The 115,343-nt window shown below is 37.5% G+C and carries 90 protein-coding genes, 2 tRNA genes and 1 riboswitch (2 of these 93 cut by a window edge); of the genes, 41 read left to right on the top strand and 51 right to left on the bottom strand.

The window, feature by feature from the left end; genetic code table 11:
- Nucleotides 1-204, bottom strand: partial view of a hypothetical protein gene (locus H4J57_RS04310; protein ID WP_182242074.1) — the 5' end (the start) only. Its footprint begins 882 nt before the window's first position; the window shows 204 of its 1,086 coding nt (coding positions 1-204); the start codon lies at nt 202-204; its stop codon lies off the left edge, out of view.
- A gap of 173 nt (nt 205-377) precedes the next feature.
- Here H4J57_RS04310 and H4J57_RS04305 point away from each other — a divergent pair, with 173 nt between their 5' ends.
- On the top strand, nt 378-1,814 hold the full coding sequence (locus H4J57_RS04305; RefSeq protein ID WP_182242073.1) for an oligosaccharide flippase family protein: 1,437 nt from the start codon (nt 378-380) through the stop codon (nt 1,812-1,814).
- A 25-nt stretch (nt 1,815-1,839) separates the two neighbouring features.
- Here the strand turns inward: H4J57_RS04305 and H4J57_RS04300 are convergent, their stop codons facing one another.
- From H4J57_RS04300 to H4J57_RS04270, 7 genes are read right to left on the bottom strand one after another with little or no spacing between them, the layout of a single operon-like run.
- Nucleotides 1,840-2,970 (bottom strand): glycosyltransferase, encoded by a 1,131-nt coding sequence (locus H4J57_RS04300; protein WP_182242072.1) that lies wholly within the window; start codon nt 2,968-2,970, stop codon nt 1,840-1,842.
- Nucleotides 2,960-4,018, bottom strand: coding sequence for a glycosyltransferase (locus H4J57_RS04295; protein WP_182242071.1), 1,059 nt, complete (start codon nt 4,016-4,018; stop codon nt 2,960-2,962). Before H4J57_RS04295 ends, H4J57_RS04300 begins: the two co-directional genes overlap by 11 nt.
- A gap of 30 nt (nt 4,019-4,048) precedes the next feature.
- Nucleotides 4,049-5,032 carry a polysaccharide deacetylase family protein gene (locus H4J57_RS04290; RefSeq protein ID WP_182242070.1) on the bottom strand — a complete coding sequence of 328 codons (984 nt, stop codon included), beginning with the start codon at nt 5,030-5,032 and terminating at the stop codon, nt 4,049-4,051.
- Nucleotides 5,032-6,195 carry a hypothetical protein gene (locus H4J57_RS04285; RefSeq protein WP_182242069.1) on the bottom strand — a complete coding sequence of 388 codons (1,164 nt, stop codon included), beginning with the start codon at nt 6,193-6,195 and terminating at the stop codon, nt 5,032-5,034. The genes H4J57_RS04290 and H4J57_RS04285 overlap by 1 nt, the downstream gene beginning before the upstream one ends.
- The gene (locus H4J57_RS04280; protein ID WP_182242068.1) at nt 6,192-7,373 is read right to left on the bottom strand and encodes a glycosyltransferase family 2 protein; all 1,182 of its coding nucleotides are present in this window, start codon (nt 7,371-7,373) and stop codon (nt 6,192-6,194) included. The genes H4J57_RS04285 and H4J57_RS04280 overlap by 4 nt, the downstream gene beginning before the upstream one ends.
- The gene (locus H4J57_RS04275; protein ID WP_310733700.1) at nt 7,370-7,894 is read right to left on the bottom strand and encodes a serine acetyltransferase; all 525 of its coding nucleotides are present in this window, start codon (nt 7,892-7,894) and stop codon (nt 7,370-7,372) included. The genes H4J57_RS04280 and H4J57_RS04275 overlap by 4 nt, the downstream gene beginning before the upstream one ends.
- Nucleotides 7,895-7,936: 42 nt before the next feature.
- Entirely contained in the window at nt 7,937-9,340 is a 1,404-nt protein-coding gene (locus tag H4J57_RS04270) for a TIGR03013 family XrtA/PEP-CTERM system glycosyltransferase (RefSeq protein WP_182174157.1), read from the bottom strand.
- 213 nt (nt 9,341-9,553) lie between these two features.
- Here H4J57_RS04270 and H4J57_RS04265 point away from each other — a divergent pair, with 213 nt between their 5' ends.
- The 5 genes from H4J57_RS04265 to H4J57_RS04245 all read left to right on the top strand — a co-directional run bounded on the left by H4J57_RS04265 (nt 9,554) and on the right by H4J57_RS04245 (nt 15,405).
- Complete coding sequence (locus H4J57_RS04265) at nt 9,554-10,189, top strand: XrtA/PEP-CTERM system exopolysaccharide export protein (protein ID WP_182174160.1); 636 nt, start codon at nt 9,554-9,556, stop codon at nt 10,187-10,189.
- A gap of 61 nt (nt 10,190-10,250) precedes the next feature.
- Entirely contained in the window at nt 10,251-11,849 is a 1,599-nt protein-coding gene (locus H4J57_RS04260; RefSeq protein WP_182242067.1) for an XrtA system polysaccharide chain length determinant, read from the top strand.
- The gene (locus tag H4J57_RS04255) at nt 11,846-12,718 is read left to right on the top strand and encodes an XrtA-associated tyrosine autokinase (RefSeq protein ID WP_182242066.1); all 873 of its coding nucleotides are present in this window, start codon (nt 11,846-11,848) and stop codon (nt 12,716-12,718) included. Before H4J57_RS04260 ends, H4J57_RS04255 begins: the two co-directional genes overlap by 4 nt.
- Complete coding sequence (locus H4J57_RS04250) at nt 12,684-14,282, top strand: TIGR03016 family PEP-CTERM system-associated outer membrane protein (protein ID WP_182242065.1); 1,599 nt, start codon at nt 12,684-12,686, stop codon at nt 14,280-14,282. The genes H4J57_RS04255 and H4J57_RS04250 overlap by 35 nt, the downstream gene beginning before the upstream one ends.
- A gap of 4 nt (nt 14,283-14,286) precedes the next feature.
- Nucleotides 14,287-15,405 (top strand): XrtA/PEP-CTERM system-associated ATPase, encoded by a 1,119-nt coding sequence (locus tag H4J57_RS04245; RefSeq protein ID WP_182242064.1) that lies wholly within the window; start codon nt 14,287-14,289, stop codon nt 15,403-15,405.
- A 58-nt stretch (nt 15,406-15,463) separates the two neighbouring features.
- On the opposite strand, the gene prsR is transcribed toward H4J57_RS04245, so the two are convergent.
- The 4 genes from prsR to H4J57_RS04225 form a co-directional block, all read right to left on the bottom strand.
- A complete protein-coding gene (gene prsR, locus H4J57_RS04240) occupies nt 15,464-16,816 on the bottom strand; it encodes a PEP-CTERM-box response regulator transcription factor (RefSeq protein ID WP_182230741.1) in 1,353 nt (450 codons plus the stop codon).
- Nucleotides 16,817-17,824: 1,008 nt separating this feature from the next.
- Nucleotides 17,825-19,858, bottom strand: coding sequence for an XrtA/PEP-CTERM system histidine kinase PrsK (gene prsK, locus H4J57_RS04235; protein WP_182242063.1), 2,034 nt, complete (start codon nt 19,856-19,858; stop codon nt 17,825-17,827).
- 27 nt (nt 19,859-19,885) lie between these two features.
- Complete coding sequence (locus H4J57_RS04230) at nt 19,886-22,936, bottom strand: efflux RND transporter permease subunit (RefSeq protein ID WP_182242062.1); 3,051 nt, start codon at nt 22,934-22,936, stop codon at nt 19,886-19,888.
- A 5-nt stretch (nt 22,937-22,941) separates the two neighbouring features.
- Nucleotides 22,942-23,901, bottom strand: a complete 960-nt coding sequence (locus tag H4J57_RS04225) for an efflux RND transporter periplasmic adaptor subunit (RefSeq protein WP_182242061.1) — start codon at nt 23,899-23,901, stop codon at nt 22,942-22,944.
- A 247-nt stretch (nt 23,902-24,148) separates the two neighbouring features.
- Between H4J57_RS04225 and H4J57_RS04220 the strand changes: the two genes are divergently transcribed.
- A tRNA-Arg gene (locus H4J57_RS04220) sits at nt 24,149-24,225 on the top strand.
- 83 nt (nt 24,226-24,308) lie between these two features.
- Here H4J57_RS04220 and H4J57_RS04215 read toward each other — a convergent pair.
- From H4J57_RS04215 to H4J57_RS04165, 12 genes are all read right to left on the bottom strand, one after another.
- Entirely contained in the window at nt 24,309-25,289 is a 981-nt protein-coding gene (locus H4J57_RS04215; protein ID WP_182242060.1) for a DHHA1 domain-containing protein, read from the bottom strand.
- A gap of 63 nt (nt 25,290-25,352) precedes the next feature.
- Complete coding sequence (gene cysC / locus H4J57_RS04210; protein ID WP_182242059.1) at nt 25,353-26,003, bottom strand: adenylyl-sulfate kinase; 651 nt, start codon at nt 26,001-26,003, stop codon at nt 25,353-25,355.
- 32 nt (nt 26,004-26,035) lie between these two features.
- On the bottom strand, nt 26,036-27,760 hold the full coding sequence (locus tag H4J57_RS04205; protein ID WP_182242058.1) for an SLC13 family permease: 1,725 nt from the start codon (nt 27,758-27,760) through the stop codon (nt 26,036-26,038).
- A 153-nt stretch (nt 27,761-27,913) separates the two neighbouring features.
- On the bottom strand, nt 27,914-29,326 hold the full coding sequence (cysN, locus tag H4J57_RS04200) for a sulfate adenylyltransferase subunit CysN (protein WP_182242057.1): 1,413 nt from the start codon (nt 29,324-29,326) through the stop codon (nt 27,914-27,916).
- Nucleotides 29,326-30,234 carry a sulfate adenylyltransferase subunit CysD gene (cysD, locus tag H4J57_RS04195; protein ID WP_070375155.1) on the bottom strand — a complete coding sequence of 303 codons (909 nt, stop codon included), beginning with the start codon at nt 30,232-30,234 and terminating at the stop codon, nt 29,326-29,328. The genes cysN and cysD overlap by 1 nt, the downstream gene beginning before the upstream one ends.
- Before the next feature lie 382 nt (nt 30,235-30,616).
- The gene (locus tag H4J57_RS04190) at nt 30,617-31,669 is read right to left on the bottom strand and encodes a hypothetical protein (protein ID WP_182217923.1); all 1,053 of its coding nucleotides are present in this window, start codon (nt 31,667-31,669) and stop codon (nt 30,617-30,619) included.
- A 355-nt stretch (nt 31,670-32,024) separates the two neighbouring features.
- Nucleotides 32,025-32,963, bottom strand: coding sequence for a phosphotransferase (locus H4J57_RS04185; RefSeq protein ID WP_182242056.1), 939 nt, complete (start codon nt 32,961-32,963; stop codon nt 32,025-32,027).
- A gap of 4 nt (nt 32,964-32,967) precedes the next feature.
- Nucleotides 32,968-33,639: a nicotinamide riboside transporter PnuC gene (gene pnuC, locus H4J57_RS04180; RefSeq protein WP_182242055.1), complete on the bottom strand. Its 672-nt coding sequence runs from the start codon at nt 33,637-33,639 to the stop codon at nt 32,968-32,970.
- Nucleotides 33,639-33,905, bottom strand: a complete 267-nt coding sequence (locus tag H4J57_RS04175) for a hypothetical protein (RefSeq protein ID WP_182174212.1) — start codon at nt 33,903-33,905, stop codon at nt 33,639-33,641. The genes pnuC and H4J57_RS04175 overlap by 1 nt, the downstream gene beginning before the upstream one ends.
- A gap of 438 nt (nt 33,906-34,343) precedes the next feature.
- Complete coding sequence (locus H4J57_RS04170) at nt 34,344-34,535, bottom strand: hypothetical protein (protein WP_182242054.1); 192 nt, start codon at nt 34,533-34,535, stop codon at nt 34,344-34,346.
- Nucleotides 34,536-34,563: 28 nt separating this feature from the next.
- Nucleotides 34,564-34,698: a hypothetical protein gene (locus H4J57_RS19930; protein ID WP_259366791.1), complete on the bottom strand. Its 135-nt coding sequence runs from the start codon at nt 34,696-34,698 to the stop codon at nt 34,564-34,566.
- A gap of 59 nt (nt 34,699-34,757) precedes the next feature.
- The gene (locus H4J57_RS04165) at nt 34,758-36,881 is read right to left on the bottom strand and encodes a TonB-dependent receptor (protein WP_182242053.1); all 2,124 of its coding nucleotides are present in this window, start codon (nt 36,879-36,881) and stop codon (nt 34,758-34,760) included.
- 90 nt (nt 36,882-36,971) lie between these two features.
- A riboswitch (TPP riboswitch) is annotated at nt 36,972-37,090 on the bottom strand.
- Between the two features lie 119 nt (nt 37,091-37,209).
- Here H4J57_RS04165 and H4J57_RS04160 point away from each other — a divergent pair.
- The 3 genes from H4J57_RS04160 to H4J57_RS04150 are packed head-to-tail and all read left to right on the top strand — an operon-like array spanning nt 37,210 to nt 40,691.
- Entirely contained in the window at nt 37,210-37,860 is a 651-nt protein-coding gene (locus tag H4J57_RS04160; protein ID WP_182242052.1) for a single-stranded DNA-binding protein, read from the top strand.
- A 45-nt stretch (nt 37,861-37,905) separates the two neighbouring features.
- Nucleotides 37,906-40,011 carry an SHOCT domain-containing protein gene (locus H4J57_RS04155; protein WP_182242051.1) on the top strand — a complete coding sequence of 702 codons (2,106 nt, stop codon included), beginning with the start codon at nt 37,906-37,908 and terminating at the stop codon, nt 40,009-40,011.
- Between the two features lie 11 nt (nt 40,012-40,022).
- The gene (locus H4J57_RS04150) at nt 40,023-40,691 is read left to right on the top strand and encodes a TVP38/TMEM64 family protein (RefSeq protein ID WP_182242050.1); all 669 of its coding nucleotides are present in this window, start codon (nt 40,023-40,025) and stop codon (nt 40,689-40,691) included.
- A gap of 30 nt (nt 40,692-40,721) precedes the next feature.
- Here the strand turns inward: H4J57_RS04150 and H4J57_RS04145 are convergent, their stop codons facing one another.
- The 3 genes from H4J57_RS04145 to ccoG are packed head-to-tail and all read right to left on the bottom strand — an operon-like array spanning nt 40,722 to nt 43,806.
- Nucleotides 40,722-41,354 (bottom strand): thiol:disulfide interchange protein DsbA/DsbL, encoded by a 633-nt coding sequence (locus tag H4J57_RS04145; protein WP_182242049.1) that lies wholly within the window; start codon nt 41,352-41,354, stop codon nt 40,722-40,724.
- A 41-nt stretch (nt 41,355-41,395) separates the two neighbouring features.
- The gene (locus H4J57_RS04140; RefSeq protein ID WP_182242048.1) at nt 41,396-42,373 is read right to left on the bottom strand and encodes a serine/threonine protein kinase; all 978 of its coding nucleotides are present in this window, start codon (nt 42,371-42,373) and stop codon (nt 41,396-41,398) included.
- The gene (ccoG, locus tag H4J57_RS04135) at nt 42,373-43,806 is read right to left on the bottom strand and encodes a cytochrome c oxidase accessory protein CcoG (RefSeq protein ID WP_182242047.1); all 1,434 of its coding nucleotides are present in this window, start codon (nt 43,804-43,806) and stop codon (nt 42,373-42,375) included. Before ccoG ends, H4J57_RS04140 begins: the two co-directional genes overlap by 1 nt.
- 134 nt (nt 43,807-43,940) lie before the next feature.
- On the opposite strand from ccoG, the gene H4J57_RS04130 reads away from it, so the two are divergent.
- Nucleotides 43,941-44,297: a hypothetical protein gene (locus H4J57_RS04130; RefSeq protein ID WP_182218171.1), complete on the top strand. Its 357-nt coding sequence runs from the start codon at nt 43,941-43,943 to the stop codon at nt 44,295-44,297.
- Nucleotides 44,298-44,383: 86 nt separating this feature from the next.
- Here H4J57_RS04130 and H4J57_RS04125 read toward each other — a convergent pair whose 3' ends face one another.
- Both H4J57_RS04125 and hutG read right to left on the bottom strand, forming a co-directional pair.
- On the bottom strand, nt 44,384-45,745 hold the full coding sequence (locus H4J57_RS04125) for a formimidoylglutamate deiminase (RefSeq protein ID WP_182242046.1): 1,362 nt from the start codon (nt 45,743-45,745) through the stop codon (nt 44,384-44,386).
- A gap of 130 nt (nt 45,746-45,875) precedes the next feature.
- Nucleotides 45,876-46,667 (bottom strand): N-formylglutamate deformylase, encoded by a 792-nt coding sequence (gene hutG, locus H4J57_RS04120; protein WP_182242045.1) that lies wholly within the window; start codon nt 46,665-46,667, stop codon nt 45,876-45,878.
- A 309-nt stretch (nt 46,668-46,976) separates the two neighbouring features.
- Between hutG and H4J57_RS04115 the strand changes: the two genes are divergently transcribed.
- Together H4J57_RS04115 and H4J57_RS04110 are read left to right on the top strand one after the other, a co-directional pair.
- Nucleotides 46,977-50,231, top strand: a complete 3,255-nt coding sequence (locus H4J57_RS04115; protein ID WP_182242044.1) for an ATP-binding protein — start codon at nt 46,977-46,979, stop codon at nt 50,229-50,231.
- A 155-nt stretch (nt 50,232-50,386) separates the two neighbouring features.
- The gene (locus H4J57_RS04110) at nt 50,387-51,115 is read left to right on the top strand and encodes a glutathione peroxidase (RefSeq protein ID WP_182221456.1); all 729 of its coding nucleotides are present in this window, start codon (nt 50,387-50,389) and stop codon (nt 51,113-51,115) included.
- A 96-nt stretch (nt 51,116-51,211) separates the two neighbouring features.
- On the opposite strand, the gene H4J57_RS04105 is transcribed toward H4J57_RS04110, so the two are convergent.
- The gene (locus H4J57_RS04105; protein WP_182221455.1) at nt 51,212-53,092 is read right to left on the bottom strand and encodes a methyl-accepting chemotaxis protein; all 1,881 of its coding nucleotides are present in this window, start codon (nt 53,090-53,092) and stop codon (nt 51,212-51,214) included.
- 162 nt (nt 53,093-53,254) lie between these two features.
- Between H4J57_RS04105 and H4J57_RS04100 the strand changes: the two genes are divergently transcribed.
- The 7 genes from H4J57_RS04100 (at nt 53,255) to hemN (ending at nt 60,460) form a co-directional block, all read left to right on the top strand.
- A complete protein-coding gene (locus tag H4J57_RS04100; RefSeq protein WP_182242043.1) occupies nt 53,255-53,509 on the top strand; it encodes a VF530 family DNA-binding protein in 255 nt (84 codons plus the stop codon).
- Nucleotides 53,510-53,621: 112 nt separating this feature from the next.
- Nucleotides 53,622-54,482 (top strand): formyltetrahydrofolate deformylase, encoded by an 861-nt coding sequence (gene purU / locus H4J57_RS04095; protein WP_182242042.1) that lies wholly within the window; start codon nt 53,622-53,624, stop codon nt 54,480-54,482.
- Nucleotides 54,483-54,606: 124 nt separating this feature from the next.
- A complete protein-coding gene (locus H4J57_RS04090) occupies nt 54,607-56,424 on the top strand; it encodes a M61 family metallopeptidase (protein ID WP_182242041.1) in 1,818 nt (605 codons plus the stop codon).
- A gap of 126 nt (nt 56,425-56,550) precedes the next feature.
- Nucleotides 56,551-57,075, top strand: coding sequence for a VOC family protein (locus tag H4J57_RS04085; RefSeq protein ID WP_070375174.1), 525 nt, complete (start codon nt 56,551-56,553; stop codon nt 57,073-57,075).
- A gap of 773 nt (nt 57,076-57,848) precedes the next feature.
- Complete coding sequence (yihI, locus tag H4J57_RS04080; RefSeq protein ID WP_182242040.1) at nt 57,849-58,436, top strand: Der GTPase-activating protein YihI; 588 nt, start codon at nt 57,849-57,851, stop codon at nt 58,434-58,436.
- A 9-nt stretch (nt 58,437-58,445) separates the two neighbouring features.
- Complete coding sequence (locus H4J57_RS04075) at nt 58,446-58,937, top strand: DUF2489 domain-containing protein (RefSeq protein WP_182242039.1); 492 nt, start codon at nt 58,446-58,448, stop codon at nt 58,935-58,937.
- A 152-nt stretch (nt 58,938-59,089) separates the two neighbouring features.
- The gene (gene hemN / locus H4J57_RS04070) at nt 59,090-60,460 is read left to right on the top strand and encodes an oxygen-independent coproporphyrinogen III oxidase (RefSeq protein WP_182242038.1); all 1,371 of its coding nucleotides are present in this window, start codon (nt 59,090-59,092) and stop codon (nt 60,458-60,460) included.
- A gap of 49 nt (nt 60,461-60,509) precedes the next feature.
- Here the strand turns inward: hemN and H4J57_RS04065 are convergent, their stop codons facing one another.
- Nucleotides 60,510-61,067, bottom strand: coding sequence for a DUF1285 domain-containing protein (locus H4J57_RS04065; RefSeq protein WP_182180442.1), 558 nt, complete (start codon nt 61,065-61,067; stop codon nt 60,510-60,512).
- A gap of 234 nt (nt 61,068-61,301) precedes the next feature.
- Between H4J57_RS04065 and H4J57_RS04060 the strand changes: the two genes are divergently transcribed.
- Nucleotides 61,302-61,377, top strand: a tRNA-His gene (locus tag H4J57_RS04060).
- A 654-nt stretch (nt 61,378-62,031) separates the two neighbouring features.
- Nucleotides 62,032-62,535: a MarR family winged helix-turn-helix transcriptional regulator gene (locus H4J57_RS04055; protein WP_070375187.1), complete on the top strand. Its 504-nt coding sequence runs from the start codon at nt 62,032-62,034 to the stop codon at nt 62,533-62,535.
- A gap of 32 nt (nt 62,536-62,567) precedes the next feature.
- Here the strand turns inward: H4J57_RS04055 and H4J57_RS04050 are convergent, their stop codons facing one another.
- Nucleotides 62,568-64,523: a choline BCCT transporter BetT gene (locus tag H4J57_RS04050; protein WP_182242037.1), complete on the bottom strand. Its 1,956-nt coding sequence runs from the start codon at nt 64,521-64,523 to the stop codon at nt 62,568-62,570.
- A gap of 255 nt (nt 64,524-64,778) precedes the next feature.
- On the opposite strand from H4J57_RS04050, the gene H4J57_RS04045 reads away from it, so the two are divergent.
- The 3 genes from H4J57_RS04045 (at nt 64,779) to H4J57_RS04035 (ending at nt 70,728) form a co-directional block, all read left to right on the top strand.
- Nucleotides 64,779-67,433 (top strand): TonB-dependent receptor, encoded by a 2,655-nt coding sequence (locus tag H4J57_RS04045; protein WP_182215382.1) that lies wholly within the window; start codon nt 64,779-64,781, stop codon nt 67,431-67,433.
- Between the two features lie 130 nt (nt 67,434-67,563).
- The gene (locus H4J57_RS04040; protein WP_182242036.1) at nt 67,564-69,573 is read left to right on the top strand and encodes a tetratricopeptide repeat-containing sulfotransferase family protein; all 2,010 of its coding nucleotides are present in this window, start codon (nt 67,564-67,566) and stop codon (nt 69,571-69,573) included.
- A 117-nt stretch (nt 69,574-69,690) separates the two neighbouring features.
- Nucleotides 69,691-70,728: a GGDEF domain-containing protein gene (locus tag H4J57_RS04035; RefSeq protein WP_259366790.1), complete on the top strand. Its 1,038-nt coding sequence runs from the start codon at nt 69,691-69,693 to the stop codon at nt 70,726-70,728.
- A 75-nt stretch (nt 70,729-70,803) separates the two neighbouring features.
- On the opposite strand, the gene H4J57_RS04030 is transcribed toward H4J57_RS04035, so the two are convergent.
- Both H4J57_RS04030 and H4J57_RS04025 read right to left on the bottom strand, forming a co-directional pair.
- On the bottom strand, nt 70,804-73,209 hold the full coding sequence (locus tag H4J57_RS04030; protein ID WP_182242035.1) for an ATP-binding protein: 2,406 nt from the start codon (nt 73,207-73,209) through the stop codon (nt 70,804-70,806).
- 5 nt (nt 73,210-73,214) lie between these two features.
- Nucleotides 73,215-74,171, bottom strand: a complete 957-nt coding sequence (locus H4J57_RS04025; RefSeq protein WP_259366789.1) for an ABC transporter substrate-binding protein — start codon at nt 74,169-74,171, stop codon at nt 73,215-73,217.
- A 238-nt stretch (nt 74,172-74,409) separates the two neighbouring features.
- Between H4J57_RS04025 and H4J57_RS04020 the strand changes: the two genes are divergently transcribed.
- From H4J57_RS04020 to H4J57_RS03995, 6 genes are all read left to right on the top strand, one after another.
- Complete coding sequence (locus H4J57_RS04020) at nt 74,410-74,877, top strand: (2Fe-2S)-binding protein (protein ID WP_259364808.1); 468 nt, start codon at nt 74,410-74,412, stop codon at nt 74,875-74,877.
- Between the two features lies 1 nt (nt 74,878).
- On the top strand, nt 74,879-77,056 hold the full coding sequence (locus H4J57_RS04015; protein WP_182242033.1) for a xanthine dehydrogenase family protein molybdopterin-binding subunit: 2,178 nt from the start codon (nt 74,879-74,881) through the stop codon (nt 77,054-77,056).
- Between the two features lie 90 nt (nt 77,057-77,146).
- A complete protein-coding gene (locus tag H4J57_RS04010) occupies nt 77,147-78,169 on the top strand; it encodes an XdhC family protein (RefSeq protein ID WP_182242032.1) in 1,023 nt (340 codons plus the stop codon).
- Nucleotides 78,170-78,193: 24 nt separating this feature from the next.
- The gene (locus tag H4J57_RS04005; RefSeq protein ID WP_182242031.1) at nt 78,194-78,838 is read left to right on the top strand and encodes an NTP transferase domain-containing protein; all 645 of its coding nucleotides are present in this window, start codon (nt 78,194-78,196) and stop codon (nt 78,836-78,838) included.
- 149 nt (nt 78,839-78,987) lie between these two features.
- On the top strand, nt 78,988-79,731 hold the full coding sequence (locus H4J57_RS04000) for a dienelactone hydrolase family protein (protein ID WP_182230592.1): 744 nt from the start codon (nt 78,988-78,990) through the stop codon (nt 79,729-79,731).
- Between the two features lie 13 nt (nt 79,732-79,744).
- Nucleotides 79,745-80,797, top strand: a complete 1,053-nt coding sequence (locus H4J57_RS03995; RefSeq protein ID WP_182242030.1) for a WD40 repeat domain-containing protein — start codon at nt 79,745-79,747, stop codon at nt 80,795-80,797.
- Between the two features lie 96 nt (nt 80,798-80,893).
- Here the strand turns inward: H4J57_RS03995 and H4J57_RS03990 are convergent, their stop codons facing one another.
- Nucleotides 80,894-81,301: a GFA family protein gene (locus tag H4J57_RS03990; RefSeq protein WP_182242029.1), complete on the bottom strand. Its 408-nt coding sequence runs from the start codon at nt 81,299-81,301 to the stop codon at nt 80,894-80,896.
- Nucleotides 81,302-81,655: 354 nt separating this feature from the next.
- Between H4J57_RS03990 and H4J57_RS03985 the strand changes: the two genes are divergently transcribed.
- Nucleotides 81,656-83,989, top strand: a complete 2,334-nt coding sequence (locus H4J57_RS03985) for a fatty acid cis/trans isomerase (protein ID WP_182242028.1) — start codon at nt 81,656-81,658, stop codon at nt 83,987-83,989.
- A gap of 146 nt (nt 83,990-84,135) precedes the next feature.
- Here H4J57_RS03985 and H4J57_RS03980 read toward each other — a convergent pair whose 3' ends face one another.
- From H4J57_RS03980 to H4J57_RS03970, 3 genes are read right to left on the bottom strand one after another with little or no spacing between them, the layout of a single operon-like run.
- A complete protein-coding gene (locus tag H4J57_RS03980; protein ID WP_182242027.1) occupies nt 84,136-84,843 on the bottom strand; it encodes an energy transducer TonB in 708 nt (235 codons plus the stop codon).
- Entirely contained in the window at nt 84,840-85,436 is a 597-nt protein-coding gene (locus H4J57_RS03975) for a sigma-70 family RNA polymerase sigma factor (protein ID WP_182242026.1), read from the bottom strand. Before H4J57_RS03975 ends, H4J57_RS03980 begins: the two co-directional genes overlap by 4 nt.
- Nucleotides 85,437-85,445: 9 nt before the next feature.
- Nucleotides 85,446-86,054, bottom strand: coding sequence for an energy transducer TonB (locus H4J57_RS03970; RefSeq protein WP_182242025.1), 609 nt, complete (start codon nt 86,052-86,054; stop codon nt 85,446-85,448).
- 286 nt (nt 86,055-86,340) lie between these two features.
- On the opposite strand from H4J57_RS03970, the gene H4J57_RS03965 reads away from it, so the two are divergent.
- Nucleotides 86,341-87,783: a response regulator gene (locus H4J57_RS03965; RefSeq protein WP_182242024.1), complete on the top strand. Its 1,443-nt coding sequence runs from the start codon at nt 86,341-86,343 to the stop codon at nt 87,781-87,783.
- Nucleotides 87,784-87,818: 35 nt separating this feature from the next.
- Here the strand turns inward: H4J57_RS03965 and H4J57_RS03960 are convergent, their stop codons facing one another.
- The 3 genes from H4J57_RS03960 to H4J57_RS03950 all read right to left on the bottom strand — a co-directional run bounded on the left by H4J57_RS03960 (nt 87,819) and on the right by H4J57_RS03950 (nt 89,889).
- Nucleotides 87,819-88,202, bottom strand: a complete 384-nt coding sequence (locus H4J57_RS03960; protein ID WP_182242023.1) for a hypothetical protein — start codon at nt 88,200-88,202, stop codon at nt 87,819-87,821.
- Nucleotides 88,203-88,233: 31 nt separating this feature from the next.
- The gene (locus H4J57_RS03955; protein ID WP_182242022.1) at nt 88,234-89,241 is read right to left on the bottom strand and encodes a WD40 repeat domain-containing protein; all 1,008 of its coding nucleotides are present in this window, start codon (nt 89,239-89,241) and stop codon (nt 88,234-88,236) included.
- Between the two features lie 174 nt (nt 89,242-89,415).
- On the bottom strand, nt 89,416-89,889 hold the full coding sequence (locus H4J57_RS03950; RefSeq protein ID WP_182242116.1) for an NYN domain-containing protein: 474 nt from the start codon (nt 89,887-89,889) through the stop codon (nt 89,416-89,418).
- 138 nt (nt 89,890-90,027) lie between these two features.
- Here H4J57_RS03950 and plsB point away from each other — a divergent pair, with 138 nt between their 5' ends.
- Complete coding sequence (gene plsB / locus H4J57_RS03945) at nt 90,028-92,469, top strand: glycerol-3-phosphate 1-O-acyltransferase PlsB (RefSeq protein WP_182242021.1); 2,442 nt, start codon at nt 90,028-90,030, stop codon at nt 92,467-92,469.
- 104 nt (nt 92,470-92,573) lie between these two features.
- Here plsB and ubiA read toward each other — a convergent pair whose 3' ends face one another.
- Both ubiA and H4J57_RS03935 read right to left on the bottom strand, forming a co-directional pair.
- Entirely contained in the window at nt 92,574-93,437 is an 864-nt protein-coding gene (gene ubiA, locus H4J57_RS03940; RefSeq protein WP_182242020.1) for a 4-hydroxybenzoate octaprenyltransferase, read from the bottom strand.
- A gap of 37 nt (nt 93,438-93,474) precedes the next feature.
- Nucleotides 93,475-94,047, bottom strand: coding sequence for a chorismate lyase (locus H4J57_RS03935; RefSeq protein WP_182242019.1), 573 nt, complete (start codon nt 94,045-94,047; stop codon nt 93,475-93,477).
- 308 nt (nt 94,048-94,355) lie between these two features.
- On the opposite strand from H4J57_RS03935, the gene H4J57_RS03930 reads away from it, so the two are divergent.
- Nucleotides 94,356-94,748 (top strand): flagellar basal body-associated protein FliL, encoded by a 393-nt coding sequence (locus H4J57_RS03930; protein ID WP_182215347.1) that lies wholly within the window; start codon nt 94,356-94,358, stop codon nt 94,746-94,748.
- Nucleotides 94,749-95,077: 329 nt separating this feature from the next.
- Here the strand turns inward: H4J57_RS03930 and glpG are convergent, their stop codons facing one another.
- Both glpG and glpE read right to left on the bottom strand, forming a co-directional pair.
- Nucleotides 95,078-95,950: a rhomboid family intramembrane serine protease GlpG gene (gene glpG / locus H4J57_RS03925; RefSeq protein WP_182215345.1), complete on the bottom strand. Its 873-nt coding sequence runs from the start codon at nt 95,948-95,950 to the stop codon at nt 95,078-95,080.
- A 13-nt stretch (nt 95,951-95,963) separates the two neighbouring features.
- Nucleotides 95,964-96,293 (bottom strand): thiosulfate sulfurtransferase GlpE, encoded by a 330-nt coding sequence (gene glpE / locus H4J57_RS03920; RefSeq protein WP_083277969.1) that lies wholly within the window; start codon nt 96,291-96,293, stop codon nt 95,964-95,966.
- Nucleotides 96,294-96,506: 213 nt separating this feature from the next.
- On the opposite strand from glpE, the gene H4J57_RS03915 reads away from it, so the two are divergent.
- Entirely contained in the window at nt 96,507-97,118 is a 612-nt protein-coding gene (locus tag H4J57_RS03915) for a DUF952 domain-containing protein (protein ID WP_182215344.1), read from the top strand.
- Between the two features lie 121 nt (nt 97,119-97,239).
- On the opposite strand, the gene H4J57_RS03910 is transcribed toward H4J57_RS03915, so the two are convergent.
- A complete protein-coding gene (locus H4J57_RS03910) occupies nt 97,240-98,427 on the bottom strand; it encodes an amino acid aminotransferase (RefSeq protein WP_182172491.1) in 1,188 nt (395 codons plus the stop codon).
- Nucleotides 98,428-98,683: 256 nt separating this feature from the next.
- Nucleotides 98,684-99,394 carry a DUF445 family protein gene (locus tag H4J57_RS03905; RefSeq protein WP_182215342.1) on the bottom strand — a complete coding sequence of 237 codons (711 nt, stop codon included), beginning with the start codon at nt 99,392-99,394 and terminating at the stop codon, nt 98,684-98,686.
- Between the two features lie 115 nt (nt 99,395-99,509).
- Here H4J57_RS03905 and H4J57_RS03900 point away from each other — a divergent pair, with 115 nt between their 5' ends.
- Nucleotides 99,510-100,367, top strand: a complete 858-nt coding sequence (locus H4J57_RS03900) for a peptidylprolyl isomerase (protein WP_182215340.1) — start codon at nt 99,510-99,512, stop codon at nt 100,365-100,367.
- Nucleotides 100,368-100,455: 88 nt separating this feature from the next.
- Nucleotides 100,456-102,732 (top strand): EAL domain-containing protein, encoded by a 2,277-nt coding sequence (locus H4J57_RS03895; protein ID WP_182242018.1) that lies wholly within the window; start codon nt 100,456-100,458, stop codon nt 102,730-102,732.
- 221 nt (nt 102,733-102,953) lie between these two features.
- Here H4J57_RS03895 and H4J57_RS03890 read toward each other — a convergent pair whose 3' ends face one another.
- The 3 genes from H4J57_RS03890 to H4J57_RS03880 all read right to left on the bottom strand — a co-directional run bounded on the left by H4J57_RS03890 (nt 102,954) and on the right by H4J57_RS03880 (nt 108,323).
- A complete protein-coding gene (locus H4J57_RS03890) occupies nt 102,954-104,489 on the bottom strand; it encodes a PAS domain-containing methyl-accepting chemotaxis protein (protein ID WP_182215337.1) in 1,536 nt (511 codons plus the stop codon).
- Nucleotides 104,490-104,691: 202 nt separating this feature from the next.
- Complete coding sequence (gene greB / locus H4J57_RS03885; protein WP_182242017.1) at nt 104,692-105,165, bottom strand: transcription elongation factor GreB; 474 nt, start codon at nt 105,163-105,165, stop codon at nt 104,692-104,694.
- 308 nt (nt 105,166-105,473) lie between these two features.
- Nucleotides 105,474-108,323 carry a pitrilysin family protein gene (locus tag H4J57_RS03880; protein ID WP_259366788.1) on the bottom strand — a complete coding sequence of 950 codons (2,850 nt, stop codon included), beginning with the start codon at nt 108,321-108,323 and terminating at the stop codon, nt 105,474-105,476.
- Nucleotides 108,324-108,862: 539 nt separating this feature from the next.
- Here H4J57_RS03880 and H4J57_RS03875 point away from each other — a divergent pair.
- Both H4J57_RS03875 and H4J57_RS03870 read left to right on the top strand, forming a co-directional pair.
- A complete protein-coding gene (locus H4J57_RS03875) occupies nt 108,863-109,729 on the top strand; it encodes an SPFH domain-containing protein (protein WP_182242016.1) in 867 nt (288 codons plus the stop codon).
- Nucleotides 109,730-109,752: 23 nt separating this feature from the next.
- A complete protein-coding gene (locus H4J57_RS03870) occupies nt 109,753-109,935 on the top strand; it encodes a hypothetical protein (RefSeq protein ID WP_220465239.1) in 183 nt (60 codons plus the stop codon).
- A gap of 302 nt (nt 109,936-110,237) precedes the next feature.
- On the opposite strand, the gene polA is transcribed toward H4J57_RS03870, so the two are convergent.
- On the bottom strand, nt 110,238-112,997 hold the full coding sequence (gene polA, locus H4J57_RS03865) for a DNA polymerase I (RefSeq protein ID WP_182242015.1): 2,760 nt from the start codon (nt 112,995-112,997) through the stop codon (nt 110,238-110,240).
- 817 nt (nt 112,998-113,814) lie between these two features.
- On the opposite strand from polA, the gene H4J57_RS03860 reads away from it, so the two are divergent.
- Nucleotides 113,815-115,343: the 5' portion of a methyl-accepting chemotaxis protein gene (locus H4J57_RS03860; RefSeq protein WP_182242014.1), read on the top strand. Its footprint extends 499 nt past the window's final position; the window shows 1,529 of its 2,028 coding nt (coding positions 1-1,529); its start codon is at nt 113,815-113,817; its stop codon lies beyond the right edge, outside the window.

Genomic DNA, 115,343 nt, shown 5'->3' with positions numbered 1-115,343 from the left:
TAAATATGCTTTGTTATCTGGCTTCCAGACTTTACCAATTATTTTTTTAAATCGAGAAGGGGCAGAATCGATGTTATAAAAGCTGTGTGAGTCAGGTAAAGTAATTACCGATCCAACCCCATTAGACAGCATAGCAAGAAGACTTTTTTGATGATCTATTGAAGGGCCAAGTGTTGCGACAGATATACTTTTAATATCTTTCATAAAATTTGTTATATAAATAAATAGATTAAGTAGATTAATAAGATAGAATAGCAAAGTCAACTTGATTCACTTAGTTATATCAGCTTTTAGACTAAGCGTTAAATGTTCTATTTTTTAGCTTCAGAGCCTATTCCCCCTTTAAATATTATAAAATAAATATAAAGATACTTACAATGAGCCTCAAACGAAACTTTACCTTCACTTTTATTGACAACTTTGTGTCATTTTTAGTTTTTTTAGTATCTTCTATGGTGATAAGTCGCTTATTAACCCCTGATGAGTTAGGGATACTCGCTGTAGCAGTTTCATCAATTGTGTTAATCACCATGTTTAAAAACTTTGGCTATACCACCTACCTTATTAGAGAACCTCTCCTCGACGATACAAAGAAATCAGCTGTTTTTACTTTATCTATAATTACGTCTACCGCTTTATTCTTGATCCTTTTTGCATTAGCGGAATTTATTGGTAGTGCCTACGGAAATCAAAAAATCACGGATATTGTTTATATAATAAGCATATCAATAATCACTAGCCCATTCCATATTGTAGCGACAGGGCTAATAGAACGAAAAGAAAAGTTCAAGAATTTAGCCATTATAAATATAGCGTCTGAAACGCTATTCTTTATTAGCGTAATGCTCCTTATTTATTTAGATTTTGGAATATTTGCAATTGCTATATCGAATGTTCTAAAATCTTTTATGCAGATAATTCTAATGATGTGGACTATTTGGGATGACTTTGTTTTTAAAATAAGTTTAAAAAAATATAAACCTATTTTAAGTTTTGGAATGAAAATGTCTTTTATGAGTTCTTTGTCACGAATTCAAGAACTTCTCATTCCCTTAATAATTGGTAAATATTTTGGTTTAAATTTTGCCGCATTTTATGACAAAGGAAAGAGCTTACCAAAGATTATTTTACACGTTTTATTACCAGCTCTAGGGACTGCTGCATTTCCTCATTATACGAAAAAGGTAAGAAATAATGAGCCTTTAAATGATACGATATTAAGTCATATGCAACAGGGGCTTCTGGTTTTTTGGCCGTCACTGTTAGCTATATGCCTTATTTCACCTAATTTAATTTATTATATGTTTGGTGTGCAGTGGGGGCATTCAGTACCTGTAGCTTCCTTATTAGCGCTTGCGAGTATGTTTACAATTCCCGTTATTTTTATACGAATGGGTTTAGTTGCTTCAGGACATGAAAACCTTGCTTTGAAATTTATTGTTGCTAATAAAATCACCTTAGTCCTTGGGGTAACATTAGCTTTTGATTATGGAATAAATGGGGTGGCTTTTGCTATCTTACTGGCGGAGGTTATTACTTTAATACTATCGTTTGCCATAATTAAAAAATTAGATATTACAGCATACAATTATGTTAGTTATTTATCTAAACCATTTATCATTGCTATTTTAAGTAATATCCCATTCTTTATTTTATCGATTTTTTGGCAACATGAAATAGTAGAGGATATTTATGTCGTATTTATAGCTGTCGTCTCTTTCATACTTATATGGACACTTTTGTTATTCTACTTATCTCCAACATATAAATCCATATTGTTAAACTTACACGCCGCAGTGAAAAAAGTATTCTAAAGAATATTAGAGCGGTACGAGGGATTCAGGAAAATGTTTGCAAAAATTGTTTACTCGTATTTTCCCATGTGTAATTTTCTACAGATTTAAGGATACTTTCACTAACCCAAATTTCAGCCATTACCTGCTTTATTCCTTTATAAATAGAGTCTGACTGATAGTCATTCAGTAATATACCATTGACTTTATGAGTAATAACTTCAGGTATTCCGCCCACTTTAGTCGCCACAACTGCAGTGCCTGTAGCAAGTGCTTCCATAATAACATTGGGTACCCCTTCTCTATAACTCGGTAATATGAGTGCGTGAGACCTTGCAAACCATTGGTCAAGTTGTTCATGTGGAACACCGCCAATTAACTTTACCGAGGCACTTAAATCATTTTCTACAATATATGATGCTAAATGACTTTCTTCAGGCCCACTGCCTATAATCGACAATTCAAAGTCGACCTTTTCATTCGCTAATTTTTTAGCTGCTATTAATAATTCGAATACGCCTTTGGTTTTGATCAAATTACCAATAAAGAGCAGATTGTATTTATTAGTATCTGGCTTTTTAGCAATATTGAACTTTTCAAAGTTTACGCCATTATAAATCGTTTGCACATTTGCTTGGGGGGATATTTCAAGCACTTTTATCGCTAAGGCTTTGCTTTTGGTCGCAACGGTTGTTGCTCGATTAAAAGCGAACGACAATTGCTTTTTTCTTTTCGGACACAAACTATGTACGTTAACATCACTACCTAAACAATCAATAGTCAGTTGAAAGCTAAAAATTTGTTTTAACATTGCAGCGGTTACACCTTCTGGGTATGCCCAACTCGCTAAAACGTATTTGTGCTTGGCAAACCAAAATAGGGGCTTAACACTAACGATTATAGACAACAACATAAACAAAGGATGAAGTGAACGAGCCACTCCCGGAATATAAAAGAAAGGGAACAGGCAATAGTTTTTCTTGTCGTAATATTTACGCCCAAGCACGACTTGTTTCAACCACGTGAAAATAGGTACGGGAATTAAATATGATATATCTGCATTTTCTTCCATGTGGGCTGTTTGCTGAAGATTAAATTGTCCTCTGGTAGGCTCCCAAGGCAATGGAAACAAATTAGAGAAAAATAAGATTCTTTTATTCTGTTGCTTATTTGGCATTGAGGTTTCCATAATATTCTTGATAAGCATTTGCGATATTTTCAATAGCAAAGTACTTTGTTATATATTCTTTACCGTTCAAGCCCTTTGCTTCAAGTACGCTTTTGTTTTGAGACACCACTTTAATATGTCCAGCTAATTGCGCTAAATTGCTGGTGTCAAATAAAAAGCCACAATCACTTGCTTCTATTATATCTGGAATAGCCCCAACGCGCGTACTAATACAGGGAATACCATAAGCCATACCTTCAAGTAAAACCATAGGTAAACCCTCGGTTTCAGAGCATATAATTAAGCAGTCAATTAGTGGGTAAATTTGGGCTTCATCAATAACATTATTCATAAACTGAATGCTGTTATTTAAATTGAGGTGATTAACCAAGGTTTCTAGTTTTTCTCTTTCTGGACCGTCGCCAAATATTTTCAGGTCTACTTGATCATACAGGTTGAACTCCCCGATACATTTAACGAGGTCTTCTATCTTTTTTAACGGAATTAATCTAGAAACTGTACCTAAAGTTAATTTGAGCTTGTCCGTTTTATCTATGCTTTTTAGCGGTAGTGATACACCATTCTTAATCACTTTAATGTTATCTTTAGGCCAGGAAAAAAGTTCACCGGCTTTCAACCTGGTTTTGTCAGAAACAGCAAAGGTATGATTAACATAGCAACGGGCTACGCGATGGGATACTTTAATGCCTTGGAGATTTGGTGATACTTCACCGTGTATGGTGTAAATAACTTTCTTTAGCAAAAGAAAAGGGAAAACCAATAAGAATGCTCGAATAACAGCGGGAGAATGTATATGAATAACATCAAAGTGATTGATGAGTTTTATAATCTGTATTTGTCGTTTAAGTAAGTTCCCGGCAATGTTGTGTACTTTTACTTTTGATTGACTTAATACTTTCTGAAATTCATCTGTTGTTTTACCAAATGATAATATAGCAACGTTTTGACCCGACTCTTGTTGAGCCACTGACAAGTTTTTAACGAGTTTCTCTGCTCCTCCCACTTGTAAGCTGCTGATACAATGAAGTATTTTCATTTTATTAATATAGTCACTTATCATTAAAGCTTAATACGTTTTAGCGTAACTTAGCATATTTTTAAGGGAATGAATGGTCGTAGAGGGCTCAATAGAAAATCGTCTTAAGTCATATCGGTTCTCATCAATATTTACGTTGATTCCCGGTTGAAAATTAAACGCTATGTCATAGCCACAATCAAAAAGTGCTTTAGTAACACTTTGATTATAAGTGCCTTGACTCCCTACAGGGTATGAAAAAGAATTGACTTTATAGGGTAGGTTTTGCTCTATTAACATTTTAGAATGTGTTAATTCATAAATGATTTCGTCTTGAGAAAGATTAGCAAGTATTTCGTGATTATGTGAATGTGCGCCTACATCCATATTATGTAAAATCATTTCGGCAAGATTTTCCCATGATAAAAATTCTTGGGTAGGAAGCTCTCCTTCTAGAGGAAATAATTTTTCTATTTCTTTTAATTGCACTTCAATAGGATCTAAGCTGATTTTAGTAGCGGCTAGAATATCTCTTACGAATTCCTTATCGTCACCCTTATATTTTACGGTTGTCGCCCAACTGGAAAGCTTAATTGATTTGAATTTATTTGTCTTATAGTTATAAGCAATTCTGTCCCACCAAGGTAATTTATTATTACCAATTAAACTAGTCGCAATAAAAAAGCAGGCGGGCACATTATGACGTTTCAAAATAGGAAATGCTTTAGTGTAGTTATCTTTATAGCCGTCATCAAAAGTAATAACTAAATATTTACCATGAATTTTTTGAGAGCTTTTTTTCGCTAATTCAACTGCTTCGGCAATAGAAATGATGTCAAATTCTTTCTTAAAAAAAACAATTAAGTCATCCAACTTATCACTATCACAGGAAAAAACACACGGATCAAAACGTGTTTTCTTCCAATTACCAATTCGATGAAAATTAAAACTATATATTCCGTCAGGGATGTTAGACCATCGAATGCTATCGGCTCCTAGAAAGCTCTCCAGCTTCCTTAATATCCGAGCCAGCATTAATGCAGACTCTTTTTAAAGGATGGCTTAGCCAGAACAAAGTCACGATATTCGTTCGGGTCACCCTTTTTACAAGCTTCTGCTGCCTTTATAATATTGTACATTTCGCGTGAACTTACATAATGAAGAAAGTAGTTTTCTCCATCATTGTACTTTTCATTCAAATGTTGATGCATTTCTCTGATCGGTTCGCCTAAAAGTGTTTCCATAGAGGCTTCTTGAGTGCCATGTGTATGCACTTTTATAAAAATCCAATCAGGCCTATTTTTAATGTGAATGCTTTGCTTAACCCACATGTCTACTCGCTCCTTTGTAGGTGGCAGTGTATTTCTAACATCTGATTGTTCAATTTTAGGGATCAAGCCAAATTTTCTATTTTTCCAGTTCAATTGAAGTACACCTTGAATGATCATTAGATCACCCCAGAAAGTTCCTCCTTTTATTACTGGTCTACCTTTGTTATAGGATTTAGGTTTTTCAGCATCATCTTTTGCATAATAGATACAATTAACCATTGCTGGTTGTGTAGTATCTGGTGATGGAAAAGTATAATCAGCATAACAGCCAGTTTCTTTAAGTATGATAAGTTCGTCGTTTACACCACACCAATGGCCGTGAGCGTGAGAGTTATCAAGCGCCCAATTACCATGAATGAAAGCATAAGAGGGCTTACCCGTTTCAGGGTCGATACTCAAGGCTCCGTGCTCTTTATGCAGTAAGTCAGCGAAATTTGTGAGTGTGCTTCTCAGATTTTCACTCGTATCGTTTTCATGATGTAAATGAATTTCTATTTCGCCATATCCTTGAGCGCATAAGTCAGACAATTTATCTAAATGTTCTTTTCTATATTCTTCTTCAGGGTAGAAGAATGAATGTTGCGGATGCACACCATCTGCATCTGTAAATTGCCCAGCCATTTTGGGATAGTCAACCATCCAGCGGTCTACTCTTTCTCGTTCAATATCGATATTGTCTCTGTTTTTCCATTGCGGTTCATAGTGGTCAACAAAACAAAACATAACGTGCTTTGGGCCATCATATTTATTTGAAGAAAACAGTTGTTGTTTGATATAGGTAGGAAGCCAAGTCTGCATTTCCTTTTTTCTAACAACGATAATAAATAAAAATATAATAAATAATAAAAAAAGTAACGATATAATCATCTGGATGTGCTCTCCCAAGTAGCAGATAGATTTTTATTTAAAAATTTAATGAATCCCCTTAAAAGAGAGAAGTTCATTGATACAAAAAACGCTAAAAGCTGAAGAACTTTGAATATCAAGCCACTGCCTGATTTCATTTTCATCCCAACGATAGCTGCACTATAAAAGATAACCTGTAGTAATAATAAATATCTATAAAATTCTTCATTAGTCGCCAGTATGGCATTTAACGTTAAAATTATTACCATTAAATGGGGTACAAACCAACGTAAAACTTTATGACTTACGTAGGAAAAAAATCTATATCCTTCCATAGGATTGAGCAGCCAGCCTAGTCGCATCATTGCTTGATAATTTCCTGCACCAATCCTAATTCGTCGAGAAGACTCTTCGGCTAAATCTGGTGCAATTTCTTCTATCGCTTTAGCTTCAGGAGCATAAATAACTGAATAACCTTTCTGTGCAATATTCATTACGATACAAAAATCATCAATAATAGTATCTGTTGGTAAGGGAATATACATATCCGTTCTAATGGCATAAATAGCTCCATTAGCGCCTAACAAAGCATTTAACCTTGATTCATGGAATTTCAAAGCCTGCTCATATTTCCAATAAAGATTATCTTTGTTATCACCAGAAAATGGATCAATCAAATGTAATTCACCACATACGGCACCAATTTTCTGACTTTCAAAATGAGTAACTAAATGTTCTAGGGCATCTTTATCAAACATGGTGTTGGCATCAGAAAAAACACATATCGGCGAGCTAACATTTGTCATTAATTCATTAAGAACATTAATTTTCCCTCGATTTTTATCAAAACAAAATATATCCAAATTTGGCTCATCAAACTTACTCAAGATACTATTTGTATTGTCTGTACTACCATCGGAGCCAATAATGAACCTTAACTTATCTTTTGGATAGTTAAGGTTTAGCAGGTTTATGATGCGGTCTTCTATGCATTTTTCTTCGTTATAGGCCGCAATTATTACCGTTACCTCAGGGAGTTCAACGGATCTTGTCCTACGTTCTTCTTTAGATAATACAAAAGAGGTATCCTTTACTATTTGGCGAGCACCACTCAATATCATCAAAATTATTGGATAAAATAAATAAGTATAAAAAACTAAAAAGATTGAAAGCAATAGCAACGATTCAAGAAAGATCATCTTTCATTTAACCTCGCTATAGCAGGAATACCAAGAGCGGTACAATTATCAGGAATGTCTTTAACAACAACAGCATTAGCACCAATTTTTACGTTATTGCCAACGGTAACATTTCCGATTATTTTTGCACCCGCCCCAATAAATACATTATCGCCAAGTGAGGGGGATAAACCTTTTTCATCGCCAATAACAACACCACTTTCTATGGTGATATTCTTTCCTGCAACTACTTTTGAATTAATCACGACACCAATGGGATGCATTAAAGCAAGTCCATCGGCAAAATTAGCTTTGGTACCTATACTGCAACCGTTATAAATACGATTGATGTGCTGAAATAGCAATGCAAATGGCGATAATACTTTTGTCCTTGCGCATGCAAAAGCTAACCTATGGATCACGTTCGCACTACTGCCATCAGTTAGCATGACTCTTATTAACGATATTTGAGCGCCATCTTCGATATAGATAGCGCGTTTACGAATGAAATCGCTTTTAATTAAAGAGAAAAGTGTATTCACTGATCGTATCCAATGTAAGTTTGGTCATAGCCCGTCATAACGTTATCTTCCTTTACCAAACAAAACAATTTCAACGGTTCTAATTAAAATTAATAAGTCCAACATAAAGCTACGGTGCTTAATATAATACAAGTCATATTTAAGCTTCTCTAATGAATCTTCTTCTGTTGAACCGTATGGGTATTTCAATTGAGCCCAGCCTGTTAAGCCTGGCTTAACATTATGACGTTCGTTGTAGTAAGGTAAGTTTTTAATAAGCTGCTGAACAAATTCAGGACGTTCAGGACGAGGGCCAACAAAACCCATATCGCCACGTATTACATTTAAAATTTGTGGCAATTCGTCGACACGATATTTACGAATAAATTTACCAATACTCGTGGTGCGATCATCATTTTCAGAGGCCATTTGAGCACCATTTTTTTCGGCGTCAATACGCATACTTCTAAATTTATAAATATTAAAAGCTTGTCCATCTAAGCCAACGCGCTCTTGCAGATAAAAAATAGGGGCTTTCATGCCTTCGTCTAATTTAATAAGAATGGCTGTTATTAGCATAACTGGCCAAGTAACTAAGGTTAAAGCAATAGCAATAGCCGCGTTAAAAACCCAATCTAAGGTATTGCGTAAATGGTTGCCTGAAGCAAAACCATTTGAATAGATCACCCAACTTGGATAAATAAGGTTTACGGCAATTTGGCCTGTTTCACGTTCGATAAAATCGAGAATTTCGGTAATTTCTACGCCACGTATTTTACAGGCAAAAAGTTCATCAACTGGCAAATTATCACGACGTTCATCACTAGCAACAACAATTTCGTCGATACCATGCTCTAGCGCATAATTAACCAGAGAACCTTCTAATGCAATACGGTTTTCGTTGACTATGCCTGTTTCGGTGTCACCTGGCATAATAACAAAGCCGTGCATGTAAAACCCTTGCCTATCGACATCTCGACGCATACGTTTTTCGATAATAGAGGCTCGATCACCGGCGCCAAGCACTAATACGACTCTTTTACTAAAACCAAAAAAGTCGACTTGCAGGGTAAAATAACGAAAAGCACTATCAATAATAAGACTAAATAATGCCGCCAGTGCAAGTAATTCAATTTTTAAAGCGTGTTGACCATATAAGGGATTAATTAAGGTGACAATAAAGAAGCCAATCGCTACTGAAACAAGCAAACGCCTGACAATACCACGATAATTTTCACGCAGCTTTGAGTTATATAAGCCTAGTGCTAATAACGATAGTTGTACCATTAGAGCGAAAACAATCGCGCAAATAGCCAATAAATTAGTAGGTATGTTTTGATGCTCAACAAATAAAAACAAGCTATTTAAATAGACGGTCAATAATAACGAACCAGCGAAAAAAATCAGTTCAATAATAACTAAAGATTTACTACCCGAAGATAGATCTCGAAACTTTGGGCTAGACATATGAATTAATTATTCCCTTTATTATTAATAGATTCAACTTGCTCATTTATTATTTTTAGTAAAAAACACCCAAAACATAAGCGTGTAAGATAATAGCAATAATCATAAGTTTTTTACACCTATTAAATGTTGTGCAACCTTTGTAAAAATCACATACAATCAGATAGCTTAGTATCAATTTAATAAATTCGATGTATAAAGAAGGTTATAACCATGGAAAAGAATATGCTCGGTCAACTAAAAACGGCAATACTACTAACTATAGCTTATGTTATTTCAGGTTGTAGTACATTAACCTTACCACCCGCAACCATACACCAATCGAATACGGTTGATGTTAGCTCTTATAAATATTTAATTGGTGCCGGTGATGTTGTTAATATATTCGTATGGCGTAACCCTGAAGTTTCAGGCACATTTGTTGTGCGTCCCGACGGAATGATAACAACCTCTTTAGTTGAAGATATACCTGTATCAGGCAAAACACCTACCGAACTCGCTCGAACTATTGAAGAAATTCTAGCAACTTACCTGAGAGAACCCGTAGTTACCGTAACCGTAAATAATTTTGTTGGCCCATTTAGTGAGCAAATACGTGTTATTGGTGAAGCTGCAGAACCTAAGTCAATCAATTATATTCAGCAAATGACGTTACTCGACGTAATGATTCAGGTCGGTGGCTTAACTGAATTTGCTGATGGTAATGATGCTGTTTTAGTCAGAGTGGAAAATGGTGAACAAAAACAATATGAAATTTATATTGAAGACTTAATTAAGAATGGCGAGATAGCGGCTAACGTTGACGTTTTGCCAGGTGATATAATTGTTATCCCTGAAACTTGGTTTTAGTTTTAGTTAAATAAGAAAACAATCACCTATTTTATTAATCGCCTGTATTTAGAGGTCAGGAATGCAAGAAATACTTGAACAAATTTTAGATTATTTAAAAGGTATGTGGATAAAACGCCGCTACCTTATGATTGCTACTTGGCTTATTTGCCCTTTAGGTTGGTTTGCCGTTTCACAGCTACAAGATAGTTATGAATCAGAAGCGCGGGTATTTGCTGATACTCAATCTATTTTAGGCCCTTTATTAAAAGGAATGACGGTTGAGTCGAATCCTGATGAACAAATCGGTTTAATGGTAAAAACATTGCTCAATCGCCCAAATTTAGAGCGTATTGCTCGGATGACCGATCTAGATGTTCAAGCTAATACTCCGCAAGAATTTAATAACTTAATTGAACGATTAACGAAGGGTATTTCAATTAAAAAGACTGGTGGCAGAAGACAAAACATTTTCAATATCACGTTTTCTGATAAAGACCCAGTAATGGCACGTGATGTTGTGCAAGCGGTTATTACTGTGTTTATTGAAACGACTCGAGGTGAAAATCGTCGGGATTCTGATTCTGCACAAAAATTTCTTGATAGCCAAATCAATGAATACGAAAATCGCTTATTAAAAGACGAAGCAAGGTTAACTAATTTTAAACAGAAATACAGTGAAGTGCTGCCTAACCAGTACGGTGGTTATTACCAAAAGCTTAATAACTCAAAAGAACAATTAAAAACTATTGAACTGATTTTGCTAGAAACAAAAACACAATTAGCTGGTTCAAAAGCTAAATTGACGCAATCTTCAACGTCAGACTCTAATCAGCAAAATAATATTGTTGACTCGAATAGCATAAAAACGACTTTTGATGACCGTATTGCTGAGTTAGAAGGACAATTAGATTCACTACAGCTTAGATATACCGAGCAACATCCTGATGTGAAAGAAGTTCAACGTCGCCTTGAGCATTTATCAAAGCAAAGAGATGATGAAATTGAACAGTATCTAACGAGCAGTAATGAAGCAGGTAATGACTACACTCCAGTGAGTCAGAACCCGGTAATTCAAGATATTCAAATTCAAGTGAATCAACTTGAAGGACAAGTTGCTTCAATGGAAGTAAGAGCTAATAATTACAGAAATACTGTCAGGGATCTTGAAAACAAAATTCATACATTACCTGAAATCGAAGCAGAATTAGTGGCGCTTAATCGTGGCTACGATATTACTAAAAAGCAATATGAAGATTTGCTTGAACGTAAAGAGAAAGCACAAATAGGTCAGTCTGCTAACGAAACAACCAGTAAAATAAATTTCAAAGTGATTGATCCTCCTCGTGCACCTTTACAACCTGCTGGTCCTAAAAGGTACCTGTTTTATGTAGTGGTTACCTTTTTAGGGGTAGGTGTTGGATTGGGACTTTCCTTTTTATTCAGTCAAATTAACCCTGTTGTAACTTCGAGCAGCCAAGTAGCTCGGACAACGGGTATTCCTATTTTTGGTATTGTTTCGGCTACTGAAAATATAGGTTTACAACGTAAAGATAAACGTAAAACAATACTGTTTTTTGTCTCTAACAGCTTATTAATTTTAATATTATGCTTTTTTATCGCTTATTCGTTATTTCCGGATGCAATACAAGCGCCAATACATAGGATTTTTAATTTATGAGTACCATAGAAAAAGCACTCGCTAAACAAAAGATGGCTCAACAAGACAAAACACCGGTTGTTACTGAAAGTGTAACGATTGATAAACCAACTAAAGCCGTTGAAAGCTCGACAGTTTCAGTAGATTATGAAAATAATGATGTTTTAGTGCTTAATAAAAATGATCTTGAAAGTCGTGGTTTCTTAATCGATAACGGTACCAGAAAAAGTATTAAAGATGAGTTTCGTCAAATTAAACGTAAGCTCTTAAACAATGCCTTTGGCTCAGGCTCTAAAACGCTTAAAAACAGTAATTTGGTTATGATAAGTAGCTCTAAACCAAATGAAGGTAAAACTTTTATTTCAATTAACTTAGCGCTCAGTATTGCTTTAGAACAAGATAAAACAGTGTTATTAATTGACGCCGATGTTTTGCGCCCAAGCATAAATCGAGAATTAGGCTTTAAGCAAGTCCCTGGCTTGATTGAATACTTGCTGGGTGAGAAGCAGGATATCTCTGAAATAATTTACAGTACCAATATTGATAAGCTTAAAATAATACCTGCAGGTGAACCTCATCATCTTTCTAATGAATTGCTCGCCAGTGACCGTATGGAGTCTTTAGCTAAAGAACTCGCAGAGCGCTACCCTGACCGTATTGTAATATTTGACTGCCCACCGTTAATTGGCGTTACAGAAACGATGGTCTTAGCCAACTTAATGGGCCAAGCGCTGGTCGTAGTTGAAGAATCAAAAACGCTCTTAGCAGATATTGAAAAAGCGACAGAAAACCTCAACGAAGATTTAGCGCTGGGTTTAGTGCTAAACAAAGCAATCAGATCTCACAAGGATATGTATGGCTATTATGGTTATGGATACGGCACTAAATAAGACAGTATTAGCTGCAGCAATCTTTGCCATTTTATCTGCAAATACTTTCGCAGGGGAATGGCAGTTTACACCACAGTTAATTATTGATGAAACCTATACTGATAATGTTAATTTATCTGTTAACGACACAACAGCAAGTTTAGTTAGTCAAACAGGTGTTGAATTAAGTACGCTGTTTTCATCAAACAAATTAGATTTTACCTTTGATGCAAAAAGTCTTTATGCAATGTACAGCCATGACCATGATACCGATGATGACTATCATACATTGAACAGTTCTTTTCGCTTAAAGTTAGGTCCTAAAGGACTTACTTTAATCGGTAGTGCTGCAATATCAAACCAAGCACGTAATAATTCCAGTAATGCGCTTGCCGATATTGTTTCTGGTGACACCATTAGAGTTGAAAATTATTCGGGTGGTTTTCAGTACACGATTAATAATAGTGATTTTATTGTTGGTTCGGGTATTCAATACCAAACGACTAAATCACAAGACGGTATAGGTGAACGAGAAGGCTATGCGGTAAAGTTTTTGAGCGAAAATGGCTCTGCTGCTCGAAATGTATATTGGGATGCGTCATCTGAATATTCTGATGCGACTAATCAAGGCCGAGACGGACAGTTATTTAAAGGCGAAGTTAAAATCGGTTTGATTACGGGTTATAAGATAACCCCGTTTATACGATATTATGATGAAACTAATGAAGGTGATCTTGTTAATAATAGTTCATCACTTGAGTCAGACTCTTATGGTGGCGGCTTACGCTGGTTAATAAGCCCTAGGCTCCTATTAGACCTATCTTATAACACACCTACTGGTACTCAGCTAGACCTCGATGGCAATGAACAACAAGACTATGCTGCGGCCACAATTCGCTGGGAGCCTAGTCAAAGAACGACCTTAACAATTGATTACGGCCAACGATTTTATGGTGAAAGTTATGGATTTGATTTTGAACATAAAAACAAGCGCTTAACCAATACCATTACTTATGTCGAAGAGGTTAAAGCATTCACCCGTAATAATTATGAAAGTGTCGCCTTAGGTAGCTTTTGGTGTCCACAAGGCGACATAGCTGACTCTTCAAGTTGTTTTGTCAATAATAATGATAATATCGATTTTGATAATTATCAGCTAGTCAACTTAAATGATTTTGTTTTAGTGGAAGATTTTGGTCTTTCATTAAACAAAGAGTTACTGTGGTCTTCAGAATTAGCACTACCGCGAACCACTTTCAGCGTAGCGCTATCAAAACTGACCCGTGAAAATTTAAATACCCGTACCCAAGATGAAAATAAAAAGGCATCGTTTGCGATTAAACGCAAAGTGAGTGGTAAATCAAATATAAATTTTATCCTTGAATATACTGACACCCACTTTTTACTTGGGCAAGAAAATGGCCGTCAAGACCGCTACCGACGTTATAGTCTTGAATATGACAAATCCTTAAATAGTAAACTAACTGTTAAATTAGGTGTAAGCCATCTTAACCGCAGTTCTACGACGCAATCATTCAATTATGAGGAAGACAGAATCACCCTCAAATTCAGTAAAGGTTTTTAGCAGTATGTACGAAAATTATTATGGTTTTAAAGAGCGTCCTTTTCAGTTAAGTCCCGATCCACGTTTCTTTTTCGCGTCAAGCAACCACCAAAGAGCAATGTCTTATTTACAATATGGTTTAGATCAAGGCGAAGGCTTTATCGTAGTTACTGGGCCTATAGGCACGGGTAAAACAACAATAGCGCGTAACCTTTTAAACAATATTGCTGACGATTCAATTGTTGCTGCTCAACTTGTCACGACTAAGCTCGACCCGCAGGAATTACTTGAACTTGTTGCTTTTGAATTTAAGATTTCGGTTAAAGGTAAAAGCAAAGCAGAGTTACTACAGTCCATTGAACAGTTTCTTATTGATTTAAATCGCCAAGGTAAGCGCGCTTTGTTGATTGTTGATGAAGCACAAAATTTACCGATAGAAACCGTTGAAGAACTGCGCATGTTATCTAATTTTCAGCTGGATAATAAGCCATTAATACAAAGTTTTCTTCTCGGACAAGAAGAGCTTAAAGATATTATTCAAGCGCCTAATATGGAGCAATTTCGTCAACGTATCATTGCATCTGCGCATTTAAAGCCACTGACGAGTGACGAAGTTAAAGAATACATTAATCATAGATTGCAGCAAGCAGGTTGTATTAAAGAGGCACTCTTCTCAGATGAAGGCTTTAATGTTATTCATGAAAAAACATTAGGCGTTCCAAGAAAAATCAATATTTTTGTTGACCGTTTATTATTGTTTGGATTTTTAGAAGAGCTAGCTTGTATTGATGTTGACGCAATTAACGAAGTCGCGTTAGAGATGCAAGTAGAGTTAACCGGTTCGCTGCATAAAGTACAATTAACCAGTAATGAACCTAGCCAGGCAAGCGCACAGCTCATTGTGAATTCAACTGAGAATGTTGAAAACATGAAAGAAATATTAAGAGAAGTAGAAGAGATATTAGAGTCGTCGATTAAGCAGAAAATTAAAATGGCGCGTTATGTTGATAAACTCCTTAAGCAGAAGAGTCGTTTATATGCTGAAAGTAATATCGATGAAAGTATTGAAGCTAACTCAGAGCTAGCAGCTGATACAATTGCCGATACTAATTCTGAACGAAGTAGTGAAAACGATAAGAGTTAACATCATTAATTAGTAGAGAAGATTTTATAACAAAACCTTCTCCCTATCTTCACATCATCTAGGTTTCGTTAATTGTTAGTCCATACTTTTCAATTAATGAATACAATGTTGGTCTAGTAACACCTAGTAATTCTGCAGCTTTTGACATATTGCCTTCGGCTAATGCATAAGCTTTTTGAATAGCCAGTGACTCTGCTTTTTCTCGCACCGAACGCAAATTCAAAGACAGCCCAAGTTCAGTACTCGTATGATCAAAAAAGCCTAAGTCAAAGGCCGTCACTTGTGTGCCAGTCGTCATAATTACCGAACTTTTTACTTTATTTTGTAACTCACGAATATTACCCGGCCATTTATGAGCCTTAATAGCACTTAAACCGTCTTCTGAAAAACTTTTTACATTACGTTTATATTCAAGTGCGTACATCTGTAAAAAATATTGAGCCAGAATTAATACGTCTTCATCTCGGTCACGTAGCGGGGGTATATTTAAGGTTATTTCACTGACGCGGTAAAATAAGTCTTCACGGAAAGTTTTATCTTTAACCATTTGTTCTAAGTTTTGATTGGTTGCACAAACGACTCGAACATCCACATTAATTTCTTGTCGACCACCAAGGCGTTCAATCGTTTTTTCTTGTAAGAAGCGTAATAGTTTTGCTTGCAAGCTAAAGGGCATATCACCAATTTCATCAAGAAATAAAGTACCGCCTTCTGCACACTCTATTTTGCCTTTAGTCGCACGATGAGCCCCAGTAAAAGCTCCTTTTTCAAAACCAAATAATTCACTTTCTAATAAGTTTTCAGGGATAGAAGCACAGTTAATGGCAACAAAGGGCTTATTACTGCGCTCACTGGCAATATGCACGGCATTAGCGGTTACTTCTTTACCCGTGCCGCTTTCGCCCAGTAATAAGGCTGTAATTTGTGTTGGCGCAATGCGCTTTACCATCATGCGGAGACGGTCAATAGCTTCACTGTTACCAATAATGCCAATATCACTACCCGCAACTTGACGCATCTTACGGTTTTCTTCTTCAATTGCCGAAACACTAAACGCCCGAGCAATAATGACATTGATCACATCAGCATCTATTGGCTTTTGATAAAAGTCGTAGGCACCCGCAGAAATAGCTTTTAACGCATTAGTACGATCATCATTGCCGGTGATCACTATCACCTTAGTATGAGGCGCTATGGTCAAAATTTCCTGTAATGCCGCTAAACCTTCAGTAGCATTAGCTTCATCTGGCGGTAAACCTAAATCAAGCGTAACAACTTTGGGTTCAAAGCGACGTACTGCAGCAATAGCACTTTCACGATCACCTGCTAATACAGCCTCATAATCAGATAAGCTCCACTTAAGTTGCTTTTGTATTCCTTTATCATCATCAATGATCAGTAACTTTTCCATACGACTAAAACCCTTTTATTATGTATACGCTTTATTTGAGCGCGTGATCCTGAATTCATGTACGTCGTACTGAATCGAAGTACGTCATCCTGAATTTATTTCAGGATCTCAGCCCGGATACTGAAACGAGTTCAGCATGACGGGAAAGAACAACCTCATCTGTCGTCATTATAAATCAACAAATGTTATTCTGAATCCACGACCGTCATCCTGAATCCACGAACGTCATCCTGAATCCACGAACGTTATCATGAATTTATTTCAGGATCTTAACCCAGATACTGAAACGAGTTGAGCATGACGGGGAAAAACCTTACCTATCGTCGTCATGAAACCACAAACGTCAACCTGATTCCACGAACGTTAGCCTAATCCATGAGCGTCATCCTGAATCCATGAGCGTCATCCTGAATTTATTTCAGGATCTTAACCCGGATACTGAAACGAGTTCAGCATGACGGGGAAAAACAACCTTACCTATCGTCGTCCTGAAACCACACACGTTATACTGAATCCACAAACGTCATACTGAATCGACGTACGTTATCCCAAATCAGCGTACGTCATCCTGAAACCACTACGCCATCCTGAAACCACTACGCCATCCTGAATTTATTTCAGGATCTCATCCCAGATACTGAAACGAGTTCAGCATGACGGGGGAAAATAACCTTATCTGTCGTCGTCCTGATTCCACTACGTCATCTTGAATTTATTTCAGGATCTCAGCCCAGATACTGAAACGAGTTCAGCATGACGGAGGAAAAGCAACCTTATCTGTAGTCGTCCTGATTCCACTACGTCATCTTGAATTTATATCAGGATCTCAGCCCAGATACTGAAACGAGTTCAGCATGACGGGGAAAACAACTTTACCTGTCGTCGCCCTGAATCTAGGTACGTCGTCCTAAATCCACGTACGTCAGCCTGAATCCAAGTACGTCATCCTGAAACCACTACATCATCCTGAATTTATTTCAGGATCTGTATTCCACGGTAATATATCATTTATAAACTTGGGTTTATTGGTAAGTCTATTATAAAAACAGTGCCTTTATTTTCAATACTCTCGACTTTAATTATTCCGGCAATCCCTTCAACAAATTGCTTGGCTTCAAAGACACCAATGCCCATACCCGCATTACCTTTAGTGGTATCAAAAGGTTTGAATAGTCGATTATTAATAAAGTCTGCCGACATACCGCAGCCATTATCAGAAATTTTAATTCCTATATGGTTTTCTATCTGAGTAAGTTCTACTTTAACCCAGCCATCTTTGCTTGTCGCTTCCTGTGCATTCTGTATTAAGTGATTGAGCACTGAATGAAACGTTTCATTATCAATAGCCATTTCGCAATGGTTGATTTTATCAAAGGTCACCTTAGGCAACTCAATATTTCTCTGCTCTATTACGCTGTTAATGATTGCTGATATATCAACCAACTCACTTTTAGATTGAGCTGCTTGCTTATTACGTAATTGCGAAAGTACTTTAGATAAGCGTTCTGTCGCTGACTCTACCGTTTCAAAAACATCAGCAATAAACTCTGGGTTATCCCGGTGTTTTTCTGCATTAGAGGTAATAAGTGCTAACTGAGCTTGAACATTTTTCAAATCATGCACTAAAAAAGCGGACATTCGGTTAAAGGCATCAAACTGTTTTGATTCTGCTAATTTATCATTAGCTTCATGTAAAGAAACGAAATTTCCTAACTGTTTTGATATAGCGAAAAGTAAATCTCTGTCTTCCCAATTTAATTGCTTAACTTCATTTTTTCCCGCTAATATAAACATCCCATAGAATGCTTTACCAATAAAAATAGGGACTATAATTCTAATGCTCTTGGTATCGAATAACGATAAGTCTAGAGATAAGCCAGGATAAACAGTTGGCGTTTGGCGATATTCTTCAATATCAATGATCCAACCTTGGCGTTGACAAAAAAGACTGCACTCGACCAATTGCTGATTAAAGGTATCATCTAGAAGCAATTTTTCAGAATATTGAACACTGAAACGTTGACCTGTTACTTTTTTCAAAATAGCGCCAGCATAAGCATCTACTTTTGACATCATTATTTGAGTTGCCATTTGATAATAGCTTTCAGCATTGGTGGTTTCTATTTTTCCGATAAGGTTTAACCATTCATCTCGGTATTCGTATTTATTAGCAAAAAAGTTTTTTGCTATAAACACTTTTAATTTCCGGCGCAACGATTCGGTAATCAATAAAGCGACTAAGACCAAAGCACTTAACATTAGAAAGCCGATACTAACAACGCTGCCCCACTCTCCACCTATGTAGTTAATAACATAGCCAGCAAAGGCCATAACCAACAAATATATACCGGCAATCATCAACATTGAGCTATAAAAAACAACATGTCGAGAAACAAAAATCCTTACAGCGCCATTACGAATCCGTCGAGTACTGATCAGTAATAAAGGCACAACAATAAGAGAGATAAAGCCACGACTAAACCAAAAATCAAAATCAATACCGTCAACCATTGTGGCTTGTGCATATAAAACAAAGTCAAAAATTGCAACGCTGGCTAATGCAATAACCATCGGCCAAATAGCCCAGCGCACTTGTGAATCAGCACTTCGGTATAACTGTTCTAGTAGCACTAAACTCCATAAATTAAGCACAATAAAAAGTAGGAATAAGTATTCGTAAGAGTAATGAAGTAAGACACTCGCCAACCAGCAAGCAACCATGAGTATGGTCCAAACTTTGATATATTGACGAATATGGGAATTCGCAATTATCGCTCGAAAAGAACGTTGTTCGGTGTTACAAAGTAGAATTAACAATGACCAACAAGCTACTTTAATACCGTCAGCAAGCATTGCCCACTGCAAACTAAAGCCGATCTGTATTTGCAAGGCAGCAACCACATTAGCAATGACGGTTACTAATACTGAAACTAATACCCAGCGAGCTAGGCTTGTCTTATTTCGCGCAGCAAAAATGAGTAATGCAAAAACAAAGTATGCAGCACTCGCTAACGAATAACCAAAGAGCCCTAATGAATCCATAATATAAACTTCTTATTGAGTTTTTGTTTAATCGTTCTGCACTGCATTTTCTTTAGTAAATATTTCAGTTAATACCGGTACCAGTAGAAAACTAGCAATCGCCGAAACGCATAATCCTGAAATAATCACTGTACCTAATGGCTGCCATAAACCGCCGCCAAAAAGAGTGAGTGGTAATAAGCCGCCAATAGTCGTTAATGTTGTTAATAGTATTGGGGTAAAACGGGTGGCACTGGCATCGAGTATCGCTTGCTTTAAATTATTCGACTCAACAAAGTTACGGTTCGCCGTATCAATTAATATAATGGCGTTATTCACCACAATACCAAACAAACTAATTAAACCTATAAATGCCATCATCGAAAATGATTGACCCGTAATATATAACCCTATAACTGAACCAGCCATCGCAAATGGAATGGAAGTAAATATCACCAGCGGTTGTAAAAACGATTTAAACTGTAAGACCAACACCGCAAATATACCTATAGCAGTAACCAGCATTATTTGTGCTAAACCTGAAAAGTTTTCTTGACGAGATTCTTCTTCTCCGCCCAAGGTATAGCTAACTCCCTCAGGCATTTCATATTGCGCTAAGTAGTCGATAACTTTAGTGGTTAACTCACTTACGGTATGATTTTTATCAACATCTGCAGATACCTTCGCCATACGTAACTTTTGATAATGATAGAACTCAGTACGACCTTTTTGCAGCTTGGTAGTAATAACTTGATTAAGCGGAATAGCTTCACCTAAACGGTTAGTGACATTAATATCAGCTAAACCGTCAACATCAGGGTTTTTGCGGCGCACAACAATAGGATAGCTTTCACCATTATCATCATTAAATCGACCTACAGCCGTTCCAGAAAGTATTGTCTGTAAAGTAATATCAAGGGTATTAATATCAATGTTAGATAAGCCCGCTTTTTCATAATCAATATCAAGTAAGAGTTCGGTATTAGCAATGCCAATAGGATTATCAATGTTTATAATGCCTTTAGTGCTTGCCATCATATTTGAAAGGTCATTAGCGACTTGCTCTAAATCAGACAGTGATTCGCCCATAAGTCGAACACTTATTGGTAGATCGGTAACCGGTCCTTGGGTAAATTCACTGACCGTAATTTTGGCTTGTTGCCACTTGCCAAACTCTTCACGAAGTTGACTAACAAAATCAGATACTCTTTGTGCATCATATTCACTTAATACAACAATGACCTGACCATAAGTTGCCACACCACGTTTAGGAATTTGATTATAATAAATACGTGGGTTTGCATTGCCGACATTTAATGCAACTTTATCAACCAACTCATGCTTTTCAATAACCTCAGTCATTTTTTGCATGATGCTATCTGTATAGGCTAACGATGAGTTGGGCGGTGTTTCAACATCAAGCATAATCATTGGCTTTTCGGCTTTAGGGAAAAGACTGACTCCCACTTTACCAAATAATGACAACATACCCACCAAACAGACTACGGCAATAGCGATAACAATCCAGCGAACATTCATAAATCGTGACAGCCACTTCGCATAAACGTGCTCGGCAAATATATTAACGTAATGCTGAAGCGTTTTTATTTTAGTTTTATTTTCAGCTGTATTTTTTGCAAAAAAACGACTGGCTAATAGTGGTGTTAATGTCAGGGCGATTAATAAAGATGCTAGCAGTACTAAGACAACTGTTACCGGCATTGAACGAACAAAGTCGCCTGTGTTGCTGGCTAGCATTAACATAGGCAGAAACGCTAACATCGTGGTTACAGTACCGCTGGTTATTGCCCAACCTACTTTTGCTGTGCCCACTGCAGCAGCTTCAGCAAGATTTTTTGTTGTTTTCTTTTCTCTATGGATGCTTTCAGTAACCACTATCGCATTATCTACAAGTAAACCTAAAGCTATAATCAAACCCACAATAGACATTTGTTGTAAACCAAAGCCACTAAAGTCTAACCAACCTATTGCCACTAAAAAGGACAATGGAATAACGGCAATGACCACTAAAGATTCACGTAGTCCTAAAAATAACAATGACATAATGCCGACTAGCACTAGTCCTTGCCATAGGTTGTCAAAAAAACCATTCACTCTCATTTCAACACTGTCGGCTTGCTTAAACAAAACATCAACTTTCATATTATCGGGTAAGCTGTCAGTAAAGTTGGCGATTTCATTATCAATACTTTTAGTTAGGCCAAAAATATTTGTATTAGGTCGTTGTTCTATAGTGAGAAAAATAACTGGCTTATTATCATAATAAGCTAAATAGTTTGGTTCTAATCCTGAAAACTCCACTGTCGCTATGTCTTTTAAACGCAGTACAAAACTATCATCCGAGCGAATAACCGTTTCACCTAACTCAGCTAGTTGTCCAAAGTTACCACTAGCTTTTACATTAAAACGCCGTGAACTCGCGTCAACATAACCTGGTGTAATATTTACCGCACGTCCTTGTAAAATTGAGTTAATATCGGTAACAGATAAGCCGTAATGTTTTAGCTGTGCTAAATTAATGTCAATGGCGACAATTTGCTGAGGATAACCCCAAACATCAGCTTTTCGAACATCGTTAATCGCTTCTAAACGTTTTTCTAACTGTTTGGCATAAAACTCCATAACTTTATAATCTATTGGCTCACTCCATAGCGCCAATTGCATGATAGCAACACTTGTAGGCGTTGCTTTTAAAACGAGTAAATCATGAACACCTTCAGGTAGTGTTGGCTTTACTGTTGAAACCGCCTGCTTTACTTTGTTATAAGATGCCTCTGGATCTGTGCCGTACAGAAAAGTAATTTCAATACGTGCACCACCATTTTTAACTTGTGATTCTATTTTTTGAATATTTTCTATATCAGAAAATTCTTCTTCGAGCGGATTAACCACTAAAGTTTCAATATCTGTTGGTGATGCGCCAGGGTAGATCACTTCAATTAAGGTGATGGGCATATCAAACTGTGGATCCTCTGAACGTGGCATTTGAAAGTAGGAAACAATACCAACGAGTACTAATAGCACCACTATTGTTAGGGTAAATTGTGCGTTCTTTATAGCGAGTTTAGGTAACAGCATAGTAATTACTTACCTAATTTAATATGTTGCCAGCCACTACTGACTATTTGTATGGGTTGACCATCAACTGAAGCAAACAAATACACAAATTGGTTATCTAAACGGTAAATATCGTAATACTGATAAACTAGTTCTTGATTGTCTTTGACAATAACAACAGCTTGCCCTTTATCGTTAACAGAAATCAATGCTGATATCGGTAAGCGATAAACAAAGTTATCACTGGTGAAATCGATAATGATTTCGGCAATTTGCCCAGCAACAATCCCACTGTTCAGGTTAATATTTGGTAGCAACACTTCAATGATAAACATATTACCCTTGGTGTTTGAAATTGCGGGTATTTTACTTACTTCGCCAATAACACTTCCAAGTGCCTGTAAAGAAACATTCACTTTTTGACCTAAACGCACTTGGCTGACTTCGTTACCTGTTAAGGCAACTTTTACCACCCAATTTTGCTCTAAAGCGGCTATTTTTAGTACATTACTGCCTGGCGATTGTAGTTCACCTAGTTCAGTATAACGGTTTAATACCACGCCTGAAAATGGCGCAAAAATTTGTGATTTTTCAAAATGATAAAAGGCAACTTGATAGTTAGCTCTGCTTGTTTCAACACGAGTTAAGGCAAGATCAAGATCTTGTTCTGAACTTAATTTATTTTCGAGTAGTTTTTGTTGACGGTTAACTTCGCGCTTTGCTTGTAATAATTGCGCATAAGTAGCGTTTTTATTTTGCAGTAATTCTCGTGTGTCTAAAGATGCAATAAGCTGGTTTTTTTCAAAGTACTGACCTTCATCAAAGGCTAACTTAGCTAAATACCCACTACTTTTAAATGACAAATTTAACGTTCTTTTAAAATCAAGTTTCCCTGTCCGTTTTATGATATCGGCGTAGGGCTCAACAATGATCTGTTCAAAATCGTAACTCTGCGACAATGTCGATGATGATGCAAGAATTGTCATCCCTATCATCAAAAACCTAAAAAAACTATTCTGTGATTTCATATGCAATTCTATAACGCGTTAAATTAACTGATTTTATTATAGCCAATACTTTAGGGTTGTTGCTGAATAAAGTACATCTTTTTTCATTATTTTTGCTTAGCGCAATAAAGATGGATAGAATTCACCCCTGTACCTAAAATAAAGACGACAAAGCTAGACAATTTTCACGATTAATTATAGTATTTGCCGCGCTTAACACAGCAAACCACCCGTAGCTCAGCTGGATAGAGTTCACGCCTCCGAAGCGTGAGGTCACAGGTTCAAGTCCTGTCGGGTGGACCACTTTTTTCCTAAAAACAAAATCCACGTTAAATAAACAGTTTCATTTTTACAGTGACCGCTTATCTATTTTACCACGTCACTCATTAGCTATAGTAAGCTGCTACTGCGGCTAAAAACGCTTCAATTTTATCTTTAGGAAGCGCATTGATACCAGCGGCAGCGGCACGTCCTCCACCTGTAGTAAACTGACTACAAATATCACCAGCACCTTGTTTATTCGCTAATGGCGCCCTTAAAGAAACCGTATAGGTGTTATCTGTATTTATTGTAAAAATAGCGTGTGCTTTCTTGGGGTTTATATTGGCTAATTCATTACCAAAAACACCACTTATTCTTCTGGCCCATGTTTCATCCGGTAATTCAAATGCAGTTAATAACGCTGTGTCATAAAATGCTTTGGTGTTAACGGCTTTCAAATGGTCTTGGTTATATAGTTTTTGCAAAATATAATAAGGAGAGTCTGCATCTTTAATCGCATCAAAAGGGCTTGAGTAAGCTAACAGTAATTCATATAACCTTGCCGGATGAAAATGCAAGTCGTCAATATGTGAACCATAACCATTGTAGTTAATTAAAGTACCTAACGTTTCTAACTGCTCGCATTCGTTATCGTTTAAACCCGCTAACTTGGCTAACTTAGTCGCTTTAGCAATAAGATTGTCACCAAAAGCAGCACAAATAGCCCAATGATGAAACTTCCCAGCTAAAATCTTATCAACGATTAAAGCCGTACAAGTATTTGCATCTAAATCAATATGCGTTTGTAAATTTACATGTTCCGGAATGTCACCCGCACGATGATGATCGATATAAGTTACGTTGCCGCCTTCAGCTAATAAGGTATTCAATGCCTCTTTATTTTTTTCCATTGAAATGTCTAAAACACGAATAACACTCTCGTCTCTACTATTGCCTTGGGCATTTGTTATTTCAATTACCTGTTGCAGTAAAGCAATATCACGTTTAACGCCGGTAATTTTGACACTTACTGTCGGATTGGCTAATTGCAATTGCAGCAAGGCGATAATACCGTCGGCATCACCATTAAATACGTCATAATTCACAGATAAATCCTTTGTTTTTTAGTCTTTACAATTATTTCTTTTCGATAAAGCCATTAGTAAAAACTATGATTTTATAATTTGTTTTTTTATTAAAGCGTCTATCACTAAATCAGCACATTGCTCAATAGACAAATGCGCTGTTTCGATATGTATTTCAGCAGTTTCAGGGGCTTCATAAGCCGAACTTATACCAGTAAAATTAACGATTTCACCCGCTCTGGCTTTTTTATATAAACCTTTAGGATCACGGCTTTCACAAACATCTAAAGGCGTATCAATAAATACCTCTAAAAATAACGCGTCTTTAAGTAACGCTCTGGCTTGATCTCTGTCTTTTTGAAAAGGGGAAATAAAGGCTGTTGAAACAAGCAGACCTGCGTCTACAAATAACTTAGCCACTTCACCTATCCTACGTATATTTTCAATACGGTCTTCGTCAGTGAACCCTAAATCGTTATTTAAACCGTGGCGAACATTGTCACCATCAAGTAAATAACTGTGACAACCACGTTCCAGTAATTTTTGCTCAACTGCATTGGCAACGGTAGATTTACCCGAACCACTTAGGCCGGTATACCATAGCAATACCGCTTTATGTCCCTTTAACTGAGACTTTTGTTCAGCAGTGACACTCTGTTGATGCCAAATCACATCTGACGATTTTTCTGTGTTATTTTTTTCTATATAAGGACTTGCTGGGTTACTTTTTTTCATAATTCACATTTATCATTGGACGCTATTAATAGCTAAAAAGGGAAGAAATATAAAATACTACAAATCGCAGTAGTGCAATATATAACGCTAATTGGCACACCTATTTTTATAAAATCTATCAACTGGTATTGCCCGGCACTAAAGACCATTAAATTGGTTTGATACCCGTATGGGCTAATAAAACTAGCGCTGGCACCAAAGGCTACTGCCATAATAAAGGGAGTAATATTTACGCCATAGTTCAACGCTATACTATAAGCTATTGGGAATATTAGCGCGGCTGCGGCATTATTAGTGACCAATTCGGTTAATAATACCGTTAATAAAAATATAATAATCAAGGCGACGGTTGGCGTAATATTGCCCGACAAAGAAGTAATCGTTTCAAGAGACGTTAGTAATCCACTATTTATTAATGCACTGGCAAGCATCAGCGCCGTAGAAATAATCAGCCAAATTTGTATTGGAAAACGTCTAATCACTTCATCTTTAGACAAGCAATTCGATAATAAGAAAAAAGAAAATAGCACTAACATTCCTTTAAATAAAGAAATAATTCCTAGTGCACTTAATGCTACGGTTAAGAAAAAACTTATAATAACAAAAGGTTCTTTTTTACCGGTAAGTTTTGATTCTGGCTCAACGCCATTGACAACAATAAAGTTTTTATCAACATTATTTCTGGCTTTAAAATCTTGGCCCGTTGCTAACACTAAGTAATCACCCGGACGAATACTAACATCGCCAAGCTTACCTGTAATGGCTTGCCCGTCTCTTTTCATTGCTACCACAGCAGCGTCAAACTTAGCTCTAAAGCCAACGCCTTTTAATGTTTTATTAATGAGTACACTTTCAGAGCGAACAAAGACTTCCGTTAAGTTGTCATCAGACAAGCCTTGTTTGTGTGCAAAAACAGTTAAACCATCAAACTGCTTAAGTTGGTTTACTTTAGTAACGTCACCATTAAAAATAAGCTTATCGTTGGCACTAATAACTTGGTCGGGAGAAACAGGGGTAATCGTTTGCCCAGCGCGAATTATTTCAATTAAAAATAAAGAGTCTAAATGCCTTAAAGCGTTTTCTTCTACGGTTTTGCCAATCAATGCCGAGTTAAGTTCTACTTTAGCATCTAATAAATATGAACTTTCTAGCGTTGAATTAATATCTGTTTCGGGGAGATATTTAGATAAAAACCACAGCGCACAGCCACAAGTAATGACGATAAAAACACCTACCGGGAAAAAATCAAAAAATCCTAAGGCAGGTAGATCAGCATTTAAGACTAAACTGTTAACAATTAAGTTAGTAGACGTGCCAATTAAGGTTAGCGTACCGCCAAAAATAGCCGCATAAGACAAAGGTAATAATAATCGACTGGCAGAATGATAAGGGTTATTGCGAATCGGCGCCAGCATGGTAGAGACAACGGCGGTATTATTTAACAAGGCTGAAGAAACAACCGTTAAACTAAAAAGCCTGATCCAGGTTTTGCCATAACTTGAGAATAAAACTTTGCTGGCGAGTATACGCAGTAAGCGGGTTTTTTCTAACGCTAAAGAACACAGTATCAACAAAATAAGCGTTATTAAGCCTTTATTAGACATACTAGCTAACACAGCTTCATTTGAAACTTGTCCACTAATAATAAGTGCAATAAAAGTAAAGCCAAAGACCTTTCCAGGCTGCTTCTGAAACTTTAATAAACCTATAATTGTACTAATAAAGATTAATAGTACGAACGCTGCATCTATATTCAAATATATAAACCCTGTTAACTTTTAACAGCTAATCTTAAGAAAAAATTAGAGACAAATAATAACTAAGAGCAAAGCGGCTGAGTAAAAAACTGAGATATTGCTAGCTGTTTTTTACACGACCTCATTGCCCTTAGTTTACATCTTTTAGTCTCGTTACTTTTTAGCTAAGTTTTTAGCTCCCCAATGAGGAAAGTGCTTACAAACAAACGCATTAAGTTCAAGTTCGTAATCACTGTACTTTTTAGGCTGTCCTTTTTCCAATTGTGTCAGTTGTGAAGCTATCATGCCCGCGCCAACTGTTGCATTGGTCAAACGGTCAATAATAATAAAAGCACCTGTTTGACGGTTCTCTTGATAAGCATCAAACTGCACAGGTTCGTTTAACGTAAAGTTACAACGCCCTATTTCATTCAACGCTAAATGCTGTACGTCTTGCTTTTCCATGGTATTAACATTAACGCTATACTCTATTTTATCAACAGAGCCAAACGTAGCATGAGTGCCTACTTTAATAATGTATTCACGGTCTATTTGTAGTGCCGCTTCATCCATCCACACCACATCTGCACTAAACGTATTAGAAGAAGCGGGTTGCTCATGCGGTCGCACGATCATGTCACCACGACTAACATCTATCTCATCTTCAAGCGTCAGCGTTACAGCCATATCGGCATAAGCCGTTTCAAGTTCGCCGTCAAAAGTTACTATCGACTTAATTTTACTTTGCTTACCTGAAGGTAGCGCAACAATAGTATCACCAACACGAATTTCACCTGAAGCGATCGTACCGGCAAATCCTCTAAAGTCTAAATTAGGACGATTAACGTATTGAACAGGAAAACGAAAAGCACTATTTTTTTCACCGCTAATTTGCACGGTATTCAATAATTTAAGCAAAGGTGACCCTGGGTACCAAGGCATATGCTCACTTTCGTTGACTACGTTATCGCCGCGTAAAGCTGAAATAGGCACAAAACGAACATCTTCAATTTTTAATGATTTAGCAAATTCACGGTAATCACTTTTAATTTTTTGGTATGTCTTTTGGTCATAATCTACTGCATCCATTTTATTAATAGCAATAACCACATGCTTAATACCTAATAATGAACAGATATATGAATGACGTCGTGTTTGCACTTGCACGCCATGACGCGCATCAATTAATATAATGGCTAAGTCACATGTAGAAGCACCCGTTGCCATGTTACGTGTGTACTGCTCATGGCCTGGAGTATCGGCAATAATAAATTTACGTTGCTCGGTAGCAAAGTAACGATAAGCAACATCTATAGTAATACCCTGTTCGCGTTCAGACTGTAAACCGTCAACGAGTAACGCTAAATCAAAATCACCATCTGTGGTATTAAACTTTTTAGAATCTTTTTCAATAGCAGCCATCTGATCTTCAAAAATCATTTTGCTATCAAAAAGTAAGCGGCCTATTAATGTCGACTTACCGTCATCTACACTGCCACAGGTGATAAAACGCAGCATATCTTTGTTTTCATGCTGCTTTAAGTAGCCTTCAATATCTGTTGCCAATAATGTTTGTTCAGTGTTCATTAAAAGTACCCTTCCATTTTTTTCTTTTCCATTGAACCGGCTGAATCATTATCAATGACTCGACCTTGTCGCTCAGAAGTGGTTGTTAAAAGCATTTCTTGAATAATTTCAGGCAATGTTGTTGCAGTCGATTCAATAGCGCCGGTAAGTGGATAACAACCTAGCGTTCTAAAACGTACTGATTTCATTTCAGGCACTTCGCCCTCGTTTAATGGCATGCGTTCATCATCTACCATGATTAATGAGCCATCACGTTTAACGACAGGTCTTTTGGCTGCAAAATAAAGTGGAACCATTTCAATATCTTCTTGATAAATATACTGCCAAATATCAAGCTCGGTCCAATTAGACAATGGGAACACACGAATACTTTCACCTTGATCAACTTTAGAGTTATAGATATTCCAAAGCTCTGGACGTTGGTTTTTAGGATCCCAACGATGATTTTTATCACGAAATGAATAAACACGTTCTTTAGCACGAGACTTTTCTTCATCACGACGAGCACCACCAAAAGCGGCGTCAAAACCATGCATGTCTAATGCTTGCTTCAAACCTTGTGTTTTCATGATGTCGGTATGTTTTGCACTACCGTGAGTAAACGGACCTACACCCATAGCAAGCCCTTCTGGGTTTTTATGGACGATTAAATCGAAGTCATACTTTTCTGCTAGATTATTACGAAATTCAATCATTTCTTTGAATTTCCAATCCGTATCAACGTGCATTAATGGGAAGGGAATTTTACCCGGATAAAAAGCTTTACGCGCTAAATGCAAAAGAACAGAAGAATCTTTCCCTATTGAATACAACATAACAGGATTATCAAATTCAGCAGCAACTTCACGCATTATTTGAATTGATTCAGCTTCCAGTGCTTTTAAATGTGTTAATTTATTCTTATTCATATATGCCCTATTTTACATTTTTTATGTCAAAATCTTACAAAAAATTATATCAAACCAAAACGATATAGCGAAATAACTAAATAACTTAGGTTATAACTAGCTTGCAATAAACTAACTATAGATAAACTAAAGCTAACTTAGACAATTAAATTAAAACGACTAAACAAGAGTGAAAGCACGACTATTACAAACGCTATGCTAGTATTATTAAATATAGCTACCTTGCAATGATTATGGCGGTGGCGGAGTTATTCTGCAATTAAATATTTAGCTGATTATACTGATCTATTCTTCTATATTTAGCATTATTATTGAGCATTTCTGGCAAAAAAAAACCGATAGATAAATCTATCGGTTTTTATTCAGATAATAGTTACTGGGATTAGTTACCGCCAGTACCACCTGTACCGCCAGTACCACCTGTACCACCAGTAATGTCGTCATCTAAATCAACAGAAGCTGCGATATCATCAGGATTGATTACGTCAGGAATATTTACAATACCGACAGCATTACCTGTATCGCCAGCAATAACTGATGCTAAATCTTTAATTGCTTGCGAAACTTTAGCTTGAACAGCATTAATTCTTGCCATTGCCGCTACTGAGTCAGCATCTAATGCTGCACCAGGGTTATTAATAATCGCTTTAGTAACTAGTTTAACAGCAGCGATATAAGTTTTAATTGCATCAGCAAGAGTTTCATCAGTGCCTGGCTCTAAACCTGAAAGCGAACCGTTAATAAGCGTTAACGTTGCTGCTATCATATCGTCTGTTGATACATTTGCAGATACAGAAGCATCAACAATTACAACGTCAAAAATGTTAGTTTCAGATAAATCTAAACCTAAAGTAGCACCAATCACTCGAGAAGCATCTACTTGAAACGCTTCAAAAACTTCTGGGTCAGAAAGGTCGATATCTGCATCGTCTTCAATTACAGCTAAAATAGTTTCAGTTGCAAGTGTTGTTAATGCGTTAACTTCAGCAGAGATTGTACCGCTACCGTCAGAATTACTCATTGTTGAAAGTTCTAAGCCCACTAATTGTGATGCTGGAACAACGCCACCTCTAACTACGTCACCACAAGCTGGAGCATCACAAATCATTGTAGTATCTTCGTCAGCACTTACGCGTACGAAAAAAGTACCTGTGATTGCTTCACCAGAAGCATCAGTTAATGAAAGTGTGTAATCACCATTTTCATCTGTTTGAGTGTTAGCTAGAGCAGTTTCTACATCTGAGCTATCAAAAACTTCAACTAAAGCGTTAGCTAATACACCTTTGATACCAGAACCTGATACATCTAATGTAGAAGGCGTTGGTGGAACCGGTGGCGCTTGGTTTGGCGCAAGAACAGTACCATCATCTTGGTAACATGCCGATAAAGTCAAAGAAATTGCCGCAGCAACTGTTGTGAGCATAATTTTATTCATTGTTAATCCCTGATTTGAAAGTAAAAAACCTAACATTCCTTGTTATATAGATAAACAACAGAATGATCTTTGTAGTAAATATTAGCATCGACATCACGCCTGATCAACAAAAAGAATAACAATAAAATAAATATTTAACGGCTGATTTGCATTATTAAAATCTTAAGCCTTTATTGCATTTTTATTACGCTGCCAGATGTTCAATAACTTAAATAAATCACCGTGATACAAAAGTAACGTCGCGATATAAGTTGATATAAACTACTAAATAGCCAGTAACTAAATTCAATAGAGCTACTTTATAAATAGTAGCTATTACTGAGTAAATTACTGAGGATAATAAAGATAGTACAGATTAAAATAATAATGTTATTTTTTCTGTTAACAAGCCTAATTGATCAAAAAGTACAAACTGCTGGTGTGCCTTAGCCATTAATTTTTGCGCTTGCTTGTGTTGATAGCCGGCCTCGAAGTACCACAAGCCATTAATGAGATAACAACAAGCGAAATATGCACGCACTTTTTCTTTATCAATCGTGGCATTAGTAAATTGCTGATAGTCTTGTATTAGAGCATCTATATCGTTAACACTGAATTCGTTAATCGCAATAAACATGGCGAGATCATATTCGGCTTCAGCTAAACAGCTGCATTCGAAATCGACTAACCAAGTATGCTTTTGCGGATTTTCATTAGTAAACAAAGCGCTTACACGAATGTTTTCATAATTCACATCACCATGACAAAGTACTAAGTGATTATGCTTGGCTTGCGGAGGTGTTATTTCGCTGATTATTTTCTTTAGCGCGACATGCTGAGACTGCGAGAGTTTACTATTGGAAGCTTGGTGGTAAAGCAGTTCTTCAATAGCTAACACCGGATGATTTTCTGGCGGTGTTAACTGATGGGTTTTTACCATTAAGTACATCGCCACCGTAACTTTGCTATTAGCTACACTGACAGTTTGTTGCTTATAAAAATCGCTTAATGAATCACCGGTAATAAATTCGGTAACAAGCCATGATGCTGAATGATAAATTATAGCCGGTGCTACACCGATTTCTGCTACTAATAAGTGACTGGCAATCTCGGCTTTTGCTGTTTGTTGATGGCCCGCGAAAGACTTTACAAAAAAATTTTGCTTAGTAGTGTTTTTGTTAACCGTCACTTTAAAACATTGATGACTTTCACCCCCTGTTAATCGCTCAATTTTACAATCGCGATGAATAAAACAAGGTAAGGCTTTAATCTCTTCAGAACTGCTGTTACTTTTTTGATTGATTAAAGCCGCCACTCAACTACTCAGTCGCCGAGGCTATATTGCCTGCTGCTTGTTGATGACTCTTTTGATATTTACTATACCAAATTGCATAACCGACCATAGCCATTACTACATATAAGCCAAATAACACAGCGGTAGGTTGTAAGCCTTTTTCTAAATAGAGATAAATGGAAACAAAATCGATGACTATCCAGTACAACCAATTCTCTAAAACCTTTTTAGTGACTAAATAGGTCGCAAACACCGCAAATACCGTAGTTGCAGAATCTAAATAAGGGAAGTGTGTTGGCGTGTAATTGTCCATTAGCCAGCCAATAACCAAAGAGCAAGCAGTTAGTAAGACCACTACTTTGGTATGAAAGAGTAGCGACCAGCTTTGAATAGCCAATGCTGTGCCTGTATGACTATTATTGGTTGCGTTATTTTGCGACGAAGAAACATGACGCCAGCAATACCAGCCAAAGATGGCCATCGCTAAATAATAAACCTGCAATAAGGCGTCCATCCATAAATAAACATCATAAAAAATAACGCTATAAATAATGGTACTCACGAGCGCTGCTGGCCAACACCAAATATTTTCTTTTGCCGCTAACACCACATAAAATAATGCTGAAATTACCGCTAATAATTCCCAGAGAGGCAAATGCGTAAAATAATTGACTGTTGCTGATAAAGATTCAACCATTAGCTTTCAGCTTCGACTTCTGAGCGATCACCACCAATAAACTTACACACAAAAACAGCAGCATTTAAGGTTTGATGGACATGTTTTATTTCTGCCATGACATGACGGGTAGCTAAGTCGTAGTCTCCAAATACTTGTGTACTCATGCCATTAGTCACTACATTTAAGCCCACTACATTACGAAGGCGCTTGATGAACGCCCAAATTTCAGTTTTAAACTTTTCTTCCGCTAGGGGGTACAAACTAATTTCTATAGATATTTTCATATTATTTCCTAATGGTATGCCACTTTTTCCAGTGAACAAAAAAAACCGTAATCCTGAACACCCCCGGTCATCCTGAACTTGTTTCAGGATCTCATTACTTTAAGCCACAAATACAGATACTGAAATAAATTCAGCATGACGGCGTTTTACTTCAGTATTACGGCATGTTACTTCATCATGACGGCGTTTTACTTCAACATAACGGCATGACGGTTTTTAAGAACTGCTCTGCCAAGCTAAAAAACCCGTAATCCTGAACACCGCCCGTCATCCTGAACTTGTTTCAGGATCTCATTACTCTAAGCCACAAATACAGATACTGAAATAAATTCAGCATGACGACATGTTAGTACAACACAACGGCAAGGCGGTTTTTAACAACGGCTCTGCCAAGCTAAAAATCCCGTCATCCTGAACTTGTTTCAGGATCTCATTACTCTAAGCCACAAATACAGATACTGAAATAAATTCAGCATGACGACGTTTTATTTCAGTATTACGGCATGCTACTTCAACATGACGACGTGTTAGTTCATCATGACGACATGTTACTTCAACGTAACGCCAAGGCGCTTTTAATAACTGCTCTGCCAAGCTAAAAATCCCGTCATCCTGAACACCCTCCGTCATCCTGAACTTGTTTCAGGATCTCATTACTTTAAGCCACTAATACAGATACCGAAATAAATTCAGCATGACGACATGTTAGTCCAACATGACGGCGTGTTACTTCAGCATGACGACATGTTAGTTCAACATAACGGCGTGTTACTTCAGTATTACGGCATATCAATTCAGCATCGCGGCATATCAATTCAACATGACCGCGTGTTAGCTGAAGAGTGCTTAACCTTAGAAGTTATAATCAAACGTTACACCAATTTGTCTTGGTGCGCCAAAGCGTTGATATTTTTTAGCTACCCAATCTAAATCAGGTTCGTTGCCGAAGAAGAAGCCGCGTGTTGCGATTTTTTCATCGGTAATATTTCTAGCCCAAAGTGAAATAGACCAATCAGCGAGTTCATAAGCAACTTTCGCATTTAATAAGTTTGAACTTGACGCTTTTTCGTCATGGCTATCAGAGAAGAAAAATTCATCTTTTCCTGACCAGTTCACATTGAAGACAACGCCATTGTCGCTGCGATACGTAGAGCCAAGGCTAAAGGTATAGCTTGGTGCGTGTGCTAAATCGCGTCCTGAAATGTCAATGTTTGTACCGTACTTGTCAGAATAACCATAAACATCATATGTTGCGTTTAGGTAGCCCACTGTCGAGTCGATCGTTAAATTATTATTAACTTGATATGTTAACTCAAGTTCCAAACCGTAACTGCTTGAACTGGTGGCATTTGCCGTGTAAATGGTAAATTGCTGTGGCTTATCAGGGTTCTGTTGAGAAGCATTAACTTGTTGATCTTGTCTGTCCATATAGAATAAGGCTAGTCGACTGACTAAGGTATTATTTAGCATATTCGATTGCAGACCTAATTCATAATTGACTAAGACTTCGGTATCAAATTCTTTAAATTGGATTAATTGCTCGGGTAAATCCATATTAAAACCACCCGCTTTGTAGCCACGCGCGACACGAACATAGGCAGAATGCTCATTGTTAATGATCTTACTCAAGGCGATGTGTCCGCCCCACATGGTTTCAGACGGGTCAAACTCATCGCCAGCACTATCGCTATAATCGGTTGAACGTTTTTCAACGCGCAAACCTACTGATAACTCATGGCCATAGCTAAGAGCACTGTCTAACTGGGTGAAAATTGCATAATTATTAGCTGAGTATGTAGAGTCGAGTATTTCGTCTTCCCAACCATTATAAAAAGAGTCAAGGTCGTTATCTTCATTCATTTTGCTAATGTAAGTACCCACTAGCCAAGCAGTTGTATTGTCAAAAATTCTTGAGGCGTCATTTGATGATAATCGAAACTCTTGTGACCAAACATCTCTATCGGCGCGTTTGTCCCACAGGTAACTGTATTCACATGGCGCACCATCACAACTTTTACTTGCCCAATAATCTGCGTTTGCCCAATCACCATCATAAGCGTGCTGATGCTCTGTCGTGGTATAGCTGCTTATCGCTTCGAATTTTGCGAATGACAAACCTTCAAAACTAAATTTTAGTGCGCCGCCATGCGATTTTTGATTATCAACACCAGGGTTGTCCGTGATCGTATTAAAGCCGTTGTTATCTAATGTCCAAGGATCGAAACTATTATCGTTATCTGCAAATATATAAGTAAAATCAACACTTAAATCTTCTGTTGCCGTATATTGCAATTTGAACTTTCCAGAAAACTCGTCAATGCCATTAGTATCATCTCTATTTAGATAAAGATTGTCGCGATAACCGTTTTGTTGATGTTGCTCTAATGATATGCGGTAATTTAAGTCTTCGGTGACAGCACCAGAGCTATAACCGGCAACATTAATTAAGTCGTCATTGCCTAACGTTACTTTAAAACCATGCTCGGGTAATTCTGTTGCGTCTTTTGATTTTATGTAAATTAAACCCGCAAGCGCATTGGCACCAAAACGTGTACCTTGTGGACCTCTTAAGACTTCAACTTGTTGAACATCGTACATAGAAGCTGCCATGCCCAAGCCTGACAAATCGATATCGTCAACAATGAAACCCACTGATGAGTTTGGCGCACCGCGGTATTCAGAGCGTTCACCGACGCCTCTAATTTGTAAATATTTCGGACGAGATGTTCCACCAGAGAAATTTAAGTTGGCGACACCATTAATAACTTCTTCAAAATGTTGAATGCCCTGCTCAGCTATTTTTTGTTGGTCGATGATTGCAATACTAGTAGGAGCTTGCGCTAAAGATTGCTTATTAAAACTGGAAGTGACGGTTATACGCTCAATATCAGTTGATTCATTTGCTTGTGTGACGCTAGCAAAAGTCAATAAAGTCGTTGTTACCGCAATTGAAATAGGAGATTTTATAAAATTCATACTGGGCTCTTTTTGTGGCATGCAAGCAAAAAAGAGCAATAAGGCAAATACACCGTAAGTAAGCACTTACACAAAGTGTTTACGATAAATATTTAACATATTAACCATTCCTACGCCGGCATTATCCGTTTCAGGTATTAAGGGTAAAAATTCTCAGCAATACAAAAGCCTATTAACAACAGCTTTTTATTGCACCCCTTGGTTTGTTCGGCATACTAACAATTTTATCATCAAAGTACAGAAAAATTATGGTTATTTAATGTCATGTATTTGCTTAATTTGATGATTTTCAGTAAATTAGCACTATAGTTTTTTTTATTAAATTGCCATGACAAATCATCTAAGCCAAAATCATTTATGTTCAGTAACCTTATTAGGAAATTTAGTTGCTAAGCCTGATATTCGTTATCAAGCAAACCCGGTCCTTGCTGTAGCTGAGTTAGTATTAGCGACCCATAGCCGATGGTTTGACAAAACGAGCCAACAGTTTAAAGAATGGACGAGTTATCATACGGTTAAAGTTATTGGTGATATTGTTGATCGTTCACTTATTCACTCGCAAAAGGGTGATGTTATTTTAGTGCAAGGCTATTTACTTAATAGTAAAAAAGCTAACCGTGAAATATTACACGCCACTTATGCACAAACATTTGCAAAGGGTTACGCCCAATCAATAAACCAAGTGCATATGAGTGGTGAAATAAGCAGCGATATTGATTTAGTACTAACCGAGAATAATAAAGAATTAGTCGCGCTTAACTTAACCGTTAATAATTTAGTGTATTCGCCTATAACACAGCAAACCCAAAATATTTCTATCGAACGTTCGGTACATATCTGGGGCAAACAAGCACATTATATTAAAGATAAGGCCGAGCTAGGCGACCAATTAGTTGTCGACGGAAGATTAAGCTATCTCAATGATAGTAAAAAATCACAATTTATTGATTCACACCAAGTCATTTTATTGAAACATTAAAATGGATTACCTATAATTTTATAAAATTAGGATTGTTGGCAAAATATGGACGTTTTTCATTATATAAAAAAAATAACTACGCGATCACTTCCAATGTTGCTGGCTTTTTGCTGCCTATTAACGCCCTTAACAGCGATTGCTGAAGAAGTTCAACTCGAAGTTTTAGCGCAGCTGCCTAGCCTAAGTTCAACCAATAAAACAACCGTAATTGCATTACCTGTTAACAGTGAGAATAAGCAGCAATACTTAATTGCAGACGCTGCTGGCGAATTGTCTTTACTTAATAATGCCAAGCTCACTTTTTTAGCAAGCTTACCTTTAAATAATCATACTACCGATAAACAAGTTAAATTAACCGCGCTAACGTTTCACCCCAGTTTTTCGTTAGCAGATAAAACTGGCTTCCAAAGCTTTTTTACTGCACATATTGAGCCCGCTAAAATAAACAATAATGTTGCGCGATTAACGCTGTTAGCCGATCCCGTTGCATTGCCATTTGACGCTGTGATAACACAGTGGCAATACGACAACACAGCGGCAATTAAAATTGATGTGCAGAAACGCAGAGAAGTGCTGAGAATTGCGGTGCCAACTGCCACACATCAAATACAGAAAATTGCCTTTAATCCATATAATAAAGTATGGCACGATGATTATGGCTTAATGCTTGTTGCTTTGTCTGACAGTAACGCTAGCTCAGCCAACGCTAGCGAAGGCGCTTTATATTCTGGCGTTGTGTTACGCATTAATCCTGAGAAATTTGGCTTAAGAAATTATAGGGTGCCAAGTAGTAACCCTTTTATGAAAACAAACGACGTTAACAATGAGATTTTTATTTTAGGCGCTCAAAGCATTAGTTCTTTTTCGTGGTCAAAAAAACATTATGGCGCATTACTCGTAGAACATGACTACGATGGCGGTCACCAAGTTGTTGTTGCTGATAAAGGTGCTGACTGGCGAGACTCTTACCAAAATAACCTTGTTTTTCCGCTGAAATCTACTCAAGGAACTGATGGAAATATTTTCCCTTATTATGGGCGAAACTTAGAAGCGTCTGTAGGTAGTGTCTTATATCTTATTAACGATGCAAAAAATTGGCAACTTGCCCAATTGAATACCACGACGGTAAATAGTGAAGCTCAAAGTGGCGCTGCTGCATTACCTATTTTGTCTTTTAGTCGTGATGAGCTTTCTCCAAAAAATAAAGTGTCATTACTCTTTGATCACAACGGCGAACCCTTACTGTTAGATTTAACCAATAAACAATTATTATCAGTAAAGGCTATCCCGTTAAAAAGTGAGAATAGTAAGCGTATTCAGGTGGAGAATAAAAGTGATGAACAATCGGCGCCACTCAACAATAGCGCTTATGGCAAACTACTGCTTACCCTGTTTATATTGGTGGTTGCGGTGGTGTTTTATCGAGTACGACTAAAAACGGTCAATCAAAAAGCAAAATTAAGAGGTATGTTTGCACGCTTTGAACTCGATACTAGCCAAACCACCGTATCGTTTTACAAGCGCCATCAGTCAGAAATAGACAGTCAATTGGCTATTGCCGATATTGTTAAAAGTGAAATTTGGGTAAACGATAGCAACGTCAGTATTATTAATGAGGATATTGACCATGGTTACAATGAGCAATGCGAGAACAAACTGCGCTTGTCATTTAATCAAGCGCATCGCCATAAGCTTATTAATGATGAAACTCGACAAGTCCTGCTTTATTTAACCGATAAAAACGCTAAAACATATGTTGTATGCTTATATTTTAGAAAAGGTAACCAGCGTCTAACCAAAGCTAAATATTTTGATATTTTAGAGTCATTAATTGATTGGAGTTGGCTTATTGCCAGCCAGCTGAATCCAGAAGCAACAACGGTACGACCGCTGAAAGTAACCATAGTTAAGAGCGCGATAAAAAAAGTTTTTAAGAAAAAAAAGGCCGAGCCTGAAAGCATTGATGCATCCGTAATAAAAGACCCCCTACCTAGTAAGCAAACCGCAGCTGTATTGCACGACATCGTTGTTCATGATTCCGAATTAATAAGTTCGCTAGACAAGCTTGTTGATTTAAAGCAACAAGGTTTTTTAACCGATGAAGAGTTTAGTTTAGCTAAAGCGAAAATTTTATCAGATATGATTGTTTAATATGGATATAGATGCTGAGCAAACAAACTAAAACACTTTTTTTAATGACCACATTAATTAGTATTGCCATTCTTTTTAGCGTGTTATTTTCTTTAGATGTATTGAAAAACAACAACCTACAGCCACTACTTGACCAGTTTATTCCTCAAGGATATCTGGGGGTGTTAATGGTTTTAAGCCTATTGGCATTACTGACCAGTATCGGTTTACCCAGGCAAGTCGCTGCTTTTTCTTGTGGTTACATCTTTGGCATTGTTTATGGGACGTTGCTGGCCACTTTAGCGGCAACACTCGGTTGCATGCTAACGTTATTTATCGCAAAAACCTTTTTTAGACAAAGAGTGCTTGACGCTTACCCCGACAAAGTAATGGTGTTGTCTGCTTTTTTCTCAACGGACACCTTCAGCAAAGCTCTAGTTATTCGTTTGTTACCTGCGGGCTCAAACTTTTTAACCAACATATTGGCAGGCATGGCTAAGGTAAAGTTTGTCCCCTATGTTACAGGCACTTGTGTTGGCTTTATTCCACAGATGTTGATATTTTCATTACTGGGCGCAGGTATTAAAGTTGGTGAGGAACAGCAAATATTACTGAGTTTATCTTTACTGGTTGTTGCGTTAATTTTTGGCTATTTATTGTATAAAAAAGAAAAAAAACGCAATAAAAAAGGAGCTGTTTAGCTCCTTTTTTATTATCTTGCTAACGGTTATTTAGTTGAGTGTTAACAAATACTTCACTAAGTTATTATAGTCAGCTTCAAAGTTTTTTTTGTCTAAACCTGCATTTTCAATTTTGTAGCGGCCATTAACAATAACGGCTGGCACACCAGTTAAACCACCACTTTTTGCGTAGTAGGTTTGCTTTTTCTTCATTTGTTTTACTTGGCTATTTACACCAAAGCTTTTCATTAATTTGTCAAACTTTTCGCCGTCAGCGCCATTCAAAACAAAAACATTACGAATATCTTTTTCAGAAGTAAAGACTGCGCGCTGCACATGAATATAATTAAAAAGTGCGCCCATTAGCTTACTTTCCATGTCCATTTGCTCGGCAACAACTACCGCTTTACTTAACGTTTCCTGCATAACTTGAGAAGCGCCACGTAAAAAATCAACGTGATTGAATTCAAATTTAACCCCTGCTGGTAACTGCTTTTTAACGCTAGTCATGAAAGGTGAAAACTTGAAACAATGTGGACAGTAAAATGAAAAGAATTCACGTACTTCAGGCTTTTTGGTCGCCTGTTCGCTCACGATCGTGTAATGCGTACCTTCTTGATAATTTGCTGCTGATGCCATTAATGGCAATAATAACATCACAAATAAACTCAATAATTTTTTCATTTAACGTTTTTCCTCAAACAATAGCCCTGCGCTATTAATAATTATGCAGGTAATAAACTTAATGGTGGCTGTTGAAGGGCAGACACTTGCTCTTTCAACATTAAAATTTGCTGTTCCCAATACTTATCGGTATTAAACCATGGGAAGTTATGCGGGAACGCTGGATCTTGCCAACGCTTACATAACCAAGCCATATAATTAACAACACGCATGGTACGTAATGATTCTATCAAAATAAGTTGCTTGGGTTCAAATGAATAAAATTCTTCGTATCCCGAAAGCATAGTATCAAGTTGTAATAACCGTTGTTGGCGATCACCTGAAAGCATCATCCATAGGTCTTGAATAGCAGGTCCCATGCGACAATCATCTAAATCGACAAAATGTGGACCTTTGTCTGTCCATAAAATATTACCGGCATGACAATCACCGTGTAAACGTATTTCATGGCTGGGTTGATATTGCTGCGCAGCAATATCAACCACTTGTTCTAAAATAGTAAAGAAAGCTTTGCTTAGGTAGTTTGGCACAAAACCAGAGTCTTTTATAATATCAGTGGCCTGAAAAAGCATCTCTTGCTTGTTATAGGTCGGGCGATGTTTAAAAGGTTTTGTCGCTGCGACGGCATGAATACGCCCTAAAAATCGTCCCATCCATTCAAGCTGATCTAAATTGTCTACTTCGAAAATACGTCCGCCTCGACAAGGGTAGATAGCAAAATGAAAACCTTGATGAGAAAAAAGCGATTCACCACCAATTTTTAACGGCGCAACTAAGGGTAATTCATGTTTTGCTAACTCAAAAGAAAAGCTATGCTCTTCTCTAAGTTCAGCTTCGGTCCAGCGTTGCGGTCGATAAAACTTGGTGACGTATTTTTTCTTATCTTCGTCGTGAAATTGATAAACACGGTTTTCATAACTATTTAAAGCCAGCAAGCCACTGTCAACAAAGAGGCCTGTACTTTCTAGGCCATCTAAGATCAAGTCGGGTGATAGGGTAGTAAAATCAAATACAGACATTAGCGTTTATTAAAAAACCTGCTTTCATGTTCAAGAGAAACATCATCTTCCTCTGAAACCAACTCAATAACAAATGAAATATCGGTCATGTAACCTTTTAATTCATAGGGATCTACGGACAGACTCATTGGTAACGTATACACAGCGGCGGCTTTTACCATGACTTCTTGCTCGCCATGCCACTTAGTGTTTTCAATACCTTTAACAGACAAGCGATAAACGTTATCAGTTTGCGATTTATTTAAGATTTTTAAGGTGTACACATTTTCTATATCACCGTTAAATTTTTCTTTGGCCAGTTCATTTCTGTCGCGAATAATGTCCATAGTGACCGGAGCTCGATTAACAATTTCTAAAACTAACAAGCTACACATTACTACCAGAACGATGGCATAACCCACTAATTTTGAACGAATAAAATGAACTTTTTTACCTTGTAACTCATGCTCGGTGGTGTAACGTATTAGCCCTTTCGGGTAATTCATTTTGTCCATAACCCCGTCACATGCGTCAACACATGCACCACAGTTTATACATTCATATTGTAAGCCGTTACGAATATCTATACCGGTTGGACAGACCTGCACACAAAGGTTGCAGTCAATACAGTCACCTAATTCTAATGATTCATGTGCTACTTTACGAGAGCGTGCACCACGGCTTTCACCGCGATTAAAGTCATATGAAACCGTTAAGGTATCTTTATCAAACATCGCTGATTGGAAGCGTGCATAAGGACACATATGTAGACACATAATTTCACGCATCCAGCCAGCGTTACCATAAGTACAAAAAGCAAAGAACCAAACAGTCGCTGCTAAAGCAAACGAGGCCTGAAAAGTAAAAAAGTCAATAAACACTTCATCAACCGGTGCAAAATAACCGACAAACGTTAGTGCCGTTAGTATTGAGAAAAATAACCAACAAGTATGTTTTAAGGCTTTACGCCAGAATTTGTCAAAATCAAGTTCGCGGCTGTCCAGTTTTTTACGCTGATTAGCGGTACCTTCAATTTTTTCTTCAAACCAGATAAAAATAAAGGTCCAGACAGTTTGTGGGCATAAATATCCACACCAAACACGCCCTAAAAAGGTGGTAACAAAAAACAGTAAAAAAGCACTAAGAATACAGAGCCAAGCGAGTAAGGTTAAATCTTGTGGCCACAAGGTTAGTCCAAAGAGCGTGAAGCGTTGTTCGGCAATATCAAATAAAATGGCTTGATGATCGTTATATCGCAACCAAGGCAGTATCGCAAAAAGTGCTAAGAAAAAAAAGTTCATCCGCTGCCTAAGTAATTGGAAAATACCACTTACTTTGCGCACATAAATTTGATCACGAGGCTGGTAGGTTTCTACCTGATTAGGTTGATGTATTTTAATATTTTTAACGGGAATTTGAATCTGCGCTTTTTTGATCTTGTCTTCTGATTTCACGATAAATCCTTGATATACGAGAGCCTCAAGATTATAACGATATTTATCTAAGAATACGTTATAAAACAATTAATATTAGTGAATAAGCTGAAAATTGATTATTCTTATATAATCATTCAATTATATAAAGAATTATGAAAAATTTATTGATCTTAATCGTCGCAGCGGCATTATTTTTACACTTTTATCCTCAACCAGAAGTAGACGAGTGGTTTTCAGAACAGAAAAACGTTATTTCTAATGCCTTTTCAGAAGCTACAGATACTAAAGTAAGGTTGAAGGCCGATAAAATTTATACTGACTTAAAGAGTCAGCTTGTCAATTTTAGTCTTGAAGAACAACAATTTTTAAAAGAAATAACCAGCGATAGAAAGTCGGTAAAAGCTTTTTTTACTGATTTTTGTAATGCCAAACAACAATCCCCACATTTGCACCGAGACAACCAAGCGAAAGTTTGTAAAACAATTGCTCAGTATAGTTCGTTGTTATAGGTAAATTAAAAAATTAATAACCTATAAAAGATATCAAGCTGTTATCGAGCAGTTCTAAGACTTAGATGCGCGATAACAGTTTAATGCTAAGCAGAAAGACTGGCCAATAGCTTAGAGAATGCTTGTTCAGACTCTTGCTCTAGGTGATGAACACCCCCGTTAATCACCCAGTGGCCATTAACCATAACGTCGTTAATCATATTATGCTGACTTGCAAAAATCATACTGTCTAATAAGTGTTGGTCGTGGTGGGCAAACAAAGCCACTTTTTTGGCATTAAGTACCAGTAAATCGGCTTGTTTACCTATCGCTAACTCACCGGTATTGCTATTTGTACTTTGAGCGCCGCCTAAGGCTGCTTGTTGCCACAAATTACGACCCACTGAAGGTTGATTTTCTGTTGCTAAAATAGCACGTTGTTGCTTAATTAAGCGTTGTGCGTATTCTAACCAGCGTAACTCTTCGATAGGATTCACTGAAATATGACTGTCAGAGCCAATCGCTAAGGTGCCATTTTCTGCTAAAAATTCACTGGTGGGGAAAATACCGTCACCTAGATTTGCTTCAGTGGTTGGGCAAATTCCTGCAATCGCTTTACTGGCAATAATTCCTCGGCGTTCTTGTTCATTGATATGTGTTGCATGAATTAAACACCATTGCGGATCTAATGCGACATTATTTAATAACCATTCCACCGGACGTTGACCATAATGCGCTAAACAATCATTGACTTCTTTTTGCTGCTCAGCGATATGAATATGCACTGGCGCTTTATTATCTAAACTACGAACATGTTTTACCGCTTGCTCTAACGACGTTTTATCAACCGCTCTTAATGAGTGAGGCGCAATGCCAACATTGGTATTTTGATAATGAGCACTTAAGGTAAAGCAGTCACTGACCAGTTGATTGAATTGTTCTACTGAATTAATAAAGCGCTTTTGGCCGTCATTTGCCGGTAAAGGACCAAAGCCGCTGAAACGATAAAGTACCGGTAATAATGTTAAACCAATTCCCGATTGCTGACTGGCCTTAAAAATGGCTTTTGCCATGGCAGCAAGTTCATCATGGTTTTCACCATTAATTTCATGATGTAAATAATGAAATTCTGCAACACGGGTATAACCCATTTTAAGCATTTCAATATAAAGCTGTCGGGCAATTATTTCGGCATCGTTTACCGTCAGTTGATCGATAAACTTGTACATGATGCTTCGCCATGTCCAAAAACTGTCTTGCCCTTCACTACCTTGTTCACTGAAACCCGCAAAGGCACGTTGAAAAGCATGGGAGTGGCAATTAACCATACCAGGAATAACAACCTCTACTTGCTCAGCGCCGTCAATATGGCCTGATGTTATTGCGGTGATCACTCCATTTTCTATGGTTAATGTTTGCTGCGTGTGCCAACCGCTGCTTAATAAAATACGTTCTGCAAATAACTTCATCGAAAATACCTTTGCTAATTTTTGTTGTAAAACCCAATCTACATTTACTGCGTTTACCTATTCACCACTGACTAATGATTAAGGCTTAATAAAATAGTTATCGCGACTCATTCATACGAGCACACCTACACTAGGCTTTTTGTTGTGAAAACTTAATCAAGGTTTCTACTAACTGTTTAAGCTTAGGAATAACCTCACTTGCCAACGCTTCATTGTATTCTGGACTGGGCTCACTCATGTAAGTACGTTGTGAAAGCTCTAACTGTACCGCATGAATATTTTTTTGCGGTTGACCATACTCTCGGGTAATAAAGCCGCCTTTAAACCGCCCGTTAGTGATTATGCTATAAGGTGAGTAATCAAGTTTTTGTAGTGCAGTGATTAATTCAGGCGCGCAGCTTTTACCATCAGCTGTACCAAAATTAAAATCGGGTAATTGGCCTTCAAAAAATCTCGGCACGGTCGACAAAATAGAATGGGCCTCTAATAAAACGGCTTTACCAAATTCATTCTGTATGTCAGCTAGAGTGCTTTTTAATGCTTGATGATAAGGCTGCCAATACGTGGTTACTCGATGTAATATTTCATCTTTGTCTGGTGCTTGTCCTTCAAGGTAAAGTGGCGCAAGGTCAAATGAAGTCGTCGGACACAATTCAGTACTGTTGGCACCAGGGTATAAATCAACACCTGCTGGATCTCGATTTAGGTCAATGACATAGCGGCTATATTTGGGCATGATAATATACGCACCAAGCGCTTGAGCAAAGGCGTAAAGCTTGTCTTTATGCCAATCAGTATCAGCCACTTTCCTGCCTTGTTCAGTCATTTTATTGGCAATGTATTCAGGTAAAGCCTCACCGTTATGCGGCATGCTGATAAGCAATGGAATTCGACCTTTTATTAACGTGTAAGTGTTAGACATCTTCAACCTTTTAATTGTATATACAACTTTAGGGGTAATTTATCATGCTGTTACTGTAGCAAGCAAATTTATTGCGTTGTGATGCTGATCTTTTTAGTTGCTTTACTTGTTGGCCGCTAAGGTTTATTTAATAAGCCCCCGGGCAGCAGTAGATCGTATTACCTAAAAAACATCTGATTTTCATTATATTAAATCAATCACTTATTTATTAAAATTTGCTGGTTTGCTACTTATAGCATAGAGTGTATTTATTAATACTTCACTTCTGCCTTCATAGATAAACTTAAATAAAAATCTAAGTTTTAAACCATGGATGATGACATTATAAGCGATATAAAGAGTATGTTATGGCCCTTGTCTACTTGGCTTAAGCGCACATTATTGTGCAGTATTTTGTTAGTCACTTTTAGTGTCTATGCAGAGCAACTATCCCACAATAAAGCGCCCCTTCGAATAGCTTTACCTGATAGGCCGTCAATCAATGCAGCTTCTGGAGAGAAGTTTCAACTGCTGGTTAACTTTCTTAAAGAATATTGGCAAATTTGGGCAATAGATAATCAACGTGAAGTATCGTTTAGCTACATGCCAACAGAAAAGGCTTATCAATCGCTTGCTAATAAGAGTATTGATGTGGTCGCCGTTACTCACTACCAGCAAGATCAAACAAACTTATTTTTTAGTATTCCCTATGCTAAATTCAAACAAAAAGTGTTTCGTCGCATTCAAAGTAATAAAAGTAATGGTCTGCAAATAGGTATCTACTCTGACGATCAGTCAACTTTAAATTTTCTTAGTCGCCATATTGAACGTTATTATTATCAAGATATTGATAAACTGCTTGGCGATTATCAAAAGTATGATGCCTTATATGCAACAAAACCCTGGTTACTTAATGAAAAGTTAAACGAATATAAGCTCAGTGGTGATTTTCATATTACTGAAGATGAAGCACCAGAAGTTTACTTTCGCTTTGCCGTGAATAAAAACAATAGAAGCTTGATGCATAAAATTAACGATGGCATTCGCTCAGTGAGTCGACAACAAGCCGAGTTATGGAATAACAAATACATTACCTTAAATGAAGGAAATATCTCGTTAACTTTTGGCGCCTATTTTACAAATTTATCTGTTGTTGAAAAAGATTTTATTATTGACCATAATCAACTTTCCTTTCCGGTGGTGTCTGGAGGTTTTCCGCCCTACATTATTACTAAAAACTTTAATCACATTACCGAGCGCGGCTTCACCATTGATTTATTTACGCTTTCAACTGAGCGAACCGGTATTATCTATAAACCTGTTTATGTAAAAAATATTGAGCAAATTTTTTCGTCTTTAGCACAGCAAAAAATTAATGTACTGCCGTTGGTTGAGCGCAATAAAGACCGAGAGAAAAAGCTTATTTTTTCTGAGCCTTATTTGCAAGCCAGTTATAGTATTGTTTATCGCTATAATGACACGATAATAGATGGTTTAAGTGGCATAGGTGACAAAAAAGTTGCTGTGGTTAATAATTTTAATGCCACCCAATTATTAATAGAAAAACTTCCTTTTGCACACCTTAATTACTTTGACTCGATGAATGCGGCCATTACTTCAGTATCTTTGGGTGAATCTGATGTCTTTATTGGTGGCTCTCTGATTTCTTCTTATTTGGTTAAAGAAAATCAACTCTCAAATCTCACTAGCCAACCATTAATAAACTTTAATGATAATGCTCAGTTTTTTTTCGCGAGTAACCCCGGTAACGATATTATTATTAGCTTACTTAATCGCACCATTAAAAGTCTTTCTGCCACAGATTACGAAAGACTTTATGCAAAATGGAGTCAAACGGCTTTCCATGAAAATAATGCCGATAAACAAATTGCTAATGCTTATCGAAATGTCAGTTATTTGTTTGTCGCTATTATGCTTTTTGGGCTGATTATTTTTTGGATTTATTATCGACAGCTTAGGGTCAGAAAGCTTGCCCAACTAAAAATTGAACATGCATTATCTATTGCTGAGTCTGCAAAAATAGAAGCTGAAAAATCAGCTCAAGCGAAAATAACTTTTCTTGCGCGGATGAGTCATGAAATTAGAACGCCGATGAACGGTGTATTAGGTATGGCAGAAGCCCTTGCTTTCACACCTTTAAATAAAGAGCAGAATGATTTACTTGAAACATTACAAGGCTCGGCAACCAACTTACTCGCTTTGCTCAATGATGTGCTCGACTTTTCAAAGATGGACGCCGGCAAACTGACTTTAGAGTCGGTGCCAGTGAATTTTAATTTACTTTGTAAAAATATTATTAGTGGCTTCAATCACATTGAACACCACAAACCATTAGAAATTAATTTACACATAGACAATAAAATAAGCCACTGCTATTTAACCGACCCGACACGCTTTACACAAGTGCTTAATAATTTGCTTAGTAACGCGATTAAGTTCACCGATAAAGGGCAAATCGATTTAATTGTTACGGTTGCTAGCAGTGAGGTTATCAATAAAAACACCTACGACACACTTTATTTTGAAGTAAAAGACACCGGCATGGGCATAGCGGCGGAAAAACAAACGTTCTTATTTACTCCCTTCATTCAAGCCGATGACGACATTACGCGAAAATATGGTGGTACGGGTTTAGGGTTAAGTATTTGCCAAGAAATAATATCAGCGATGGGTAGCGAAATTAAGATTGATTCAACGCTAAACCAAGGGAGTTCTTTCCATTTTAGCTTAAAGCTAAAACAGTCAACTTTAGAAAGTTCCACCGATAACCGTCGCAGTAATACGCGTTTAATTAATGCCGCTGACGATAACCGTTTTCAAGACCTACGTATTCTTATTGCCGAAGATAACCTAGTAAACGTTAAAGTGCTCTGTGCGCAACTTGCGCGTCTAAATATTAAAGCCGATATTGCTTACGACGGCCAAGAAGCTTTAGATTTACATGAAAAACAGGCTTATGACATTATTATATCTGATTGTCATATGCCAAATGTTGATGGTTTTGAACTCGCTCAAACGTTAACAGCAAACGAGCAAAGCCGACCGCTTTGGTTAATTGCTGTAACCGCCGATGCTTTGAGTGGCGCGGCAGAAAGGTGTATTGCTGCAGGTTTCAATGACTATATGGCTAAACCTTGCCCACAGGAAGAAATAACCAACAAGCTCAACAATGCTTATCGACAGTTATTAAAGAAACAACAGAAAAACGACTTAACTAAACAAAATTTCAGCCTTTTTGATTTAGACATGCTGCTGAAAAATAATGAGCACGACATCGAACTGAGTAAAAATGTTGGTCGACTTTTTATCGCTTCATGGCAAAAAGAAAAAAAGCAGTGGCTAAGCGCCACCGAGAATTTTGATCATAAATATATACAAGCACTTGCTCACAAGCTAAAAGGCAGTACACGGTATTTTTCCCACCCTGAAATAGCTAAAACGCTCAATGAGGTTAGCCAGCAAGCCAGGGCTGAAAATAGTAAAGATATAAAAGCATCTGCTAGCCACCTTTATTTACAACTAGATATAATGACCGAAGAAATTAAACGTTGGCTATTGTCATAAGTCATGTGATTCTTTCATCATCAATCTAGATTAATTTTTTTATTATCAATCGCTTTAATCAATCATTGTGAATTGTTTTTATCACTTTATTAAATCAAATTATTCACCCATACTAGTGTCACTTAATCGATTCAAATCAATCAAAGCGAGTGACTATGTTTACCAATAAAGAAACACAGCAAGTTCCAAACACTACTTTTCCTATTATTACTGCCGATGGTTGGGCAAGTCGAAACAGTGATGATATTTTTGCTAATAAAACCGTCATTGTATTTTCATTACCAGGCGCATTTACACCGACTTGTTCATCTTCACATTTACCAAGATACAATGAACTAGCGAAAAAATTTAACGCTAATGGTGTTGATGAAATTGTTTGTATTTCTGTTAACGATACCTTTGTAATGAATGCTTGGGCACAAGACAAAGACGCAGCCAACATTAGTTTCATTCCTGATGGCAATGGTGACTTTACTCAAGCGATGGGTTTATTAGTTGATAAAAAAGAAATTGGTTTTGGTAAGCGTAGCTGGCGCTATTCAATGCTAGTAAAAAATGGCGTTATAGAAAAAATGTTCATTGAACCTGATTTACCTGGCGACCCATTTGAAGTATCTGACGCCGATACCATGCTCAATTACATTAATCCTGAAGCTGTACAATCTCAAGAAATTACAATTTTTAGTAAGCCCGATTGTCCATTTTGTAAAAAGGCTAAAGCATTATTAACAAGCCAAGGTTTAAAGTTTGAAGAATTGATCGTTGGTAGCGACGTAAATACTTCAATGTTCCGTGCTATTACTAACTCAGATACCGTACCACAAGTATTTATTGATGGTAAAAACATTGGTGGTAGTGAAGATTTAGCCGCTTACTTTGGTTAAACTTTATTATTAGCCAGCATTCAACACTTATTGTTGGCGATACAATAAAAAAAGCTAGATAACTCACGTTATCTAGCTTTTTTTTACACTTGCTCGTTAGACTTTAAACTTACCCACTATATCATTTAAGCCGGTGAATTCTTGTTGTAAACTGTCACAAGCTTGCTGCGTTTGCTGTAAATTTTGTACGCCTTGCTGATTTAAATCCATCAAATTTAATATATCTTCATCAATTGATCTGATCACATTAACTTGTTGTTGAGTAGCTTCAGTTACTGCATGATTTTCATTATCAACCTGTTGTAACATATGAATAATTAATTGCATTTTTTCGTCGGCTACTTTGGCTTTTTGCACACTACTGGTACTATTTTTTTGACTTTCATCCATAGAAATAACCACCGCGTCGGTGCCTGTTTCTAAGTTATCAATCATGGTTTCGATTTCAAGTGCCGCTTCTTGAGTGCGTTGTGCTAACTGTCTAACTTCATCAGCTACCACAGCAAAACCTCGACCCTGCTCCCCTGCTCGTGCCGCTTCAATAGCGGCATTTAACGCGAGTAAATTAGTTTGTGAACTAACCCCTTTAATAACATCTAAAATGCTGACTATATTTTTAGTTTCACTGCTTAATTTTTCGATTTCGCCGCTTGACTGTGTCATTATTTTCGACAAATGTTCAATTGACTGAATATTTTCATTGAGTGCCACCAGCCCTTCATTTGACTGCGCTTGCATGCCTGATGTTAAGTTAGAAGCCGTTAGTGCGTTAGTCGAAATTTCTTGTGAAGAGTTATTTAACTCTGTTACCGCTGTCGATACACTTTCACCACGATTAAGCTGTTGATCGGCCATATCAATACCGACTTGTGAACTTTGTCGAACTTGGCCAATCTGCTGTTGTAAATTTGCCGCTGACTCTTTAACTCGTCGCATCGAATGATGCATAGTTTCTATAAAATCATTAAAGTTTTCTGATAGTTCACCAAACTCATCGTGGCTCTCAACCGATAAACGTTGGGTTAAATCACCGTCGCCACGAGAAATACCTTTTATGGCAAGGTTTAAGGTATGAATAGGTTTCATTAAATAGCTAAACAATAAATGCATAAGAATAATCGTTGCAAGTAAGCTAGCTATAACCACAATAATGGCAATGTTTCTCGAGTTCACCATGGGTTGGTAAGCTTTTTCGCTGTCAAGTACGACACCTACATACCAATTAACCGAGTCAATGCCTTTAATGGGGATAAATGAAACTATGGTGTTATTATTAATCTCATTTAAGTCACTCGAAAATGGCGGTGTTTGACCTAATAATTCACTCACATCTTTATCGACATATTTCACATCAGGATGACTGAGAATCTTCCCTTTTGAAGTCATTAAATAGGCATAGCCTAAATCAAGAAAATCAATTTCATTCAGAATCGATGAAATCTCATCTAGAAAAATATCACCTCCTGCTGCACCAACAAATTGTCCATTTTTCAAAATAGGCGCTACAGCAGTCAATACTTTTTGATCCGTCGTGGCATCTATATAAGTTTCAGTAAAAGAAGACTTACGTCCTTCTTTTGCAAGCAAATACCAAGGGCGCTGACGAATATCAAAACCTTCTGGGAGTTGTATCGTTAAATCATCAAGAATAAATTCGCCGGTACTGGCTAGTCCAACAAAGGTATTTTTCATCTTCCCGGCTTTTACTGCTTGCTGAACCGCATGAAAAATTTCTTCATGACTATTAATGTCAGTAATATTAAGCGCCACTGCATCGATTATTTGTAGACGATTCGTTAACCAGTTAGCAATATTTCCAGAAACCGAACGGCCTATTTCATCGATGGCATTGTTAAGATTTTTTTGGGTGTGATCTTTTAAGAATATATAATTAATTGATGTAGATACCGACAAGGCTATTAGTAATAATACCGTAGTCACCATAATAATTTTATGGGAAAATTTTAATTTAATCACTGATGATCTCTCTTACTTTATTAGCTAACTTCATGGCATTACCATAGCACTGGAAATATCTAGATCCAACTTCCCCTTGCATTTAATCTTTTGAAAGCAACTTCAAAATTAATCTGATAAAATAACGCTATATTTTTATTGATAGTATCGCTAATTACTCTTATGGACAATCAACCTTTCAACCCATTACACGGCATTACCTTAAAAGCACTTGTTACCGAACTTGTTGAATATTTTGGTTACCCTGCGCTTAGTCAACAAATAAAAATTAAATGCTTCACTGAAGATCCTAGTATCAATTCAACCTTAAAATTTTTACGTAAAACGCCTTGGGCACGTGAAAAAGTTGAGGCACTATTTATCAAAAATTATCATAAAGTGCATCAAGAAAATGATGAAAAAAATAGCGGTCAATAATCTCACAAGCTGCTCATATTGATAAAAATTTTAGCTTATAGCGCAATAAACTAATTGCTTGATTAAAAACCTGTCACACTGACTCCATATTCATTATTTTTTGGAGTCAGGTATGAAACCCATTAATCACTATATTTTAACTTGGCAATGCCCTGATACTTCAGGAGTATTAGCAAAAGTTTCTCAGAGCCTTTATCAACACGGCGCTTTTATTACTGAAACCTCACAGTACAGCGACCCGTATACCTCGATTTTTTTCTCGCGTATCGCATTTGATGACAGAAATTTAACCGTTTCGATTGCACAATTCCGTCAAGCCATAGCCGAATTAGCCCAACCGCTTGCGATGAACTTTCAATTAAGAGAACGTGATGATTTTCCAAATGTCGTTATAGCGGTATCTAAAGATGATCATTGCTTGGTGTCGTTATTAACCAAAGTTAAAGCCGGTGTTTTACCTATTAACGTTGCTGCTGTGGTTTCAAACCATCAGGACTGCCAAGCTTTAGTTGATTGGCATAAAATTCCTTTTCATCACTTACCTATTTCTTCTTCGACAAAAGCGCAACAAGAAAGTGAACTACAAGCCTTATTAATAAATTACAAAACAGACTTATTAGTGCTTGCGCGTTATATGCAAATTTTGTCTGATGATTTTTGTCAACAATGGCAAGGTCGAGCTATTAATATTCATCATTCTTTTTTACCCAGCTTTAAAGGCGCAAAACCTTACCATCAAGCCCACCAACGTGGTGTGAAAGTGATTGGCGCAACCGCCCACTATATCACTAGTGACTTAGATGAAGGACCTATTATTGTGCAAGAAGTAAAAGCCATTAACCATAGCCTGACGATAGAGCAGATGGTTCATAGTGGTCACGACATTGAAGCAACAGCATTGTCTCATGCGGTTAGAATGCATGCCGAGCAGCGTGTCTGTTTGAATCAGAGCAAAACAGTTATTTTACTTTAGCGGTTAATTTATAAGGTAAACGTAACGAGTAAAGCACCCAATACGCTGGGTGCTTTACTGTTTTCATTCACTATTTCTGCTACATTAAGCCATAACCTTTTGTCTTAATTAGTTGTCTTTTCCGATGATCCACTACCAAATAACGCCTCAAAATCTAAACAGTCATTTATTTTTGGTTACGCTTTCTTTTGCCACACAAGTGGATAAGACTTACCATTTATCGCTACCCGCTTGGTTACCGGGTAGCTATATGATCCGTGACTTCGCAAAAAATATTACGGAAATTAGCGCTTATAACAGCGATCAAAAAGCAGCTCAAAATACTGAGACAATTGCGCTGAATAAAACCGATAAACAAACTTGGCAATTTACCGCAACAAGTGTCACTACCTCAATATGTTATCAAGTATTCGCTTTTGATTTATCGGTACGCACCGCTTACTTAGACAGTGAACGTGGCTTTTTTAATGGCAGTTCAACTTTTTTACAAGTGCAAGAATTGCCAGATGAACGCTGTCAGTTAACTATTGCATTACCACAAGAATTAACGACTAAATCGTCGCCACAGTTAAATAGTTGGCGAGTTGCCACGGGTTTAACACGCGCTACAGGCACTGATAAATATCAATTAGGTGATTACATTGCTAAAGACTACCAAGAACTTATCGATTGTCCTGTTGCCATTGGTCACTTCGATGCTTTTGAATTTGTTGTCGAAGGTGTTACCCATCACTTAGTCTTTACTAGCCAACATTTTGGTGATCGGGAGCGCCTAAAAAGAGATATAGCTAAGCTTTGCCAGCATCATATTAACTTATTTGGTGAGGTCCCTTTTAAAGAGTACTGGTTTATTACCCATTTGTTAGGCAGCGGTTTTGGTGGGCTTGAACATAAAAACTCGACAATTTTACAAGCCAGTCGCTTTGATTTACCCAACCCTAATAGACCTGATGAAACGTCTGAAAATTATCAAACTTTTCTCAGCTTATGTTCACATGAATACTTTCACGCTTGGAATGTATGCCGCATTAAACCGAAAGAATTTATTCCCTACAATTTACAGCACGAAGTTCACACGAGACAATTGTGGGCCTATGAAGGCATCACGTCTTATTATGATGATTTTTCATTGTTTCGCAGTGGATTGATCAGTTTTGAAGACTATTTACTGCAATTATCTAAGACAGCTACCCGAGTATACCGGGGTAAAGGGGAATTAAAACAAAGTGTCAGCGACTCCAGCTTTGATACTTGGACCAAGTTTTATCAACAAGGACCAGATGGCGTAAATAATATTGTTAGTTATTATACTAAGGGCGCTTTAATTGCACTCTGGCTAGATTTAACTATTAGAGAAAAGTCAGCAGGTGTCTACAGCTTAGACACATTAATGCGTGAATTATGGATACATTTTGGTAGAACAAATATTGGTACCTGTGAGGAAGACTTTATAAACATTGCCAATATTCTCTGTAATGACGATATTACAGTAGCTTTTCAAGCCTTACTTAGCAATGCTCAACGTATTGAATTAGCCCCGTTACTTAAGCAAGTAGGTATTGCCTTTACTGCTCAAAAGTTCAAGAAGTTTAATAGTTTAGAGACTACTGACAATAACGCTTATTCTCCTTATATCGGTGCACAATATAGCGCGCTACCTTCAGGCGTAAAGATTACTCAGGTTATTGAAAACTCTCCTGCAGCTGAAGCCGGCTTGGCAGTTAACGATATTTTACTTGCCGTAAATAATATAAAAGTGACTGAAAAATCGTTGCAGCAACTGGCTGATCATTTACCAGAAAATACTGAGCTAACCTGCCACTATTTTCGTGATGATCAGTTAATGACCGGTCACATTGTTTTTCTTGATTCACCTCTGGCGGCCATCGCTATTACAGAAGTAGACAGCACGCTTAGCAAAAAATGGCGCTGTAAAAATTAACTGTAAATTTTTTGCCACAAAAAAGTAAAACGCTAGTGTAATTAAAAACCCACAAACTAGTAACAAAAGTTACTTTGTGCAAAAATAACCTTATTGCTTTCAAAACTAGAATATTAAGGGTTTAAAATGATCAAAATGAAACGAATTCACCACGTCGCTTATCGTTGTACTGATGCAAAAGTTACTGTTGATTGGTACAAAGAACATTTGAACATGGAGCTAACGGTAGCCATTGCTGAAAATGAGGTACCGTCGACTAAGGCACCAGACCCTTATATGCACATATTTTTAGACGCGGGCATGGGTAATGTTTTAGCCTTTTTTGAAATTCCTAATTCTCCAACCATGGGCCGAGATGAAAACACACCAACATGGGTACAGCACATCGCATTAGAAGTTGAAGATGTTGATGCACTTGTCGCCGCAAAAGAAGAGTTACAAAGTAAAGGTGTTGATGTATTAGGCCCAGTTCATCATGGTGTATTTAAATCAATTTATTTCTTTGACCCGAGTGGTCATCGCTTAGAATTGGCAGCGAATACCGGTACAGTTGAACAAATGAAAGAATTAAAAAGGGTTGCTCCTTTAATGATTGAAGAGTGGGCTGTTACTAAAGTTGCACCAAAACACGCGGCCTGGTTACACGAATAAAACTATTTTGCCCCTCGTTAATGGTCAAACAATATCCAATAAATAAAACTAAGCTATTATTTCTATTTAGCTTAGTTTATTGCGCACATGGTATAACCTAAAATTCACAAAAAATTTCTCTCATTAACTGAACGAAATAGGACATTAGTACATAAAACGAAGGATTTCGTATATAAAGCGAGCGCAACAATGTACTCCATCTGTGATTTTTTATGTAAGACATTAACCATAGAGAAAACATATTCTTACCATCCATTAACTTTTAAATAAATCAATAGACTTTAAAAACAACAAGTTAACCTTTTACACTCAATGAATTGTAAATAAATGTATATTTATAACTTGCGACATTTATAAACTAAGGTAAAGTATTGTCCAGCTACTTTGTAGCCAAATAACAAAATGGATTGAATTGCACGGAAAGCCTTAACCTTCTCTTATGAGAGGTTACTTTTAAAGAATACGGATGATTAAGTTAATATCAGGATGATTGTTAATATTTAGGTCAATTGACCGATAAGGACAACCCAATAAAGTGTCAGGATGACCGATAAAAAATGAACCGAGTATTTAACGCAACATAAAAAATAATAATACGTTAAAGCTTATAAACGGAATTGCTAATAGGTTAGGATAACCACTTAAAGTTTGATGAAAACGATGACTTGTTCATCGTTTTTTTATGTCTGAAAATTAATCATGAAAAACACTATCGCTGTTTCCTACAATATAACGTAAAATAGAACCATTGAATTTAAAAACGAAATTATTTTATGTCTCGTACCAAAAAATCTAGAAAACAAGGCAATGGTCCTATCGGCGCAGTAAAAGATGATAAGAAAAAAGCTCTAGTTCCTGTTGATAGAAAACCAAAGAAGAAAACAGGAAAGCAAGCCGGCAACCGACAAAAAGAAGCATTTGATGCAGGTAAAGAATCTCACTTACCTACAGAAAAGAAAGATCCGCGCATTGGTAGTAAAAAACCGATAGACCTTGGCGGACCGGTAAAAGCAGCAGTGCAACCTTTTAAAGCCAAAAACAAAGTAAAAGCAGATAACTCTCCAATTGCTGCTATTCGTGTTGTTGAAGCTGATACCTCATTGCAGCAAGAGCTCTTCGCTATTGAAGAAGATAGCCGCTTGCAAAGTATCCTTGCCCAGCAAGATGAAGATATTTCGCTAAGTAACGAAGATGTTGATTATTTCAATGAAAAAATGGAACGTCATCAACAACTACGTGAGATACTCGGCATAGAAGATGAAGATGACGACGACGAATCACCTGAAACAGCTAGCAAAGCAAAATCTGGTGATGATCTTTGGGATAAATTTGACAACAGCGACCTGTCAAAATTCGAATAAGGCTTTATCATGTTTTCAACTCCTTGGATTTATATAGTAGTTGGCGGAGTAATTATTATTGCTGCGCTTGCTTTTTATGCGGTGAAATTATTAAGCCAGCTAAAAGCACAAACAGCTAAAATAAAACAGGCAGAGCAAGACAAAAAAATTGCCTTAGCAAAGCACGATAGTAAGATCCTTAGTAGTGTTGTGATTATTGCCCACGCAATGAAAGAAGAGCAATGTGATATCGCTGAGGGTTGTTGGCGATTGAGTGTATTGCTCGATTCTTTAAAGTTGAGCAGTGGTTTGTCAGCAGAGTTTCCTGCAGTATTTGAACTTTATGATAAAATTAAACATATGCCTATTCTTGATGCAAGAAAGAAACTTGCCAAAAATGAGCGTATGAAACTTGATTTTGAACGTATGAAAGCAGAGAGCGATTTATCCGCACAGATAAAAATTGACGTTACCTCTTTGCATCAATATGCTCAAGAACGTATGAGTGCACTAGCAAGTTAATTTTTTACTAAGTTAATAACGCTTTGTTGCGTTCGATCAATATTGTTAATGTTTGCATTGTTAAACTGTTGCTTAGCATATACCCGTTACCATTCAATCTATATTTTGATTGATAACGCGTATATAAGTAATGGCTAACTCGGTAACCAACCATGCAAGCAAATCAATTTTTTGACCCTAAATTACTGTCTAAATATAATACCAGTGGACCTAGATATACCTCTTATCCAACGGCATTAGAATTTCATGATGAATTTTCTGAACAAGATTTCATCCAAGCAGTGAAAGATTCACCCAACCGTGAATTGTCCTTGTATGTACATATTCCCTTTTGTCATAGCCTTTGCTACTACTGTGGCTGTAATAAAGTTATTACCCGCCACCGTGACAAGGCCGATACCTACTTAGAGTTTTTAGCGGAAGAAATTAGTTCACGAGCTGAATTTTTTACTGACTACACCGTTAAACAACTCCATTGGGGTGGCGGCACACCCAGCTTTTTAACCCATATCCAAATCACAAAATTAGTCTCTTTATTAAAAGAAAAATTCACTTTTGCTGAACATGTAGAAATGAGTATAGAAATTGATCCGCGTGAAATTGAAATGAACCTTGCCGAACACCTCTTTGATTTAGGTTTTAATCGTCTAAGTATTGGCGTACAAGACATTGACAAAAAAGTACAAGAAACAATTAATCGTGTGCAATCAACCGAATTTATTAGCGACTTTATTGCCCATGCAAAGGCAGTGGGCTTCAAATCAATTAATATCGACTTGATCTATGGTTTGCCTCACCAAACTATAGAAACCTTTACAAAAACGCTTAACAAAGCTCATGAGATGGATGTCGACCGTATTTCATTGTTTAGCTATGCACACATTCCAAACCGATTTGCTGCCCAACGTAAATTACGTGACGAATGGTTACCCAGCGTGCAAGAAAAATTTGCCTTAATGAAACTTGCCATCGAAAAGCTTTGTGGATTTGGCTACGATTTCATTGGTATGGATCACTTTGCTAAACCTAATGACGAACTTTCTATTGCACAAAAAGAGGGTTCCCTACACCGCAATTTTCAAGGTTATACCACTAAGGGTGGTTGTGACTTGTTAGGATTAGGTGTTTCTTCTATTAGTAATATCGGTACTTCTTTCAGTCAAAATATTAAAGAATTGCAAGCCTATTATAAAGCGATAGATACTAGAAAAAATGCACAAGTGAAAGGGGTTAGCTTATCAACAGATGACGTGATCCGTGGCGAAGTTATTCGTGAATTAATGTGTAATTTATATATTGATAAAAAACAGATCAGTAATAAGTACGACATTGATTTTGAAGAATATTTTGCTGAAGATTTACCACTACTGAAAACATTTATCAGTGATGGTTTGGTTGAAAATACTGCTGATTTTATTAAAGTAGATCAGAAGGCACGCTTGTTGATTCGTAATATTTGCATGAGTTTTGATGCTTACATGAAACAGCACGTTAACCAACAGCGCTTCTCGCGGGTAATTTAAGCGGAACTCTCACCTTTATAAATAATAAATAACTATAAAGGTGAGAAATTTAATCAATTTTTCCTAAACTAAACTTGTGGTCAGCACTTGAAAAAATTAATTCAACGCCTTTTTCTGTAACCTCTTCTTGTGCTAAATCGGCCCATTGGTAATAAACATTACGGTGAACTTTTGCCAATAAATTACGACGCACTAATACATATAATTCGCCGTTAGCATTCATCGTTAACGGATGAGTTTCATCAAGCACGAACTCGTCATCTACATTGGTACTAACCGTCATTATTGATTTGTTATCATCTTGCCAAGCCCATTGCGTTAATACAAAAGGGGCGTCTTCAACGATAATCTTAACTTTTTCAGCGGGTGTCACTAAAAAGTACTCGTCGCGATCACCAGCGACTTCTCTTAATAAGACCGAAGCAAAAAGTTTAACTAACGATAACCGTTTAAATATTGTGCCGCCATAAAACCAGTCACCATTACCTTTGACCTGTAGATCAATTTCGCCACAATACGGCGGGTTCCATGATTCTATCGGCGGTAATTTTTTAGTGTTACCTGGTGTTAGCTTATTTAATTGTTCAGAAATTTTGTCTAGTGACATTTATACCGCCAAATTATCCGCTGGATAGTAATTTTAATACCTAAGGTAAAAATACAGTATGAGGAGACATTAGTAAAACAGCATCTAAAATTAAGTTAATAATCAGCAAAAAGTACAGTTAAGCAGAATGTTGCCTATAAAACGCTTAAAAGCAAAAATTTTTCTTGTCAATCTGCTTAAAAATACAATATACTCTCCGCGCCTTATCACTGGGCGCTTCAAGTAATATCAGTGGTGGCTATAGCTCAGTTGGTAGAGCCCCGGATTGTGATTCCGGTTGTCGAGGGTTCAAGTCCCTTTAGCCACCCCATTTCTGTATAATCACACCTATAACATATTAAATAAAACCATCCGTGATTCCATTTTCGCTTACCGTGGATTCAAGTCCCTTTAGCCACCCCATTTCTGTATAATCACACCTATAACATATTAAATAAAACCATCAGTGATTCCATTTTCGCTTACCGTGGGTTCAAATCCCTTTAGCCACCCCATTCTTTATAAGTTTATCTCAAAGAAAACACACATCCATCAGTGATTCCATTTTCGTTTACCGTGGATTCAAGCCCCTTTAGCCACTCCATTCTTTATAAGTTTATCTCAAAGAAAACACACATCCATCAGTGATTCCATTTTCGCTTACCGTGGGTTCAAGTCCCTTTAGCCACCCCATTCTTTATAAGTTTATCTCAAAGAAAACACACATCCATCAGTGATTCCATTTTCGTTTACCGTGGATTCAAGTCCCTTTAGCCACCCTATTCTTTATAAGTTTATCTCAAATAGAACACACATCCATCAGTGATTCCATTTTCGTTTACTGTGGGTTCAAGTCCCTTTAGTTATAGGGTTTTTCTAAATTTATCTTTAAAACCATCTAATAACGCCTATTTAGGTAATTTGTCTAGGTGTTGCTGATTTTTTTGATTAAACTAATAGTAATTAAAGTAAGAAGTACACTGTAATGGAAAAACATCAACAATTATTAATTGCCTTAAGGAAAGTCATCAGGGCAATCGATTTACATTCAAAACACCTTAATAAAACTTCGGGTTTAACCAGTCCACAATTATTAATTATGCTAGAAATAGATAAAGTTTCTGGTATAAATTCAAGCCAAGTAGCCAAAAATGTTAATTTAAGTGCTGCTACCGTGACCAATATTTTGGACAGGCTAGAGAATAAAGGCTTAGTTTCAAGAATACGTAGTACCCAAGATAAACGTAGAGTGAGCTTATATTTAACCGAGGATGGTAAAGCACTTTTACTCAATGCCCCCCAAGCATTGCAAGAGCATTTTATTGATAAATTTTCGAATTTAGCGCAATGGGAGCAATCACAGTTGCTTTCATCTATGGAACGATTGGCTGGAATGATGGATGCAAATGAAATAGATGCGGCTCCGTTATTAGAGCTTGATGCGATGAGCGCCAGCAGCAGTAGTAAAGCTGACGCATCTAATAAGTAAATACAGCTCAGTTTAACCCGAGCTGTTGTCTATTAGCGTAACAAATGTAAGAAATGCAAATGCTTGTGGTATTGATCAATAATATTATTGATCACTGCCGTTTTCGACCAGCCCATAATGTCATAGTCTTGACCACCTTCGCCCAAGTGAACTTCAGCACGATAATAACTTTGCTCATCTTCCGCTTCATTGGCTTCAATAACATAGTCAGGTTGAGAGTACTTACGAGCTAACACCCGATAAACAAACTCTTGTGCTTCACCATGGTCAACAATTAACGTCAGCCCATCGTCATGTGAGATTTCAACAGTGATTTGATTAGCTTGTAGCTCTTTAGCGACAGAATCAAATGCTGGAACGACTGTCTGCGTAACAAACTTACTGACATTAGCTTTGTTGGGGAAATCGACAACATTCTTTAAGCGCATTTGCCAACTATCACTATTCTCATTACCTGAGTGAGGTATTGCTGTGATTAGCTGACTATCCTGCTTAAAAGCTTCAACCCTTAACGATTTAATCAAGCCTGCAATGGCCAGCAATAATACGATAGTAAAAGGTAGAGCACTGGCAATAGTCATGGTTTGGAGGGCATTAAGACCACCAGCCAATAATAATATTGCTGCAACGATACCAATACCTACCGCCCAATAAACACGTTGCCATAGCGGCGTATCATTTTTGCCATGAGAGCAAAGCATATCAACGACCATAGCGCCTGAATCACAGGAGGTGACAAAAAATATCACAATCATTAAGACACTAAAGAATGACAACACCGAAGATAATGGAAAGTTTTCAAGAAAGACAAACAAGGCAACGGATGAGTCTTTACTGACCATCTCTCCTAATTCGACAATGCCTTGATTATAAACCAAATCAATCGCACTATTACCAAAAATAGTCATCCAAAATAATGTGAAGACCGTGGGTATTAGCATAACGCCGATAATGAATTCTCTGATAGTACGGCCACGTGAAATTCTGGCAATAAACAAACCAACAAAAGGTGCCCACGCCAACCACCAGCCCCAATAGAAGATTGTCCAGCCACCTATCCAGTCAGTCTTTTTGTAAGCGAATAAATTAAAGGTGTTATGAATAATATCCGCTAAATAATCACCAATATTTTGTAAATAGGCTTGTAATAAAAAGACTGTTGGGCCGAGCACAAAAATCAAAAATAACAAGATCACCGCTAAAACCATATTGGTCTCAGAGAGTATTTTTATGCCCTTATCTAGCCCTGTGGCAACTGATATAACCGCAAGTGACGTGATACCAAACATAATAATTATTTGATTAGTGACTGAGACTTCAATACCGAACAAATAACCAAAACCCGCATTAACTTGTGAGGCACCTAAGCCCAGCGAAGTAGCAACACCAAAGACCGTACTCACCACAGCAAAAATGTCGACTAAATGTCCTGGCCATTTATATATTCTGTCCCCAATCAAAGGATATAGCGCAGAGCGTAACGTTAATGGTAAATTATGACGATAACTAAAATAGGCTAATACTAAGGCAACAATGGCATAGATAGCCCAGGCATGAAGTCCCCAATGAAAAAATGTCATTTTCATTGCTTCTTGCACGGCTTCAACCGTACCTGTTTCTGCTGTTGGTGGTGACAAATAGTGCATTAAGGGTTCTGCGACACCAAAAAACATTAAGCCAATGCCCATTCCAGCAGCAAAGAGCATCGACAGCCAAGAGACTAAGGTGTAGTCAGGTGTTGAATGATCTGGACCTAAGCGAATATCGCCATAACGAGAAACGCCTAAAAAGATAACAAAAAAGAAGATGAATGCGACAGTCAGTACATAGAACCAACTACCATTTTCAATAATACTCGTTTGAATAAGTGTGAATAAACTTTGCGCCTGTTGAGGTAGTGCAGCGGTATAAACTAACAAGGCAATAATAATAGCGGAGGCACTGCCAAATACCTTCTTGTTTAATTGACTCTTAACGGTTGTAGGCAAATTCTTCCCCTGATTTTAATTAGTATTGATATTATATCGACTTAAGCCATGCTGTAAACAATTCTGTATACAACACAAGAAAATTTAAAGAGGAACAAATGCTCTATTAGAAACACAAATACACCAACTAATATATAAAGATCTGTAAAAATTATCTATAAGTCCTATTTTTTGTTAAGCTATACGCGAATAAATATAGTTAGAACTCTAATAATATCAACTCAAAACATAATTAAACACCAAGGGATACTTAATATGAAATTCACTAAGTTGCATTATGCTGTGCTTACAGCACTAGCTGCATCGAGCGCTCTCTCTGCTGAAGAAGTCACAAAGCAACAAAAAGCAACGATAGAAGTTATTGAAGTTACTGCAACTAAACGCACAGAGTCTATTCAAGATGTTCCTGTTACCGTTACCGCCCTAACGGGTGCTAGTTTAGAAAAACTTGGGGTGTCAAATTTTGACGAATATGTAGAATTTTTACCTAATGTTGTTTTTCAGGGCACGGGCCCTGGACAAAATGAAATATATATCCGTGGTGCAGCTACCGCACAAACAAACATATCTGTTTCGTCAGTACAGGCATTGCAACCGTCAGTTGCTTTTTACTTAGACGAACAACCCGTTTCTATGCAAGGGCGTAACTTAGATGTTTACGCGACTGATGTTGAACGTATAGAAGTTTTACCTGGGCCACAAGGCACACTTTTTGGTGCTAGCTCGCAATCGGGCACAGTTCGCTTGATTACCAAAAAACCAAACCATGATGGTTTTTCTGCCGGTTTTGATACCAGCACAAGTACCACAAAAGGCGGGGACTTAAGTAATTCTGTTGAAGCTTATTTCAATATGTCTTTAACGGATTCACTTGCTGTTCGTGTTGCGACTTACAATGATCACCAAGGCGGTTGGATAGATAATATTCGCAATGTCCCTGGTCAAGGTGGTTACAACGGTAGTGCAGTAGTTATTGATAGAATTTCAGCTAATTTTGCTAAACTAGCTGATCCAGAAAACACTCCAACTACCGCACCACAAAACGATGCTTTAGTAGAAGACGACTTTAACACTGCTAATTATGCTGGTGCACGTTTTGGTGCCTCATACTTGATCAATGACGAATGGAACCTTTTAGTTCAACACACTCAACAGTCTCTCGATACTGAAGGTGTGTTTTCTTATGATCCAAATCTTGAAGGTCAAACATCAACAAACCGTTTTGTACCAGAAAATAACAATGATGATTTTGGTTTAACCACCTGGACACTAGAAGGTCGCCTTGAGCAACTTGATATCGTTTATACTGGTGGTTACTTAGACAGAGATATTAATTCAACGATTGATTACACCGGTTATACCAATGGTGGTCAATTTTCAGCTTATTATGTTTGTAACTATGCAAGTGCACCTGAAGCACAAGAGTGTCTTGACCCAACTAAGTATTACAAAGAAGAAACTAGTACCTCTCGTATGACTCATGAGCTACGTTTCAATACGCCTGCTGATAAAGACTGGCGTGTTACGGCTGGTGTTTTTTATGACACGCAAGAAGTATCATCAGTGGGTCAATTTAAAATAGCCAATACTGAACTTTTCCCAGATTTACAAAGAACTCTTGTTGGTAGTGAAGGTATTAACAGTAATGGTGGGCCTTTCCCTGCTGAAGTCAGCTTTGTTAATGATGTTACCCACACGATAGATCAAGTCGCGGTATTTGGTCAGTTTGCTTATGACATAACCGACACAGTTACCGCAAGTTTTGGTGCCCGTTGGTATCAAATTGATGACATTTATAAAGGGTCGACAACAACCGCTGATGTTAGTGGTCGATTACGTGCCTTTGGTGACGGAAGTGACGCTGCCTTAAACGAATTTTTTGGTGAAGAAGAAGCAACGGCCATTAAAGAGGCTATTGCTAGCGGTCAGTTAGACACAAGTTTACTTGATAATAGTGGTAAATTAACCGTAGATGATACGATTATCAAAGCCTCTGTTGATTGGAAAGTAACGGACGATGTGATGGTCTTTGCCTCATATTCAGAAGGTTTTAGACCGCCGGTTACTAACCGTGTAGGTGGTGGTTCTGCTGCAAACCAAGAAGGCGCTTTTGAAGGCTTCCGTATACCGGTATACTCAACTACCGATAGCTTAGATAACATTGAAGTTGGTTTTAAATCAACCTTGTTTGACCAATCATTACGCTTTAATGCCACAGCTTATTATTCAAAAATATCTGATCTACAGACCTCACGCTATGACCCAACCAATATCAGTTTCTTAGTATTTACTGATAACGTAGGTGATGCAGAGATCAAAGGTATTGATGGTGATTTTAGCTGGGTAGTGACTGACAACTTAGTTATCTCGGGCGCGTTCAGCTTAATTGATACTGAATTAACATCAGTTAATGACGTACTTGATGGCATTGCACCAAGTGTTGGTAGTAGATTACCTTATTCAGCTAAATTTTCAGGCAACCTACAAGCAGAATATTACTATAATATCTCTGGCGATTTAACCGGTTATATTAACGGTTCAATCAGTTATACCGGCGAAAGGCTTGCGGGTATGGCAATGGATGCTTACATGGTCGAAGATGCGACTAATTTAGTTTATGGCACAGGTTCAGGTTTAAGTATTCAAAAAGAAGCTGATGTCTATAAAGGTGTTAACTATCAAAGTAGTAACGGAGAAACCTTTGCCGGTGGTCGTTACATTCAAGATAGTTACGTTTTGGCCAACTTAAGCTTTGGTGTGACTAACGACGAATGGAAAGCAGAATTTTTTATCGATAACTTAACTGATAAAAGTGCCATTCTATACGTAGATACACAACAATATACGCCAAAAGTTGTTTCTAACAGACCTCGTACTGTAGGTTTTAGATTCTCGTATGATTTTTATTAAGCGTTAATGTTAATTAACTTTTAACTAAAAACTAAATAAAGCCGCTTGAACTTTGTATCAAGCGGCTTTTTATTGATAGAGTATCTCATCAGAGCAAGACCACTTGTTAAACTGCCTTGGAGCAAAATCGTTGAACAACACAACTGTCCCCCCGATTGAAACACACTTAAAATCGATTCAAACCTTAATCCAAACGGCAAAATTTAGCGAAGCGATTGCACAAAGTAAAGCACTGCAACAACAAGTCACCGAACAGCAAGACCACATTGAATTATGGTATTTAATGGCTATTGCCCAGCGCTATAGCAAAGAATTTACCCAAGCACTCACCAGTATTAACGCGTTACTTAAACTTGATGCCCTGCACAGCCGAGCAAATCAAGAACAAGGTTATACGTATTTAGCCTTGAACAAAGTTAAGCAAGCTAAATTATCCTTTGAAAAGGCCGTACAACTTAATCCAAGTTTAGTGGGTAGTTGGCATGAGCTAATTCAACTTTATCGACAAGACAGCCAACAAGAACAAGTGCAAAAGGCAGCTAACCATCTCGAAAAATTGAAAAAATTACCGCCGGCATTACTGGCGGTTACCGAATTAATGTATGAAGGGAAATTATTAAAGGCTGAGCAAATTTGTCGACATTTTTTACAGAACAACAAACGTCATGTCGATGGCATGTGCCTACTTGCTGAAATAGGTATGGAGCTAAAAGTTTATGACGATGCTGAATTTTTGCTGGCTAGCGCCCTTGAATTAGCCCCTGATCATATTCATGCACGCTCTCAATATCTAAACCTTCTTATCCGTTTAGGAAAATATAAAGCCGCAGAGCAGCAGGTTGAAACATTACTACTGACACAACCAGACAATCTTAGCTATAAGATCGCCAAAGCCAATACGTTGACCGGCTTAGGTAAAATAGAACAAGCTATAACTTTGTTTGAGCAAGCCATCAGACAAGATAGCAAGATCCCCGGTTTCTATTTACAACTTGGTCATGCGCTAAAAGCTCAAGGCGATATCAAAAAAGCGGTTGCTGCTTACCAAAAAGCTTATCAATTAAACCCCAGCTACGGTGATGCATTTTGGAGTTTAGCCAATACGAAAACCTACCGCTTTAGTGATGAAGAAATCACCAAAATGCAACACCAGCGTACGGATGAGAATTTGGCGATAACCGACAAAGTGCAATTACATTTTGCTACCGGTAAAGCCTTTGAAGACAGAGAAGACTATCAGCAAGCCTTTGAAGCTTATCAGCAAGGTAATGAATTACAGCATGCTAGCAATGGCTTTGACATTAATAAAATAGAACAACAAGTCGCTGAACAAATAAAATACTGTACCCACGAGTTATTTGAAGTTCGTCGCAATTTAGGCCTTAACTCACCTGATCCTATTTTTATTGTTGGTTTACCCCGTGCAGGTTCAACCCTGCTTGAACAAATATTGGCTTCACACAGTCAAGTTGATGGCACGATGGAACTGCACAACATTTTAGGCTTAGCGTCGAGGTTACGCGGGCGCGAGAATAATAAAAATGATCAGGAAAGTCATAAAGAAAGCCAATACCCCAAAAATTTAGCTGAAATTAATCCGACATATTTTAAACGCTTCGGTCAACAATTTATTGATGAAACACGAGTCTATCGTGAACAGGCCCCTCTTTTTATTGATAAAATGCCTAACAATTTTTTACACATAGGTTTGATTAAATTAATACTGCCAAACGCGAAAATTATTGATGCAAGACGCCAACCAATGGCTTGTTGCTTTAGTGGTTTTAAGCAATTATTTGCCGAAGGACAAGATTTTAGTTACCGCCTTGAAGACATTGGCCGTTACTACCTGGCTTATCTGAAATTAATGGCTCATTGGCAGCAAGTACTGCCGGGATTTGTTTTAACGGTTAATCACGAAGATGTTGTTGATGACTTAGAAAAGCAGGTCAGAAGAATACTTGATTTTTGTGGCTTAAGCTTTGAACAATCTTGTGTTGATTTTCATAAAACCAAACGCACCATTAAAACGCCAAGCTCTGAGCAAGTCCGTCAGCCGATTTATAAAAGTGCTACCGAGCAATGGCGTCACTTTGAACCTTACTTAGCACCATTAAAAAAAGTATTAAACATCGAATAAACGGTTGTTATTAAGACATTAGTAAATATTTAAAACCATTATACAAACTGTTATAGTGAACAAATAAACAGCGAAATAACACCTTCGCTAAAAAGGATTTTGTGAGAATAAGCTAAAATGAACCACTTTGATAACGAAAAATTTCATCAACCTCATGTCATTTCATTATTTGCATTAGTAGGTATGTCGATAACGGCTGTTATGGGAATTGTTGGTCTTTTTAACAAAAACTTTGTTTTAGCGATATCGTTATTCATTGCCAGCTTGATTTATTTCATCGGCTATTATGCACACAAAAAATTTAACAATGTTAAATTAAGTTCTGCAATCATTCTATATTCTTTATATATATTAATGTTTTACCTTATATATACTGGTGGCGTTGAGAATACAGGTCCACTATGGATATTTATTGTTGCTCCTGTCTCAGTATTTGTTCATGGCCTAAAACGTGGCCTGATAGAGATTATGTTCTTTGTAATAATATCTATTGCAATCATGAGTATACCTACGGAAATCATTCCTCATACTGCCTACAGCACTGAATTTAAATTACGCTTGTTATACTCTTTTTTAACCGTGACTTTTCTTTCTGCTCTATATGAATATTCAAGAGATCAATCTTATCAGCACACCTTAAAATTAAGTGAAAAATATCAACGCTTGGCGCATTTAGATCCCCTAACCCAATTATCTAATCGCCGTGCTGCGCTTACTCTGTTAAAACGAGAACAAGCACGTGTCATTCGCAGTAAAGAATCTTTATCTATTATTTTATGTGACATTGACCACTTTAAAAAAATTAATGATAAGTACGGTCATAATGCGGGTGATGCAGTATTAATTGAGTTGGCAAAAATATTTACCAATGGTATGAGGGAGCAAGACTGTATTGCTCGTTGGGGTGGAGAAGAGTTTTTATTTATTTTACCGCAAACCCAAGCCAAAAGTGCCCATGTTTTAGCAGAAAAAATCCAAGAAAAACTCCAACACCATATTGTTCATTATGAAGGCCATGATATTAATGTCAGGATGAGTATGGGCATTGAGCAATTCAAAGACAACCAAACCATTGATGAAATGATCAACTGTGCAGATAAGCAGCTTTACCAAGCGAAAAATGCTGGCAGAAATCAAATTTTTCCAAAATTTTAAATTTGCTGTTTTATCACAAGATAATCAAAGGATTATCGCGCCTGCTCAACATCACTTAAAATCGAAATATGCCCATCATACAATGTATTTAGTACAAGCCTCGTAAAGCTCTTGTAGTTGTACAGGTTTACTTAGCACGCGATCAAAGCCTATCTCTTTGTATAACTCAACATCTTCACTCATAACATTTGCCGTTATCGCAACGATCGGAATATTAGAGCTTGCTCTAATAATTTTACAGGCTTCAACACCATCCATTACCGGCATTTGAATATCCATAAAGATAACCTTAGGATGATGAGTTTTAAACAGCTCGATACATTCAGCGCCGTTTTTCGCCATCAATATATTGGCACTGGTTGGCGCCATTAACTTATTAAATATGGTGCGATTAATGGCAGTATCCTCAGCAAGTAAAATAGTGATGTTTTTTAATTTCGGTGTCGCCAAAAGTGCTTTTTCTTTCAATATTTTCTGTTTATTTGTTCGAGTCAAAGGTAAAGAAATAACGAAACAACTCCCTTCACCTAGCTTGCTTTGTACCTCTATATTACCCCCCATCATTTTAGCTAAATTCAAAGCGATATTAACACCTAAACCGGTGCCACCGTATTTCCTGGTCGTCGACTTATCCGCTTGTTCAAAACGGTCAAAAATACTGTTCAATGCATATTCAGACATGCCTATGCCCGTGTCGATCACCTTAATAACGACTTCTTGTGAGCCACTAATATTAATATTTACGCTACCTTGATGAGTAAACTTAAGTGCATTAGAGATAATATTAATCAAGACCTGCTTTACTCTCGTTACATCACCTAGCCAATATTGATGAAAATGATCATCAAAATTCAATGCTAATGTGATTGAATTTTCGACCGCTATCGGTTTAAATTCATTATAAAGATTGTTAAGCAGTTCCTTTAAATCAAAAGAATTGGCCTCAAACTCTACTTTGCCTGCCTCAATTTTAGAAAAATCCAAAATATCATTCAAAATGGTTAACAAGCTTTTACAAGATGACAATCCGGTTAAAATAATCTCATGTGATTCTTCATTGTCGACAGAGTTTTGTAAAATCTGCAGCGAGCCAAAGATACCATTCATTGGAGTACGTATTTCGTGACTCATGTTTGCTAGAAACTGTGATTTATAATTACTTACCCTTTCTAATTCTGACGCTTTTTGTTCAATTTCTTTATATGAACGTTCAAGTTCCAAGGTACGTTTTTTTACTTGAAATTCCAAATATTGTTGATTATCAAGCTGAGTAAAAATTAGCACCAAAAGTTGAGTCAAGGTTTCTATATATGAGTGATCAGCCAAAGATAGTGGGGTTTCTTTTAATAAGCCTAGTGTGATGACACCCAATACCTGGTTTTTTGACATTAAGGGGACAACGAGCTCAGACGACATCTCATTTTTCACCATAAAGGCCTTTGCTGCTAACGCTTGATATTTTACTGGCAGTTGATTAGTCGTATCTTCACTACATTTAATAAAATGAAGTAATGAATGGCCTTTCACCACTTCAGCGCTTAATTGATAATTTACATGAGTAAATTCATTGGCACTTTTAGTGATCCGATTCAAATAAGTAATCGTTAACTGACTAGATTGCAAGGTGTCGACACCTTTGTGTAAGAACTGTACATACTGCTTAAATAACGCTTCTTTGTCATTTACCTGCATCATTTCTTGGGCACTTAACAGTAATTGTTCTAGGTAATTATTTGCATGATTAAGTGCAAAGGCACTTGCTTTTATCTCTTGAAGGGAACAGTTAAGGCGTAAAGCCATATGATTAAAACTATCGGCAAGTACATGTAATTCATTTCGTTTAGGAGAGTCTATTTTTAACTTGAAGTCGTCTAAATCATCAACATTTAATTTTTCTACGGCATGGCTAAATTCTTCAAGGGGTTTAATTAACATGGGTCTTACTAGCCAAAGAAATATCCCCCAAAGCGCCAGCGTTTTAATAATTGAGTTAATAATAATTAGCGTAAAGCCGGTACTTAACTTACTCAGTATGACATCTCTATCTGAATAGAATACGCCAACACCCACTAATGAATTTTCGTCTTCACGACGATATTCAATATCAAAATAATGATCGATTAAAAAATCAACCGCAATGATTTCGTTAGAAGCAAGATGAACGTCACTTGTTCGTTGAGCAATAATATTATTGTTTGTATCAAATATCTGCACCGATGTTATCGAAGGCAGTTTAATAACGCCATCGATGATGGTGTTTATGCGGTCTTCGTCAAGATCCCACAGAGCATCAGATAAAGGCTGTTCGTAAGTGGATTGATAAAGCACGAGATCATTTTTAATCATTTGTTTAACATTGAAATATTCTATTGTCATATGTGTCAAAGTAACAACAATCGCGACAATAATATAAATAGAAAAAACACCACGTAGTAGAGTAAAACCAATGGAATGATTAATTGAAATTTTATTTTTTTTCACTCGAATTAACCTGTTATTTTATTTGTTATTTGGCACGATGGTGAAATCCAAGACTGCCAAAGCTGTTGATTGTCTGCCAACCATTGTGTTGCGGCTTCTTGATAGGTCGATTTGTTTACATCTACTTCGTACGCCAACTTAGCTAACATTGCGTTACTAAAGTTAATTTTAGTGAGTGTTTCGAATGCGCACGGCCATTTTATTGGCATTTCATGCCAAGCGACTTTTTTTAACCAACCATCGGTAGGATTTCCGCAATCGTGCAAAAAATTCTTATTTTCGCCCCATTCAGGTTTTGTTTCACAGTCAGAGTGGTAGCGTGGAAACTCAACAAATTGACCTTTATATTTTGCTTCAATCCAATTAGGTGTCCAATTAAATAACACTATGGGTTGCTTATTACGTATCGCTTTATCGAGTATTTCCCAAAGCTCATCACTATTGTTAGCAGTAACTACTTTAAATTTAAGGTCTAGTGCTCTTATTTTCGCTCCATCGGGTTTCTCCCAAGGTCCTCCAAGATAGCGTCCCCTCGGTGAGGTTTCTTTAGTTTCAAATAAGTGCGCACAACTATTTAACGCTCGCCAAGAGGGTAAGCCCGGACAGAGGTCTAGCACATAGTCAGGGAACCACCATTCTTCACGCGTTTTCGCATCATGAGAACCTGCATCGATAATGCCACCTTCATCTATCATGCGGGTATACATTTTCTCCATGGTGCCTTGCCACACTTCCATTTGTACATGTGCTAAACCACGTTGCAGTGCCCCCCATTGAGCACCTGTGGTTTTTTTTGAAAAAATAACAGAGTAGCCCATGCCCTCAAATAATTCTGCTGTAATATGAGATAACACCAACTGACTTGTCCAATCGTTTAAGACAATTTTTATCGGTTCGTCATTACGAAGGGTCTGCGCTTGTGAGGAAGTAAACGTCAGTAGGTTAAAAATAATGAATAACAACAGTATAAGTTTTTCCTTGCTATACATGTGAGCCCTAGAGTTTTGTTTCAATATTGCACTAACTATAGACAGGTTTTCAATAAATCATAGACAATAATTATGTGAAAATCTGACTTTTAGCGCTGATAACAACACAATCTGTCTTTGGTCGTAGATATTTGATTGTTTGCCGATTTTACTTTTGTGTAATAGGCCATATCAAGCTAATCTAGGATCACACAAAAATAGGATAGTACTTATGAAACAGTCGATGATAATCAACGGAAAAGCCCATGAAATTACGGTAGATGGTGATATGCCACTTTTATGGTTTCTTCGAGACAACTTGGAGTTCACTGGCACCAAATTTGGCTGTGGTAGTGGTTTGTGTGGTGCTTGTACCGTTCACGTTGATGGCCAAGCCATACGTTCATGTATTACTCCAGTAAGTACCTTGGTTGATAAAAAAATTACCACCATTGAAGGACTATCCGAAAAGGGTGACCACCCGTTACAAAAAGCTTGGTTAAATAATAATGTTCCCCAATGTGGATATTGTCAGGCCGGACAAATTATGAATGCGGCGAGCTTATTAGCGGTTAATGCTTCCCCCACTGAAGCTGAAATTGATACGGCAATGCAAGGTAATATTTGTCGTTGCGGTACCTACCAACGCATTAAAAAAGCCATCGTTGAAGCTGCTGACACGTTAAGTAAGGAGGTTTAGTATGACCATTTCAAACGTAAGCCGTCGTAATTTTTTAAAAACAGCCGGTCTAGCCACCGGAGGTTTAGTGATAAGTGTTGCTTTACCGATGAATGCCTTAGCAGAAAAGGGCATTATCAAAGACAGTGGTGATGGACTTAACGCTTTTATTCACCTGGCTGAAAATGGCGATACTATTATCTATTGTGGCCGCTGCGAAATGGGCCAAGGTATTAGTACTGCCCTGCCTTCTGCTGTCGCTGATGAAATGGAAGCTGATTGGCAGCGTGTTACGGTAAAGCAAGGTGACGCCGACGAAAAATATGGTCCGCAAGCAACAGGTGGCTCAGCGAGTATCCGCGTAATGTACCAGCCTATGCGTGAAGCTGGAGCGACAGCAAAAGCGATGTTAATTGCCGCAGCAGCAAAAGTGTGGAAAACCTCTCCTGAAAACTGCTTTGCTCAAGCACATTTTGTTATTAATAAAACTAATCAACAAAAACTCGCTTATGGTGAATTAGCAAGTATTGCTGCCAATATGCCGATACCTGAAAAACCTGTGCTTAAAAAGAAAAGTGATTTTAATTACATAGGTAAAGAATTACCTCGTCATGATCAGGCAGCAGTGGTGGTCGGTAAACGTATTTATGGTGTCGATACTAAACTACCCGGCTTAAAATATGCGGCCATGATCCATTGTCCTGTTTTAGGCGGCGCCTTAAAAAGCCTTGATAAAACCGAGGCTTTGAAAATGAAAGGTGTTATTGACGTTATCGAAATTCCACGTTTTAACATCCCGTTTGGTTCTATTGGCGGTGTTGCCGTAGTGGCTGACAATAGCTGGACGGCACAACAAGCGGTGAAAAAGTTAAAAATAACTTGGGATTTAGGCGAAAATGCTATTTACGACACCAAAGAATATAAACAGCAACTGGTTAAAAATGTTGAAAAACCAGCAACGTTAGCCGCTGAACGTGGTGATATTGAAAAAGCGTTTGGCGCAGCAAAACATAAAATGTCAGCCACTTATACCGGAGGACATCTTTCACATGCACCGATGGAGCCTAATGCGAGTGTCGTATGGGTGCAAAAAGACTCCTGTGAAGTATGGGCGTCAACACAAAGCCCTGCCGATATTCAAAAAGTATTAGGGCAATACTTAACACGCGAGCCAAAAGATATCGTGGTGCATGTAGCAATGGCCGGTGGTGCTTTTGGTCGTAAATTTAAGTGTGACTACGTTCATGAAGCCGCTGTTATTTCAGAAAAGACTGGTGTGCCAATTCAGCTAACGTGGACCCGCGAAGAAGATATGCGTACGGGCTATTATCACTCGATAAATGCCCAACACATTGAAGCATCTATGGACGACCAAGGAAACGTGACCGGTTGGTTACATCGCGCCGCCTTTCCGTCAATATCAACCTTATTTGACCCTTCGTTAGTTAGAACACCGGCGAATAGTTTAGAAGATATTACTAATCATTTATTTGGTATTGAGAATTGTCGTGTCGAATCAGGCGATGCCAAAGCTCATACGCGTATTGGTTGGTACCGGGCAGTTTATGCTATTTTCTATGGTTTTGCTTTTAGTACCTTTGCCGACGAATTAGCGTACAAAGCAAATAAAGATCCTTTGTCTTTTGTTAATCAACTTTTTGATAACAATAAAAATAAAGAACAGCAAGCAAACGTCAAACGAGCTAAAGATATTCTCGCCATTGCTGCTGAGAAATCAGGCTGGGAGAACCGTAAATCACTACCAAAAGGCCAAGCTATTGGTTTAGCGGTGCACTATAGTTTTCAAAGCTTTGTTGCCATGGCAGTACATGTTGAAGTCAACGGTGATGATATTAAAGTATTAAATGTAGACTGTGCGATAGATTGTGGCCAAGTACTTAACCTTGATGGCGCAACAGCGCAAATGGAAGGCGCCGTTGTTATGGGCATGTCATTAGCATTAAGCACCGAGATAACCTTTAGAGAAGGTGCCGTGGTTAATTCAAATTTTCATGATTACCCCGTTATGCGTATTACCGATATGCCAAATGTTAGGGTTCATATTCCTGATTCAGATGAAAGCCCAACAGGATTAGGCGAACCCGGTGTTGCTCCTTTTGCACCCGCATTAAGCAATGCTGTCTTTGCCGCTTCAGGTAAGCGCTATAGAGATTTACCTTTTAAACCGATGTCAGTGTAAGGATTAAATGAACGTTTTATTGTTAATTTTTTTATATTGTTGTAGCAATTTCGAGCAACAACACGTATTGCTCAGCAAGGACTTTTTCCTATGAGCAATCATTTATCGCACTTATTAGCGCAATGGTACCCGCATCGAGATAACGCTGATTGGGTACTTGCTACTATTTACCAGACCGAAGGCCCGTGTTACCGAAAACCCGGAGCTATGATGTTATTTAGTAGCCAAGGTGATCAATTAGGTATGCTAAGTGGTGGCTGTTTAGAGTCAGATATCGGTGTTAATGCCAGAAAAGTTATGCAAACAAACAAGTCAATGTTGGTTTGCTATGATGGAACTGACGAAGATGATTTATCTTTTCATCTGGGTATTGGTTGTGGCGGCACGATTTATATAATGTTGCAGCAAGTCCATGCCGCTAATGACTATTTATCATTGGCGCAAGTTTACGACGCACTTAAGCATCGTATTTCTGGCTACCTTTATCAAAGTATTGTCGAGCAAGGAAATGATGCGCAAGCTTATTTCGAAGCGAAAAAAGTCACGAATATAGCGGCAACAGCGACATTAATTCCCTCCCCCTTAAATAACGATGACAAAACAAACTGGTTAGCAACCCCGATTGTACCCGAACCTCATCTGCTTGTTGTTGGCGGAGGTATTGACGCACGTCCGCTGGTCAATATGGCTGAACAGTTAGGTTGGAAAGTATCGTTGTGGGATCCACGTCCCGCCAATGCTCGAAAAGAATATTTTTCAAATGTTAGCCATATTATAAAAGGCGAAGCCGAAGTACTGACCACCTTTGCTGCAGAAAAAGATGTTAACGCCGCCATATTGATGAGCCATAATGTCTCGATTGATGCCGCGGCGTTAAAGGCTTTAGCTAACACCAATATTCAATATTTAGCTTTGCTTGGTCCAAATAATAGAAAACAGCAAGTTATTACTCAGGCTGAAGTTGTCGAGCAATCTTTATCGTTTACATTCGCCGGCCCTGCGGGTCTTGAAATCGGTGGAACCTTGCCTGAGAGCATAGCCTTATCGATACTTGCCGAGTGCCATGCCAGCCTATTTAACAAAAGTGCTCAGTCGATTAGCCATGTACTTTAGTCGTCGCCATCGAACAATAACACCATGAAACGCCCCGATTATAACTTGAAAATAGTGCTACTGGCGGCAGGTAAAAGTGAACGCTTTAACGGTATCAAGGTACTCGCAAAAGTACAGCGACAAGAAACGTCAATAACTTTACTCGAGCATGCTTTACAACAACTGTTTTTAGCACTTAAGACACTGAATATCAGTAACAAAAATATTCGTGTCGCCACAGGGCGTTATCATCAAAAAATAAGCGAATTATTAGACGACCCCGACCTCTTATATTATTGCGAAGCCGCACATTTAGGCTTAGGGCATACTATTGCACAGTCTGTTGAACACATGCTAAATGATGCACAGGATGATGAAAGTAGCATCAGCCATATTTTGATAGCATTGGCTGATCAAGTTGCTTTAACTGCAGATGACTATATCGCATTAATAAAACAGTCTTTAGTGTTACCAAACACGTTAGTTTGTGCAAAAGCAGGGCAAGAATTCATGCCACCAGCTATTTTCCCCTCAGTTTATTTTACCGACTTAATGCTCTTAAAGGGTGATAAAGGCGCTAAGTCCGTTTTATATACTAATAAAGAAAACCTTCAAACAGTAAACCTTCCTCATACCGAAAAAGATATCGATACCCAGCAAGATTTGGCTGATTGGTATAGCAATACATAAACGTTCTAATATTTAAAACACAACCTCTTACATTATATAAGCCTAATTTTTCGACAATTTAACGCTTTGCTGTTTTAATAAACTCATCTATTGGTTAGTTTAGAGTAAACCGATTAATTAGCGGGCCAGCCAAAACAACAGGAAAATTGATGAACGCTTTTATAAAAATAATATCTGCCGCGTTATTTGCAGTTACCGCATCAAGTCAGGCAACTGACCTTACGTTAACCACCGACCAAGGCTTTGAATTAAAAGCGAGTTATTACCCGAGTAATAAAACCAGTGATCGCGCGGTATTGTTATTGCACCAATGTAATTATAATAGAACCATGTATAACGACATCGGCCAGCAATTATCAGACAAGGGCATTCATGCCTTGAGTTTAGACTTCAGAGGCTTTGGTGACAGTGCTAACGATGAATTTAGTGTTGAAAAGGTTCAAGCATTACCAAGAGAATCACGAAGTGCCGCTTGGCAAAAGGTGTCTAAACATTGGCCTAGTGATGTTCAACTCGCTTATGTTCATTTGAAAAGTAAAATGTCAGACAAAGGTATAGTCGGTGTAGTTGGCGCAAGTTGTGGTGGCTCTCAAGCCATTATTTTAGCAGAAAATAATCCTGTAAATCTCATTGGTTTTTTCTCATCAGGTCAGTCTGATGAAAACATTACGCGCTATAAAAAGATGCTAGCGGACAAACCTACTCTGATCATCGCTTCAGAAATAGATACCGGCACTTACCTTAGTGCGCAAAAATTATTTACGGCGTCTGAAAGCATGAATAGTAAATTTATTGCTTATAAAGGGTCTGCACATGGTTACCCTTTACTTGACAGTGATACGCAACTAGCCAGTTATATGGTGAGTTGGTTAGATAGTAATTTAGTGAAATAGCTTCAGAATAATTATGACAACAACTTTAAAAAAAATAACGATATTTATCGTTGGAATAACACTGATAGTTGGATGCAGTAACAACACCACAGCTAAAGATTTAACGAGTCAAAGCGTTAAAGAATACACCAAGTGCGTTGTTCATAAAAACAGTATTTGTAAAACTGATTTACACCCAAATAACGAACTTATTGCCACAGGAAGTTCAGGACCTAACGTTGAAATTTGGAATAGATATACCGGCAAAGTATTACAATCGCTTAAACACCCAGAAGGAGTGCCTAGCGTTAAATTTAGTCATGACGGCAAAATCCTCGCTACTGGCAGCTATGATAATAACGTAAGGATTTGGCAAGTTTCCAGCGGAGCGTTACTTAATACATTTTCTGGTCATCAGGGCATGGTCGTTAAATTAGCCTTCAGCCCCGATGGAAAAAGCTTAGCCAGTGTAAGCGCTGACGATACCGCCCGTCTTTGGAACTTAACGTCTGGTGAATCAAAAACCTTATCGGCACACGAAGGCGATGTATGGGGCGTGGCCTTCACTCCTGATAGTAAATCTCTGTTAACCGGTGGCGAAGATAACATTATTAATGTGTGGAATGCGTTCACTGGTGAGCATGTAAGAGCATTAAAAGAACATAACCAAGCGGTTTTAGATTTAGCCTTTAGTCACAACGGTAAGCTTCTAGCTTCCGGCGGCGATGACTATACGATAAAAATATGGGATACCACTAATTGGCAAGTACTCAATACATTAGAAGACGATTCATATTCTATCTACGACTTAACATTTAGTCATGATGACTCCTTTTTAGTAAGCGGTGGTCGCGACAAAGGCATGTTCAGTGAATTTCTTCAATATCAATGGGCATACGAGACTGATGAAAATGACATTACCGTTCGAATTTGGGATGTTAAAACAGGGAATGTAATACAAAGACTTAATGGCCATAAAAACGATGTTGGTAATGTAAATCTATCGTCTGACAGTAAAGTGTTGATCAGTTCAGGCGCGGATGGAAAAGTTGCGATTTGGGATACAACATCATTGCTAAAACGTTAATGCTAAACGTTATTATTGAGAAGGCAGTGTGATATGAAAATTTTATCACACTGCACAATTATGATTTAGCGATGGACTTAACCTTCAAAATAGAGATTATTTTCGGCTAGGTTCAAAAGCATCGTATCTTGGAAGGTTTTCATCAAGATCTTCCCAGTTTGCTTTTGAGGTAGCAAAGTTATGCGAAATAGGTCTTTCTGAAATATCAGAATCAACTATACCTAAACGAAGTCTCAGCCTTGTTGGGTCTTGCTCATTTGAACTAAAAACAGGCGAACCACATTTTGAACAAAAGTGACGGTTTCTACCGGGCTTGAAGGCAAAGGTTGTTAAAAATACTTCACCTGAAGTGATCTCAAAATCAGCGGTATTAATAAAACCGTTGGTAGCAAAAGCCGACCCACTATTCTTTCGACATAATGAACAATGACAGTGAATAATATCACTTATTGCCCCACTAATTTTAAGGTTTATCGTGCCACACAAGCACTGACCTAAATACATATAATCCACCCTTTGGTTTGTTTTTATAAGACACAACATTCGCCTTGAGTCTTGGCAATCGTTATAGATTCTATCAATAACTTGTCATTATTATCATCTAAAAAACAAGCAATATAGATAAATGGGCCGCTTTATCCCAAACCCAGTAATTATCTGCTTATTATTACCGATATAAACCACAGATAGGGTTCACCTCCTCATAAATAAAACGGCTACAAATAGCGCATTATTCATCGTGCTTTGTTAATGCATAAAAGTGCCCTAATAAAAAAGCACTTAACCTTGTCGGCTATTTATATTAAAATTGTTGGCTTAAGCAGCGATTGTCTGCACGTTTTATGCTTTAGGATTTTAATGCGTTTTTTTAAATTATTACTACTTTTCATCTTTATTTCAGGTTGTGCAACGATCACTTATATTGAGCTTGATGACCGTTATGGCTTTTCAAACCCAATTCATCGCAGCAATGTTACGACTATAACGCCACAACAAAGCGAGCTGTTTCATAATCAAGTGCGACCAATTTTAGAAAATCGCTGTATTGTTTGTCATGGCTGTTACGATGCACCTTGCCAATTAAAAATGGAATCTGTTGCCGGTATTGAACGAGGCGCTAATAAAACTGTCGTTTATGATGGTGCCCGTTTACAAGCGATCCCGGTAACTAATATCCAAGGTAATCCTAAAACAATTGACCAATGGCGTAGTGAAGAGTTTTATCCCGTTTTAAATGAACGCCAGCAATCACCACAAGCCAACTTAGCCAGCAGCTTGATGTATCAAATGCTGCAGCTAAAGCGTAATAATCCATTACCTGACGAGGTGATTTTATCGAAAGCATTTGATGTTAGTCTAAACCGCCAGCAAGAATGCCCGACCATAGATGAATTCAAACATTATCAAGAAAATAACCCTTTAGGTGGCATGCCTTACGCTTTACCTAATTTACCTGATGATGAATACCAACAATTAACGCTATGGTTAGCTGAAGGTGCAAAAATGCCTGCGCCTACTGCACCAAGTGCGACTGAGCTTGTTATGGTTGAAAAATGGGAGACTTTTTTAAATGGCGACTCTAAAAAAGAACAGCTCGTTGGCCGATATCTTTACGAACACTTATATTTAGCCAATTTATATTTTGACGCTAGCCAGCAAAGCTTTTTTAATATCGTTCGTTCAAAAACCCCCCCCACACAAGCGGTGCAAATTATTACCACTCGTCGCCCATTTGAAGACCCTAACGTTGAGCGCGTTTATTACCGTTTACAGAAAAAACAAGCCACCGTTTTAGCAAAACGTCATATGCCTTACCGTTTTGATTTAGCGAAACTTACTCGCTATAAAGCGCTGTTTTTTAGCCCCGATTACACGGTAGAGGAACTCCCTGGCTATAAACTAAAATATGCATCAAACCCTTTTATTACCTTTCAGGCATTGCCTCTTGAATCTCGTTATCGTTTTTTGCTTGATGAAGCGCAATTTTCAATTATGAATTTCATTAAAGGACCGGTTTGCAGAGGTCAAATTGCCCTGAATGTTATTGAAGACCAATTCTGGGTGGCTTTTGAGAACCCAGAGAATATTGATATGTTTGGTATTAACAAGTTTTTAGTTGAACACAGCAAACTCTTACAATTTCCAGCAGCAACCAGCAGCAGCGTATTATCAATTCTAGATTGGCGCGAATATGCCAGTCGACAAAAAGAATATGTCTCAGCGAAAAAAGCCTTTATTGAAAGCCTTGATCTGCGAGCTGGCAATATTGACCTTGATTTAATTTGGAGTGGTGAAAATAATCCTAACGCTGCACTGACTATTTTCCGGCATTTTGACAGTGCTTCAGTGGTTAAAGGTTTTGTTGGCAAGCCCCCCAAATCTGCTTGGGTGATTGGTTATCCACTACTTGAGCGCATCCATTACTTATTAGTGGCTGGATTTGATGTTTATGGCGATGTTGGTCACCAATTAAAAACCCGTTTATATATGGACTTTTTACGTATGGAGGGTGAATCAGCTTTTTTAATGTTATTGCCCCAGAAAGTTCGAAAAGAGACCCACGACCTATGGTATCGCGAGACGAGCTCAGATGTTAATGACTATAATTTTTTAGCTAACTTTGCTGATCTGCCCGATTCGGGGATTGAATACCAAACTGACCAACCCCAAGCAGAGTTATACCAACTGCTCAAGGAGCATACCGCAACAACACATAATAATAGTCATCAATTAACGTCGTCAATTAATGACTATAAATTCAAACGCCTGGAAAATTTAACTGGTGAAAGTGTTTCTTTACTACCAGAAGTCAGCTTTGTTGTCGTAAATGATAGCAACACAAGTCAGGTATTTACCCTGTTGAGAAATTCTGCCCATAGTAATGTAGCGCATTTGTTTGCAGAGAAAAAGCGTCGGCTACAAGCAGAAGATACGCTCACCGTAGCCAGAGGCGCCATAGGGACTTACCCGAAAGCGTTTTTTAATATTAGTCAGCAAGAAGTGGCTGAATTTATTGTTGCTATAGAAAATATGAAAACAAAAGATGATTACTTTAATTTGAAAAGTCGTTATGCGGTCAGACGTACCAATACAGACTTTTGGACGTTTTCCGACAAACTACATCAGCAACTAAACAATGATCAAGGTATTGAGTTTGGTTTATTAGATTACAATCGTTTGGAAAATAAGTAATAGCACTGAAAAAAAGGCAAAAAAAAGGCGTTTCTTGAAACCAAGAAACGCTTTATAAAAACATAAACACTAAGGGAAATAAACTCTCGTATAATAAGAGCCCCTATTGCCTGATAAGTTCAAATTAATTTAAATAAATTATTTATTTATTTCAGCGTGAAATCAAAAATAATTTCATAGCCCTCTTCACTGTATATTCCTCGACGATAACGCCATTTTGATAACGCTTTTCTAGCAGAGATATTAAGCTCGCGATTAACACTCGACTCGACAGTGCTAATATTTAAAACTTCACCTTGTGGCGAAATACTATAAGCCAGCTTTACGGTACCTGATTGTTGGGCTCTAATTGCGTCAACCGAATATTTTGGTTGCTCTTGATAGAGTGGCACCAAAGATAACGTGGGTGGTTTAATATCGGCGGTCACTGAAACAGTGACAACATCAATAGGCAGTGAAACAATTAACGTCTCCGGTCGATTATTAGCTCCAAGAGCAACTTCATTCTCAGATTGAGCAGGAACAACATAGGGTTGTTTGGGTGCTAATGGCGGTATAACAACCGCAATAAATTCATCTTCTGGGGTTATTTCTTGATATTCAACGACACTCAGCTCTATTGGCGATTTTGGCGCTGTTTGGAGGTTCGCTTGCTTAGAAAAATGACTTATCACGGCTAAAATACTAAATGAAGCCACAGCTCCTAAAAATAATAGGCTCAATAACTGCATTAGGGTATATCGCGATTTTTTACTTTTTTGCAAAGCTGACAAGTGAATTTCTGGTGCGATGACTTGTTGCTTTCTTTGTTGATAAAGTGAGGCGATTTCTTCATCACAGGATGGGTGTTTCATGATTTATCTTCCAATAAATTTTTAATATAAGTTCTGGCATAACGTAAACGGCTTTTAATCGTTTCAAAGCTTTCACCGGTTAATTCGGCAATTTGTTCAAGTGAAAAGCCTTCTTGTTGAAAAATAAAAGCCTCTCGCTGGTAAAAAGGCAATAAGGTAATTGCTCGATTAAAAAGGGCTAATCTATCAATATACTCAAATTGTTGCTCCAGTGAGTTATTATTGGTCTGCGACAATAGTTGTATATCTGTGGCCGCACCCTGCTCATCAAGGGATTGTGTTTGCCAACGGTTTTGCCTTCTTAATTCATCAATTAAGGTATTTCTAGCAATGGTGAACAACCAGCTTTTAACATTACTGTGTGCTGGATGGCTCGCTTTAATGTTCATCACCTTTAACCACATCGACTGAATAATATCTTCAGCAGTCTCTTTATCAGACTGGCTCAATAGATAATGATAAATTGGCTGATTAAATTGCTTCACCAGCAAAGTGAAATATTTATCTTTGCTGGTGGCAATATAACGCATTATTAATATTTCAGGGCTGATAGTTGGATTAAACCAACCCTTAACCATAGAAGGTAACTTCAAAGGCGCATCCTAACTTTGTTGGTCCATAGAAAAATCTAATTGTACGGTACGACCTTTTTGATAGACCGCAGCTCCATCAACCGATTTTGCCTGATATTTCCATTTTCTTAAAGCATGTCTAGCCGCTTTATCAAAAATACGTTTTGGCTGAGCGTCAATCACTGAGATATTAACAACTTTACCGACTTCATTAATATCAAAAGCTAATTGCACCCAGCCTTCAGTTCCTTTTCTCATGGCTTCTATTGGGTATTTAGGATTAACACGCACGATGGGGCGAGCCTCATTATTATTCATACCTTGGTATTGCTTAAAGCCAGTACTACCTCCCGTCATTGAGATTGGAGCTGATTGGTAGGATAAATTGTGCGTGTCACTTGCAACATCAATCGTCACAACATTTCTTGGCATAGGCTCTGGTGGTGCTGGTGGTTCAAGCTTTACCTTATCGATTTGAATAACTTTTGAATCTTCAGGTAATTGTGCCACTTCAACAATAACATCGGTTAATGGCTTGGTAATATTTACACTGTCGCTACTGATTAAATAGGCCATAAAAGCAAATAAACTAAAAGTAATAATAACTGCCAAGCTGATATAAGATAATAATTTAGCCATAGTAATTCCTTTATTTAACAAACAAAAAACAGATATAAGCGCTAAATTGCGACTTATACAGGTAAAACGTTTGGAAAAAGTAAAAGGGGTTAAATTATTTTTAACTAAAGGGATATTTATAAATAACCTGGTGATTACTCATCATTAACTATATTGTAAAATGAGGTTGGTTGGTTCCATAAATATGACATTAGCTACTGTTCAAAATAGAAATAAAGAGTATAGTTAATGAGCGCTTATTGTTCTTTTATCTACCAAAGCGCTTTATTTAAGACAAGGAGCAGTTATGATGAATTCAAATATTTTCCTAGTAAACCTACCCGATCAGGTCTCTAAAAGTTTGCTTCCCGTATTACAGGGCGAAAATTTAGGACATGTCGAATCATTCATAGCTGATGACCTAACCCAACCTCTAAAAGTTGCTATAACACACACTGATTATCTCATTCTTTATATTGAAAAAATTGATGAAGAAAGTATTAGCAGACTTAAATTAAAACAAAATGTACCCACTTTATTGATAACCCGTTTTCTTAATTTTGAAATGGAAAGAACCGCTAAAGAACATTACATTGATATGGTGGTCAATGAAAATGATAGCGAATTAAGCTCTCTTATTTACGGTTTTATTAGACAACACGATATTTATCGTTTTCAACACGCACTGGTTGTGGATGACTCAAGAGTTGATAGCCGTATTGTTGCCAATATTTTGAGTAGTGAGTTTATTCATAACGACACTGAGCTCAATAGCGAGCAAGTAATAGAGCGTTTAAGATTAACACCCACAATTAATATTCTGATTCTTGATTATGAAATGCCCACTAAAAATGGCTGTGAATTAATGCAAGAAATAAAGGAAACTTTTGTGGATCGAACTTTTATTTTTATTGGCTTAACCGGTAATAGAAATGGTGCGATTAAATTTTTAGCCAATGGTGCTGATAATGTTTTTATTAAGCCAATCGATAATGAACTCTTTATCTTAACGCTTAGAAGACTGATCTTTAATGCGCATAAAATGAATAAAGATCAATGTACTCTCAACGACTATAAAAAAATCATTAATAATATGACTAAGGAAATTTCTGATCCTATTTACGTGTTAACAACGGTGAACGATTGTTTATTAGAGGGAAAAGTCAGTAAGGCACAATACCAAAATTTTAAAGAACTTAGCCAGTTATCCAAAGAAAAATTAACCCGTACTTTTGACAGTTTTTTAAATTATTTTGCCATTTCTAACTATATGCAAAGCTCTGCTTTAAAGTCATCTTCGTTGCAATCAATGATAGCAACACAACTATACCTCGAATCAAGCAGAGATAAATTACGTAATATTATCGTCAAAAAATCGTTTGATGACGATATTAAAAACTTATGTGTTCCAGAGAAGATTGGTCAAGTTATCAATCAATTGACTCATGATGCCGTGATGCGGTCACAAAACGGTGGTGAGCTTAAAATTCGACTTTACACAAAAAATGAGGATATTGTTTTTGAAGTAGAAGACGCCTCACCTTTAGATAAAGCCAATCCGCTGTCATCTGCAGGAATAGAAAAGTCTCCTGAAGATATATTCCAAACCCCTATTTTAAATCAATTACTTTGCCAAAAAATTATCAATGAATACGATGGTTCTATAGGGGTTCATCATGAAAATAGTGGCGACGTACATTTTTTTAAAATTCCCAAAAAGACATTTTATTTAGGTGAAATATATCATTAGCTTATGGCTTTATTCGTTAATCTTCTGGCTAGTGATTAATTAATTTCTTCAAATGCGACCACATAATAACCGTCCGTTAGCGCGCTTTTCAATTCGGTATAAACTTTAAATCGCTTAACGCCATGGGCCTTGGTCTGAATATTCACTGTCACCGTAACAAAGCTATCTTTTTCAGCATCTATTGATTCCATACTCAGTTCCCATAAGCTTTCAACGACCTTCTGATAATGGGGATCTGGATAGGCTTTTTGCCACCAGTGATTTTTATCCGGTATATCGGTTAAATCCCAACCAACAATATTAATAAACTCTTGATTTAAATAAACAATAGTATGATTTAGCGCTTCTTTATTAAGCTCAACAACCATAATAGGCAGTGGTAACAGATCAAAAGATGTTGTTGGAATTGGCTTAAACAAAGTAGTACCTCTAACCTAAAAGGTTATAAAATTAATAAACAGGAAAATGCCACAGCTCTAAAATGCCATCACTATTACTGGCATTAATAAACTTGATCGTTTTAGCATCTTTGATAGTTTCGCTATCGCCATCATTCATTGCGACACTTAATACCGATGCTCGGCCATTTTCCATGACTGATTGCCACTGGGCAAGTAATGCGCCATCAGCCACTCGCCATAACTGTAATACTTGCCTGGGTGAGCCAGTTAAAAATAGTTGTTTGTCGGCAGAAAAAACAGAGTCATTCACTTCCATAAATTTTAAATAAGTATCTAATTCAGCAATGAGCTGGCCTGTTTGTAGGTTCCAAAATTTGCGTTCTTTAACCGCGTCAATGCTAAAGCCAACCAAACCGTCGCTACTGATATCAACATGATTAACTCGACTGGCATGACTAAATTCAAACAGGGTTTTACCCGTTGAAGTATTCCATAACTGGGCCACTTTATCGCTTGAGCCGGTAAAAGCAATTTGACCGTTTTCAGACAGACTCACCGCGTTTATATCTAAACGATGTTTTTGAAAAGTAGTGACCTTATTCGCTTTGGTATCAATAATACTGGCTTTACCGCTACGAAATCCTAATAACAGTAACTGACCATTTTTAGATACTGACATATCATTAATTATATTATCTGCGACTTGCCACTCACCGACTATTTCAAGATTATCAAGATTATCAAGAGTATATTGCTTTACAGACACACGATTAGAAAGATATAAGAACTGATTGTTATTACTGATATAAGCGATTTCAATATGTTGTGCATGATCCGCTGGAAGGCATTTAGGTAATATTGATTGCTGATTGTTTTGCCAAAGACAGACGCCATTACCATTAATAACCGCCGTTAACTTACCATCATCTGAAAGTGCTGTGGTTGCTATCGCTGATTTACTGTAACTGCGTTTGCTAACCGCTGCAGAATTATAGACGTCTTGTTGACTACAGGCTGATGCAAGTAAAGAAAGCATCAGTAATATCAAAATTTTCATTGCCTAATCATTTTATTTCATCTGTATGATACAGCTACTATCGCACATATTTAATAAAAAGCGGATGATTTTTGTTCACTGGCGATCAAGGGTATATGGCAACATTAGCAATCATTAAGATATGGCCATTAATCATTGGCGACCACAGGCTGACTGTTATTTCGACAAGCAAAGTTACATTAGTAACCCGTCATCAATCGGAAAATAATCATCCGCCGCGTTAATTAATGAGTTAGCGGTTAAAGCTGATACACCATAAACATGTGTAGTTACTCCATAACGCTCTTTAACTTTGCGAAGTAGTAAATCAAAGTCGCCATCGCCAGATAATAATATAACTGTATCAACATCGCCGGCACTTTCCATGACATCAATGGTAATACCGACGTCCCAGTCACCTTTGGCAGAGCCATCTCGACGTTGAATAAACGGCTTAAGCTTTACCTCAAATCCAATATGTTTTAACGCTTTTTGAAATTTATGTTGAGCATCGTCACTGCGTTGAATGGCATAGGCATTGGCGATAACAATATCGCCTTGCTCACTAATTTGTTGCCAAAACTTTCGGTAGTTAAACTGCCTTTGAAAGCTATCACGGGTGGTATAGTAAATATTTTGTACATCTACAAATATAGCTATTTTGTTCAGTTGGCTTGTCATTTATTACTCGATGATAAAGGAAGAATGTTGGTGATGGCCACCATTACCAAAAACCATAGGCAACATGCTACAATAAAGCTACTATTAAAAACATGTCTAAAAGTATAATAATTCAGAGAAAATTCGATGTCAGCCATACGTTCATTATTCTATTTCTTATTACGTTTCCCGATAAAATTGCTTGTTCGCAGTAAAATTGTTCCTGACAACTATTTAGAGTCAGAAGAAGTAAAACTTGAACAGCCACAGTTTTATGTTATTCGTCATCAATCTGCCAGTGATCTACTTGCCCTACGAAAGGCCTGTAAAACTTTAAAATTACCCGATCCACTAAGCCTGGTAACTGTTAATGGGCAAAGTTTTTCACGTTTATTGTGCTTAGAAAAACCTACACCGCTTTTTCGTTGGCGAAAAGCAGGTCATACCGAAGCGATTACCCAAGGCTTCGAATTATTAAAGCAGCACAGCATCGACGAAAAATTAGATGCTCAGCTCATACCTGCTCATGTTATTTGGGGCAGAACACCAACCAAAGAACATAATAATGCCAATATAGGTACTGTTTTAGCGGATCAAGAATCACCTTCGTGGTTACGTAAGTTTTTCATTGTATTATTTTTAGGGCGTAATTCTATTGTCCGATTTAGTGAAGCGATTTCTTTTCGTCTTATGGCAGACAGGCATGGTACTACGCAAGCAAGTGCACAAAAATTAATGCGTATTGCTCGTTTTCACTTTTACCGCCAAACGATTGCAGTAACGGGCCCAAGGTTAATGCACCGTCAACAAATGTTTGCGACACTGCTTGCTAATCCATCGATAAAACGCTTAATCAGCGACGAAGCCAAAAGCAAAGCAATTAGTGAAGAGCAAGTGAAAAAACAAGCCCTCGCCATCATGGATGAAATTGCCGGTGATTACCGTGACTCTATGGTTCGCTTAGGCGCGCGTATTTTAACTTGGCTGTGGAGTCGCTTATACAGCGGTATAAACATCAATAATGCAAAAGTGCTGCGCGATCTCGCTCAAGAAGGCCATGAAATTATTTATGTGCCTTGTCACCGAAGCCACATGGATTATTTACTACTTACCTATGTCATTTTCCAAGAAGGCTTAGTGACTCCTAGAATAGCCGCCGGTATTAATTTAAATTTTTGGCCAGCAGGCCCTATCTTCCGCAAAGCCGGGGCGTTTTTTATTCGTCGTAGCTTTAAAGGCAACCGCTTATATTCCACCATCTTTCGCGAGTATTTAGGCTTATTATTTGAACGTGGCTACTCGGTAAAATATTATTCTGAAGGCGGTCGCAGTAGAACTGGCCGTTTACTACCCCCTAAAACGGGTATGCTTGCCATGACGATACAAAGCTTGCTTCGTGGCATTGATCGTCCATTAACCTTAGTGCCAGTTTATTTAGGTTACGAGCATGTCATGGAAGTCGGCACCTATCATAAAGAATTAAGTGGTAGCCAGAAGAAAAATGAATCTATCTTTGGTGTGATTAAAGCGATTAAAAATTTAAGAAATTATGGAAAAGGTTACGTGAATTTTGGTGAACCTATCAATATTAACCAGTTCTTAAATAAACAGGTTCCTAACTGGAAAGACGATATCGACCCTATTGATCCACAAAAGCCAACATGGTTGACACCAAGTGTTAATATTCTGGCTGATCAAGTAATGACACATATCAATCAAAGCGCCGCCATAAACGGTACCGCTTTAGTCGCACTTATTTTGCATGCTTGTAATAATAAAGCACTCGCTAAAACAGAATTAATTAGCCAGCTTGATTTATTTTTAAACTTACAGCGCAATGCGCCTTATAGTCAGCAATTGACCATCCCCTGTGAAGATGGCCAGCAACTACTTGAAGAGGTTATCTCTCTTAATAAAGTCACGGTTAATCAAGACAGTTATGGCGACATTATTTCATTATCTGAAACCGCCATTTTAGAAATGCGTTATTACCGTAATAATATTTTACATAGCTATATATTACCTGCGCTCATTTGCCGAGTATTGGAACGCCATAGCAAAATAGATATCAACACTTTATTAGAGCAAGTGCAACGGATCATCAGTTTAGTAAAAATTGATTTGTTTTTATGGCAAAGCGAAAATGATGTCGTGGAACAAACAGAGCAAATAGTAAAATTTTTAATGGCCGAAGGTCTTATTCGAAAAAGTAAAAGTGGTTTTTTAAGCGTAGTGAATGACGTTGAACTGACCACTAATATTCGTTTAATCGGCGAATGCATTAATGAAACCATGCAACGTCTTACCATTATCTGTTCATTAACACATCGTTTATCACCTATTAGTAAAAATGACCTTGAAGACAAAGTTGTTGCTATTGCTAAGCGCTTATCGGTATTAAATGACATTAATGCTCCTGAGTTTATTGATAAAAAAGCCCAGGGAATTTTAATTAAAGCCATGATTGAGCAAGGCTATATTAATAAAGATGAAAACGACCAGCTCGTTGACAGCAGTACTTTAGGGTTATTGAAGTCGTCGGTCACTCAACTGATAGATATTGAAGTTTTACAGAGTATTATTCGTTAACTCTTGCACGAATAAAGCGGGCTACATCGTCATCCTGAACGATTATCAGGATGACGCACCACAAGCATAATGTTGGAACTCATGATTATACGGACCCGTAGTAACTAGAGGTACTCTATTGATATGCCAATAAAAATCACTAAACCTACAAAATGATTATTCAAAAAAGCTTGAAAGCATTTATCACGCTCTCTATCGACAATTAAAATTTGTTGGTAACAAAAAAATCCGGCCGCAATAACAAGACTCAGTTGATAAGGCCAACCAAAAGCGAGCATTTCACCCACGCTCATTAACAAAGCTAGTGTAGCCAGTTGAAGAAATAGAATAATACGTTTGTCATGGCGACCAAATAGAATGGCCGTTGATTTTATACCAATTTTTAAATCGTCGTCGCAGTCAACCATCGCATACATAGTATCGTAAGCTACCGTCCATAATAAGTTAGCGCTAAAAAGTAGCCAAGCAACTGTGGGGATTTCACCCATACCTTCGGCAAACGCCATAATCATCCCCCAGCTAAACGCTGCACCTAATACCACTTGGGGTAACTGGGTATAGCGTTTCATAAAAGGGTAACTTGCTGCCAGTAACACCGCAACCACTGACAATTGAATGGTGAACCAACTTAAGGTTAAAACTAAGCCGAGCGCAATGCCAATCAACAAACCAAATAACGATAATGCATCGTTTGGCGTTAAAATACCGGTAACTAATGGCCTATGCTGGGTTCGCTTTACTTGTCCGTCTACTTTACGATCTGCCCAGTCATTAATAACACAACCTGCGCTGCGCATAACAAAAACACCTAAGGTAAATACAGCTAGCCAATGTAAGGGTGGAAAACCATCGCCCGCTATCCATAACGCCCAATATGTTGGCCATAATAGCAAGTAGGTACCGATCGGCTTGTCGGCGCGAGTAATTGTTACAATGCCTTGCCACTTATCTGCAATAGAATTTGTCATATATTATCCTGAAGATTTTTTATTTTTTTTCTATATCTCATAATTGATTAGTTTGATAAGCAAAGGCATTTGGTAAAAATATTTCAGCAACTAATAAAGGTTTATCATGCAGCATAAACGTTGAACGCCGTCCCCAGAGCTCAGTTTTAACCGGTAATTTAAGATGTCGGGCTAGTGCTGATACGGTAGTGGTTGGAGAAAAAGACGAGATCTCAATGCATTTACGGGTTAACTCTTTTTTGCTAAACAGCACCTGTCCTAACGATTGGTTACCTAAGTGTGCTAACTGCTGCTCTTCACCGGTTAAGCTTTTTAAAGGCAGTAAGCTGCGGGCAAAGACTTGTGGCACATTGTCACAATATAATATCACCTCACGCACTAACACTTGCTCACCTACATTAATGTCTGCCGTTGCTTCTTCTCTTGTGCAAGGCTGAATTTTTTGCCCTAATACTTCAACACGAAAATGTTGGCAACATTGACTTAATCGAGCAGTCAACGAGCTTGGGTCGAGTAACCAACTTAATAGCGTTTCATTAAGCGATACTCCTAAAGGAGACTGCCATGCTGTATCGATAGTAATGGGAAATAATGGATGCGACTGGGTCATAACAACAAATTAATAACTATTTTATTAGACAATAACCTGCATATCATATCAGTATTGTTTAATTTATGCCGCTTGTAATTTGGTGCTCGTTGCCGACCAAATTCAAGTGGTGATTTCAAAGGTAGAAGAGCTCGCATCAATAGGCCACACGAAATAAGTTAGCCTATTAAACGGGTTATCCTTGAGGGGGTTTTAGCGCTTAGCGTTATAAAAATAAATAAAGCGAACAAATTTGCTAATAAAAGCTAATGATTCATTGTAATATAGTCGATAGTCTTTTCAATTCTCCAGTTAAATAGAGCGGCAAAATGAAAAATACCTTATTAATATTAGCGACATTATTGTCGTTCTCTTTTCCTTTATCTTCAGTAAAAGCGGCGGACTATGCTTACTTTGGTTTTGAACCCGCTATTATCACTAACTATGTAGCGGTAAAAAAGAAACTAGGCTATGTTCGTCTCACCGTTGAATTGATGATTGAAGATTCGGCAAATTATGAAACGGTTGAGCATCATGCACCGTTATTGCGCGATGCTATTATTGCTATTATTGGTCAGCAACCTGAAGCAAAAGTAAAATCGATTAATGGTCGCCACGAAATCCAGCGTTTATGTGAAGAAAAAGTGAAGAGTCTTTTGACACAAGAAACAGGTCAGCCGCTAATTAAAAAATTATTATTTACCCAGTGGCTAGACAACTAACAGTATATTAAAAGATCCCCGTAGGTCGGTAAAACTCAACCTACGGTTTTTTAATAAAGACCTAATGCCTTTTCATCAACAACACCTTGACTGCCGCTAACAAACAACCGCTGACTAATCCTAATCCAAATGAGCGCGCAGTATTTGCCATCATATTAACCGGCAAAACATTAGTCTAGCCCTGTTAATACAGAACTAATGCCTTTTCATCAATAACACCTTGACTGCCGCTAACAAACAGCCGCTGACTAAGCCTAATCCGAATGAGCGCCCAGTATTTGCCATCATATTAACCGGCAAAACATTAGTCTAGCCCTGTTAATACAGAACTAATGCCTTTTCATCAATAACACGTTGACTGCTGCTAACAAACAGCCACTTACTAATCCTAATAAGTGCGCTGTATTTGCCATATTAACCGGTAAAACATCGGCATAGCCCAGTAAAAGCCAAAACAGTAAAAAGCCAATAATGGGCTTAGAGATCATTAAACCTTTTTCAGGTGCTAGCCAGCCATACCACCAAACATAACCCACTAAGCCATAAACCACACCAGACAGGCCGCCAAAGTTAGGACCTGAAACCATAAACTGCCCGAGATTAGAGAGCAGTGCGGTGATCAAAAATAAATTAATTAACGCCCCCTTCCCTAAAGTACGTTCAACACTGCCACCTAATTGCCACCACCACATAGTATTAAAGACAATATGTAACCATGAAAAATGAAACAGGGCGGGCCCTAAAAGACGTAATGGAGAATCAAAAAAGGCCTCCATCGTTAACTTAGGATAGAAATGTAATAATTCAAAAGTAGGTCGAGCGAAACCCAACAAGCTCGCGATAAAAACTAACCAGCACAAAGCAAAAACAGTTAAGGTTACCACACCGGCATGAGCCAAAAACTGCTGTTTAAAGCTTGTTATTAATGACGGAGAGTTGTCTTGAACTTGTGAAACTTGTCCACTTTGCCATGCAGCTTGTTGATATTTTTCTTGGTAAGGGTCGGCAATAAATTCAGCAAAAATTTCTTTTGCTTGAGCTATTTTATGGCTTGCACAATAAATAACATAGTCGCTGTCATCCTTTTGCACTTTAGCATCGATATCTAAACTGGTTAAATAATTCGCAAACAACAAGGCAATGTTATGTTGTTTAACTTGTACTAAGGGACTTAGCTCATTTGCTGAATTATATTCCGACATTATGCTCAACTATTTAGTGTTCTATATCTTGTGGAAAACGTAATTGCCAATCAGTAAAGCCGCCATCGAGTGAATAAACATCACTGAAGTCTTGGCTAATAAGAAACTGTGCAGCTTGTTGGCTAGAAATACCGTGATAACAGCAAACAACAACGGGGGCATCTAAGTCGGCTTCACGAATGAAGTCGGCAAAGTTTTCATTACTCAAATGAATAGCACCAGGAATATGATTTGCTTGAAAAGAAGCCGCGTCACGAATATCAACAATGACATGAGTTTTATCAGTTAAACTCTCGTGTAAGGTGGCCAGTTGCATATGTTTGAAATTGGTTTGTTCAGTCATTTTTTATTTCCCTAAAAATTTACGCCGTTAATGTAGCATAATTTTACATCTAGACGTTACCATTCAAAACTCAGCAAAATACATATTGATTGGTAATAGCGATAAGACAACAAATATATTCTTTGTTGTTTACCATTTAAAGCATGTGCACTTATCGGTAACATAGACAATTAATAGCTTTATCGCTAACAACAATTTAATACAGGAAAACCCATGGGCTTTAAAATAGCAAATAATTCAATTCTCCGTTCAGATAATTACGCAGAGTTAGTACGTGGAAAAACCTATCCCTTTGAGAGAAAGGGCCATCAGCATCTTGCTGACAATGTTCCTCTATGGTTAACAGGTACTGACTGGACTGCTCGAGCAGAAATAAGCGTTGTAAGTCAGGCTATTGAAAATAACAATATTAAAGGGATATTTCGTGTTGACTACCTTTACCAGAAAGATGAGCAACAAATACTAACGAATACTTTTATTCGCATGTATGCAGGGCTAAATGATCCGTCTATCTATTTACTCTCATCAAATGCTGAATATCAACAAGCACTAAGTGCAGGTAAGCTAACGCGTGATTCGCTAACCAGCGAAGGTTTTATTCATGCGACGCCAAAAAGTCAGTTAAACCGTCTTGCCAATAAATATTATAAAGACAAAGAGCAGCCACTTATTTTGATTGTTGATAAAGAGTTAGTTATACCAGAAATAAAATGGGAACCTGCAAGCGGTGGCTTATATCCTCATATATATGGTCCATTAAACATCAATGCGGTCACTCGGGTTGAAAAAATATCACTTAATGAGGATGGAAATTTTTACCTCTAAAGATAGCCGCTTACTCACATTATCAATTGGCTAGTTAACCAAAAACAATAAAGCCAAAACACCGAGATGTTTTGGCTTTAACTCTTTCTTAAGCTCTAAAGCTGTTAACGAATCTTAGCGCCTATAGAACTTTCGCGATAGATTTTGCTAAGTAATCAACATTACTATTCGCAATACCCGCAATACTCATACGGCTTGAACCGACCATATAAATACTATATTCATCTTGTAACTGTTGCACTTGCTCAGGGGTTATACCTAAGAATGAAAACATCCCCATTTGACGGGTAATAAAGCTGAAGTCACGAGTCACACCGTTTTCGACTAACTTATCAACCAATAGTTGACGGTTACCATTAATACGGTCTCGCATTTCTTTTAATTCTACATGCCACTGGGTACGTAGTTCATCAGAACTTAAGATTGTTTCAACCAATGCGGCACCATGTGCTGGAGGCATAGAATAAATAACACGGATCACATAAAGTAATACGGACTGTGCAACATCAACTGCGGCAGATGTTTCGCCAATAATAGTACAAGCGCCAATACGTTCGCGGTATAAACCAAAGTTTTTCGAACATGAACTACAAACAATCATTTCTTTCGCGTGTTCGGCCATTAAACGCAAACCATAGGCATCTTCGTCTAAACCAACACCAAAACCTTGGTATGCCATATCGATAAGGGGTAAAAAACCAATGTCTTTAGCCACTTCAACAACTTGTTGCCACTGCTCATTGTTTAAATCCATACCACTGGGATTATGACAACACGCATGTAACAACACAGCATCATCGCTGCTGACTTCTTTTAATGCCGCTAACATGCCATCAAAATCAAGCGTTTTGTTTTCGTGGTCGTAATACGGATAGGTTTTAACGGTTAAACCAGCGGCTTCAAACAAACCGGTATGATTTGCCCATGTTGGGTTACTCACCCAAATAGTGGCACCAGCTTTACAAGACTTAATAAATTCAGCCGCAACACGTAATGCCCCAGTTCCACCAGGAGTAGAAACCGTGCGAGCTCTATTTTCAAGCAGCACTTTATGGTGACCGAAAATTAATTTACTCATCTCTTCATTGAATACAGGTGAGCCGGTAGGACCAATATAAACTTTGGTATCTTCGTGATCGTTACGATATTTTTCCGCCGCTTTCACACAGTCTAAAATCGCTGTATGACCTGCTTCATTTTTATAAACGCCCACACCCAAATCAATTTTATGTGGGTTTGAATCTTCACGATATTTAGCCAACAAGCCTAAAATAGGATCGGCTGGCAAAGCCTTTAAGCTACCAAACATGTCTCCGGTTACCTTATTCAATGACGGGATGTTCTTAATTGGGCGATTTCGCTCAACAAGAGAAATAAATCCCTGTGTTTAAAGCGCAAGCATAGCCCCAATAAGGTGAAATTTAAAGCGTTTAAACTAAAAAATTGCAGGAACTAATAGCACAAAAGGGACTAAGGAATAACAAGGATAACCTTGTTGTCTGTAATGACAAGTTTCGCAACAAATTATATCCAGCGTTTGTTGCGAAATAATCGCTGATAAAATCTTAGAAATTATTAGTAACTGCGGCGATAAAGCCAATAATACCACCAAATACACCTCCCCAAACAACCAACCAACCTAAGTGTTTGCGGATCATCGCTTGGATAATTTCCTTGACCAGTTGTGGTGTTAGTTCATTTAACCTTTGATCAATAATTTCACTGACTTTATCACGCATATCCGCCATAACACTCGGTTGCTCTAACTCATCCTTGAGGATATTGTTAAATTCTTCACTTTGTGAAATTTTACCGACGGTGATTTTCATTTTTTCAATAAACGGCTCTCGTAACGGCTGTAATGCTTCGCTGCCACCAACCATCGCTAACATGCCACCAAACGATGACTTTTCAATAACATCAACTAAGTCATCAAAAGCAGGATTCAAGTCTATTTTTTCAATGACGGGTGTTAAGTCTAAAGACACTAAACCACCTGAACCACCCGACAAAAATCGGTCAATATTTTCTTCAGTGAAAAACTGTTCCATCATCAGCTCTTTTATGGCTTTTTTAAAATCTTCAAAGCGCGCAGGAATAACACCAGAGCCATATAAAAAGGGTACTTTTTCAAAAAGCATATGTATAGCAATCCAATTAGTAAATGCCCCCGACAAGGCAAATAAGCCTATGGTAAAGAGTAAAGACTGCTCGAAAAAATAACCCGCTAAAGTAGCAAGCAAGGCGATAATATTAGTCATAAAGCTTTTATTCACTGAGTACCTCAAAATTAGTGTTGGTTTCTATCGCGCTATATTAACAATTGCATGGTTTTGCGCCAACTCTTTTACTGTATAGTAGCGGGTAAACAATAAAGATTAAGGAAACGTCATGAAAATCAGACTTATTTTAGCCATGAGTACATTACTGACTATTTTTAGCGCTGCTGCACAAACATCAAAAGTAGCTGATGAATGGCGAGCTTTAGATGTTGCAAGAACCGTATTACTGACACTACCACACGGAAAAGTTGTCATAGAACTGGCACCACAGTTTTCGCCTAAGCATGTCGAACAGTTTATAAAACTGACCCAATCAGGTCATTATGATGGTAATAAGTTCTATCGAGTGATCGACGGTTTTGTGGCGCAAGGAGGTCCTGAAGACGGCAGTCGTCAAGATAAGTTAGTACCAACATTAATCATGGAAGGTGACTTTACTACCGATGAAAACTGGCAGTTCACTAAAATTCAAAACAATGATTTATTCGCTGAACAAACAGGTTTTAAAGACGGATTTTCATTAGCTCATAACCCGAGTGAAAAAAAAGCTTGGTTAACGCACTGCCCTGGTGTCATTGCAATGGCTAGGGGGAATGACGCCGACTCCGGCACCAGTCATTTTTATATTGTTAATGGTCAAGCCACTCGCTATTTAGATCGAATTATGACTATCTTTGGTCGTGTGGTTTATGGCATGAACCACGTACAAGCCATAACTAGAACATCGGTTATTGAGGGTGATAAGCCTGTTGCTGAAAAAGATTATACCACCATGACAAGTATGAAAATGATGAGTGATGTGCCCAAAGAACAACAAATTTTATTAGCCGTAAAAAATACCGAGCACCCCGCTTTTAGTCAAATGATAGAAAAACAGAAAAAACGAGAAAATGCATTTTTCTACAAAAAACCACCACCCGTTTTAGATATTTGCCAAACGCCAGTGAAAAGCCGGATAATTAATTAAACCTTATCTAAAAGGTGGGGATGGCTTTGACCTTGAAAATGTTTTGCTATAAATTAACATGCAATGTAATAAATAATCTTGGTGAAATATGGACATAGCTAGATTAAAAAAACTATTATCTCATCAACAAGATATCTTATCTAAAATTGCCTTAGGTCGGCCTTTAAATGATGTGCTAAATGATATTTGTTTATCTATAGAAGAGCTTCTCGATGACAAGTCAGCGAGGTGCTCAATATTATCGATAAAGGACGAACAACTTTTTCACTGCGCTGCGCCAAATATTGATGATAAGTATTGTCAGGCTATTAATGGCGTACGCATTGGTCCAAAGGTAGGCTCTTGTGGGACGGCAGCATTTAGAAAGTCTCGAGTCATTGTTGAAGACATCGCAATATCCCCTTTATGGCAAGACTTTAAAGCACTCGCATTGAGCTATGGTCTTAAATCGTGTTGGTCAACCGCCATTATTTCCACACAGTCCAAAACTCTTGGTTCACTTGCCATTTATCATAGCTCTTCTAAATCCCCAACGGATAAAGATTTAGAGTTAATCGACTACTTCGTGCATTTTTCAAGCATCGCCTTAGAAAAAAATGTTGAATCACTTAACGCCAAACGACTGATTGCGGATCTACAAAAAAGTAATCAAAAATTCCAAGCTTTTACTCAGGTTATGCCTGATTTAACCTTAATATTGAGTGAAGATGGCGTATATACTGATATTTATGGCTCAGCTGATGAATTGTTATATGGTTCAGTTAACAAACTCATTAATAAAAATGTAAATGACGCCTTACCTAAAAAAGATGCACAGCCAATCATGTCGGTCATTGAAAAGACCTTAGCCACCAATGAAGTGCAAATTTTTGAATATCAGCTTGACGTTCTAAAAGGTAATATGACTTTCGAGGGGAGAACAGCCCCCCTTGACCATTATCAGCCAAACTTTCCTAATAAAAGGCATATCGTCTGGATAGCTAGAGATATAACGGTGCGTAAAGAGGCAGAAAAGGCGATTGAAAAACTGGCTTTTTTTGACCCATTAACCAACCTTCCTAATAGACGAATGCTCAACGAAAGATTGACAATGTGTATTGAAAGAATAAAACGTTCAAGCAAGACCGGCGCTTTATTATTTTTGGATATAGATAACTTTAAAAGGATTAATGACTCACTAGGACATAGCGCCGGAGATCAAATTTTAGTCGAATTATCGACAAGGCTTAGCGCCACTATAAGGGCATCGGATACTTTAGCTAGAGTGGGTGGCGATGAATTTATTATTTTATTGGAATATGTCGGTGAAAATAATGAGCAGGCCATTATAGAATCTGAAAAGGTCGCTCAAAAATTACACAGCGTATTCGATGAAAAATTTGAGTTAGGTGAATTAGCATTTCAGGTCAGTTGCAGCATAGGTATTAGCCTAGTTAACAATGGTAACTCATTAGTAGATAACATTTTGAAGTTTGCAGATACCGCTATGTATCGCGCAAAAATGAAAAAAGGTAATAGTTATAATTTCTATGATCCCAAATTACAAACCTTACTAGAAAAGCAGGCTGAACTCGAAACTGACCTTGTTAGAGCAATAGCTAATGATGAATTTTGTGCCTATTTTCAGCCGCAAGTAAACACCTCGGGTAAAGTCATTGGAGCAGAGGCACTTATTCGATGGAATCATCCCAGTAAAGGGCTGATCGCACCCAATGAATTTATACCTATTGCCGAACAATATGGGCTTATTCAAAAATTACAAAACATTGTTTTACGTGATATTTGTATATTAATTGCGCAACTACGTACCGATAATATGATTGACGAGTTGTTCAGTGTTTCAATCAATATAAGTCATTGCCAATTTAACTCATCTACTTTAAAAACTGAGTTACTTAATGCCATGGCTGGCTTCGATATACGACCATCACAGATTAAGTTAGAGATTACTGAGTCGATGTTGGCTGGAGATATTGATAATACCATTCAACAAATGCAAGAAATTAAAGCAAAAGGCTTTACCTTCTCCATAGATGATTTTGGTACTGGCTACTCTTGTTTAACACACTTAAGTGCTTTCCCGGTCAATGAACTTAAAATTGATAAAAGCTTTATCGATAAAATCTTAGATAATGGCACCGGCTTTAGTATCGTTAATACGATAATAACCTTGGCTAAAAGCCTTAACATAACCGTGGTTGCTGAGGGTGTAGAAGCGTTAGAGCAGCACGAGTTACTCAAAACGCTACATATTGATTCAATTCAAGGTTATCTAATTGCTAAGCCTATGACTAAAAGTGACTATCTAGCGTGGCATAAAATTAATATTGACCATCACCAGCCGTTTATTAATACCACCCACTGATTTATATCTGTTGATTCTACTTAAATTAATGCCGCTAAAAATTCATTTTTTAGCGGCATTTTTACAATAGAAGCGATAATCCTGGTATCTAGGTCGCTAATGTAAACTACAAAAATTACCAGCCTTTAATAATAGACTACGTTTTAAAAGCTCGTTACCAGCCCTTTTTAACAATAAAGTGGTGCTATCTTATTTTTATTTAATAACGATTAAACATTACCTTAGCCGTTAAACGCTTGGCCTAAAGCGCTAAGCGCATTGGCTCTTTTTTTAATGTTTACCGTCTCACGTTCAACCGTATTTGTTTGTTGAAGATTATTTTGAGAAGCATCACTGATGTTAATAATATTGCGGCTAATTTCCTGAGAAACCATACTTTGCTCTTCTGATGCTGTCGATATTTGAATAGCTAAATCAGAAATATCAGTGATCAATGAATATACCTTATCAACAACATCATGAGCTTCAGTTGCTTTTTCCACACAACTGTCCGCAGACTCTTTGCCTTTTGTCATAGTTTGCACCCATGATAAAAGTGTATTTTGCATTTCTGATATTGAACTTTGTATTTGCTCTGTTGCCGCATGGGTTCTACTTGATAACGCCCTAACTTCATCGGCCACCACGGAAAATCCTCGACCATGTTCTCCTGCGCGTGCGGCTTCGATTGCCGCATTAAGTGCTAATAAATTAGTTTGATCGGCAATGCCTTGTATTTCATGCATTATGCTGCCAACTTTTTCAACCTCACTGGCGAGCTCTGTTGCCGAAGACGCTGAATTTGCGACTTCTTCAGCCAATATATTGACTGTTTCCATGGTGGTGTGCATGGCTTTTGTGGCAATTTCACAATCTGAATGTGCTTGATTAACTTTTTGTGAAGTAAATGTAGTGTTCTGGGCAACCTCATCAATTGTTGCAACCATTTCTTCAACAGCTGTCGCGACTTGGTGTAATTCAGCCGTTTCTTGTTCAACACCTTCTTTAGCTATTCTCGCCGCTTGCTCAAGCGTACTCGCGCCTGCACTGAGTAAATCACTACTGTCGGTAATACGGCCTAAAATTGTTTTAATTTTACCTTCAGCCATTTTCAAATGAAAATCGGCAATACCTTGAGGTTTGCTTCCACAATAAATTAACCGTGAAAGACTGTCATAGTCTCTGCTGAGTTTTTTAAAATATTTAGGCGTATCGATAATTTCATTTTTATAAATTATAAAGGGTAGTAAAGGTAATAAAAACATCATGTATGGATAATAAAGAGCACTGAACAATGTTGTTATACTTGCGCCAAAGTAGGCTGCATTTTTAATACTGGCATTTTCGTACCACTTATTTAAAGACTTGCCCGCTTGTAGTGCTTGATAAGATAATATGGCATTACTTTTAGTTTTCTCGTCTAAGCGTGTTCTGACTGATTGAAAACCAACTAGCTGACCTGACTCAAAAATAGGGGTAATAAAAGCATCAACCCAGTAATAACGGCCATCTTTGCAGCGATTCTTAACAACACCTCGCCAAGGTAAGCCCGATTCTAAATTAGTCCATAAATCTTTAAAGGCAGCCTTAGGCATGTCTGGATGCCTTACAATGCTATGATTTTGTCCAACGAGTTCATCAAGGGAGTAGCCGGCAATTTTACAAAAGTCTGGGTTCGCGTAAGTAATGACACCCTTTTTATTTGTTGTTGAAATTAGTTCTACACCGTTTTCAAAATTAACTTCTTCATTAATAATCGATTGCTTTTGTCTTGTCATAGATAAATCCTTTTGTATGAATTTGTTGTTTTTATATTTTAGTTAATAAAATGATAAGATCAACAATATCAACAAAATATACTGATTTTGAAGGGATATTACATAAAAAAATGGGAAATTGAGCCACCTTAGCGTTTTAATAAAGGGAAATAAAGCAATCGATAGTTAGTGCACGATAAACCTTAGTACTTTTGTCTGCTGGTTATTTATACCAAATTTTTAAAATATCAAAAATACGCTCACCTTCGGGTGTCTGTACTACGACCTCGTCATCAACACACTTACCTATTAATGCCCTTGCCATTGGTGAATCAAGACTTATCTCACCTTTTTTAACGTCCCATTCATCAGGCCCCACCACTCGATAGGTGAGTTCTTTGTCGTCTTCATTAATTAGCGAGACCCAAGCACCAAAATAGACTTTACCTTCTTGCTTAGCATCATAATAGACAATCGTTAAGTCCTCGGTTCGCTTAACTAAAAATCTTACGCGTCGGTCAATTTCACGCAAACGCCTTTTACCATAAATGTATTCTGCATTTTCACTTCGATCGCCCTGAGCAGCGGCTTCTGAGACAGATTTAGTGATAAGAGGACGCTCTTCCTTCCATAAATATTTCAGTTCTTTATCTAAGCGATCCCAGCCTGCGCGGGTAATATAGTTACTTCGTTTCATATTTTTTAAACACGGATAAGCAGAATATTTATTGTGACAGGATTAAGCTGATCTGGCCATACTCAGCAATAAAAAGATAGCAGGTTTAAGATAAGCATCATCGCTCTTTGTAATCCGTAGCACCTCGTCATTGTCTACATGGATGTAGGACTATGATTTGTCTAGAATAAAATGACGTGCAATAAGTACTAATGCAGCGAAGGTGTGGATGCCTAAGAGCTGTTATGAACGTTCATCCTGAACATAAAAAAGCCTTAACGTTTATCGTTAAGGCTTTATATCAATCACTCAAAGAGCAATGAGTCAGATTAGATTTCGTAATCAATCACTTCATAACCTAATGCTTTTAGTTGGGGTTTCAATGTTTTAGCATCACCAACAACAACCATTAACATTTCCGCTAAGTTTAAGTGTTTCTTTGCTAGCGTATTTATTTCTTCTGCACTGATTGTTTCAACAATCTCTGCTCGCTCTTGCACAAAACTTGGCTTTAAATCGTATTCTAAGATTTGCGCTAAGAAACCTAATTTTGCCCGTGGTGTTTCATATTTCAACGCATCTCTTTGATTAATTGAATTACGCATAAAGCTTAATTCTTCCGCGGTGATACCTTGTTCGTTGTAGCCTTTTATTTCGTTAACAAACTCAATAATTGATTTATCGGTAACATCAGCACGAACTTCAGCAGAGGCGGTAAATGTACCAGAGAATTTGTCAGCACTAAAACCAGAACGTGCGCCGTAGGTATAACCTTTATCTTCACGAAGGTTTAGGTTTATACGACTATTAAATGCACCACCTAAGGTGAAGTTCATTAAATAAGACTTGTAATACTCGCCGGTAATATCTTGAGTCATAGAGCGTTTACCAATGCGAATCGCGGATTGCGCGGCACCCTCTTTATTCACTAAATAAATAACACCCGCTTTTGTCTCAGGTTTAGCCAGTGTTAACACTAAGCTTGATCCTTTACCTTGCCAGCTAGAAAAGACGTTAAGCGATTTAATTAGCGCTTTTTCTTTCAAGTCTGATACGACGATTAACTGACTATCACTTGGTTTTACTTGCTGTTCGTAGAAGGCTTTAACATCTGCTAAGGTAATATTATTGAGACTTTGCTCGGTACCTTGGCTTGAAGTTGCTGCAATGTTGTCAGCTTGCAATAATTGACGATAAGCTGTTGAGGCTAAATAACCTGCATCTTTCTTGCTATTAATTGCGCCCTGAATAGCATTACTTTTGTTGCGTGAAAATTCCACTTCAATGAATGCTGGGTGCATTAATTTTTCATTAACCAGTGCCATTGTCGCATCAAGATTTTTAGTTAGTGTACTGACATTAACATTCAAGTATTGATTACCTGCATAGATAGCGATTGAACTACCTAATTTTTGTAATTCATTGCTCATTTCTTCGGCGCTACGTTTGGTGGTCGATTCATTTAATGCACTAGCAAGTAACGAAACAACGCCTGCTTTGTCTTTGTCAGAATAATAATGACCTGCAGGAATCTTTAACAATAATGATGTCGTTGGAGTTTCAATGCTTTGCGTACCCAGCACTTTAATACCATTGGCTAACGTTTTGTTCCACATCTGTGGTACAGCTACTGATTTATTGGCACCTGAGATTGGCATTTTACTGCGATCAAAATTATCTTGCGCTTTGCGTACCACTAAACTCTCTGCTGAGGTTTCAGATGTCTGACCTTTACTACGCGGTGCAGGAATAAAATTATCTTGTGCTGCAATTAGATCAAGTTTGCCTTTAGGCACTATGCTCATGATCACCGCATGTTGGTCTTTAATATACTTTTTAAAGACCCGCATAACATCAGCCTTAGTAACATTGGCATAACGTGCGATATCTTTTTCGATGTAATTTGGATCGCCCTTAAATGTTTGATTAGCCGCAAGTGTACTCACTTTGCCTGAAACACTTTGTAAACCGAAGATGAAGCTTGCTTCCATACTCGCTTTAACTTTCGCTAGATCGTCGTCTTGTACGCCACGCTCTTCAAATTCAACTAAGCTGTCGCGAATCACTTTTTCTATATCTGCTAATGTTTTTCCTGAAGCCGGGTGTGGTAACGCTAACAAAGTAAAGGTACAAGCTAGTTCGGCACAGGGATGCCCCACTGAAGCTTGAACCGCTAATTGATTTTTCACTAAGTTTTTATAAAGCAAAGATGTTTTGCCGCCACCTAAAATACTTGATAAAACGTCAAGTGGGGCTTCATCTGCATGGCGAACAGAAACGGTTGGATAAGACATATACACTAAAGGTAAATGAACATTATCTTCCATGGAAATATAACGATCTTCGTTTATGGTAAATGTAGGTTTTTCAGGCATAGCGATTTCAGGTCCGCGTGGGATAGACCCGAAATACTGTTCCACTAAGGCTAACGTTTCTTTTGCGTCAATATCGCCACCTATGGTTAAGGTTGCGTTATTTGGACCATACCATTTTAAGAAAAATGCTTTTAGGTCGTTAACATTTACACGATCTAGATCCTCTAAGTAACCAATGGTTTGCCATGAGTAAGGATGCCCTGCCGGATATAACGCTTCAGCAACTCTCTCTCCTAATAAACCGTAAGGACGATTATCATAACTTTGTCCTCTTTCATTTTTTACAGTTTCACGTTGTACTTCAAATTTTTCTTGCGTTACCGCATCAACCAAAAAGCCCATACGGTCTGACTCTAACCACAACATCTTTTCTAGTTGGTTAGCTGGAACCGTTTGAAAATAATTAGTTCGATCACCGTTAGTTGTTCCATTTAAGGTACCACCAGCTTCAGTTATTAATTTAAAATGCTGTTCGTCGGCTACGTTTTCAGAACCTTGAAACATCATATGTTCGAAAAAATGAGCAAAGCCTGACTTACCTAACTCTTCGCGAGCAGAGCCAACGTGATAGGTCATGTCAACATGAACTAAGGGATCAGAAGCATCTTTATGAAGAATAACCGTCAAACCATTACTTAAGGTATATTTTTGATAAGGAATAACAGTTTTACCCGCTTCTGCCGTTACTTGCTCAACAAAACTCACACCTGCTGGTAATGTTACTTCAGCCATGGTGGTGGTTGGCGCGGTTTGTTCACATGCTGCTAAACAAGTTAATAGCAATGGGATGCTCCATTTTTTCAATTTATGCTCCTTGGTGGCTTTATTATTTATATAAATATATTTTCTCGCGCTCAACTTCTGCGCCAGTATCTAGCTCTAATATATGATTTGCTCACTTGCTTTGCCAATGATATTTCTGTTTTGCAATACTTTGTTACTTATTTGTTAACTTTTAAATTTAGAACAAAAAAAAGACAACGGCTGTTGTCTCAATGATTGTCAGGAAGAATATTAACTACTCTTCTGGTTTATTATCTTGTTTTTTATCTTGTTCTTGCTGTTCTTTTGTTTCAGTTTTCACTGGTTCATGACCTTCGCCGCCACAGCCTCCGCAACATCCCATTGTATTTTCCTATTGAATAATGAAGGAAAAATTATAGCTAACCCTGAACTCGCCAAAATTGATCAAAATCATCAAACGTCTAATAACTTCATTCTTTTACTGACACGTAAACTTTTATAAATATCTTATTTAATGAATGTTGCTCTGCTAAATACTTGCATTAAACAACAAGTGATATCATAATGATATCACTTGTTAAAATCTAACTGAGAATAATATGATTACGGAAAAAGAAATCAAAGCGCCTAATGGCATTATGTTTATTTTTGTTTTATTGGCATTACAGATTGGTACTTTCACCTTGTTAATTAATAGCATAATAAATAACAATGTCACACTTGCCATTATTAGTTTACTGGTCACCCTTGCTATTTTTATTTGCTGGTTTGGTTTTTTTATGGTCAATCCCAAAGAAGCTAGAGTTATGCAATTGTTCGGTAAGTACGCGGGTACCGTTCATGATTCAGGCCTACGCTGGGCTAACCCTTTTTACACAAAAATGCGCGTCTCTTTGCGGGTTAGAAATTTCGAAAGTAGTAAACTAAAAGTTAATGACAAAAATGGTAACCCCATTGAGATTGCTGCGGTCATTGTCTGGGAAGTAACAGATACCGCTGAGGCCGTTTTCCAGGTTGATGATTATGAGGATTTTGTCTCAATTCAAAGTGAATCAGCATTACGTAATTTAGCCACAAGTTATGCGTACGATCATCACGAAGATGACGATATTTCTTTACGCAGCGATCCGACTCAAATTTCAGCAGCATTAAAAATTGAAGTGCAAGACCGGTTAGAAAAAGCTGGCGTCACTGTGATTGAATCTCGTATTAGTCATTTAGCTTACGCGCCAGAAATTGCTAACGCTATGCTAAGACGCCAGCAAGCCATGGCAATTATTGCTGCACGTAGAACCATAGTCGAAGGTGCTGTCGGTATGGTAGAAATGGCATTAACAAAATTAGAAGAGCGTCAAATTGTAGAACTTGATGCAGAAAGAAAAGCCGCTATGGTGAGTAACTTATTAGTTGTTCTATGTAGCGACGAAGCGGCACAACCTGTAGTAAATACCGGCAGCTTATACTAATCGTCAATTGAGTGAGAAATATTGTGGCAAAAAAAGCATATCCTCTTCGCATTAATGAAGAAATTCTTTCTGCCATGCAACGCTGGTCTGATGATGAATTACGCAGTTTAAACGCGCAAATAGAGTACGTGCTGCGTGATGCCTTAAGAAAGTCTGGCCGAACTAAGCCTAAACCGATAGAGGCTATTATTGATCCTAAAAGTTAATCTTGTTTTTAAATACCCGTAAACGGATGATCGACAGTGATACGTTATTAAGTGGTGTCGATCATTCATATACTGAAATATAATTACATAAGATATAGTTATCAAATTTTAGACAAAAAAATACCGATGACAATGCCATCGGCTTATAAGCTATGAGGAGAGCTTGAATATACAAATTATTACAACAAGCGTTCACAAAAGAACAACTACATTATAGAGTAATCATTCTACTTTTGTAAAGTGCTTTATGTAATTAAATTACATTTTAGTTTTAAAACCACCAAAAAAATAATATTGCATAGTTAATGCGCCTGCTCCCAGTTATCACCAATACCTGCCTCAGCAATGAGGGGGACTTTTAACTTCACCGCATCATTCATAATTTCAACAAGCTTCGCCGTTGTTTCATCAACGATGTCTTGATGAATTTCAAATATCAACTCATCGTGTACTTGCATTGTCATTTGAATACGTGGGTCTTGCTGGATTTGTATCCATTCATCTACAGCTAACATCGCTTTTTTAATGATATCAGCGGCAGTGCCTTGCATAGGTGCATTAATAGCGGCACGTTCAGCGCCTTTTCTACGCATCGCATTTTTAGCTTTAATATCAGGTAAATATAAACGACGACCAAAGCATGTTTCCACAAAACCTTGCTCTGCAGCTTGCTGACGCGTGTCCTCCATGTAAGCCATAACATTAGGGTAACGTTCAAAATACTTATCCATATACTCTTGCGCGCGATGGCGAGGCACATCAAGTTGTTTTGCTAAACCAAACGCTGACATTCCGTAAATCAAACCAAAGTTTACTGCTTTAGCGCTACGGCGTTGATCAACCGTTACCTCGGCCAAATCGACACCAAATATTTCAGCCGCTGTTGCTTTATGCACATCTCGCCCTTCTGAAAAGGCAGAGACTAATCCTGGATCATCAGATAAATGCGCCATAATACGCAGTTCTATTTGAGAATAATCTATCGCGACAATTTTGTGATCTTTGGGCGCAATAAAAGCTAAGCGAATTTTTCGACCCTCTTCACTACGAATTGGGATATTTTGAAGATTTGGATCGGTCGAAGATAAACGCCCTGTTGCCGCAACGGCTTGTTGATAAGAGGTATGTACTCGACCTAACTTGCACACTAATAAAGGAAGCTTGTCAGTGTAAGTCGATTTTAACTTACTCAATCCTCGGTTTTCTAAAATAACTTTCGGTAAAGGGTAATCTAACGCCAGCTCTTGTAACACTTCTTCTGCGGTTGAAGGTGCACCTTTGGGCGTTTTCTTAATAACCGGAATTTTTAACTCTTCAAACAATATTTTTTGTAGTTGCTTGGGTGATGATAAGTTAAACGTTTGTCCGGCAATATCGTGTGCTTGAATTTCTAATTCTTGTAAGCGCATACCAAGTGCATGGCTTTGTTCATTCAACAAATCAGAATCGATTAGCACACCGTGTTGCTCCATACGCGCTAAAATAGGTAACAAAGGCATTTCAATGTCGGTAAATACTGATAATTGATCTTTATTTTTTTCTAACTTAGCATAAATGGCTTGGTGCAAGCGCAAGGTAATATCGGCATCTTCGGCGGCATAATATCCCGATTTTTCAATTTCAATTTGGTTGAAAGTTAATTTTTTAGCGCCCTTACCAGCAACTTCTTCAAAACTGATCGTCTTGTAGCCTAAATATTTAGTCGCTAACGCGTCCATATTGTGGCGAGTCGCAACACTGTTTAAACAATAAGACTCGATCATGGTATCAAAAGTAATACCTTGCATTTCAATATCGTAACGTGAAAGCACGTTAACATCATACTTTAAGTTCTGACCAACTTTTGCTTGATTTTTATCTTCGAGAAGTGGTTTTAATTGCGCCAAGACCCAGTCACGGTCGAGCTGTTTGGGCGCATCAGGATAATCATGCATAAGCGGCACATAAGCGGCAGTTCCAGCTTCGACAGAAAACGATAAGCCCACTAACTCTGCTTTCATATAATCGACACTGGTTGTTTCGGTATCAAAGGCAAAGAGATCAGCATTTTTTAATTTAGTCAGCCATGAAGTAAACTCAGCTTCGCTAAAAATAATTTGATAGTCAGTTTCAATATCATCTGCTGCAGGTGTTTCTTCTATAATCGTGTCAACACTTGAGGTTTGCTGTCCGGGTGAACCCGCAATAGCAGATTCACCATTTTGTAAGTCTGCTAATAACCGGCGCAATTCAAATCGAGTGTATAGCTCAGTTAATTTTTCAACATCGGCAACGCCTGGCTGTAATTGATCAGCGGTTTGCTCAAGCGGTACATCAAGTTTAATGGTTGCTAATTCATAAGAGAGTGGTAAAAACTCAAGTGCTTCACGTAAATACCCACCAATCTTACCTTTTACGTTTCCGGCATTAGCCATCACATTTTCTAAATTTTCGTGCTCAAGCAACCATTTTACTGCGGTTTTGGGACCACACTTATTAACCCCTGGAATATTATCGACTTTATCACCCATTAACGCGAGGTAATCAATAATTTGATCTGGGCGGACACCAAACTTTTCAATAACACCATCAACATCCATTTTTACATCGGTCATGGTATTAATAAGCGTGACATGCTTATCAACGAGTTGCGCCATGTCTTTATCGCCAGTTGATATAACGGTATCGATACCCGCTTTACTCGCTTGTTCTGCCAAAGTACCAATAACGTCATCGGCTTCGACGCCATCAATCACCAATAGCGGTAAACCCATAGCGGCAACAATTTCATGGATTGGTGCAATTTGAGTACGAAGATCGTCGGGCATTGGTGGACGATTCGCTTTATATTCAGGATACATGTCATTACGAAAGGTCTTTCCTTTCGCATCAAATATCACAATAACATTGCCATTTGGATAATTTTTTTTCAGACTTTTTAGCATGTTTAACACGCCAGTAATCGCACCGGTAGGTTGACCATCTTTTGTCGATAATGCTTGTAAATATGGAACATGATAAGCACGGAATAAGTACGAAGAACCATCTACTAAAATGAGTGGCGATAAAGCAGAATTTGTCATGATGATATGTGACTAGAAGTGAAATTTGGCTAAGGATGCCATACTCAGTACATTCTCTCCACTTAATCTATAAAATTAGTCGCAAAAGATCGTAGAAATTGTGGATAAGTATGTTGAAAACAACGTAGAAAACCATAACAACCAAATGGCTATTACGGTAAATTTGTAGGTAACATCTTATTTTTATTGAGAAAAGGTAGTTTGAAATTCCTTTTTCACATATTTATTATTATTTTTATTTATGTGGATAAAAATTTATCCTGTACGTTTTCAGCATCTTATTAATTGTGTGTTTTTTGTGCTGCTCAAATAAACGAGGTAAGAGAGTACCAGAATTTTCTCTCAATACCAGACAATTATTAAATTATTTTTAGTGGTATATTTCGGCTTTAAATAACTAAAAAACATAAGCGAATAACAGTAAGACTTAGCGCGATTTTAAAGATAAAAAAAGCTGAATTAATTTATCTTTAATTTGAATAAAAGCTCAAATAACCAAAAAATAAATCATCAAAAATATTACTTTATTATTCTTGCTTTATTTTTATAATTAATATTTAATTTTGTAACGGGAGGTTTTAGCTAAGCCACCTGGTCATACCTTTATTGAGTAGAGAAGATTACCGTGATACTGTAATTAAACTTAAGATATGGATCTCTTTTAGGCCAGTAGGTCACCCTTTAATTTAATTTGGTTTAATTGTTAGGTAAAACGCTTTTATCTAAGACATTTTAATAATAAATGCACACCTTTATCACATTAAGTAAATATCGGATTACAATTAAAGGATGAGCAACGTAACACAAGGCTTAATTAATGCTGAATCTCACCATAAAACAAAAAATCATCTTTGGTTTTACTACGATTGGATTATTATTATTAACGGCAAGTAGCTTTTTTTACTATTCATTAAGTAAAATTTCTGACGCCAATAATAATGTTGAAACATTAGCCGTTCCTGTGCAAAAACAAAGTGGCACTTTGCAAGTTCAATTGCTGAAAATGATGAAGCAAGCGGCTGTCGCTTATACGCAGTCTGATGCTAATGAGTTACAGGAAAGTTTAGAGCAGTTTAATCATCTACAAAAAGATTACCAAGCAACTGTTCAGCTATTACGTCTGAAAGTGACTAAGCAAGCAAAAATGCAATCGGCTCTTGAAGAAGCACAAGTTCAATATCAACAATATTCAACCGATATTCAAGCAATGTTCTCAGCTAAAATAGGGCATCAGCAAGCAACAAGAGACTTCCAAGCTGACTATAAAACTTTCGAAAATGCGCGTTATCAAGCAAGCACCTATATGCTTGATTTAGAAATTATTGAAGCGACAGGTCAGGAGAAGTTACTTGATGAAGTTATTGGTACCGGTACGCGCATTGATGACTCACTTTTTAGCTTAAAAAACACTATGTCAGGGCTTGACCGAATAGAATCAACAGACTTAGTGACTAAACACCAAGATGATATGATTTTTTTAATCAGTAATATTGAAACTAATTTTGCTTATTTAGTCCAGCAAGCTGAGCCACTTAATGCTAATGAACTGTTAAATGACTTTAAGCAGAACTTGACGCTGATGCAAGAATCAATTCAACAGCCAGGTCGTTTATACCAACTACAACTACAAACAATTAATCTACAATATCAAGCAAAAGAAGCTTATCTTTCTGCAACCCAATCTTATAATTTAAGCTATGCCAAGCTAGATGAATTAGTTTTATTAGCGAATAAACGTTTTGCTCATTTTCAAAGCAATGCCCAAGAAGAAATTGAAAGAGGAAAAACTTTAGCCATCGTTTTAGCGTTAATATTTATTGTTATGGCGAGCTTTATTACTTATGTCACAACTAAAGCCATGATTGGTCCATTACGGGCAGTAAACAAAGCCTTAGCATTAATCGCTAGTGGTAACTTGTCAAAGCGCATGGAAAAACGCAGCGATGATGAATTTGGCGGGCTGATTACTAATATTAATAAGTTATCTGATGATCTAACTCAATTACTTAACGCCATTAATAAAGACGCCCATTCGCTTGATGAATCTGCGGCGTTAACCAATCAACAAAGTTTGTTTATATCAGAATCCGCCAGTCAACAAATTACCCGTATTGATAATGCCAAACAACTTGCTGAACAAATGTTTGCTAGTTCAAGTATGGTAAAAGATGAAGCAGTGACTACCGCTTCCCATGTCACTGAAGCATCACAACGCAGCCAAGACATTAATAATATTGCTAACGATAACAGCCAGCGTATTAAGCAATTATCAACTCGACTGGGTGAATCAGTGGAAGTCATGGAATTACTTAGCCAGCATAGTCGCAGCATAGGTAGTATTTTAGA

It is taken from the genome of Colwellia sp. BRX8-7, from assembly GCF_014077275.1.
Taxonomy (GTDB): Bacteria; Pseudomonadota; Gammaproteobacteria; order Enterobacterales; family Alteromonadaceae; genus Colwellia_A.
The sequence above is the reverse complement of the archived record's forward strand: the minus strand, read 5'-3'. Positions and strand labels throughout refer to the sequence as shown.

Coding starts and splice junctions, on each gene's coding strand:
- H4J57_RS04305 (WP_182242073.1), top strand. CDS start 378: ATGAGCCTCAAACGAAACTTTACCTTCACTTTTATTGACAACTTTGTG.
- H4J57_RS04300 (WP_182242072.1), bottom strand. CDS start 2,970: ATGCCAAATAAGCAACAGAATAAAAGAATCTTATTTTTCTCTAATTTG.
- H4J57_RS04295 (WP_182242071.1), bottom strand. CDS start 4,018: ATGAAAATACTTCATTGTATCAGCAGCTTACAAGTGGGAGGAGCAGAG.
- H4J57_RS04290 (WP_182242070.1), bottom strand. CDS start 5,032: ATGCTGGCTCGGATATTAAGGAAGCTGGAGAGCTTTCTAGGAGCCGAT.
- H4J57_RS04285 (WP_182242069.1), bottom strand. CDS start 6,195: ATGATTATATCGTTACTTTTTTTATTATTTATTATATTTTTATTTATT.
- H4J57_RS04280 (WP_182242068.1), bottom strand. CDS start 7,373: ATGATCTTTCTTGAATCGTTGCTATTGCTTTCAATCTTTTTAGTTTTT.
- H4J57_RS04270 (WP_182174157.1), bottom strand. CDS start 9,340: ATGTCTAGCCCAAAGTTTCGAGATCTATCTTCGGGTAGTAAATCTTTA.
- H4J57_RS04265 (WP_182174160.1), top strand. CDS start 9,554: ATGGAAAAGAATATGCTCGGTCAACTAAAAACGGCAATACTACTAACT.
- H4J57_RS04260 (WP_182242067.1), top strand. CDS start 10,251: ATGCAAGAAATACTTGAACAAATTTTAGATTATTTAAAAGGTATGTGG.
- H4J57_RS04255 (WP_182242066.1), top strand. CDS start 11,846: ATGAGTACCATAGAAAAAGCACTCGCTAAACAAAAGATGGCTCAACAA.
- H4J57_RS04250 (WP_182242065.1), top strand. CDS start 12,684: ATGGCTATTATGGTTATGGATACGGCACTAAATAAGACAGTATTAGCT.
- H4J57_RS04245 (WP_182242064.1), top strand. CDS start 14,287: ATGTACGAAAATTATTATGGTTTTAAAGAGCGTCCTTTTCAGTTAAGT.
- prsR (WP_182230741.1), bottom strand. CDS start 16,816: ATGGAAAAGTTACTGATCATTGATGATGATAAAGGAATACAAAAGCAA.
- prsK (WP_182242063.1), bottom strand. CDS start 19,858: ATGGATTCATTAGGGCTCTTTGGTTATTCGTTAGCGAGTGCTGCATAC.
- H4J57_RS04230 (WP_182242062.1), bottom strand. CDS start 22,936: ATGCTGTTACCTAAACTCGCTATAAAGAACGCACAATTTACCCTAACA.
- H4J57_RS04225 (WP_182242061.1), bottom strand. CDS start 23,901: ATGACAATTCTTGCATCATCATCGACATTGTCGCAGAGTTACGATTTT.
- cysC (WP_182242059.1), bottom strand. CDS start 26,003: ATGAAAAAAAGTAACCCAGCAAGTCCTTATATAGAAAAAAATAACACA.
- cysN (WP_182242057.1), bottom strand. CDS start 29,326: ATGAACACTGAACAAACATTATTGGCAACAGATATTGAAGGCTACTTA.
- cysD (WP_070375155.1), bottom strand. CDS start 30,234: ATGAATAAGAATAAATTAACACATTTAAAAGCACTGGAAGCTGAATCA.
- H4J57_RS04190 (WP_182217923.1), bottom strand. CDS start 31,669: ATGAATAAAATTATGCTCACAACAGTTGCTGCGGCAATTTCTTTGACT.
- pnuC (WP_182242055.1), bottom strand. CDS start 33,639: ATGGTTGAATCTTTATCAGCAACAGTCAATTATTTTACGCATTTGCCT.
- H4J57_RS04175 (WP_182174212.1), bottom strand. CDS start 33,905: ATGAAAATATCTATAGAAATTAGTTTGTACCCCCTAGCGGAAGAAAAG.
- H4J57_RS04170 (WP_182242054.1), bottom strand. CDS start 34,535: ATGACGGAGGGTGTTCAGGATGACGGGATTTTTAGCTTGGCAGAGCAG.
- H4J57_RS04165 (WP_182242053.1), bottom strand. CDS start 36,881: ATGAATTTTATAAAATCTCCTATTTCAATTGCGGTAACAACGACTTTA.
- H4J57_RS04160 (WP_182242052.1), top strand. CDS start 37,210: ATGACAAATCATCTAAGCCAAAATCATTTATGTTCAGTAACCTTATTA.
- H4J57_RS04155 (WP_182242051.1), top strand. CDS start 37,906: ATGGACGTTTTTCATTATATAAAAAAAATAACTACGCGATCACTTCCA.
- H4J57_RS04150 (WP_182242050.1), top strand. CDS start 40,023: ATGCTGAGCAAACAAACTAAAACACTTTTTTTAATGACCACATTAATT.
- H4J57_RS04145 (WP_182242049.1), bottom strand. CDS start 41,354: ATGAAAAAATTATTGAGTTTATTTGTGATGTTATTATTGCCATTAATG.
- H4J57_RS04140 (WP_182242048.1), bottom strand. CDS start 42,373: ATGTCTGTATTTGATTTTACTACCCTATCACCCGACTTGATCTTAGAT.
- H4J57_RS04130 (WP_182218171.1), top strand. CDS start 43,941: ATGAAAAATTTATTGATCTTAATCGTCGCAGCGGCATTATTTTTACAC.
- H4J57_RS04125 (WP_182242046.1), bottom strand. CDS start 45,745: ATGAAGTTATTTGCAGAACGTATTTTATTAAGCAGCGGTTGGCACACG.
- hutG (WP_182242045.1), bottom strand. CDS start 46,667: ATGTCTAACACTTACACGTTAATAAAAGGTCGAATTCCATTGCTTATC.
- H4J57_RS04115 (WP_182242044.1), top strand. CDS start 46,977: ATGGATGATGACATTATAAGCGATATAAAGAGTATGTTATGGCCCTTG.
- H4J57_RS04110 (WP_182221456.1), top strand. CDS start 50,387: ATGTTTACCAATAAAGAAACACAGCAAGTTCCAAACACTACTTTTCCT.
- H4J57_RS04100 (WP_182242043.1), top strand. CDS start 53,255: ATGGACAATCAACCTTTCAACCCATTACACGGCATTACCTTAAAAGCA.
- purU (WP_182242042.1), top strand. CDS start 53,622: ATGAAACCCATTAATCACTATATTTTAACTTGGCAATGCCCTGATACT.
- H4J57_RS04090 (WP_182242041.1), top strand. CDS start 54,607: ATGATCCACTACCAAATAACGCCTCAAAATCTAAACAGTCATTTATTT.
- H4J57_RS04085 (WP_070375174.1), top strand. CDS start 56,551: ATGATCAAAATGAAACGAATTCACCACGTCGCTTATCGTTGTACTGAT.
- yihI (WP_182242040.1), top strand. CDS start 57,849: ATGTCTCGTACCAAAAAATCTAGAAAACAAGGCAATGGTCCTATCGGC.
- H4J57_RS04075 (WP_182242039.1), top strand. CDS start 58,446: ATGTTTTCAACTCCTTGGATTTATATAGTAGTTGGCGGAGTAATTATT.
- hemN (WP_182242038.1), top strand. CDS start 59,090: ATGCAAGCAAATCAATTTTTTGACCCTAAATTACTGTCTAAATATAAT.
- H4J57_RS04065 (WP_182180442.1), bottom strand. CDS start 61,067: ATGTCACTAGACAAAATTTCTGAACAATTAAATAAGCTAACACCAGGT.
- H4J57_RS04055 (WP_070375187.1), top strand. CDS start 62,032: ATGGAAAAACATCAACAATTATTAATTGCCTTAAGGAAAGTCATCAGG.
- H4J57_RS04045 (WP_182215382.1), top strand. CDS start 64,779: ATGAAATTCACTAAGTTGCATTATGCTGTGCTTACAGCACTAGCTGCA.
- H4J57_RS04035 (WP_259366790.1), top strand. CDS start 69,691: ATGAACCACTTTGATAACGAAAAATTTCATCAACCTCATGTCATTTCA.
- H4J57_RS04020 (WP_259364808.1), top strand. CDS start 74,410: ATGAAACAGTCGATGATAATCAACGGAAAAGCCCATGAAATTACGGTA.
- H4J57_RS04015 (WP_182242033.1), top strand. CDS start 74,879: ATGACCATTTCAAACGTAAGCCGTCGTAATTTTTTAAAAACAGCCGGT.
- H4J57_RS04010 (WP_182242032.1), top strand. CDS start 77,147: ATGAGCAATCATTTATCGCACTTATTAGCGCAATGGTACCCGCATCGA.
- H4J57_RS04005 (WP_182242031.1), top strand. CDS start 78,194: ATGAAACGCCCCGATTATAACTTGAAAATAGTGCTACTGGCGGCAGGT.
- H4J57_RS04000 (WP_182230592.1), top strand. CDS start 78,988: ATGAACGCTTTTATAAAAATAATATCTGCCGCGTTATTTGCAGTTACC.
- H4J57_RS03995 (WP_182242030.1), top strand. CDS start 79,745: ATGACAACAACTTTAAAAAAAATAACGATATTTATCGTTGGAATAACA.
- H4J57_RS03990 (WP_182242029.1), bottom strand. CDS start 81,301: ATGTATTTAGGTCAGTGCTTGTGTGGCACGATAAACCTTAAAATTAGT.
- H4J57_RS03985 (WP_182242028.1), top strand. CDS start 81,656: ATGCGTTTTTTTAAATTATTACTACTTTTCATCTTTATTTCAGGTTGT.
- H4J57_RS03980 (WP_182242027.1), bottom strand. CDS start 84,843: ATGAAACACCCATCCTGTGATGAAGAAATCGCCTCACTTTATCAACAA.
- H4J57_RS03970 (WP_182242025.1), bottom strand. CDS start 86,054: ATGGCTAAATTATTATCTTATATCAGCTTGGCAGTTATTATTACTTTT.
- H4J57_RS03965 (WP_182242024.1), top strand. CDS start 86,341: ATGATGAATTCAAATATTTTCCTAGTAAACCTACCCGATCAGGTCTCT.
- H4J57_RS03955 (WP_182242022.1), bottom strand. CDS start 89,241: ATGAAAATTTTGATATTACTGATGCTTTCTTTACTTGCATCAGCCTGT.
- plsB (WP_182242021.1), top strand. CDS start 90,028: ATGTCAGCCATACGTTCATTATTCTATTTCTTATTACGTTTCCCGATA.
- ubiA (WP_182242020.1), bottom strand. CDS start 93,437: ATGACAAATTCTATTGCAGATAAGTGGCAAGGCATTGTAACAATTACT.
- H4J57_RS03935 (WP_182242019.1), bottom strand. CDS start 94,047: ATGACCCAGTCGCATCCATTATTTCCCATTACTATCGATACAGCATGG.
- H4J57_RS03930 (WP_182215347.1), top strand. CDS start 94,356: ATGAAAAATACCTTATTAATATTAGCGACATTATTGTCGTTCTCTTTT.
- glpG (WP_182215345.1), bottom strand. CDS start 95,950: ATGTCGGAATATAATTCAGCAAATGAGCTAAGTCCCTTAGTACAAGTT.
- glpE (WP_083277969.1), bottom strand. CDS start 96,293: ATGACTGAACAAACCAATTTCAAACATATGCAACTGGCCACCTTACAC.
- H4J57_RS03915 (WP_182215344.1), top strand. CDS start 96,507: ATGGGCTTTAAAATAGCAAATAATTCAATTCTCCGTTCAGATAATTAC.
- H4J57_RS03910 (WP_182172491.1), bottom strand. CDS start 98,427: ATGTTTGGTAGCTTAAAGGCTTTGCCAGCCGATCCTATTTTAGGCTTG.
- H4J57_RS03900 (WP_182215340.1), top strand. CDS start 99,510: ATGAAAATCAGACTTATTTTAGCCATGAGTACATTACTGACTATTTTT.
- H4J57_RS03895 (WP_182242018.1), top strand. CDS start 100,456: ATGGACATAGCTAGATTAAAAAAACTATTATCTCATCAACAAGATATC.
- H4J57_RS03890 (WP_182215337.1), bottom strand. CDS start 104,489: ATGACAAGACAAAAGCAATCGATTATTAATGAAGAAGTTAATTTTGAA.
- greB (WP_182242017.1), bottom strand. CDS start 105,165: ATGAAACGAAGTAACTATATTACCCGCGCAGGCTGGGATCGCTTAGAT.
- H4J57_RS03875 (WP_182242016.1), top strand. CDS start 108,863: ATGATTACGGAAAAAGAAATCAAAGCGCCTAATGGCATTATGTTTATT.
- polA (WP_182242015.1), bottom strand. CDS start 112,997: ATGACAAATTCTGCTTTATCGCCACTCATTTTAGTAGATGGTTCTTCG.